Annotated in this window: 104 protein-coding genes, 1 other RNA gene, 1 pseudogene and 3 other annotated features (1 of these 109 cut by a window edge); of the genes and pseudogenes, 81 read left to right on the forward strand and 25 right to left on the reverse strand. The window is 34.7% G+C overall.

Annotation, left to right across the window (positions count from 1 at the left end):
• A protein-coding gene (locus AQ616_RS04825) for a YesL family protein (RefSeq protein ID WP_069685193.1) crosses the window boundary here: on the reverse strand, positions 1 to 334 show its 5' portion. It extends 323 nt beyond the left edge of the window; the window shows 334 of its 657 coding nt (coding positions 1-334); the start codon lies at positions 332 to 334; its stop codon lies off the left edge, out of view.
• 278 nt (positions 335 to 612) lie between these two features.
• On the opposite strand from AQ616_RS04825, the gene AQ616_RS04830 reads away from it, so the two are divergent.
• The 9 genes from AQ616_RS04830 to AQ616_RS04870 all read left to right on the forward strand — a co-directional run bounded on the left by AQ616_RS04830 (position 613) and on the right by AQ616_RS04870 (position 11727).
• Complete coding sequence (locus AQ616_RS04830; protein ID WP_069685194.1) at positions 613 to 2127, forward strand: extracellular solute-binding protein; 1515 nt, start codon at positions 613 to 615, stop codon at positions 2125 to 2127.
• Between the two features lie 594 nt (positions 2128 to 2721).
• Positions 2722 to 3657, forward strand: a complete 936-nt coding sequence (locus AQ616_RS04835) for an ABC transporter permease (RefSeq protein WP_069685195.1) — start codon at positions 2722 to 2724, stop codon at positions 3655 to 3657.
• A 21-nt stretch (positions 3658 to 3678) separates the two neighbouring features.
• On the forward strand, positions 3679 to 4557 hold the full coding sequence (locus tag AQ616_RS04840; RefSeq protein WP_026133790.1) for a carbohydrate ABC transporter permease: 879 nt from the start codon (positions 3679 to 3681) through the stop codon (positions 4555 to 4557).
• 42 nt (positions 4558 to 4599) lie between these two features.
• The gene (locus tag AQ616_RS04845) at positions 4600 to 6087 is read left to right on the forward strand and encodes a glycoside hydrolase family 28 protein (RefSeq protein WP_069685196.1); all 1488 of its coding nucleotides are present in this window, start codon (positions 4600 to 4602) and stop codon (positions 6085 to 6087) included.
• On the forward strand, positions 6068 to 7642 hold the full coding sequence (locus AQ616_RS04850) for a glycoside hydrolase family 43 protein (protein WP_069685197.1): 1575 nt from the start codon (positions 6068 to 6070) through the stop codon (positions 7640 to 7642). The genes AQ616_RS04845 and AQ616_RS04850 overlap by 20 nt, the downstream gene beginning before the upstream one ends.
• Before the next feature lie 22 nt (positions 7643 to 7664).
• Positions 7665 to 8771 carry a glycoside hydrolase family 88/105 protein gene (locus AQ616_RS04855; protein WP_017797197.1) on the forward strand — a complete coding sequence of 369 codons (1107 nt, stop codon included), beginning with the start codon at positions 7665 to 7667 and terminating at the stop codon, positions 8769 to 8771.
• A gap of 28 nt (positions 8772 to 8799) precedes the next feature.
• Positions 8800 to 9333 (forward strand): hypothetical protein, encoded by a 534-nt coding sequence (locus AQ616_RS04860; RefSeq protein WP_017797196.1) that lies wholly within the window; start codon positions 8800 to 8802, stop codon positions 9331 to 9333.
• Positions 9334 to 9357: 24 nt separating this feature from the next.
• Positions 9358 to 10035: a rhamnogalacturonan acetylesterase gene (locus tag AQ616_RS04865; RefSeq protein ID WP_069685198.1), complete on the forward strand. Its 678-nt coding sequence runs from the start codon at positions 9358 to 9360 to the stop codon at positions 10033 to 10035.
• Positions 10036 to 10443: 408 nt separating this feature from the next.
• Positions 10444 to 11727 (forward strand): Gfo/Idh/MocA family protein, encoded by a 1284-nt coding sequence (locus tag AQ616_RS04870; protein WP_017797194.1) that lies wholly within the window; start codon positions 10444 to 10446, stop codon positions 11725 to 11727.
• Between the two features lie 270 nt (positions 11728 to 11997).
• Here the strand turns inward: AQ616_RS04870 and AQ616_RS04875 are convergent, their stop codons facing one another.
• From AQ616_RS04875 to AQ616_RS04885, 3 genes are all read right to left on the reverse strand, one after another.
• On the reverse strand, positions 11998 to 12933 hold the full coding sequence (locus AQ616_RS04875) for an SDR family oxidoreductase (RefSeq protein WP_069685199.1): 936 nt from the start codon (positions 12931 to 12933) through the stop codon (positions 11998 to 12000).
• Between the two features lie 108 nt (positions 12934 to 13041).
• Entirely contained in the window at positions 13042 to 13728 is a 687-nt protein-coding gene (locus tag AQ616_RS04880) for a glycosyltransferase family 2 protein (RefSeq protein WP_069685200.1), read from the reverse strand.
• A gap of 10 nt (positions 13729 to 13738) precedes the next feature.
• Positions 13739 to 15064 carry a nucleotide sugar dehydrogenase gene (locus tag AQ616_RS04885; RefSeq protein ID WP_069685201.1) on the reverse strand — a complete coding sequence of 442 codons (1326 nt, stop codon included), beginning with the start codon at positions 15062 to 15064 and terminating at the stop codon, positions 13739 to 13741.
• 417 nt (positions 15065 to 15481) lie between these two features.
• On the opposite strand from AQ616_RS04885, the gene AQ616_RS04890 reads away from it, so the two are divergent.
• The 5 genes from AQ616_RS04890 to yihA all read left to right on the forward strand — a co-directional run bounded on the left by AQ616_RS04890 (position 15482) and on the right by yihA (position 22527).
• Positions 15482 to 16462: a tetratricopeptide repeat protein gene (locus AQ616_RS04890; RefSeq protein WP_017797190.1), complete on the forward strand. Its 981-nt coding sequence runs from the start codon at positions 15482 to 15484 to the stop codon at positions 16460 to 16462.
• Between the two features lie 116 nt (positions 16463 to 16578).
• A complete protein-coding gene (tig, locus tag AQ616_RS04895; protein WP_069685202.1) occupies positions 16579 to 17865 on the forward strand; it encodes a trigger factor in 1287 nt (428 codons plus the stop codon).
• 296 nt (positions 17866 to 18161) lie between these two features.
• Positions 18162 to 19439 carry an ATP-dependent protease ATP-binding subunit ClpX gene (clpX, locus tag AQ616_RS04900; RefSeq protein ID WP_017797188.1) on the forward strand — a complete coding sequence of 426 codons (1278 nt, stop codon included), beginning with the start codon at positions 18162 to 18164 and terminating at the stop codon, positions 19437 to 19439.
• Between the two features lie 178 nt (positions 19440 to 19617).
• Complete coding sequence (gene lon, locus AQ616_RS04905; protein WP_017797187.1) at positions 19618 to 21936, forward strand: endopeptidase La; 2319 nt, start codon at positions 19618 to 19620, stop codon at positions 21934 to 21936.
• Between the two features lie 3 nt (positions 21937 to 21939).
• On the forward strand, positions 21940 to 22527 hold the full coding sequence (gene yihA, locus AQ616_RS04910; protein ID WP_017797186.1) for a ribosome biogenesis GTP-binding protein YihA/YsxC: 588 nt from the start codon (positions 21940 to 21942) through the stop codon (positions 22525 to 22527).
• A 479-nt stretch (positions 22528 to 23006) separates the two neighbouring features.
• Here the strand turns inward: yihA and AQ616_RS04915 are convergent, their stop codons facing one another.
• Complete coding sequence (locus tag AQ616_RS04915) at positions 23007 to 23492, reverse strand: LiaI-LiaF-like domain-containing protein (protein ID WP_017797185.1); 486 nt, start codon at positions 23490 to 23492, stop codon at positions 23007 to 23009.
• 215 nt (positions 23493 to 23707) lie between these two features.
• Here AQ616_RS04915 and hemA point away from each other — a divergent pair, with 215 nt between their 5' ends.
• The 8 genes from hemA (at position 23708) to ysxE (ending at position 32097) form a co-directional block, all read left to right on the forward strand.
• Entirely contained in the window at positions 23708 to 25081 is a 1374-nt protein-coding gene (gene hemA, locus AQ616_RS04920; RefSeq protein WP_069685203.1) for a glutamyl-tRNA reductase, read from the forward strand.
• A gap of 29 nt (positions 25082 to 25110) precedes the next feature.
• Positions 25111 to 25917: a cytochrome C assembly family protein gene (locus tag AQ616_RS04925; RefSeq protein ID WP_240490468.1), complete on the forward strand. Its 807-nt coding sequence runs from the start codon at positions 25111 to 25113 to the stop codon at positions 25915 to 25917.
• A gap of 11 nt (positions 25918 to 25928) precedes the next feature.
• Complete coding sequence (gene hemC / locus AQ616_RS04930; RefSeq protein WP_017797182.1) at positions 25929 to 26858, forward strand: hydroxymethylbilane synthase; 930 nt, start codon at positions 25929 to 25931, stop codon at positions 26856 to 26858.
• Positions 26858 to 27610 carry a uroporphyrinogen-III synthase gene (locus AQ616_RS04935; RefSeq protein ID WP_069685204.1) on the forward strand — a complete coding sequence of 251 codons (753 nt, stop codon included), beginning with the start codon at positions 26858 to 26860 and terminating at the stop codon, positions 27608 to 27610. The genes hemC and AQ616_RS04935 overlap by 1 nt, the downstream gene beginning before the upstream one ends.
• Before the next feature lie 6 nt (positions 27611 to 27616).
• Complete coding sequence (gene hemB / locus AQ616_RS04940) at positions 27617 to 28603, forward strand: porphobilinogen synthase (protein WP_017797180.1); 987 nt, start codon at positions 27617 to 27619, stop codon at positions 28601 to 28603.
• A gap of 12 nt (positions 28604 to 28615) precedes the next feature.
• Positions 28616 to 29902 (forward strand): glutamate-1-semialdehyde 2,1-aminomutase, encoded by a 1287-nt coding sequence (gene hemL, locus AQ616_RS04945; protein WP_205634382.1) that lies wholly within the window; start codon positions 28616 to 28618, stop codon positions 29900 to 29902.
• 144 nt (positions 29903 to 30046) lie between these two features.
• On the forward strand, positions 30047 to 31027 hold the full coding sequence (gene spoVID, locus AQ616_RS04950) for a stage VI sporulation protein D (RefSeq protein ID WP_069685206.1): 981 nt from the start codon (positions 30047 to 30049) through the stop codon (positions 31025 to 31027).
• A gap of 71 nt (positions 31028 to 31098) precedes the next feature.
• A complete protein-coding gene (gene ysxE / locus AQ616_RS04955) occupies positions 31099 to 32097 on the forward strand; it encodes a spore coat protein YsxE (RefSeq protein WP_069685207.1) in 999 nt (332 codons plus the stop codon).
• Here ysxE and AQ616_RS04960 read toward each other — a convergent pair.
• Positions 32094 to 32282, reverse strand: coding sequence for a hypothetical protein (locus AQ616_RS04960; RefSeq protein ID WP_017797176.1), 189 nt, complete (start codon positions 32280 to 32282; stop codon positions 32094 to 32096). The two genes, ysxE and AQ616_RS04960, sit on opposite strands and share 4 nt — an antisense overlap.
• A 150-nt stretch (positions 32283 to 32432) precedes the next feature.
• Positions 32433 to 32663 (forward strand) — a binding site (T-box leader).
• A gap of 46 nt (positions 32664 to 32709) precedes the next feature.
• Between AQ616_RS04960 and AQ616_RS04965 the strand changes: the two genes are divergently transcribed.
• Positions 32710 to 35361 carry a valine--tRNA ligase gene (locus tag AQ616_RS04965; RefSeq protein WP_069685208.1) on the forward strand — a complete coding sequence of 884 codons (2652 nt, stop codon included), beginning with the start codon at positions 32710 to 32712 and terminating at the stop codon, positions 35359 to 35361.
• 194 nt (positions 35362 to 35555) lie between these two features.
• Here AQ616_RS04965 and AQ616_RS04970 read toward each other — a convergent pair whose 3' ends face one another.
• Both AQ616_RS04970 and AQ616_RS04975 read right to left on the reverse strand, forming a co-directional pair.
• A complete protein-coding gene (locus AQ616_RS04970; RefSeq protein ID WP_069685209.1) occupies positions 35556 to 36407 on the reverse strand; it encodes an ATP-grasp domain-containing protein in 852 nt (283 codons plus the stop codon).
• Positions 36404 to 37294: a RimK family alpha-L-glutamate ligase gene (locus AQ616_RS04975; RefSeq protein WP_069685210.1), complete on the reverse strand. Its 891-nt coding sequence runs from the start codon at positions 37292 to 37294 to the stop codon at positions 36404 to 36406. Before AQ616_RS04975 ends, AQ616_RS04970 begins: the two co-directional genes overlap by 4 nt.
• Before the next feature lie 59 nt (positions 37295 to 37353).
• On the opposite strand from AQ616_RS04975, the gene AQ616_RS04980 reads away from it, so the two are divergent.
• The 12 genes and pseudogenes from AQ616_RS04980 (at position 37354) to AQ616_RS05030 (ending at position 48377) form a co-directional block, all read left to right on the forward strand.
• Entirely contained in the window at positions 37354 to 38634 is a 1281-nt protein-coding gene (locus AQ616_RS04980; protein WP_069685211.1) for a bifunctional folylpolyglutamate synthase/dihydrofolate synthase, read from the forward strand.
• Positions 38635 to 38717: 83 nt separating this feature from the next.
• Complete coding sequence (locus tag AQ616_RS04985; RefSeq protein ID WP_017797171.1) at positions 38718 to 39593, forward strand: hypothetical protein; 876 nt, start codon at positions 38718 to 38720, stop codon at positions 39591 to 39593.
• Positions 39594 to 39813: 220 nt separating this feature from the next.
• Entirely contained in the window at positions 39814 to 40389 is a 576-nt protein-coding gene (gene radC / locus AQ616_RS04990; protein ID WP_017797170.1) for a RadC family protein, read from the forward strand.
• Between the two features lie 646 nt (positions 40390 to 41035).
• Positions 41036 to 42154: a hypothetical protein gene (locus AQ616_RS04995; protein ID WP_230199299.1), complete on the forward strand. Its 1119-nt coding sequence runs from the start codon at positions 41036 to 41038 to the stop codon at positions 42152 to 42154.
• Between the two features lie 136 nt (positions 42155 to 42290).
• Positions 42291 to 42431: pseudogene (locus AQ616_RS19140) on the forward strand (JAB domain-containing protein); the annotation flags it as partial.
• Positions 42432 to 42612: 181 nt separating this feature from the next.
• A complete protein-coding gene (locus AQ616_RS05000) occupies positions 42613 to 43644 on the forward strand; it encodes a rod shape-determining protein (protein WP_017797168.1) in 1032 nt (343 codons plus the stop codon).
• Between the two features lie 17 nt (positions 43645 to 43661).
• The gene (gene mreC, locus AQ616_RS05005) at positions 43662 to 44549 is read left to right on the forward strand and encodes a rod shape-determining protein MreC (protein WP_017797167.1); all 888 of its coding nucleotides are present in this window, start codon (positions 43662 to 43664) and stop codon (positions 44547 to 44549) included.
• The gene (mreD, locus tag AQ616_RS05010; protein WP_017797166.1) at positions 44546 to 45088 is read left to right on the forward strand and encodes a rod shape-determining protein MreD; all 543 of its coding nucleotides are present in this window, start codon (positions 44546 to 44548) and stop codon (positions 45086 to 45088) included. The genes mreC and mreD overlap by 4 nt, the downstream gene beginning before the upstream one ends.
• Positions 45089 to 45145: 57 nt before the next feature.
• Positions 45146 to 45832 carry a septum site-determining protein MinC gene (gene minC, locus AQ616_RS05015; RefSeq protein ID WP_017797165.1) on the forward strand — a complete coding sequence of 229 codons (687 nt, stop codon included), beginning with the start codon at positions 45146 to 45148 and terminating at the stop codon, positions 45830 to 45832.
• Positions 45825 to 46619 (forward strand): septum site-determining protein MinD, encoded by a 795-nt coding sequence (gene minD, locus AQ616_RS05020; RefSeq protein WP_069685212.1) that lies wholly within the window; start codon positions 45825 to 45827, stop codon positions 46617 to 46619. Before minC ends, minD begins: the two co-directional genes overlap by 8 nt.
• 128 nt (positions 46620 to 46747) lie before the next feature.
• On the forward strand, positions 46748 to 47524 hold the full coding sequence (locus AQ616_RS05025; RefSeq protein ID WP_069685213.1) for a M23 family metallopeptidase: 777 nt from the start codon (positions 46748 to 46750) through the stop codon (positions 47522 to 47524).
• Positions 47511 to 48377, forward strand: a complete 867-nt coding sequence (locus AQ616_RS05030) for a site-2 protease family protein (protein WP_017797162.1) — start codon at positions 47511 to 47513, stop codon at positions 48375 to 48377. The genes AQ616_RS05025 and AQ616_RS05030 overlap by 14 nt, the downstream gene beginning before the upstream one ends.
• Positions 48378 to 48511: 134 nt before the next feature.
• Here the strand turns inward: AQ616_RS05030 and AQ616_RS19555 are convergent, their stop codons facing one another.
• Positions 48512 to 48673 carry a hypothetical protein gene (locus AQ616_RS19555; RefSeq protein ID WP_168156631.1) on the reverse strand — a complete coding sequence of 54 codons (162 nt, stop codon included), beginning with the start codon at positions 48671 to 48673 and terminating at the stop codon, positions 48512 to 48514.
• Positions 48674 to 48718: 45 nt separating this feature from the next.
• A complete protein-coding gene (locus tag AQ616_RS19145; RefSeq protein ID WP_017797161.1) occupies positions 48719 to 48874 on the reverse strand; it encodes a DUF2512 family protein in 156 nt (51 codons plus the stop codon).
• Positions 48875 to 50206: 1332 nt separating this feature from the next.
• On the opposite strand from AQ616_RS19145, the gene AQ616_RS05040 reads away from it, so the two are divergent.
• From AQ616_RS05040 to yajC, 18 genes are all read left to right on the forward strand, one after another.
• A complete protein-coding gene (locus AQ616_RS05040) occupies positions 50207 to 51079 on the forward strand; it encodes a serine hydrolase (protein WP_017797160.1) in 873 nt (290 codons plus the stop codon).
• 100 nt (positions 51080 to 51179) lie between these two features.
• Positions 51180 to 54686: an amidohydrolase family protein gene (locus AQ616_RS05045; RefSeq protein WP_069685214.1), complete on the forward strand. Its 3507-nt coding sequence runs from the start codon at positions 51180 to 51182 to the stop codon at positions 54684 to 54686.
• A 154-nt stretch (positions 54687 to 54840) separates the two neighbouring features.
• Complete coding sequence (locus AQ616_RS05050) at positions 54841 to 57675, forward strand: gamma-glutamyltransferase (protein ID WP_017797158.1); 2835 nt, start codon at positions 54841 to 54843, stop codon at positions 57673 to 57675.
• Between the two features lie 568 nt (positions 57676 to 58243).
• Positions 58244 to 58361: a sequence feature (ribosomal protein L21 leader region), on the forward strand.
• A gap of 15 nt (positions 58362 to 58376) precedes the next feature.
• Entirely contained in the window at positions 58377 to 58685 is a 309-nt protein-coding gene (gene rplU, locus AQ616_RS05055) for a 50S ribosomal protein L21 (RefSeq protein WP_011066441.1), read from the forward strand.
• A 17-nt stretch (positions 58686 to 58702) separates the two neighbouring features.
• Positions 58703 to 59032, forward strand: coding sequence for a ribosomal-processing cysteine protease Prp (locus AQ616_RS05060; RefSeq protein ID WP_017797157.1), 330 nt, complete (start codon positions 58703 to 58705; stop codon positions 59030 to 59032).
• Between the two features lie 14 nt (positions 59033 to 59046).
• Positions 59047 to 59337, forward strand: coding sequence for a 50S ribosomal protein L27 (rpmA, locus tag AQ616_RS05065; RefSeq protein WP_011066439.1), 291 nt, complete (start codon positions 59047 to 59049; stop codon positions 59335 to 59337).
• A gap of 147 nt (positions 59338 to 59484) precedes the next feature.
• Positions 59485 to 60012 carry a Spo0B domain-containing protein gene (locus tag AQ616_RS05070; RefSeq protein WP_017797156.1) on the forward strand — a complete coding sequence of 176 codons (528 nt, stop codon included), beginning with the start codon at positions 59485 to 59487 and terminating at the stop codon, positions 60010 to 60012.
• 14 nt (positions 60013 to 60026) lie between these two features.
• Positions 60027 to 61307: a GTPase ObgE gene (gene obgE, locus AQ616_RS05075; RefSeq protein ID WP_017797155.1), complete on the forward strand. Its 1281-nt coding sequence runs from the start codon at positions 60027 to 60029 to the stop codon at positions 61305 to 61307.
• A gap of 35 nt (positions 61308 to 61342) precedes the next feature.
• The gene (gene pheA, locus AQ616_RS05080; protein WP_017797154.1) at positions 61343 to 62197 is read left to right on the forward strand and encodes a prephenate dehydratase; all 855 of its coding nucleotides are present in this window, start codon (positions 61343 to 61345) and stop codon (positions 62195 to 62197) included.
• A gap of 247 nt (positions 62198 to 62444) precedes the next feature.
• Positions 62445 to 63632, forward strand: coding sequence for a SafA/ExsA family spore coat assembly protein (safA, locus tag AQ616_RS05085; RefSeq protein WP_069685215.1), 1188 nt, complete (start codon positions 62445 to 62447; stop codon positions 63630 to 63632).
• Between the two features lie 488 nt (positions 63633 to 64120).
• Positions 64121 to 64687, forward strand: a complete 567-nt coding sequence (locus tag AQ616_RS05090; RefSeq protein WP_017797152.1) for a YhcN/YlaJ family sporulation lipoprotein — start codon at positions 64121 to 64123, stop codon at positions 64685 to 64687.
• Positions 64688 to 64764: 77 nt separating this feature from the next.
• Entirely contained in the window at positions 64765 to 65496 is a 732-nt protein-coding gene (locus AQ616_RS05095; protein ID WP_017797151.1) for a YebC/PmpR family DNA-binding transcriptional regulator, read from the forward strand.
• Between the two features lie 83 nt (positions 65497 to 65579).
• Positions 65580 to 66185 (forward strand): Holliday junction branch migration protein RuvA, encoded by a 606-nt coding sequence (gene ruvA / locus AQ616_RS05100; protein ID WP_017797150.1) that lies wholly within the window; start codon positions 65580 to 65582, stop codon positions 66183 to 66185.
• 18 nt (positions 66186 to 66203) lie between these two features.
• Positions 66204 to 67208: a Holliday junction branch migration DNA helicase RuvB gene (ruvB, locus tag AQ616_RS05105; RefSeq protein ID WP_017797149.1), complete on the forward strand. Its 1005-nt coding sequence runs from the start codon at positions 66204 to 66206 to the stop codon at positions 67206 to 67208.
• A gap of 2 nt (positions 67209 to 67210) precedes the next feature.
• A complete protein-coding gene (locus tag AQ616_RS05110) occupies positions 67211 to 67402 on the forward strand; it encodes a DUF2905 family protein (RefSeq protein WP_017797148.1) in 192 nt (63 codons plus the stop codon).
• A gap of 15 nt (positions 67403 to 67417) precedes the next feature.
• On the forward strand, positions 67418 to 68443 hold the full coding sequence (gene queA / locus AQ616_RS05115; RefSeq protein WP_017797147.1) for a tRNA preQ1(34) S-adenosylmethionine ribosyltransferase-isomerase QueA: 1026 nt from the start codon (positions 67418 to 67420) through the stop codon (positions 68441 to 68443).
• A 14-nt stretch (positions 68444 to 68457) separates the two neighbouring features.
• Complete coding sequence (gene tgt / locus AQ616_RS05120; RefSeq protein ID WP_017797146.1) at positions 68458 to 69597, forward strand: tRNA guanosine(34) transglycosylase Tgt; 1140 nt, start codon at positions 68458 to 68460, stop codon at positions 69595 to 69597.
• Between the two features lie 16 nt (positions 69598 to 69613).
• Positions 69614 to 69874 (forward strand): preprotein translocase subunit YajC, encoded by a 261-nt coding sequence (yajC, locus tag AQ616_RS05125; RefSeq protein WP_017797145.1) that lies wholly within the window; start codon positions 69614 to 69616, stop codon positions 69872 to 69874.
• A gap of 116 nt (positions 69875 to 69990) precedes the next feature.
• On the opposite strand, the gene AQ616_RS05130 is transcribed toward yajC, so the two are convergent.
• Positions 69991 to 70374: a TIGR04086 family membrane protein gene (locus AQ616_RS05130; protein ID WP_017797144.1), complete on the reverse strand. Its 384-nt coding sequence runs from the start codon at positions 70372 to 70374 to the stop codon at positions 69991 to 69993.
• Positions 70375 to 70634: 260 nt separating this feature from the next.
• On the opposite strand from AQ616_RS05130, the gene AQ616_RS05135 reads away from it, so the two are divergent.
• Positions 70635 to 71930: an ArsB/NhaD family transporter gene (locus tag AQ616_RS05135; protein ID WP_017797143.1), complete on the forward strand. Its 1296-nt coding sequence runs from the start codon at positions 70635 to 70637 to the stop codon at positions 71928 to 71930.
• A 338-nt stretch (positions 71931 to 72268) separates the two neighbouring features.
• On the opposite strand, the gene spoVB is transcribed toward AQ616_RS05135, so the two are convergent.
• Positions 72269 to 73819 (reverse strand): stage V sporulation protein B, encoded by a 1551-nt coding sequence (gene spoVB / locus AQ616_RS05140; RefSeq protein WP_017797142.1) that lies wholly within the window; start codon positions 73817 to 73819, stop codon positions 72269 to 72271.
• 72 nt (positions 73820 to 73891) lie between these two features.
• Between spoVB and AQ616_RS05145 the strand changes: the two genes are divergently transcribed.
• The 6 genes from AQ616_RS05145 to dtd all read left to right on the forward strand — a co-directional run bounded on the left by AQ616_RS05145 (position 73892) and on the right by dtd (position 82986).
• Positions 73892 to 74230 carry a post-transcriptional regulator gene (locus AQ616_RS05145; protein ID WP_017797141.1) on the forward strand — a complete coding sequence of 113 codons (339 nt, stop codon included), beginning with the start codon at positions 73892 to 73894 and terminating at the stop codon, positions 74228 to 74230.
• 41 nt (positions 74231 to 74271) lie between these two features.
• Entirely contained in the window at positions 74272 to 76518 is a 2247-nt protein-coding gene (gene secDF / locus AQ616_RS05150) for a protein translocase subunit SecDF (protein ID WP_069685216.1), read from the forward strand.
• 259 nt (positions 76519 to 76777) lie between these two features.
• The gene (gene recJ / locus AQ616_RS05155; protein ID WP_017797139.1) at positions 76778 to 79093 is read left to right on the forward strand and encodes a single-stranded-DNA-specific exonuclease RecJ; all 2316 of its coding nucleotides are present in this window, start codon (positions 76778 to 76780) and stop codon (positions 79091 to 79093) included.
• Positions 79083 to 79595, forward strand: a complete 513-nt coding sequence (locus tag AQ616_RS05160; protein WP_017797138.1) for an adenine phosphoribosyltransferase — start codon at positions 79083 to 79085, stop codon at positions 79593 to 79595. The genes recJ and AQ616_RS05160 overlap by 11 nt, the downstream gene beginning before the upstream one ends.
• Before the next feature lie 612 nt (positions 79596 to 80207).
• Positions 80208 to 82412 (forward strand): RelA/SpoT family protein, encoded by a 2205-nt coding sequence (locus tag AQ616_RS05165; protein WP_069685217.1) that lies wholly within the window; start codon positions 80208 to 80210, stop codon positions 82410 to 82412.
• Positions 82413 to 82539: 127 nt separating this feature from the next.
• The gene (gene dtd / locus AQ616_RS05170; RefSeq protein ID WP_069685218.1) at positions 82540 to 82986 is read left to right on the forward strand and encodes a D-aminoacyl-tRNA deacylase; all 447 of its coding nucleotides are present in this window, start codon (positions 82540 to 82542) and stop codon (positions 82984 to 82986) included.
• A gap of 37 nt (positions 82987 to 83023) precedes the next feature.
• Here the strand turns inward: dtd and AQ616_RS05175 are convergent, their stop codons facing one another.
• Positions 83024 to 84064, reverse strand: coding sequence for an N-acetylmuramoyl-L-alanine amidase family protein (locus AQ616_RS05175; protein ID WP_069685219.1), 1041 nt, complete (start codon positions 84062 to 84064; stop codon positions 83024 to 83026).
• 106 nt (positions 84065 to 84170) lie between these two features.
• Here AQ616_RS05175 and AQ616_RS19560 point away from each other — a divergent pair, with 106 nt between their 5' ends.
• The 4 genes from AQ616_RS19560 to ssrS all read left to right on the forward strand — a co-directional run bounded on the left by AQ616_RS19560 (position 84171) and on the right by ssrS (position 87994).
• Entirely contained in the window at positions 84171 to 84344 is a 174-nt protein-coding gene (locus AQ616_RS19560; protein WP_017797134.1) for a hypothetical protein, read from the forward strand.
• 52 nt (positions 84345 to 84396) lie between these two features.
• Positions 84397 to 84617 (forward strand) — a binding site (T-box leader).
• Between the two features lie 58 nt (positions 84618 to 84675).
• Entirely contained in the window at positions 84676 to 85965 is a 1290-nt protein-coding gene (gene hisS / locus AQ616_RS05180) for a histidine--tRNA ligase (RefSeq protein ID WP_069685220.1), read from the forward strand.
• The gene (gene aspS / locus AQ616_RS05185; RefSeq protein ID WP_069685221.1) at positions 85958 to 87733 is read left to right on the forward strand and encodes an aspartate--tRNA ligase; all 1776 of its coding nucleotides are present in this window, start codon (positions 85958 to 85960) and stop codon (positions 87731 to 87733) included. The genes hisS and aspS overlap by 8 nt, the downstream gene beginning before the upstream one ends.
• 76 nt (positions 87734 to 87809) lie before the next feature.
• Positions 87810 to 87994: non-coding RNA, 6S RNA (gene ssrS / locus AQ616_RS05190), on the forward strand.
• A gap of 107 nt (positions 87995 to 88101) precedes the next feature.
• On the opposite strand, the gene AQ616_RS05195 is transcribed toward ssrS, so the two are convergent.
• Both AQ616_RS05195 and AQ616_RS05200 read right to left on the reverse strand, forming a co-directional pair.
• Positions 88102 to 88773: an RsfA family transcriptional regulator gene (locus tag AQ616_RS05195; protein ID WP_069685222.1), complete on the reverse strand. Its 672-nt coding sequence runs from the start codon at positions 88771 to 88773 to the stop codon at positions 88102 to 88104.
• 85 nt (positions 88774 to 88858) lie between these two features.
• Positions 88859 to 90136, reverse strand: a complete 1278-nt coding sequence (locus AQ616_RS05200; protein ID WP_069685223.1) for a replication-associated recombination protein A — start codon at positions 90134 to 90136, stop codon at positions 88859 to 88861.
• Positions 90137 to 90272: 136 nt separating this feature from the next.
• Between AQ616_RS05200 and cymR the strand changes: the two genes are divergently transcribed.
• From cymR to mtnN, 17 genes are all read left to right on the forward strand, one after another.
• Positions 90273 to 90692 carry a cysteine metabolism transcriptional regulator CymR gene (gene cymR / locus AQ616_RS05205; RefSeq protein WP_017797129.1) on the forward strand — a complete coding sequence of 140 codons (420 nt, stop codon included), beginning with the start codon at positions 90273 to 90275 and terminating at the stop codon, positions 90690 to 90692.
• Between the two features lie 148 nt (positions 90693 to 90840).
• Positions 90841 to 91983 (forward strand): cysteine desulfurase family protein, encoded by a 1143-nt coding sequence (locus AQ616_RS05210; protein ID WP_069685224.1) that lies wholly within the window; start codon positions 90841 to 90843, stop codon positions 91981 to 91983.
• Positions 91984 to 91997: 14 nt separating this feature from the next.
• Positions 91998 to 93113 carry a tRNA 2-thiouridine(34) synthase MnmA gene (gene mnmA / locus AQ616_RS05215; RefSeq protein ID WP_017797127.1) on the forward strand — a complete coding sequence of 372 codons (1116 nt, stop codon included), beginning with the start codon at positions 91998 to 92000 and terminating at the stop codon, positions 93111 to 93113.
• Positions 93114 to 93129: 16 nt separating this feature from the next.
• On the forward strand, positions 93130 to 93795 hold the full coding sequence (locus tag AQ616_RS05220; RefSeq protein WP_017797126.1) for a tetratricopeptide repeat protein: 666 nt from the start codon (positions 93130 to 93132) through the stop codon (positions 93793 to 93795).
• 33 nt (positions 93796 to 93828) lie between these two features.
• Positions 93829 to 96153 carry an SF1B family DNA helicase RecD2 gene (gene recD2, locus AQ616_RS05225; protein WP_069685225.1) on the forward strand — a complete coding sequence of 775 codons (2325 nt, stop codon included), beginning with the start codon at positions 93829 to 93831 and terminating at the stop codon, positions 96151 to 96153.
• A gap of 68 nt (positions 96154 to 96221) precedes the next feature.
• Complete coding sequence (locus AQ616_RS05230; protein ID WP_017797124.1) at positions 96222 to 96407, forward strand: hypothetical protein; 186 nt, start codon at positions 96222 to 96224, stop codon at positions 96405 to 96407.
• Positions 96408 to 96450: 43 nt separating this feature from the next.
• Complete coding sequence (locus AQ616_RS05235; RefSeq protein WP_017797123.1) at positions 96451 to 97518, forward strand: AI-2E family transporter; 1068 nt, start codon at positions 96451 to 96453, stop codon at positions 97516 to 97518.
• A gap of 312 nt (positions 97519 to 97830) precedes the next feature.
• Positions 97831 to 100470 carry an alanine--tRNA ligase gene (gene alaS, locus AQ616_RS05240; protein ID WP_069685226.1) on the forward strand — a complete coding sequence of 880 codons (2640 nt, stop codon included), beginning with the start codon at positions 97831 to 97833 and terminating at the stop codon, positions 100468 to 100470.
• A 95-nt stretch (positions 100471 to 100565) separates the two neighbouring features.
• Positions 100566 to 100835: an IreB family regulatory phosphoprotein gene (locus AQ616_RS05245; RefSeq protein ID WP_017797121.1), complete on the forward strand. Its 270-nt coding sequence runs from the start codon at positions 100566 to 100568 to the stop codon at positions 100833 to 100835.
• Positions 100832 to 101245 (forward strand): Holliday junction resolvase RuvX, encoded by a 414-nt coding sequence (gene ruvX, locus AQ616_RS05250; protein ID WP_017797120.1) that lies wholly within the window; start codon positions 100832 to 100834, stop codon positions 101243 to 101245. The genes AQ616_RS05245 and ruvX overlap by 4 nt, the downstream gene beginning before the upstream one ends.
• 61 nt (positions 101246 to 101306) lie before the next feature.
• Positions 101307 to 101585 (forward strand): DUF1292 domain-containing protein, encoded by a 279-nt coding sequence (locus AQ616_RS05255; RefSeq protein ID WP_017797119.1) that lies wholly within the window; start codon positions 101307 to 101309, stop codon positions 101583 to 101585.
• Positions 101586 to 101787: 202 nt separating this feature from the next.
• Complete coding sequence (mltG, locus tag AQ616_RS05260; protein ID WP_017797118.1) at positions 101788 to 102906, forward strand: endolytic transglycosylase MltG; 1119 nt, start codon at positions 101788 to 101790, stop codon at positions 102904 to 102906.
• 59 nt (positions 102907 to 102965) lie between these two features.
• A complete protein-coding gene (locus AQ616_RS05265) occupies positions 102966 to 103616 on the forward strand; it encodes an O-methyltransferase (protein ID WP_069685227.1) in 651 nt (216 codons plus the stop codon).
• A 13-nt stretch (positions 103617 to 103629) separates the two neighbouring features.
• The gene (gene udk / locus AQ616_RS05270) at positions 103630 to 104262 is read left to right on the forward strand and encodes a uridine kinase (RefSeq protein ID WP_017797116.1); all 633 of its coding nucleotides are present in this window, start codon (positions 103630 to 103632) and stop codon (positions 104260 to 104262) included.
• Positions 104263 to 104389: 127 nt separating this feature from the next.
• Positions 104390 to 104866, forward strand: a complete 477-nt coding sequence (gene greA / locus AQ616_RS05275; RefSeq protein WP_017797115.1) for a transcription elongation factor GreA — start codon at positions 104390 to 104392, stop codon at positions 104864 to 104866.
• A gap of 206 nt (positions 104867 to 105072) precedes the next feature.
• On the forward strand, positions 105073 to 105753 hold the full coding sequence (locus AQ616_RS05280; RefSeq protein WP_069685228.1) for a YrrS family protein: 681 nt from the start codon (positions 105073 to 105075) through the stop codon (positions 105751 to 105753).
• Positions 105754 to 105768: 15 nt separating this feature from the next.
• Positions 105769 to 106458: a 5'-methylthioadenosine/S-adenosylhomocysteine nucleosidase gene (gene mtnN, locus AQ616_RS05285; protein ID WP_017797113.1), complete on the forward strand. Its 690-nt coding sequence runs from the start codon at positions 105769 to 105771 to the stop codon at positions 106456 to 106458.
• A gap of 143 nt (positions 106459 to 106601) precedes the next feature.
• On the opposite strand, the gene sigK is transcribed toward mtnN, so the two are convergent.
• The 10 genes from sigK to AQ616_RS05335 form a co-directional block, all read right to left on the reverse strand.
• Positions 106602 to 107306, reverse strand: a complete 705-nt coding sequence (sigK, locus tag AQ616_RS05290) for an RNA polymerase sporulation sigma factor SigK (RefSeq protein WP_017797112.1) — start codon at positions 107304 to 107306, stop codon at positions 106602 to 106604.
• A 116-nt stretch (positions 107307 to 107422) separates the two neighbouring features.
• Positions 107423 to 108901, reverse strand: coding sequence for a UDP-N-acetylmuramoyl-L-alanyl-D-glutamate--2,6-diaminopimelate ligase (locus AQ616_RS05295; protein ID WP_069685229.1), 1479 nt, complete (start codon positions 108899 to 108901; stop codon positions 107423 to 107425).
• A gap of 106 nt (positions 108902 to 109007) precedes the next feature.
• Positions 109008 to 109367: a monovalent cation/H(+) antiporter subunit G gene (mnhG, locus tag AQ616_RS05300; RefSeq protein ID WP_017797110.1), complete on the reverse strand. Its 360-nt coding sequence runs from the start codon at positions 109365 to 109367 to the stop codon at positions 109008 to 109010.
• On the reverse strand, positions 109351 to 109629 hold the full coding sequence (locus AQ616_RS05305; protein WP_017797109.1) for a Na(+)/H(+) antiporter subunit F1: 279 nt from the start codon (positions 109627 to 109629) through the stop codon (positions 109351 to 109353). Before AQ616_RS05305 ends, mnhG begins: the two co-directional genes overlap by 17 nt.
• Positions 109629 to 110105 carry a Na+/H+ antiporter subunit E gene (locus AQ616_RS05310; RefSeq protein WP_017797108.1) on the reverse strand — a complete coding sequence of 159 codons (477 nt, stop codon included), beginning with the start codon at positions 110103 to 110105 and terminating at the stop codon, positions 109629 to 109631. Before AQ616_RS05310 ends, AQ616_RS05305 begins: the two co-directional genes overlap by 1 nt.
• A gap of 5 nt (positions 110106 to 110110) precedes the next feature.
• A complete protein-coding gene (locus AQ616_RS05315) occupies positions 110111 to 111595 on the reverse strand; it encodes a Na+/H+ antiporter subunit D (protein ID WP_017797107.1) in 1485 nt (494 codons plus the stop codon).
• The gene (locus tag AQ616_RS05320) at positions 111588 to 111926 is read right to left on the reverse strand and encodes a Na(+)/H(+) antiporter subunit C (RefSeq protein ID WP_011066389.1); all 339 of its coding nucleotides are present in this window, start codon (positions 111924 to 111926) and stop codon (positions 111588 to 111590) included. The genes AQ616_RS05315 and AQ616_RS05320 overlap by 8 nt, the downstream gene beginning before the upstream one ends.
• A complete protein-coding gene (locus AQ616_RS05325) occupies positions 111926 to 112360 on the reverse strand; it encodes a Na(+)/H(+) antiporter subunit B (protein ID WP_017797106.1) in 435 nt (144 codons plus the stop codon). Before AQ616_RS05325 ends, AQ616_RS05320 begins: the two co-directional genes overlap by 1 nt.
• Positions 112357 to 114774, reverse strand: coding sequence for a Na+/H+ antiporter subunit A (locus AQ616_RS05330; RefSeq protein ID WP_017797105.1), 2418 nt, complete (start codon positions 114772 to 114774; stop codon positions 112357 to 112359). Before AQ616_RS05330 ends, AQ616_RS05325 begins: the two co-directional genes overlap by 4 nt.
• A 343-nt stretch (positions 114775 to 115117) precedes the next feature.
• Positions 115118 to 115258 (reverse strand): sporulation histidine kinase inhibitor Sda, encoded by a 141-nt coding sequence (locus tag AQ616_RS05335; protein WP_017797104.1) that lies wholly within the window; start codon positions 115256 to 115258, stop codon positions 115118 to 115120.
• Positions 115259 to 115343 lie beyond the last annotated feature (85 nt).

Genomic DNA, 115343 nt, shown 5'->3' on the forward strand with positions numbered 1-115343 from the left:
GCAATAACGGGTATATCGGATGTTCTGTAATCGAACCAAGAAATGATAGGTCGACAAGGAGAATGAGTCCAATTGTTACAATAATAATGGTAAATATATTCGATTTTAAAAATTCCTCTTTATAGGTACTCCAGAAAGTCTCAAATATTGGTATCTCGGTTTCTTTTTTTAACCACTTTCTAATAACTCTGAACATAGCAACGGTGGCAGGCGTGAAACCGATTACAATTAATCCCAATAACGTAAATAGCCCCCAGAGAATATTTAAATACGCCATTCGCATTATCCAAAGACATAACCAATAAAAATTGCCCCAAATGCCTCCAACTTCCATAAATCAACCCTCCCTCTATAATAAACATCTACTGTGTTTATTAATGATAGTAGCACAATAGATTTGCAATACAATAATCATATCAACACATCCATGATACCGCTTTCAAATAAATTGATTATTTTTTAACTAAAATCTAATAAAATGATTGATTAATGTTGTTAATTATATCTAAATTATAAAAATTCTGCAAATTGTGAGAAAGTGATTATGTACAACTTTAATTTTTTTAAATAACATTAAACTATCACAAATAAATTTTAGGGAGGTTTAGATTTATGAACAAAATAAGATTTTTATTTACTAGTTTTTTTCTTATTTTAATTTTTGTTTTAGCAGCATGTAATAACGAAAATGCATCAAGTGAGGGAAATAGTGATGATTTTGCTGAAGATGAAGTTTATTCGTTTTCCATTATGGCAAATCTTCATACGCCAGAAGTACCCGGAGATGTCATTTTGGATATTTTGGAAGAAAAAACAAACACGGATATCGAATTTCAGTGGGTACCAGATAATAACTATGAAGATAGGTTAAACACAGCATTTGCTACGAATACACTTCCAGAAGCAGTCTTTATGAAAAATCAATCAACATTTATGCAATTTAAAGATGCAATTAGAGATGATCAATTTTGGGAAGTAGGCCCCTATTTGGAAGAATTTGAAAATCTAAGTAATCTGAAAGAAGAAGTACTAGAAAATACTAAAGTTGATGGCAAAATCTATTCTTTATATCAAGGAAGACCATTATCAAGACAAGGAATTATTTACAGAAAAGATTGGGCTGACAATCTAGGTCTTTCGGCTCCAACAACGACTGACGAGTTTATGGAGATGGCACGAGCTTTTACTGAAGAGGATCCAGATGGTAATGGTAAAGATGATACATTTGGACTCACCGATCGAAGTGATTTGGTTTATGGAGCGTTTAAAACAGTAGCCTCTTGGTTTGGCACTCCCAATAATTGGGGTGAAAAAGATGGAGAGTTAGTCCCAGAGTTCATGTTTCCAGAATATAAACAAACGATGGATTTTTTTAAAGAAATGCATGAAAGCGGATACATTAACAAAGATTTTCCGGTGACAAGTAAAGTTGATCAGCAAGAATTTATTAAAAATGGATCTTCAGGTATATATGTTGGATCTATGGGTGATGTTGTAACACTATATAATGATGCTGCAGCTATTAATCCTGATGTAGTATACGATGTCCACAATCAAGTTCAAGGACCTAATGGTGAATATAATACATGGGCAATTCCTGGATACGGTAACTTAGTAATGTTTCCAAAAAGTACGGTTGAGTCTGAAGCAGAATTGAAAAGACTACTTGGATTTTTTGATGCATTAATGGATCCAGAACTAGCAAATACCATTTATTGGGGAGTGGAAGATGAACATTATTCTGTAAAAGAAGGTGGAGCCGTCCCAACTGAGGATCAGGCCTTATATGATAGAGAAGTAAAGCCTTATCAAGCGATTGAAATTGGAGAGGCAGAGACTAATGGTAGATATGAAGGATTTTTTGAATACGAGGCAAAGGCGAAATCAGAAGAATTGTTCAAGGATAATGAGAACTATTTAATTCATGATCCAACGATCACATTAGATTCTGAAACTAATATTCAAGATGGTGCTAGACTACTGCAAATCATGACAGATGCAACTTATCAATATATCCTTGGACAAATCGATGAAGAAGGATTTGATGCCGCTATAGAAAATTGGAAATCTCAAGGTGGAGAGGCGATCATTAAGGAATTTAATGCTTCTTATGCAGAACAGAACTAATCCAAGTACGAGTTTTTGACATTATAATTATTAAAGATTTAACGGCCTTTTCTTAATAATCAATAGGGAAGGGTCGTTATAATTTACAATTTAAAGAACGTTATTAAATCAACTTCTCTGTCCTGATTGTAACAGGCAGGAATACTCCAGTTTCAAAGATGATGAAGCTTAGACAAAGAGGAAAAGTGGGAAAAGAATGCCCTCTGATAAAGATCACTTTTGGTGATATCAGGAATAGGCTCGCGATTTCGTTCTTTGTATCATTTTACAAGGATGTTTATTGATATTAATGAGAATGTGCAGATGAATTAATTGCGACTTGATCATTTTTTAATCGTAGTTCTACTATGAGATACATAGATTCTTTTCCTTGTTTATTCTTTATTTTTAATAATAATTTACAAACAATAATCATTAACTAAGAAATTTATCTATTTCAATTTAATAAAAGAAGTTTCAATGAGTTGATAACATAATGATTATCGAAGATACAGTAGGATGAAATTAAGATTAATTAAAAGCAGATTTGTAAAAATAAAGGACTGTCAAGGAATATATTTTCTGGACACGCCTGTTAAAGAGAGGGAGTTGAGAATGGAAAGTGCCACAATTAAGAAAGGTCGAAAACATGAAATATTACGAAACATCAAGAAAAACAAATTGATTTATTTGATGATCCTTCCGGGAATTGTTTATTTTTTTATCTATAAATATTTACCGATGTCGGGATTAGTGATTTCCTTCCAAGATTACAAACCCTACTTAGGAATTAGTGGAAGTGACTGGGTAGGATTTGAGCATTTTGAACGTCTGTTTACTAGTCCAGATTTTTGGATGATTTTTAGAAATACACTCATACTATTTGCTTTACAAATTATTATTTTTTTTCCTATCCCAATTATCATTTCTTTAATGTTAAATGAAGTGAGACATTCCTTGTACAAGCGGGGGATACAAACACTTATATATATTCCTCATTTTATGTCCTGGGTTGTAATCGTTTCCATTAGTTATGTAATGCTAACGTTGGATGGGGGAATTATCAATTCATTAATTGAGTATTTTGGATTCGAAAAAATAAATTTTTTAATGAATGAAGAATGGTTTCGACCAATGTACATTCTTCAGGTGATTTGGAGGGAAGCTGGTTGGGGAACAATCATCTTTTTAGCAGCGATTACAGGTGTAGATCCGCAACTGTATGAAGCAGCAAAAATGGATGGTGCCAATCGATTGCGACAGATGTGGCATGTCACATTACCAGCAATCAGAAGTGTTATTATCATCATGCTAATCCTGAAGATTGGTGATGTGCTAGAACTTGGTTTTGAACATGTGTATTTATTATTAAATGCTTCGAATAGAGAAGTTGGAGAAATATTTGACACATATGTGTATACTGCTGGATTACAACAAGGACAGTTTAGTTACAGTACAGCTGTGGGTTTCTTTAAAGGGGTGGTCGGACTTATATTAGTAATTTTTGCAAATCGACTAGCAAAACGTTTTGGTGAAGAAGGAATCTATTAATATTTTTGAAAGGAGGAGTTCATATTGCGAGATAAAATATCAGTAGGCAGTAAGATCTTTGACGTTGTCAATTACACATTATTGGGGTTATTAGCACTAGTTATGGTTATTCCTTTTGTCCATGTAGTGGGTAGCTCGTTTGCAACGAGTGCGGAAATTGCAGAGACAAGTTTTCTATTATTTCCAACAGAATTTTCTTTGAATGCATACAAATATATCTTTTCCACTGACACTATTCTTCGAGCATTATTGATTTCTGTTACGGTAACAGTAGGAGGAACATTATGGAGTATGTTTTTATCGACACTAACAGCATATGGATTGTCAAGAAAAGATCTGGTCGGGAGAAGATTCTTTAATTTTTTGATCGTATTTACTATTTTGTTTAATGGAGGAATGATACCTACTTTTCTAGTGGTTGAACAAACGGGATTATTAAATTCTCTTTGGGCTTTAATTATCCCCGTTTCCATTAATGCATTTAACATGATTATTTTAAGAAGTTTCTTTATGAATCTTCCTGCTGGATTAGAAGAATCAGCAAAGATAGATGGAGCAAGTGATTTTGGGATTTTATTCCGAATTGTAATCCCATGTTCACTACCAGCCATTGCTACCATTTCATTATTTTATGCTGTAACTTATTGGAATACGTATATGCACGCTATTTTATATATTAGTGATTCTGCTAAATGGCCAGTTCAAGTGTTGTTAAGACAGATAGTAGTTCTAGCGAGCGGTATCAATTATGATGGTGCGACATATACAGATGTACCTCCACCAGAAGTGACCGTAAAAATGGCAACCATTGTTGTCGCTACAGTGCCAGTTCTACTTGTATATCCATTTTTGCAAAAGTATTTTGCAAAAGGAGCATTACTAGGTTCGGTAAAAGGTTAGAAGGACCTGAATAAATAATGGAATGAATGGAGGGTGGTGTTTATGTTTTGTAATATCACTGACTTTGGAGCAAAGGGAGATTCTATCACAGATAATACTGAATTCATTGCATCTGCAATCAAGAGATGTGCTGACAGTGGAGGAGGTACGGTCTATATTCCAGCAGGAACGTATTTGACGGGACCAATCCTTTTGGTTAGTCAATTAACAATTTATATTGAATCAGGAGCCAAACTGGTATTTAAAGATGATTTTTCAATTTATCCACCAGTTAAAACAAGATGGTCGGGGTATGAATGCTATGGATTTTCACCATTGTTATATGGTAATGGATTAACGAATGTGTCAATTTTAGGGGCAGGTCGTATAGATGGCCATGGTGGAGCTTGGTGGGAAGTACATCATTTATTAAGAAAAGGAGAAGAATATGATCACCCACAAACGAAGAAGATAGCTGAATTAAATACATTTTTAACTGAGCCTAAAAATACCAATCTTGTAGAATGGTCATCACAATTTCTTCGACCACCTTTACTTCAAATGTACGATTGTAATTCAGTAACTTTGGATGGTATTACATTAGAAAATTCACCGTTTTGGAATACACATTTCGTATATTGCAACAATGTTACTATTCACAATGTTAAATTCAAAAACCCTTCGGATACACCAAATGGGGATGGATTAGATATTGATTCTTGTTCAAATGTTCGAGTATCAGATTGTCACTTTGATGTGGGTGATGATTGTTTAGCATTTAAGTCTGGAATCAATGAAGATGGTAGGAGGATAGGCAAGCCGACTGAAAATGTGACAGTTACAAACTGCACGATGCAAAATGGACATGGTGGAATTGTAATGGGAAGTGAGAATTCTGGTGGTATTCGAAATATTGCAGTATCGAATTGTATGTTTATCGGTACTGATCGTGGCATCCGCATAAAAACGAATAGAGCCCGCGGAAGCTACATTCGTGATATTTTAATCAATAATATCTATATGGATAGTGTTCTCTGTCCATTGGCGATTAATTCATTCTATAGACATGGTGTGGATAAAAATGATTATTCATTGAATGATGCTACAGTTATGAAAGTAACAGATAAAACTCCGCGAATTGAGAATATTCATGTCAGTAATGTAACAGCGAGAGATTGTCGTTCAGCTGCAGGATTTATTTATGGACTTCCTGAGATGTATGTGAAAGATATTACTTTACGTCATATTTTATTTGAGATGACAACTAATCCAGATGAAAAAGGCGGGGAGCCAGATATGGTAAAAGAACCGTTATTCATGGCTGGAGAAGGCGTTTATTGTAAGTATGTCGATGGAATTGAATTTCATCGTGTCAGGATTGAAACAAGACAAGGACCTGCTCTTCACTTAGAAAACGTTATTAATGTAGAATTAGATCATTTAATTATGAAAAGCAAACACCGAAATACTCCTATAGTTACAGTCAAGGATGTAGCTAATGTATGGACTAATCAAGGTAGTAAGGAGGCGCATGAATTTGAAAACATTTAAAAATCCAATCATTCCTGGTTTTTACCCTGATCCTTCCATTTGTAGGGTAGACGAGGATTATTATTTAGTAACTTCAACATTTGAATACTTTCCAGGGGTTCCGATTTTCCACAGTAGAGATTTAGTGAATTGGAAACAGATTGGTCATGTATTAGATCGACCATCCCAACTGAATATTAATGGTATACCTTGTTCAAGAGGGATTTACGCACCTACCATTAGATATCATAATGGAATTTTCTACATGATTACAACCTTTGTTGAGAGTAGAAAAGGACTAAGAAGAGATTTTTATGTTACTGCAGAAGATCCATCCGGGCCTTGGAGTGATCCAAATTGGTTGGGTACAACACCTGGTATTGATCCTTCTTTATTTTTTGATGATGATGGAAAAGTTTACTATACCGCAAATCGTCAACCACCAGATGGACAAGAGTATCCGAAACATATGGAAATCTATCTGCAGGAATTAGATTTAGAAAGCAAGCAATTAATAGGTGATAAGTACAGCTTGTGGGATGGTGCGTTGAAAAATGCTCATGCACAAGAAGCGCCACATCTATATAAAGTGAATGGCTGGTACTATTTAATGATTGCAGAGGGTGGTACTGGGTTTACTCATGCGGTTACCATAGCAAGAAGTAAATCTGTATTTGGACCATATGAATCCGCAAAAACAAACCCAATATTGACACATCGACATTTAGGAAGAGAACATCTGATTAGTAATATCGGGCATGCTGACATTGTTGAAACACAAAAGGGAGATTGGTGGATGGTATGTCTTGGTTCGCGCCCTTATGGAGGGCATTATCGTAATTTAGGAAGAGAAACATTTCTTGTCTCTCTGATTTGGGAGAATGAATGGCCTGTTATCAATCCTGGAAAAGGGATCGTTGAAGTGGAATCGGCTTTTCCTGATTTAGAAGAAGAAATATGGCCGAAAGCTCCAGAGAGGGATGATTTTGATTCAACAACACTTTCATTACAATGGAATTTCATCCGAACACCATATGAACCATTCTGGTCTTTAAAAGAGCGCCCAGGCCACTTAAGATTAAGATTAAAATCAGAATCTATTATAGATCGAGTTAATCCAAGTTTCATCGGGAGACGACAACAACATAAAAGTTTTGTTGCTACTACATTACTGGAGTTTGTTCCAGAGAAAATTGGAGAAGTAGCTGGGATCGTTTTACTACAAAACAATAATTTTCAATTTCGGATGGAACTTATGCTAGATAATAATTCTAACACTATACAACTAGTAAGAAGAGATAATGGGGTAGATCAGGTGATTTCTCAACATCAAACCAGTGAGAGTAAATTATATTTAAAGGTAGAGGCAAAAGAGCAAGACTTTTATTTTTATTATGGAAAGTCACTCAATTATCTTCAACTACTTGCAACTCAAGATGGAAGAATATTAAGTACCGATATAGCTGGTGGATTTGTGGGGACCTATATAGGCATGTATGCCAGTAGCAATGGAAAGGTAAGTAATAATAAAGCAGATTTTGACTGGTTTGAGTATAGAGGAACTTTTCAACAATAAGTTATAGAAAAAGGAGGGTAATATGAATAAATTAATTGAGCTGAATGAGAAGACTGCAATGACATGGGCAGAAAAAGCATGCAGGAGCATTATGAATCAATTTCTTCCAAATCAATTACCACCGCAGAACAAGTGGCATTATCACCAGGGTGTATTTTTAAGTGGAATGGTAGAAGTATGGAGAGAAACTGATAATAAGGAATACTATGATTATGTTAAAGAATATGTTGATAAATTAATAGATAAAGAAGGTAATTTCTTATTTGCTAGAAGTGAATTGGATGCTGTACAACCGGGGTTATTGTTAATAGTATTGTATACTCATACTGATGATAATCGGTATAAAATTGCTGCTGGAAAACTGAGGAATTTACTGAAAACGATTAACAAGACTAGCCAAGGCGGTTTTTGGCACAAAGATAAGTATCCTTATCAAATGTGGCTTGATGGTTTGTATATGGCAGGTCCTTTCGCCATTCAATATAGTCAATTGTTTAATGAACCTGAGCTTATAGACTTGGTATTGTATCAAGAGCAATTAATGCGTGAACATACAAAGAATAATATAAATGGATTATACCATCATGGATGGGATGAAAAAGCCGAGCAATCATGGGCAACTTCTTCTGGTAGAGCACCTGAAGTTTGGGGAAGAGCGCTTGGTTGGTATGCTATGGTACTTACTTATTTTATAGAATTACTTCCAAAGTCACATCCAAAATATGGAGAATTAAAGCTAGTTCTAAAAGATTTATTCGATAGTTTAATCGAGTACCAAGATCAAGAATCTGGTATGTGGTATCAGGTAATTGATAAAGGTCATTTAGAAGATAATTGGTTAGAAAGTTCCTGTTCGTGTTTATTTGTTTATGCCATGGCTAAAGCAGTTAACAATGACTTCGTAGATGGAAAATATATAAAGAGTGCGAAAAAAGGGTATGAAGGTATTTTGAAGAAGTCTACTCAAATAGATTCAAATAATAATTTCGTCTTAACTGATATTTGTATCGGGACTTCTATCGGAGATTATGATTATTATGTAGGCAGAGAAACAATCAATAATGATTTACATGGTGTTGGAGCATTCATATTAGCGAGTATAGAGTTGCATAGATATTTTAAGCTATGAACCATATTTGGAAGGAAGAGGCAACGAAATGTACCGTTTAATAAAAATATTTCTGATTGTTTTGATAGTTATGTTGGTATTGGCTGGATGTGGAGAAAAAAAAGATACTCTAGAGATTTTGTTCTTCTCTCAGATTACTGAAGATATAGAAGATGACGTAATCAATGAACTTGAACAAATTTATCCAGAATCTACTAAGCAGTTTCAAAGTAAATTTTATGCATCTGTCTATGAAAGATTGATCGGTGAAATAGCAGCACATAATGGCGATATTTTAATTGTTGAAGCGGATATGCTTACACCAGGAACATTTGATTCAGAAGGTCTTGTTCCTTTTAAATTAACAGAAGACCGTAAGAATCAGATATCACAAGACTATAAACTAATCTATAAGAAGACAAATGAAGAACAAGTTTATGCTATGCCAATAAATAAGAAATCTGCTTTATTTGAAAATCTTGATATTGAGCTAGATACGGAGTTAGTTGCTTTGGTACCAATTTATAGTGAACATCAAGATTTAGCCGTACAAATAGGAATGGAATTTTCAGGATTTCGATAAGACTACTTTCCATTGGAGGGAACTATGAACCAAATAAATTTGTTTCTTGCAGGTGATTCAACAATGGCTACTTATGATGTAAAAAGAGCCCCACAAATGGGGTGGGGTCAAGTGTTGGATCAATATTTTAATGAACAGGTTAAAGTTTGGAATGAAGCAATGCCAGGCAGGAGTACAAAAACATTTATTCAAGAAGGTAGGCAAAAACGTATTTACCAACTAATAAGGCCAGGTGACTATTTATTTGTTCAATTTGGACATAACGATTCTAAAGTCGACAGTAATCGTTATACTGAACCATTTACGACCTATAAAGAAAATTTAGGGATATTTATCAGTAATGCTAGAGACAAGGGAGCTTTTCCAGTTTTATTAACTCCTGTTCAAAGGAGAAACTTTAGTATTAATGGGAAAATAGTCGATAAACACGGAAATTACCCGCTTGCAATGCGTGATCTTGCAATAGAATTAGCGGTACCTCTAATTGATATTACTAAAAGAAGTACCATTATGCTTGAAAATATCGGACCGGAATTATCTAAACATTTATATATGTGGATTAAACCGGGTGATTATAAATACTATCCTGATGGCAAGGAGGATAATACTCATTTTACTGAACTCGGCGCAAACAAGATCGCTCAGCTTGTAATAGAAGGAATAAAGGATTTACGGTTACCTATTGCAAAGTTTATCAAATAAAAGATATAAAATAATTTGAGGAGGATTTTAATATAAATTGAAAAGCGCTATGCGAATCATCTAGTGGAGATTAAGCGTTACGACTCTACTAAATTATGAGAGAAATTCTTAATGGAGAGGGTGTTTGAATTTGGAAAAGTTATCTTAACGTATACCCATGTGGATTGTATGATTTTTGGAGGAGTTACACTTATGGATGCATCGTTGAAACTCTTGCAAATAAGGCATCAATTTATATGAATTGGCATATTTTAGCTATTGATGGAGGTTGGTTAGCTCGATAATAAAATCACTCATAATTTAATAATTTTTTAGAAGAACAAACTGTCTGGTTCTGTTCAACAAACAAGTAGTGTGAGAAGAAGGCCCCCGTTGAAAGAAGATTAACCTATGGTAAGGAGGATGAATATGAGCAAGAATTATGCATTGGTTGGTACAGGAGGAAGAGCAGAGTTTTTTTATGGAGCAATAGCGAGAGATTTTAAAGAAACAGCAAAACTGGTTGCTTTTTGCGATATAAATACAACAAGAATGAACTATGCGAATCAATTACTTACAGAGAAGTATAATCATCCAGAAATACCATCATATAAATCAAATGATTTTGAGACAATGATCAAAAAAGAAAAACCCGATACAGTTATCGTGACTTCAATAGATAGGACTCATCATCATTATATAATCCAATCATTAGAACTCGGCTGCGATGTTATTACCGAAAAACCGATGACAACAGATGTAGAAAAGTGTAAGCAAATAATGGACACCATCCATCGTACAAAAAACCAAGTACGTGTTACTTTCAATTATCGTTATGCTCCACATAACACAAAAATTAAAGAGCTTATTTCTAGTGATGTTATTGGTGAAGTGTACTCGGTAAATTTTGAGTGGGCTCTAGATACACAACATGGTGCTGATTATTTTAGAAGATGGCACCGAGATAAAAGAAATAGTGGAGGGTTACTTGTCCATAAAGCAACTCATCATTTTGATTTAGTGAATTTTTGGTTAGGAACAACTCCAGAAACGGTATATGCATTAGGTGATTTACGTTTTTATGGTAGGGAAAATGCTGAAAGTCGAGGAATCACAAACTTTTATCAAAGAGCACATCAAAATGAACGAGCGATCAATGATCCTTTTGCAATTAAATTAGAGGCAAATAGTCATTTGAAAGCAATGTATTTAGAAGCGGAGTATGAAGATGGGTATCATCGTGATCAAAGTGTGTTTGGTGATGGAATCAGTATTGAAGACACACTAGGTGTACTAATTAAATATAAAAGTAAAGCGATTCTTAACTATTCTTTAAATGCCTATATGCCTTGGGAAGGATTTATTGTTGTATTTAATGGAAGTAAAGGGAGATTAGAAGTACAAGTGAGGGAACAATCATATATTAATTCAGGTGGATCAAAAACAGATGAAGGAAAAGTAAGGGAAAAATCTATTCGTGTTCTCCCAATGTTTGGCAAACCATATGATGTGGAGGTCAAAGAAGAAAAGGGTGGACATGGAGGAGGAGACCCTTTATTACTTAATGACTTATTTGGACAATCGAAAGAAGATAAATTTAATAGATCTGCAAGTCATACAGATGGAGCAACATCTATTCTTACTGGAATAGCCGGAAATATGTCTATAAATACCGGATTACCAGTTCGAGTTGATGATTTGTTAACATTATAGAAGAACGAAAAATCCCCGCTGAATGAATTTTTGCTTTTGAGAAGATGGAAATTAGTCGAGATAGATGTACGAAATATAATCGAATAAATAAAAAAGAATAACAAAAAGCAGATGAAATATGATTTAAAACGGTATCAGTTTAAATAATTAATTAAACTAGTTAGGTCCGTATTATTTCATCTGCTTTAATATATTTATTTGAATTGTAGCATCTTTATCTAGTGATTAATAATCATAAAATATATGCTTTCGGGTATTTCTATTCCATTTTTATTTGTTAAACCAATTTACCGTTTTTATCAGTCCATCATCAAAAGATGTTATTGGCTCGTATTTTATAATTTCTTTAGCGCGTTGTATATCAGCCAATGAATGTTTAACATCTCCCGCACGATCATTTGTGTAGGTAGCTGGGATGTTTTTTCCTAAAATTTTGTTAATGCGATCTACTAAATCATTTAATTGTATTTGTGATCCTGTACCGATATTAACTACTTCGCCTTGTAATTTTTTTGCAGTAGCAGCAAGTAGGTTAGCAGACACAATATTATCGATATAAGTGAAGTCTCTTGATTGTGTTCCATCACCAAATATAGTAGGTGATTGATTATGAATAATTGATTCTATAAACGCAGGTATGACTGCGGCATATTTTGAATGCGGATTTTGTCTTGGACCGAACACATTAAAATATCGTAAGGAAATCGTTTCTAATCCGTATATTTCATAGAAAACTTTACAGTATAGTTCACCTGTATATTTACTAACTGCATAAGGTGACATAGGATTAGCGGCCATACTTTCTTGTTTTGGTAGCTTTTTGTTATTGCCATAAGCAGAAGAAGAAGCTGCATATACAAATCGACTGACACCTTCTTCTACTGCAGCATTTAAAAGAGTAAGTGTACCGTTCACGTTTGCATAATTAGATAGTATTGGATTGTCGATTGATTTTGGAACGGAAGGAATAGCTCCTTGATGTAATATTATATCTACATCTTTAATTGCCTTTTTAACAATAGCTTTATTTGTAAAGTCTCCGTTAATTATCTCTACTTGATCACTAATATCTGCTATATTATCTTTATTTCCAGTACTAAAATTATCTAGTAATCTAACCGATTCTCTGTTTGCTACAAGCTTTCTTACTATATTTGATCCTACAAATCCTGCACCACCAGTAACTAAATATCTTGTCAATTTCATTCCCCCTTTTTAATTTGATAGCTAGATCTAGATATACTATGAAAGTTATAAAAATACGTATAGGGGGGATATAATTGATTTCACAAAATAGGCAAATATTTTCTTTATTTACCGGTGGATTATCGTTTTAAAATCATTTGTACAGATAAGATCTGTGCATGCATCCATTAGTTGTTTATCTGTAATTTTCCACGTGTGTTGATTATGAGATTCATTACGAAAAATAACATGATTAAATCTGTCTGTAGAATAAATTTTATATCCATTATAAATGCAGTCCTTTTGAAATTTAGCGTCGGAACCATACTTACATCTAATGAAAGACACTTTTGACAACACTTCTTTTTTAAATGTTAGAGTGGAATCTACTACACGATTTGTATATTGGTTTTCTTTATTAGAATGTAAGATGCCAAGAAAATTGCTCTTTTGAAAATATACATAAACCGAACTCTTTCCTATAATATCTACTTGTTTGTTGCTTTGATAAATAGACCAAATGGATTCTAAATAATTAGGGGCATAGTAGTCATCATCATCAAATTTTGCAATATAATCATAAGATGCTTGTTGAGATGCAAACATTTTACACTCGCTAGCTGTATTCCACTGAGGCATTTGAAAAACAGATACATTCGAATAATTCGCAGCTTTGGATAACCATGTGTCTATTTTAATGCTATCATTATTTAGAATGATAATTAATTCCTTGTTATCTAAAGATTGTGAAATATAGTTTTGGAAGATGTTTTCCATCATATGGTCTCGATTCGTACAAGTAATAATCGATATCATAAACTATCACCTATTTAGAGATATTTCCGTTGCCCAATAAAAATACTTTAGCATTTCCAGTTAATCCATCAGTTACATTTTTCGTATCATACACTTTTTTTGCGTGATCTAGTATTTCCTGAACAGGAATGGTGGAATGATCTACCAACAAGACAACAATGTCCATTTTTTTCAATAATTGAGGAGTTAACTCCGTACTATAATAAGTTTTTTGGTTGATTTGTACCGATCGAACAAAGGGATCAAAGTACTCCAAACTCTTGTAATTATTTAATAAAGCTTTCATAATTTCTAAAGGTGGAGATGTACGAACATCATTCGAATCTTTTTTATAAGATATTCCACAGATAAGAATATTTGCCTCACTAGTAGGTTTTTCTTCATTAACTATAGTGTTAATTTGATTGATTACATATTGACTAATATCCTTGTTTTTATTCTCTGCCAGAGATAGAAACTGGTTTTGAAATCCATGTTGTTGACCTATCCAAGATAAATACAGAGGATCTATAGGAATACAGTGTCCACCAATTCCAGGACCTGGGTAAAATGGTTGAAACCCATAAGGTTTTGAACTAGCAGCATCAATTGCTTCCCATAAATTTATATTTAGTTGGTCGCAAAGCATAGCCAATTCATTAATAAAGGATACATTAATAAAACGGTAACTATTCTCCAATAATTTACATAGTTCAGCTATTTCAACAGAAGAAGTTGGGATTATTTCATTAAATACATTTTGATAGAAATCGGATATCATTTGCAGACAATCCTCAGTTATACCGCCAACTACTTTAGGGATTTCTTCTACTTTCAATGTGTTATTCCCAGGATCAATCCTTTCGGGAGAATATCCTAGATAGAAATCTGTTCCTATCTGTAATTTACTTTTTTCTAATATAGGTAGGAGAATATCACGAGTAGTTCCTGGATAAGTGGAACTTTCTAAAATAACTAACTGATTAATTTGCAGTCTTGGATAGATTTCTTCACTTGCATTTTTTATATAACTAAGATCAGGAATTTGATTGTTCATTAATGGGGTTGGAACGCAGATTACGATAATATCTAGTTGACTTATGACATCATAATTTGAAGTGAATATAATATTATCAGATTGTAGCGCTTCATGTAGTTCTTTGTCTTTAACATCTGGGATGTAACTTTTTCCGTCCTGTAGTTGGTTAATTTTAGATTGATTAATATCAATTCCAGTAACTTGATATCCTTTGTTTAAGAATAATAAAGCTAGAGGAAGTCCGACATAACCCATGCCAATTACACCTACTTTTGATCTTACATAGGAATTGTTTGTTATATTGTTTGTTTTTTTCATAGTTGACCTCCTAATAAATATACATTCAATTAATCAGCTTCTGTATTTTATAGATTTTTAATTGTATTAGGAACGGCTGCTACCTATTGGTATTACTGGTTTCATCCATTATGTAAAAGGATAAAAGAAAAAATAGGGAAATAGTTTAGTAGAGATATAAGTTAACTTTTTAATTTTTGGAATGAGGAAAACCAATAATGATGATGAAGTCGAATCTTGTAAGAATTAATCACCTAATTAGAAGTTCTGTCTACTGGCAGGATTTAAATAAGAAATTCTAGAATGTATTACATACATCAAATGGTTTTATGTATTAATTTAATGAAGTTATGTAGCTATTTTTAATATGTTTAAGTTATAATTTATTAGGGTATATATAAATATTGTTAATTTGTATGTAGAGAGTGAGGTGAAGGAATGAGTTATAAGGAAGTAGATAATGTGGTTTTGTTTCCTTCTGTTAAAAAAACACTTGAGGATGAAAGTTTGAGAGCATTACAGGAAAAACGTTATGAAGAAGCTTTGGATAAGCTCAACCACTTAATAGAATATCATGCAAGTAGTCATGAGATATACATAGGAAAATTAATGTGTTTAATGGAGTTAGGAAATTATAAAGATGCACAAGATCTTTGTGAAGAGCTGACAGCAAATAAAGATGAGCATTATTATCATTACTTACATATTTATTTGACGATTTTGTTTCAAACTAGTCAATATGAAATACTTATGGAACAAGTGGAATATGAATTTGAACAAAATAATGTACCAGAACTCTTGCGGGAACCATTTCAACAATTATATGAAATGAGTCAAAGTATGAAGATAGATATTCAAAATGATTATTCTTCTATTCATATTGATGAGTTACATCAAGCAATTAATCAAGATCAACATAAAAAACAATGGCAACTTATTAAAAAAATAAGAGCATTAAAGGTAAGCCCTACATCTGATATGTATCCATTACTAGAAAATAGTCAAATACATCCTGTTGTGAAGACATCTATAATGCAATGGCTGGTTGATTGTAAAGTTAGTGAAACTATTTCAATACATAAGTTTGATGTGAGTTTAGATATTACACCTAATCAGATAAGTAAGATAGAAGATTTACATGAATATCAATTGGCTAAAAAAGAGCTTGAAATTAGGATGGTAAATAATCCATCTATGCAGCAGCTGATTGAACAGCTTATTTACCGTTATTTTTATGTGATCTATCCTTTTAAAACGTTGAATGAAGAATTGGATTTATTTATCTCCGCAGCAATTAACTTAGCAAAACGTTATCTTCAAATGGATATAGGTATTGAAGAAATAAGTGAAGATGTTAAGAAATGGATGGATTCTATTCAAATGTGTGACTCTTTATATTTAAGTATCATTGAAGAATAGCGTAAAATGCTTGAAACCATTAGCATTTATGTTATAATGAGATGGTTGTAAATAGCGATCATTCCATTAATGAAAAACAAAGAAATTTGTATTATAGATTTTGGAGGGAATTAATAATGACAGCAAATTGGGAAAAACAAGAAGGTAATAAAGGTGTACTAACTTTTGAAGTATCTGCTGAAGAATTTGAGCGGGCACTAAATCAAGCCTTCAAAAAAGTATCTAAAGACGTTCAAATTCCAGGATTTCGTAAAGGGAAAATTCCTCGTGGAATCTTTGAAAAACGTTTTGGTGTAGAAGCACTTTATCAAGACGCGGTGGATATTGTATTACCATCTGCTTATACAAAAGCAATAGATGAAACAGCTATCTTCCCTATCGCTCAACCTTCAGTGGATATAGAGCAAATTGAAAGAGGAAAAGAATTAGTCTTTACTGCTGAAGTTGAAGTGAAACCAGAAGTTAAACTTGGCGAATATAAAGGATTAGAAGTAGAAGAAGAATCTGTTGAAATTACAGATGAAGATGTAGAAAAAGAGATTGAAAATGTAAGAGAGCGTCATGCTGAATTAATTGTAAAAGAAGACGAAGCAATTGAAGATGGCGATACTGCTGTAATCGACTTTGAAGGTTTCCAAGACGGAGTTCCTTTTGAAGGTGGTAAAGGCGAAAATCATTCATTAGAAATTGGTTCTGGTCAGTTTATTCCAGGATTTGAGGAGCAACTTGTTGGTAAGAAAGCTGGAGATGAAACTGAAGTTACTGTTACATTCCCAGAAGAATATCATGCAGAAGATTTAGCTGGTAAAGAAGCTGTATTTAACGTGAAGATTAATGAAGTAAAAGCAAAAGAATTACCAGAACTTGATGATGAATTTGCAAAAGATGTTGATGAAGATGTCGAATCTTTAGATGAATTGAAAAAGAAAAAACGTGAAGAGTTAGAAACAAACAAAAAACAAGAAGTTGAAAATAAAAAACGTGAAGAACTCATTCAAAAAGCTTCAGATAATGTTGAAGTAGAAATTCCTGAAGCAATGGTAGATACAGAAGTAGATCAAATGGTCCGTGAATTTGAACAACAGCTTCAAATGCAAGGGATGACATTAGATATGTACGCGCAGTTCTCTGGTCAAGATAAAGATGCTTTAAAAGAACAAATGCGTGAAGATGCTGCAAAACGTGTGAAAACTAATTTAACACTAGAAGCTATTTCTGAAGCAGAAGATATTAAACCTTCTGATGAAGACATAAAAGCAGAACTTGAAAAAATGGCTTCAATGTATGGAGCTGAAGTTGATCAACTTGTACAAATGCTTGGTGGAAACACAGAAACATTGGAGAATGATTTGAAAATTAGAGCAGCAATTGACTTCTTAGCTGAAAACAGCAAGACTAAATAACAATGACAGTTGGATAGAAGACAAGGTGCGATTTTTGTCGCACCTTGTCTTTCATGTTTCTAGTAATTATATGGATAATTCGGTAATGATTAAACATATAGTGGAAGTGGAAATAATTATTTGTAAAATTGTTGACTTTTTATTAAAAAAATCCATAATGAAAGAACAGACTTATTTATCACTGACAAATGGGAGACACTAAAAGGTATATTGTTTTGTTTTTTATTTTGTATCTGATATGATGACTATAAAAGTTGATTGCTGAACGATTTCAGCACGTTTAGGGGTGAAAAGTAATGTTTAAATTCAATGAGGAAAAAGGACAACTAAAATGTTCCTTTTGTGGAAAAAGTCAAGAGCAAGTGCGTAAATTAGTTGCCGGACCAGGCGTATATATATGTGATGAATGTATAGATCTCTGTACTGAAATCGTAGAAGAAGAATTAGGTACAGAAGAAGAAATGGAAATGAACGACATTCCAAAGCCAAAAGAAATTTGCGATATACTTGATGATTATGTAATCGGTCAAGATAAAGCAAAAAAGAACCTTTCTGTTGCAGTATATAATCACTATAAACGCGTGAATTCTGGAAAAGGCAATGATGAGGTAGAAATTGCTAAAAGTAATATTGCAATGATCGGACCAACAGGTAGTGGTAAAACATTACTAGCTCAAACATTAGCTAGAATTATTAATGTTCCATTTGCGATGGCAGACGCAACTTCTTTAACAGAAGCTGGTTATGTTGGGGAAGATGTTGAAAATATTCTTCTAAAACTAATTCAAGCTGCTGACTATGATGTAGAAAAAGCGGAAAAAGGTATCATATATATAGATGAGATTGATAAAGTAGCTCGTAAATCTGAAAATCCATCTATTACACGTGATGTATCTGGTGAAGGTGTACAACAAGCATTACTAAAAATTCTTGAAGGTACAGTAGCTAGCGTTCCGCCACAAGGTGGTAGAAAGCATCCACACCAAGAATTCATTCAAATTGATACAACAAATATTTTATTCATCGTTGGTGGTGCATTTGATGGTATCGACCAAGTAATCAAACGTCGTTTAGGGAAGAAAGTTATTGGTTTCGGTGCAAATGAAAAACAAGAGGATTTAGACACTGGTCAATTACTTTCAAAAGTATTACCTGAAGATCTATTACGTTACGGTCTAATTCCAGAGTTTATCGGCCGTATTCCAGTTATTGGAAGCCTTACTCCATTAGACGAAAAAGCGTTAATTGAAATCTTAACTAAGCCCAAAAATGCGTTAGTAAAACAATATCAAAAATTATTTGAGATTGATCATGTGGATCTTGAATTTGAGGAAGAGGCACTTCAAGAAATTGCAAAGAAAGCAATTGAGCGAAAAACAGGAGCTAGAGGACTACGATCCATTATCGAAGGTATTATTGTTGATGTGATGTTTGACATTCCTTCAAGAGAAGACGTAGAGAAATGTATCATTACAAAAGAAACGGTTTCTGAGGATGATGGTAGTCCGAAACTTGTATTTCGAGACGGCACAGTAAAACTTGGGAATGAAAAACTACCAAAAGAAAGTGCTTAATACAAATTAGGACGGAGATGTAGCAGTTATGTTCAATCTGCCTTCTCCGTCTTTTTTTATCAAATACATATGAGAAGCGACTTTGAGACATTCTAACAATAAGCAAAATATCAATAATATTTAAGACAGCTTACATAATGCAGTTTATTTTTTGATACTTAGTGGAGGTACACAATATATGACAACTGAAATTAAACAGATCCCCCTCCTGCCATTACGAGGACTGTTAGTTTTTCCTTCTATGGTTCTACATCTTGATGTGGGACGTGATAAATCAATTGCCTCTATTGAAAGGGCTATGGTAGAAGAAGAATACATATTTTTGGCAGCCCAAAAAAAGGGGAATATTGACGATCCACAACCAGAGGATATATATACGGTTGGTACAGTAGCAAAAGTTAAGCAAATGTTAAAATTACCTAATGGAACGAATCGTGTATTAGTGGAAGGTATGTACCGAGGAGAAATAATACGTCACATTGATATTGATGATGAATATCGAGTAGAAGTTCAGAAATTAGATGAAACGAAAAGTGAAAAAAATGAAATAGAAGCTTTAATGAGAACCTTACTAGACTATTTTAAACAATACGTTAAAGTATCCCGTAAAATTACCGAAGATACATTTGATACTGTAGGTGACATTGAAGAACCAGGTCGACTTGCGGATATAATAACATCTCATATTTCTTTAAAAGTACAAGAAAAACAAAAGCTCTTAGAAACACTTAGTATAAATGAGCGAATCAAAAAATTATTGAAGATTATTTCAAATGAGAAGAAAGTATTAGATATAGAAAAGAAAATAGGGCAAAGAGTAAAATCTTCTATGGAAAAAACACAAAAAGAATACTACCTAAGAGAGCAATTAAAAGCAATTCAAAAAGAATTAGGTGAAAGAGATGGTAAGGCAACAGATTTAGATCAGTTGCATTCTAAGATTGAGAAATCGGACATGCCTGATCATATTCGTAATGTAGCTTTAAAAGAATTGGGAAGATATGAAAAAGTTCCTCAATCATCTGCAGAGAGCTCAGTTATTAGAAATTATATTGAATGGCTTGTAGCTTTACCATGGCAAAACAGAACGAAAGATACTATTAATATAAATAAAGCAGAGAAAGTATTAAATACAGATCATTATGGATTGGATAAGGTTAAAGAACGAATACTGGAATATTTAGCTGTCCAAAAATTAACAAACTCCATAAAAGGGCCAATCCTATGTTTAGTTGGACCACCTGGAGTTGGGAAAACCTCCTTAGCAAATTCAATTTCGAATTCCATCAATAGAAAGTTTGTAAGAGTATCCTTAGGTGGGGTTAGAGATGAAGCGGAAATTCGTGGGCATAGAAGAACTTATATTGGTGCAATGCCAGGTAGAATTATGCAAGGAATGAAAAAAGCAGAAACTATTAACCCTGTTTTTCTTCTTGATGAGATTGATAAAATGTCAAATGATTTTCGTGGGGATCCTTCTTCGGCTATGTTAGAAGTATTAGATCCCGAGCAAAATAATACGTTTAGTGATCACTTTATAGAAGAGACGTATGATTTATCTAATGTTCTTTTTATTGCTACTGCTAATAATGTATCGAGTATCCCTGAACCTTTACTTGATAGAATGGAATTAATCTCAATTGCGGGTTATACGGAAGTGGAAAAACTTCATATTGCAAAGCGACATTTAATTCCAAAGCAGTTAAAAGAAAATGGATTAACAAAAAGCAAATTACAAATGCGGGAATCGGCATTAATGAAACTCATTCGGAGATACACTCGTGAAGCAGGAGTGAGGGGATTAGAAAGACAAATAGCGACATTATGCAGAAAAGCAGCCAAAACACTAATATCGGATACAACGAAAGAGAGAATTATTATTACGGAACATACTATAGAGGATTATTTAGGTAAACCTTATTTCCGATATGGATTAATGGAACAAGAAGATCAAATTGGTGCAGCAACTGGTCTAGCTTATACTTCTGCTGGAGGAGATATACTTTCAATTGAAGTTAGTCATTATCCTGGAAAGGGAAAATTAACACTAACTGGACAATTAGGGGATGTAATGCAAGAATCTGCTCAAGCTGCATTTAGTTATGTACGTTCAAGAACAAGTCATTTTCATATTGAACCTGATTTTTATGAAAAATATGATATTCATATTCACGTTCCAGCTGGAGCCACGCCAAAAGATGGACCATCTGCTGGGATAACAATTGCAACTGCTCTAGTAAGCTCATTAACAGGTAGAGCGATTAAAAAAGAAGTTGGAATGACTGGTGAGATCACTTTACGCGGAAGGGTTCTGCCAATTGGAGGATTAAAAGAAAAAGCATTAAGTGCTCATCGTGCTGGATTAACAACTATTATAATTCCTGAAGAAAATGAAAAGGATATTGAGAACATTCCAGAAAGTGTGCGAAATGATTTAACATTTATACCAGTGAAACATTTAGACGAAGTATTAGAACAAGCGCTCGTGGAGGAATAAAAAATGAAAGTTAATCATGCGGAAATTGTTATTAGTGCGGTAAGTAAAAAGCAGTATCCTGAAGATCATTTACCGGAGATTGCTTTAGCTGGAAGATCTAATGTCGGTAAATCATCATTTATAAATCGGCTAATCAATCGAAAAAATCTTGCTAGAACGTCTTCAAAGCCAGGTAAAACACAGACACTTAATTTTTATCGTATCAATGAGTCATTTTATTTTGTAGACGTACCGGGTTATGGCTATGCCAAAGTATCAAAAAAGGAAAGAGAAAAATGGGGACGTATGATGGAAGAATACTTCCAAACGAGAGATACGTTGAAAGCAGTAGTACTTGTAACTGATTTACGGCATGATCCTACCCAGGATGATATTCAAATGTATGATTTTATTAAATACTATGATCTTCCTGTAATTATTATTGGTACAAAGTTAGATAAGATAACAAAAAACAAGCGTAAAAAACACATTAATAGATCGAAGCAAGTATTAGATATTGATGAAACGGATATATTTATTCCTTTCTCAGCTGAAATAGGAGAAGGTAAGGATGAAGCTTGGTCAGCTTTATCTCAATATCTAAGAGGTTAAATAGCATATGAAAAGTAGTGGATACAATTATTAATTGTATCCACTACTTTTTTAATGAATAGAATTGTCGCAGATGTAATTATGATATTATGGTTCTTGTTATCGTACAAATATTAAATCTCAGTTGTAATAAGGACAACATTTTGAAACAGCTCAAGAATGCACAGATAATATTCTGCAAGTAGATAGTAAAGCTGTTGTGTTAATTAGAGCTAGTCGTCTGGCAAGATTACTTTACACTGTTGCTTTATTTAGAGATGGAAAACAATGAATGAACAATTATAAAGAAGAAACAGTTGAAACCAAATACACATAATCTATCTCATTTTAGGAATAGAATAAAAAAGGATATTCAACGTTTCAATATCCTCATGAAAAACGAACAAAAGACTTCCTTAGCCTTAGTTCGGTATTATAAAAAAGTACCAACGAAAGACGGTAACTTTTTAGGTAAAAGGTAGTCTTAACATAGGTTTGGTTTAATTTTTTGGTTTCTTCAGCATATAAAAACCTAAAATAATCAGCAATATAGGCCAAAAACGATCTAATATGTTGGTTATTGGATTCATCCAATCAGTATAATATGATAATTGATCGGAAAAAATAAGGAGCAATCCAATAATCACAATGATAATACCGGATAATAATCCTTTTTTTGTTTTAGTATAACGTACGAGTAATGCTAATCCAATTATTAATGGGAATACTCCCCAATGATCGATCCAGAAATCATAATATTTTACACCATGAAGATGAATCCCGATCCCAAATAGTAATGTTCCAGCAAATAAGTTACTATATGTACGTGTCATGTAACTATGTATGAGGACACCAATACCGATAATCATCAGTAATGTTTGCCACGAATAAAAATCAGTAAAAAAAGGTAATTTTAGTTCTCTAAATAAAAAATATACCCCTATTGCTATACATAAATATGCAAATAAGGAATGTTGCTTTTTCATATTCTATTAGCCTCCAATATTGAGTTGATTCCTTGCTATCCCGGTGCTGTTGTGTTAAAGTACAGTCGAATTGATTCTTTCCAATATATATTAACATATTGTTTCAGATTCTGTTCACATTTTAAAGATTCACGATATAATTTTACATGTTATAATAAGTATTAGGTTATAATAATATTAAAAAAGTCCGATTTAAAGATTTTGGGGGTAGTACTGTGCATATTCTAAAAGTTGGGTTTAATTACAAAACAACCCCTGTTGATATTAGGGAAAAATTTACATTCTCTGAAGAGTCATTGCAAGATGCGATGGTGAAATTGAAAAATCAAAAAAGCATATTAGAAGATGTAATTATCTCTACATGCAATCGTACGGAGATTTACGCGGTTGTAGATCAACTTCATACTGGCAGATATTATATAAAGCAGTTTTTATCTGATTGGTTTGGTATTGAAAAAGAAGAATTCTCTACTTATCTAAGAATTACAGAAGATGATGGAGCAATGGAGCATTTGTTTCGAGTATCTACTGGTTTAGATTCCATGGTACTAGGAGAAACGCAAATTCTTGGCCAAGTGAAACAAGCCTTCTTAAATTCACAACAAGTTAATACTACGGGGACCATCTTTAATGAGCTATTTAAACAAGCTATTACTTTTGGAAAGCGTGCGCATAAGGAAACGGCGATTGGAGAACACGCAGTTTCTATTAGTTATGCAGCAGTGGAATTAGCAAAGAAAATTTTTGGCGATTTGCAAGAAAAACATGTGGCTATTCTGGGCGCAGGAAAAATGGGAGAATTAGCAGCAAAAAACATCCAAGGTTCTGGTGCTACAAAAATTACTGTAGTAAATCGTACACTTGAAAATGCAGTAGAAATGGCTGAAAAGTTTAATGCAGATGTTGAGAGTATAGATCAACTTCCAATTATCCTTCAACAGGCTGATATTTTAATCAGTTCTACTGGTGCAGATTCAATTGTTGTTACAAAAGAGATGATGGAGAAAGTGCAAAAACAGCGAAAGGGTCGCGCACTTTTTCTTGTTGATATAGCAGTACCACGTGATATGGACCCTGCTATTTCTGATCTTGAAAATGTATTTTTATATGATATTGATAATTTACAGCATATTGTTGATGACAACCTTGAGACTAGAAAGCAGGCCGCTGAAAAAATTGAAATGTTAATTGAAGAAGAAATTGTTACGTTCAAGGAATGGTTAAAAACATTAGGAGTAATTCCTGTTATATCAGCATTAAGACAAAAAGCATTAACCATTCAATCAGAAACAATGCAAAGTATAGAACGTAAAATACCGAACCTTACTGATAGAGAAAGAAAGGTATTAAATAAGCATACGAAAAGTATTATTAATCAACTTTTAAAAGAACCTGTTACACAGGCGAAAGAGTTTGCAGGTAAAGACAACGCAGAAGAATCTTTACAATTATTTATAGATATATTCGGCATTGAAGACGAAGTTAAGGAAGAATTAGTTAAACAAGCAAAAAAAAATGAAACTTTAATGAAGATTGCTAAAGAAGAATCGTCTTCTTTTCCAATGATTGAAAAGATTACAACAGCCTGATCGAAAGAAAGGATACCGAGATGGTTGAAATGAAATGGCTATACGAATTATTGTTACTGCTATATAGCTTTAGTCTTATTGGATTTATGATTGATTTTATTCATACGAACCGGAAAGCGGTACGAATTGCTTTCTGGTTGCTTTCAATGGTTTGGGTTATTCAAACCGTTTTTTTCTTTTATCATGTTTTTGATGAGAAGGCGTTTCCGGTAGCTACAGTTATAGATGGTTTATATTTTTACTCATGGATATTGATTGGTTTATCTTTGGTGATTTATCTGTTATATTCTATTCGTTCTATTGTTCTATTTATTAACGGATTTGCTTATATACTAATGCTAATGTATATGACCGCTCATGCTGACACACAATTTCCAGGTGGAACAATTCAGTTTGCACAAGAAATGTTGATAGCTCATATAACATTGGCACTGATTTCATATAGTCTATTTACGATTGGATTCTTTCTATCGTGTATGTATTATATACAGTATGACCTACTTAAAAAAAAGCAGGGCTATCAGTGGATGTCTCGATTTGGTGATCTTCAAACACTAGATAAACTAACCTTTAAAATAAATCGTATTGGAGTACCCGTATTGTTAATTGCTATAATATTAGGGATTGTATGGGCTTATGTTTCTAATTGGCCATTCATATGGTTTGATATGAAAACAATCGGCTCCTTTGTCGTTTTAGTTATGTATATAATCTTTTTGTTTATGCGGGTTTTAGGCTATCGAGGAAAGGGCATAGCTTTGTATAATATTGTTTCGTTTTTGGTATTATTAATTAATTTTTTCCTATCCAGTACGTTATCAAACTTTCATTACTAGGAGGATCTTAGATGAGGAAAATTATTGTTGGCACAAGAAAAAGTAATCTTGCTTTAACTCAAACAGAATGGGTTATTGATCAGTTGAAAAAAGCTGGCGTAAAAAATGAATTTGAAATAAAGAAGATTGTTACAAAAGGAGATAGGATTCTAGATGTAACTTTATCTAAGGTTGGTGGTAAAGGTCTATTTGTTAAAGAAATAGAAAAAGCAATGTATGATAAAGAAATTGATTTTGCAGTACATAGTATGAAAGACATGCCAGCTGCAATACCAGAAGGACTTACAATATCATCCATTCCTAAACGTGAAGACCATCGTGATGCCTATCTTGCAAAAGACAATATTCTCTTGCAAGACCTTCCTGAAGGTGCCACTGTAGGTACAAGTAGTTTACGTCGTGGAGCACAGATTTTAGCAGAGCGTCCTGATTTAACTATAAAATGGATTAGAGGAAATATTGAAACTCGAATCCGTAAACTTCAAGAAGAAGATTATGATGCAATTATTCTTGCAGTTTCTGGATTGAAACGAGTAGGACTAAGTGAAGAATTAATTACAGAATACTTGGAACCAGAGGTGTGTGTTCCTGCGGTAGGACAAGGTGCACTAGCAATTGAAAGTAGAGAAGATGACAAAGAACTTACAAATATTGTTAAAAAAATTCACGATGCTTATACAGCGAAGACTGTAAGTGCAGAAAGAACGTTTCTTCATTTACTAGAAGGCGGATGCCAAGTTCCAATTGGAGGTTACGCGTATTTAGACGGGGATGAGATAGTGTTAACTGCCTTAGTAGGAACACCAGATGGAACAACAATCTTAAAAGAGACAGTTCGGGGTACAGAACCTACTGAAGTTGGTAAAGAAGCGGCAGAATTATTAATAAATCAAGGTGCAAAAGAAATCGTTGATCGGGTAAAAGAGGAGATGGATCAGTAATGAGTCACTCTCTTCGAGGAAAGAGTGTTTTGATTACTAGAGAAGAACAACAAGCAGAAGTTTTTGCTAAACAGATTGAAAGTTTCGGTGGTAAGCCAATGGTTGTTCCACTTTTGTCTATACAATATAAAAGTGATGTAAAAAGTCCGGTTTGGATGCAATTAAAAAAATATCGTTGGATTTTTTTTACTAGTTCAAATGGAGTTCACGGTTTTTTTCATTATCTACATCATTTGGGTATTAAATTTCCGTCCGATATAAAAGTTGGTATTGTAGGATCAAAAACGAAACTCGCTTTAAATGAATACGGATTGAAACCAGATTTTATTCCTTCTATATTTGATGCAGAAACAATGGCAAAAGAGTTTATAGAAAATGATCATAGAGAACAACCAATATTAATTGTCAGAGGAAATCTTTCCAGAGAGATTATTCCAAATGAATTTTCTTATCATAATATTTCCTTTGATACAATCGACGTTTATGAAACTACGTATCGTTATGAAGCAAAGCATGAATTAGAGAAGACAATTAAGAATGTAGACTTTGTTACACTAACAAGTCCTTCAACAGTAATGGCATTGATGGAGCTAGTTGAAGATATACCATCTTCATGTGATTATATTTGTATTGGAACAACTACAGAAGCGAAAGCAGAAAAATTAAAATTACCAAATCGTCATGTTCCTAGTGAATTTACTACGGATGCAATGATAGAAGTTATGATTGATTTGGTTGAGGAAAGGGTGTAACTTGATATGGAACAACTATTATCATTTAAACGGCATCGTCGTTTACGTTCATCTACGTCTATGCGTTCATTAGTACGAGAAACTCACTTAAGACCTACTGATTTTATTTATCCTATATTTGTTATTGAAGGTTCAAACATAAAAAATGAAATACCTTCAATGCCAGGAATTTATCAGTTATCCTTTGATCATTTATTAGAAGAAGTTAACGAAGCATATGAATTAGGTATACGTTCAATTATCTTGTTTGGTGTAGTATCTGATAAAGATGAGATAGGTTCGGAAGCATTTCATGATCATGGGATTATCCAAGAGGCTACACGTATGATTAAGAAAGATTTTCCAGATATATTAGTTGTAGCAGATACTTGTTTATGTGAGTACACTTCTCATGGTCACTGTGGCGTGATACAGAACCAAGATGTGGATAATGATGCTTCATTAGAATTATTAGCTAAAACCGCTGTCTCACAGGCTAAAGCTGGTGCGGATATTATTGCACCATCTAATATGATGGATGGATTTGTGGTCGTAATTCGTCAAGCTTTAGATGAAGCAGGGTTTAGTCATATTCCAATCATGTCGTATGCAGTTAAATATGCTTCTGCATTTTATGGTCCATTTAGAGACGCTGCTGATAGTACTCCTCAGTTTGGAGATCGTAAAACGTATCAAATGGATCCTGCAAATCGCTTAGAAGCTATTCGCGAGGCAAGTTCGGATGTAGAAGAAGGCGCTGATTTGTTAATAGTGAAGCCTGCGATGTCTTATCTTGATATTGTTCGTGAGGTTCGTAATAACTTTGATGTGCCAGTAGTAGCATACAATGTTAGTGGGGAATACTCCATGGTAAAAGCTGCTGCACAAAATGGATGGATTGATGAAAAAGCATTAGTAATGGAGAAACTTACATCAATGAAGCGAGCAGGATCTGATTTAATTATTTCGTATTTTGCTAAAGATGTTGCAAAATGGTTACAGGAATCAAATTAAGGAGGTATTATAATGTCACTCAATCACTCAATTGATGCGTATGAAGAAGCTGTTGATTTAATGCCAGGTGGGGTTAACTCACCAGTAAGAGCATTTAAATCTGTTGGTATGAACCCTGTTTTTATGAAAGAAGGAAAGGGTTCTAAAATAGTAGATATTGATAACAATGAATATATTGACTATGTTTTAAGCTGGGGACCACTAATTCTTGGTCACTCTGATGAGCGTGTAGTTAAAAAGCTTCAAGATATTACTGCTAAAGGAACAAGTTTTGGGGCGCCAACACTATTAGAGAATGATTTAGCTAAACTAGTAATTGATCGTGTTCCTTCAATTGAAATGGTTCGAATGGTCAACTCAGGTACAGAAGCAACGATGAGTGCTATTCGATTGGCTCGAGGATACAAGAGTAGAGATTTAATCATAAAGTTTGAAGGGAGTTATCATGGTCATGGAGACTCCCTGCTTATAAAAGCAGGATCAGGTGTGGCAACTCTTGGATTACCTGATAGCCCTGGAGTACCTGAAAATATTGCAAAGAATACTATTACTGTACCTTACAATGATACAGATAGTTTAAAATTAGCTTTTGAACATTATGGTGATCGTATTGCAGCGGTAATTATGGAGCCGGTATGTGGAAATATGGGAGTAGTTCCACCGAAAGATGGTTTCTTACAAGATGTTCGTGATATTACTGAAGAAAATGGTTCTTTATTAATTTTTGATGAAGTAATGACTGGATTTAGAGTTGGTTATCATAGTGCACAAGGTCATTATGAAGTGATACCTGATTTAACTTGTTTAGGAAAAGTAATCGGTGGTGGATTACCAGTTGGAGCTTATGGTGGTAAGCGCGAAATTATGGAACAGATTGCTCCTACAGGTCCTATATACCAAGCTGGTACACTATCAGGGAACCCATTAGCTATGACAGCAGGATATGAGACATTATCTGCTTTATCAAAAGAGTCCTATGAAGATATCAATAATAAAGTGGATAAGTTAGTGAAAGGTTTTAAAGAAGCTGCAGAGAAGTTTGATATCTCAATCCACATTAATCGAGCAGGTTCAATGGTTGGAGTATTTTTCACGGATGAAGAAGTAATTAACTTTGAGACAGCACAAACCTCAAATCTTGATTACTTTGCACAGTATTATCGTTCGATGGTTAATGAAGGCATTTTCTTGCCACCTTCTCAGTTTGAAGGGTTATTCCTCTCCACTGCTCATACTGATGAGGATATAGAAAAAACTATTAAAGCTATTCATAAAGCTTTTCAACAAATAGAAAAATAAAAATCCATATTAATTTACAAAGCAATGTATTATGAGGCGAGAACTTCATATTACATTGCTTTTTTTGCATATCCTTGTTGATGAACACATATAAATGATAAAGAAAAAGTGGCATAGGAAGCTATGTGAAGGGAGGAATAAGATTTGTCGACTGATTCCAATGCTTTTACATTTGAATTAGAAGAATCCTTGTTCTTTGAAAAAGGACAGGAAGTGGAGGAAATCAGAGGAATATCTTTGGAACCAGAGATATCTATTCATGCTTATGAAGACTATATTTTAATTCGTGGTGCGATTGAACTGCAGGGTGAATATCAAAAAGTTCCTTATACAGAAATAGAAGAAGAAACATTAGATTTTGATCAAATTCAATCCAAACGCTATGTAGAAAAAATTGAGGAAATAAACGGATTATATTTATTTTCTCACACTTTTCCAGTAGAAATTTCTGTTCCGCCATATCGAGTAGCAAATCTTGATGATGTGACAGTTCAAATTGAGTCATTTGACTATGAATTATTGGAAGAAGATCAATTAAAAGTATATGCTTCTATAGATATTGAAGGTATACAACAAGATAATAATTTAGAAGCAGAATCAGCCAGAGAAGACTCAGAAGAAGAGGATTCGTTTTCTTTTGAAATAGAACATCCAATCCAAGAAGATGCAACAGTAAATCTAGAGAGAACAGTGGAAAATAAAGATGAAAAGGAACATTCAAATGATGATGACCCTGATCGATGGAAGGTCAAGTCACAACCGCTATCAGAGTACTTTCAAAGTATCTCGGAAGTAGAAGCATCACCGGAAGAAGAAGAAGAAGAAGATGATGAGTATGTAGAAGAAACTGATTATGAAGTTAATGATGATCAGGAAGAGAAAGTTCTTGATATTCTCGATAATGAAGAGAGTCCGGAAGATGTAACCTATTTGTCTGATATATTCCGTAATGCAGAAGAAGAACAGTATACAAAAATGCGTCTTTGTATTGTTCAAGAGGATGATACAATAGAAACCATTGCACAGAGGTTTGCTATTAGTCCTTTACAATTAATCAAACATAATCAATTAGAGTCAGATTTTGAAGTGAATCAAGGTCAATTACTGTATATCCCTCCAAAATAAGGAGGTCCTGCGCAAACAAGTTTTGCGTAGGTATACATAAAAGTCAAGTGTATCGTAAGGGGGGATGATAGGTGGAGATACTAAAAGAAGTACTCGGACATTACAGCATTTATCCTTTAGAAATCGAAAAAGTTTCAAGTCGACTTTTTCGAGTACATGATGGAATGCGGGACTACGCTCTGAAGCGAAGCTATCTTAATGAAAATACCATCGAATCATGGGTTAGTATTTATCATGTTGCTAGCGAAAAAAATATCTCTGAAATCCTACCTGTTTATGTAACGAAAGACGGTTCACTTTATCAAAAACATGAACATTTTTATTATTATTTAACTCCATGGGTTGATATTCCTAGAAACATGGATATTAATTATCAGATCGAGAGTACAATGCAAACACTAGCCTTAATCCACAAAAAAACGAAGCAAACAGAACGCATTCAGATCGATAAAATTAAAAAGGACTTTGAAGGATTCCAATCATTTTGTAGAAATATTCCAGATAGTCTGAAAGAAAAAATTGTTCACTTTGAAAGCAGAAGATACATGTCACCTTTTGAATTAATTGCATGTTCTCAGTATAAAGGTGTCGTACACGTTTCTGAGTTACTTCAAAACAAAATGAATGCTATATTTGAACTGGAAGAAGAGAGTGTTTCTTGGTCAAAAAGTTTATGTCATGGAAAATTAGAACCATCACATTGCAGGGGTGGATATTTATTGAATTGGGAAGAAGCAAGTTTTGACCATCCTTCTAGTGATATTGCTAACTATTTTCAACATATTACTGGACATTATGACCAACCAATTGAAGAAATGCAGCAAGCTTTTAAGTTATATCGTAAAACGAATCATCTTACAGTAAAAGAAATGCATTTGTTAACTATAAATTTATTAAATCCCGCTCATTATATACGTGTTGTTCAAAATTATACAGAGCAAAGAACTAAAAAATCCATGTTGGAACAAACGAGAGAACTTCAACAACACTTTAGACGATTACAATTTGGTATGAAATGGGTCGATTTTATACAAGAAGAGTACGAAACGATAAATGTTGATACAAATTAAATCCATTCAAGATAAAAGGCAATTACTAATCCAATTAATAAACCAGTTAAAAGTATATCAAACGTAGTTGGAATCAGTAATGTTCGAACAAGTTGGAATACCATAATGGGTGTTACGGATACTTCAATAATAATAATACACTTTCGTGCCCAAGGCGGAAGTCGAAAACGGTAGAACCTTGCCATAACAAAAAACCTCCTAAAATTATATGAATTGTACCCACCTTTTGGTGGTCTAAAGTATACTATGTATAAATAAGCTTGTTTCGTGCCTATAATAAATAAGAGTTGACGCTACTAGAACTTCCATATAAAATAAAAATACGAATAAGCAAAATAAATGCGAAGATAGGGAGTAGTAAAGAATTAACACTTATAGAGAGGGAAATCTTGAGCTGGAAATTTCCTAAGTACATTGTTCTTGAAGTCGTCCTTGATGCAGTTTCTCTGAAAAAATCAGTAAGAGAGACCGGTATATTGACCGTTATCCAAACATGAGTGTACAAACAGTGACTGGTTTGTAAACAAAGGTGGTACCACGGAAATTATACCCTTTTCGTCCTTTTTTAAGGATGAAAAGGGTTTTTTTGCTTTATTAAAAGGAGGTTTCTAAATGGAACAGGACAAAGGGAACAAGCAATCACTTCCTCCAAAGTATAATCCTAAGGAAGTAGAACAAGGACGCTATCAATTTTGGTTAGATGGAAAGTTTTTTGAAGCAACTGGAGATCCTGATAAGGAGCCATATTCAATCGTTATTCCACCTCCAAATGTAACTGGGCGTTTACATTTAGGGCATGCATGGGATACGTCAATGCAAGATACGATTACACGAATGAAGCGTATGCAAGGATATGATGTATTATGGCTTCCTGGAATGGACCATGCTGGAATTGCCACTCAAGCAAAAGTTGAGGCAAGATTAAAAGAATCAGGCACGAATCGTTATGAATTAGGTCGTGAGAAATTTTTAGAAAAAGCATGGGAATGGAAAGAAGAATACGCTAGTTTTATTCGTTCACAATGGGAAAAACTTGGGCTAGGTCTAGATTACTCAAGAGAACGTTTTACATTAGATGAGGGATTGTCTGATGCGGTTCGAGAAGTGTTTGTTAAGTTATATGAGAAAGGGCTCATTTATCGTGGTGAATATATAATTAACTGGGATCCGTCCACGAAGACAGCTCTATCGGATATTGAAGTAATTTACGAAGAAGTTCAAGGAAAGTTTTATCATATGCGCTACCCAATTAAAGGTAGTGATGAAACTATTGAAATTGCTACAACACGCCCAGAAACGATGTTAGGAGATACAGCAGTTGCTGTTCATCCGAAAGATGAGCGGTATCAGCATCTAATCGGTAAGACAGTTATTTTGCCTATTGTCGGAAGAGAAATAGAAATTGTAGCAGACGATTATGTTGATATGGAACTTGGTTCTGGTGCAGTAAAAATAACACCTGCACATGATCCGAATGATTTTGAAATAGGTAACAGACATCAATTAGAACGTATTCTAGTGATGAATGAAGATGGATCTATGAATGAAAATGCTGGGAAATATCAAGGGTTAGATCGTTTTGAATGTCGTAAACAAATCGTAAATGATCTTCAGGAACAAGAAGTATTGTTCGAAATTGAAGAGCGTTCCCATCAGGTAGGCCATTCTGAACGTAGTGGAGCAGTAGTTGAACCTTATCTTTCAACACAGTGGTTTGTTAAAATGGATCCATTATCAAAATCAGCATTAGATATGCAAGCAGATGCCCATCAAAAAGTAAACTTTGTTCCGGATAGATTTGAACGGACTTATTTTAATTGGATGGATAATATTCGCGATTGGTGTATTTCTCGTCAATTATGGTGGGGACATCGAATTCCAGCTTGGTATCATAAAGAAACAAACGAAATATATGTAGGTAAAGAGGCACCGGCAGATATTGAAAATTGGGAACAAGACGAAGATGTGTTAGATACATGGTTCTCATCTGCGTTATGGCCATTTTCAACGATGGGATGGCCAAATGAAGATTCTGCTGATTTAAAACGTTACTTCCCTACGAATGTATTAGTAACAGGTTATGACATTATTTTCTTCTGGGTAGCGAGAATGATTTTCCAATCCAAAGAATTCATGGATGAAAAACCATTTGAAGATACGTTATTACACGGACTTATTCGTGATGCAGATGGGAGAAAAATGAGTAAGTCGCTTGGAAATGGAGTAGACCCGATGGATGTAATTGAGAAGTACGGAGCAGATTCGTTACGTTATTTCTTAATGACAGGGTCAACACCAGGGCAAGATTTACGTTTCCACTGGGAAAAAGTTGAGTCTACATGGAACTTTGCAAATAAAGTATGGAATGCATCACGTTTTTCTATCATGAACTTGGAAGGCTTCACTTATGAAGATATTGATTTAACGGGAAATCTATCTCTCCCAGATCGATGGATTCTAGCAAGATTGAATGAAACCATTGAACAAGTTACAAGAAACTCAAACAAGTATGAATTTGGCGAAGCTGGTCGACATTTATACAACTTTATTTGGGATGAATTTTGTGATTGGTATATAGAAATGGCAAAATTATCACTCTACGGAGAAGATGAAGACAAGAAAAAGACAACTCGTTCTGTTCTTGCTCACGTGCTTGATCAAACGATGCGTATGTTGCATCCGTTTATGCCTTTTATTACAGAAGAAATCTGGCAACAGTTGCCTCATGAGGGACCGTCGATTACAGTTAGTAAGTGGCCAGAGGTTAATGCTGAATTTGAGGATTCTCAAGCAGTACAAGAGATGCAACGCTTAGTATCCATTATTCGTTCGGTACGTAATAGTCGTGCAGAAGTAGATACTCCAATGTCGAAGCAAATTAAAATGCTTATAAAAACAGAAAATGAACTATTAACTACGGAGTTGGAGAAAAATAGAGATTATTTAGAGCGTTTTTGCAATCCGAGTGAATTGTCTATATCCACAGATATAGAAGCTCCCGATAAAGCAATGACCTCAGTAGTAACAGGAGCAGAAATATTCCTTCCGCTAGAAGGACTAATTGATTTTGAGAAAGAAATTAAACGATTAGAAAATGAGCTTATAAAATGGACGAAAGAAGTGGAACGAGTACAGAAAAAACTATCTAACCAAGGTTTTGTAAGTAAAGCACCAGAAGCCGTGGTAGAAGAAGAAAAACGAAAAGAGAAAGATTATTTAGATAAACAAGCAAAAGTGAAGACACGTTTATCTGAACTGAAATAGTAAGATATCGGCGCAAGCGCAGTACGTATATCGTTTAGTTATTTAGTTATCCACAGCACAGAAATTTATGCGATGAAAAAACAATGGAGAAGAGCATTTACGGATGTTCTTTTCCATTGTTATATATAAAGATATAGTGAAGCTGAAATGAGAAATTTACCAAAAAGACATTATTCTCGATAAAAAGAAAAACGTTAAATAGATGATTTAATATGTTTGATGTAAAGTTCGAGTAAATTTATATTGCTCACTTTACTCCACGTACGTGAACCAACAACATCTTCAATTTCATTGAATAGTATTTCTCCTTTTGTGGATAGAAGAAAATCAATTCCTACCATATCAAAATGAAATTCATCTATAATTTTCTGTATGAGCGCTCGTTGATGAGAAGTTAATGTATACATGGAGACAGTTCCTCCTAACGTATAATTAGCCCGGAAGTCGGTATTGCTTTCTCGTAATACAGCTCCTATAATCTGTTTTCCAATTACAAATACTCGTATATCTTTTCCAAACTGAATATCTTCAGTGGACTGAAGTATGATATCCGATTGACAGTTTAGTTTGTATGTATTCCACTCTTTCATATGATGAATTAGAGTAACTTGCTTCCCGCCTTTCCCATTTACTACTTTGCTAATGAATGGAAATTCAAGTGGTGGATTGTGTGGAAGAAGTCCGTTTGAATAATAATATGTATCTGGCATAGGAACTCCAGTTTGAATTATAGCATCATGCGTATAGCCTTTATGATTAAAAGTCTCTGAGATAGTTGATGAATTGAATACGCTGATTCCTTTTCTCTCTAAATGTCTGCTTAATAATGGATCCATATATCGGACAACAGCGAAATCCGGTTTGGATATATGTTTATTGTCATAATAAAGAATAGGTTGATTTCTATTAATTCCAATCGTTAATTGTTCACGAATAATTAATTGTAAGGAAAGACCTTGTTTTGTTGCCTCTAGTTGAAACCATTCAATATAGCTTGCATTTTTTATTGCATCTTTTTCTGAGTATATTAACCACCCTGCACTCATTTTATTTTCCTTTCGATATAGGTTATCATTTCATCCGCTATATTGACACCAGTACATTCTGTCAAATTTCTAATATGTGCATTGGCGTTAATTTCACATACCAAGTAAGAATCATCTGGACCAAATAATAAGTCTACTCCAGCAAAATCAGCATTAATAGCTCGTGCAGCAGCGATAGCAATATTAATAGACTTTGGATCAGGATTAAATGGCTTCATATTCCCACCATTGGTAATATTTGCTCTGAAATCTTGATTATTATTCCGCTCCATCGCTGCAATGACTTTATCTCCAACAACTTGTAATCGAATATCTCTTCCATGGCTACTGGAAATAAAAGTTTGAAATAAAAATGGCTTTCCTTGTAATTGATTCGTCAATTCTTTTAGTTCTTCAAAATCATGCACGAGGTAAACTTGTTCACCAAAAGAGCCGAACGCTTCTTTAACCACTAGCGGTATACCTAGTTTGTGAATAATTGACTGTAAATAATCATCAGAAAGTATCCCTGTTGTGTAGATTTTAGGAGCGATTATTGTATGTGGAATAGGTATTCCTGTATCAGAGAGTTTTTGGTACGTTTGTATCTTATCATCACTCATCTCAATCGTAGAAGAATTATTGAAAACAGGAATACCAAGTTGTTCTAGATATTTTGCCAAATAGATATCTTTATCAATAAAGAATACAAAATCAGGTAATGTATATGTTTGATTATGTAATCCAAGCGGTTGTTTATCGGACAAATCAAGTATAAGATTATTGTTTTTAATAATACTGATATCCATATGTTGTTTTTGTGCGGCCGCTTGTATCATTTTTGCATAGTCGATGAATTTATCAGTTATTAGATTACCATTGACAATAATCCATCCAGTCTTTTTCATTAAATGAATCATCCTTTCTGCTATAATTATTATATGATGGATTGGAAAGTAGGGAAAGCATGTTATTTCAACAAATAGAGCAATATTTTAATAATAGAGAAACGATTGGGGTTCAACCTGGATTAGACAGAGTGAACAAATTATTGAAGTATGTGAACTACCCAGATAAAAATCTTCCCATTATTCATATAGCTGGTACAAATGGAAAGGGATCAACGAGTCAATTTATTCAATCTGCACTCCTAGCTAATAATTATAAGGTTGGTTCTTTTACTTCTCCTAGCTTTTATGGAATAAGAGGATTTATTCAAATTAATCAACAACCGATATCGGAAAGTGTATTTTCGCATGCTTTTCAAAAAATGTTGCCTGCAATTGAAATGTTAGACAAAGAAGAGAACTCGCCGAGTAATTTTGAGATACTAACTGTATTAAGCTTTGTTTGTTTTGAAGATAATGTGGATATAGCAGTTGTAGAAGCAGGAATGGGAGGAATGTTGGATACTACCAATGTTATTTCACCGATACTTACGATAATCACTACTGTTTCTTATGATCATACTGCATTTTTAGGGGATACATTAGTAGAAATTGCTGAACAAAAAGCGGGAATAATTAAACCATTGATCCCAATGATAACTGGTGTCAGCGGGGCTGCATATGACATAATAGAGAAGAAAACAGAAGAAATGTATTCACCATTATTTGTTTTAGATAAAGATTTCACTTATGAATCTATCACAATGAATCGTTTTATATTTAATATCTCTAAGCAGCAATTTCATATAAATTTAGATATGAGTGGAAAACATCAACACTATAATGCTTCTATAGCCCTTTATGGATTACATTTACTTCGTGAGCAAGGCTGGCAGTTGACAGAAGAAAAAATAATTGAAGGTGTAGAACAAGCTAAATTACCTGGGAGATTAGAGAAAATCCATAATAATCCGTCAATAATTGTAGATGGGGCACATAATCTGGAAGGTATACATGCTTTGGTTGATGCGGTAAAACGACAATATTCCAAAAGCGATCATCATATATTATTTGCAGCTTTTAAGGATAAAGACGTAGAAAACATGATAAATTGTCTGAAAGAAAATCTATCTAACGTAAATGTGACAACATTTGATCATGTTCGTGCTCCATCTTTGGAGGAATTAGAACTTTTAGATACAAATCAACCACAATTATTAGTTTATGATTGGAAAAAATACATCGATACAGCTTTTGAACATAAGAATGAGTGTTATTATATCACTGGATCCTTACACTTTATATCATTAGTAAGACAATATGTAAAAGAACTGCAGCGAAATATGTTGAACGATTCTTAGTAAGAGTGTCAGATTTCGTCTTACTTTTTATATCTCCTGTGCTAGAGTGAGGGACATACTACTGGGCACAGGAGGAACATATTGTGGAGAAGAAGAAACCAATATTAGTAGAGAAAAATGGGAAAAAATGGACGTATAAGTTACCTACAGAGGAATTCTCAAGTTCACCAGAAGAGTCAGCTGCTGCCCAAGAAAAACATGAACAGGATAAGCTGCCAGTGTTAACCGCTTTAAAAAAATCTAAAAAAGGATTTCCCAATAAAAAAAATCAAAAGTCAATTCAGCTTAAGCCCTTATTAATGGCAGTTATATCTGCAGTAATTATCGGATCGGTTCTTGGGTTTACCTTAATTCGGATGTTTGTCCAAGTAGATTCTCCACCTTCAGCCAATGGGGGTGTTCCAACTGTTGGTGGGATAAATGATGCTGAAACTTCGATGACGGTTACTACAGAATCATATCAAATAGAACCATTGCAATCTTATATTATACAAGCAGGAATATTTTCTGAAGAGGCGAACGCAGTTGAATGGCAAGAGAAATATACCGACTTAGATATAAAAACAATAATTTGGCAAAGGGAAGATCAATATTTTCTTCTAGCAGGAGTTGCTCCGACAAAAGAATTGGGTCAATCTATATCAGAGTCTATAAGTCAACAAGGTAATGTGGATCTATACGTAAAAGAGTGGAGTACCACTGAAGGTGAAGTAGAGTTAACAAAAGAAGAAGTACAATGGATAGATTCATTTCATTCTTTTTGGCAGACGGAGTTAACAAATCAAATGAATGCAACAGATCCAATTACTAGTGATAAAATTCAACCATTAATAGAGAGTGTACCGAAAGAAACACATTCAATAAATAAATTGGTAGAAACTTTAAATGAAACAAGTGGAGAACCTGCTTCTCAGCAACTGTTAAGATTAATGCATGAGTACGAGATTCTACAAAAATAATATTGAGCTTGTGAGGAAAGATATAATTCTTCACAAGCTTTTTTGATGTGATTCAAATTAATATGGAATTATATAATTTATATTTTTAACTATATTTCTTTACAAGTTTATTTAAGATAAATACTCTTTATTGGTTAGAAATTCTAATGTGAAATACTATTTTTTATATTTGTTGTTACTCTCTACTACCGATATGCTATACAAAGAAAGGAGGGAGAGGATGAAAACGTCGGTACTAACAATGAAAAGTGTACCAAAAGAAGATCGACCTAGAGAGAGATTACTAAAACATGGAGCATCTCATTTATCGAATCAAGAAATACTATCCATTCTAATTGGTAGCGGAACAAAACAAGATTCAGTGAATGTATTATCAAATCGAATTTTAATGCATTTTGAGGGTATGAAATTATTAAGAGATGCGACTATTGAAGAACTTATAGCAATTAAAGGCATAGGTACAGCGAAAGGACTTATCATTCTTGCTGCTATCGAGTTAGGGAAAAGATTGAATGCCTATAAACCCGATGGTCCTTATGTTATACGTTCTCCGGAAGACGGTGCCAACTATGTTATGGAAGAAATGCGTTATTTAAGTCAAGAACATTTTGTAGTCTTATTCTTAAATACTAAAAATCAGATTATTCATTATCAGACAGTCTTTATAGGTAGTTTAAACGCTTCTATAGTACATCCTAGAGAGGTTTTCAAAGAAGCAGTTAAACGGTCTGCAGCTTCATTAATTGTAGCCCACAATCACCCGAGCGGTGTGCGCCTGCAAGGTGTTAGTATATAGTGATACCAGAAAGTATCTAGAACTCCTTACAATGTTCTATGATCAGCATCTTACCTTGAATGGGAAACTATTTAGGGGACAATAGCATGATGTGAAAAGGAGGAAAAAGTAATCATTTTATTCTTTTGTCCTTCAGATCAAGTGATGCATGGTAAAAGCTAAATTGCTTGAACCCAAGATGAAGGGATAGTGGGTGTGTAACTATTAATATTATAGTTGGGATATTATGAGACTAGAATTCACCGCTTTCTAACTCATTGTAAGGATTATCCTCCCATCTTCAGTAAGAAGAAACCATCGAAATGGGTACCTAAACATCACGTATCTATATATTGACATAATACAGGGATTGCCTAAGTGCATATTAATTTTATGGCATATGGTAACGGAGTCTTCATAGTACTCAATGTTAGCTTGTAATAAGTTTGGCAAGGGGAAGGAAGACAGGTTGAAATACGTCTAGACGAAAGGAGTCATGAATATGACGTTTCATCCATTTCCTCAATTGGACGTAATACAAAAAGCATCACAAAAGGGAAGGATATTATTCGATTGTTACCGGTTATTATATAAGGAAGACTTTTGGCAAATAGTGATTCGGCGTTTAAATCTTCTAAGTTACTTACAAAACTCAATTGTAAATAACATGATAAAAGAAATTATTTATGAATTAAGAATAGGAAAATTTCGGTTTTCGAATACCTCAAAATTAAATAACCACCTCCATACAAAGGATTCATTAGTCAAAGAGGCCGTAGTTGTAATATTAGAGTATATCTATCCAATGAAGGGCTTCGATCAATCCTCACTTCCAAAAACAGATCCTTCATTTTTCACCCTCCAAAAATTAATAACATGGGACAATATGAAGTGGTTCATAAAAATATCTTTTGATAAAATCATATATTCAGAACAATTTATTGAGTTTGTAATGACTATGATTAAAGGAAAGGTAAATGATCACAGATTTATTCAACTTGTGTTTTATGCATCAATGATGAGTCAACAAAAGCATTGTCACACATATACCTATCCCATGAGTAAATTAGCAAATCTTATAAAATATATTTTTCAGGAGTCTATTGTACAAAACATACAAGATATAATTAAAAGAAATAATGATTCTCCTATCAAATTAGTTTATAATAGAGCGGAGTTGCTTATTGGTATAAACGACACAAAACCTCATGCACTTAGTTTGCTTAGAGAAATTAATGATGAGCTTGTCCATGGGTATATTCATTTTTTCTGTAATATACAATTAAACTTATATCACATAGGAGATAATATTGATTTTCAAAAATATCAACTCTTACCTAAAGGTGCCTTCGGATCAAATCCTGATAAAAATCAGCGACTAAGGTTGATCGTTCCGAAGAAACAAATGAACCAATGGGTATCTCGAAATGAATATGGTGATTTGCAAGAATACATTTCTTTAGCTAGAAGAAAGCTTTTATATTTTTCTGATCAACGAATTTTAAGAATATATAATGAAGAACTTATCTCATTTGCCAATCATTATGTTTTTGCTGCAAATTTTAATGATATTGAAAAAATAGTTCATTTAGCAGAAAGCAGCTTTTTAAAAACTCTTGCTTTTAAATACAAGACTACATCGAAACAAATTGCCTTTTCTTTGAAACAAAAAAATCAACATGGAAGAGTCGGTCTTGTGTGTAAAAGTAATTTCCACATATTTATTAAAATGCATCATCTGAAGTTATATCGGAAGAAGATTCTTCAGATAATCTCAAACATGTAATACAAATCCTTTCCTGTGGACTTGTTTTTATTCAACTGGCGAGCCGTATACGCTGAAAGGTGTACGTACGGTTCTGAGGGAGGGGAAATAAAACCTTCTAATATTAATGTAGAAAGGCGTATTTTTCCTACCCTACGATCCTACACCGTCACAAGAAGATATCCTAGTGACGAAACGTTTAGTGGACTCTGGTAAATTAATCGGAATTGAAGTATTAGACCATCTCATTATCGGCGACAAAAAATTCGTATCCCTAAAAGAAAAAGGTTATTTGTAAATACTATCTATTTTATAAGTTTTTTCGTATAATTAAATAAGGATTGATAAATTTAGCGCCATCTTTCATTGTTAGAAAGGAAGAGGCGCTTCTTATCATTTATAATGAATGTAAAAATAGTGAAAAAAAGCGTGATACATAAAGAAAATAGGAATTGATGGAAAGGGAGATAGACTTGGGTATGTTTAATTTTTCGCAGGATTTAGGCATTGATTTGGGTACAGCTAATACACTAGTTTTTGTTAAAGGAAAAGGAATAATTGTCCGGGAACCATCTGTGGTAGCAAAAAATTTAGAGACAGGTAGTATTGAGGCTGTAGGCCGTAACGCACGAAATATGATTGGAAGAACTCCAGGAAATATTTCTGTTATTCGTCCTATGAAAGACGGGGTAATTGCAGATTATGATACAACGTCCGTAATGATGAATTATTACATGAAAAAAGCAATGAAAAAACGTTCTTTATTCGCAAAAAAACCTAATGTTATGGTTTGTGTTCCTTCTGGAATTACAATGGTAGAGGAACGTGCAGTAATTGATGCAACAAAACAAGCAGGAGCAAAAGAGGCTTATCCAATCGCAGAACCATTTGCTGCAGCTATTGGAGCTGGTTTGCCAGTTTGGGAACCGACTGGAAGTATGATAGTAGATATTGGTGGTGGTACTACTGAAATAGCAGTAATATCACTTGGAGGTATTGTAACCAGTGAATCCATTCGTATTGCCGGTGATGATATGGACGAAGCCATTATTAATTACATTCGCAAACATTATAATTTAATGATAGGGGAACGGTCTGCTGAATCAATTAAAATGGATATTGGTTCAGCAAAAGGTGGAAAAAATGCTGAAGAAATGGATATTAGAGGAAGAGACTTATTGACGGGACTTCCCAAAACGATTACAGTAACATCGGAAGAAATATCGAAATCATTGGATGATACAGTAGACTCGATTGTAAATGCAGTAAAATCGACACTGGAAAAAACTCCTCCTGAACTATCAGCAGATATTATGGATCGTGGAATTGTACTTTCTGGCGGAGGGGCTCTTTTAAAAAATTTAGATCAAATAATTAGTGATGAAACAAAGATTCCAGTATTCGTTACAGACGAACCTTTAGAAAGTGTCGCGATTGGTACTGGAAAATCTTTGGAGTATATCAATCAATTTAGAAATAGCCCAAGTGTGTCTGCTCGTCCGTTAAATTAATAAGTAGGTGTGTTAATATGCAATTTTTACGTAGCAAAAAACTATTCATTATCCTAATTGGAGTAATTGTCTTAGTTGCTTTAATCGGGTATTCCTTAAGAGATAGAGAAAATATGAGTTTTGTTGAAACAATGATCAATGATACAGTGGGGTGGGTGCAAAATACGATTCATGCACCAGTGTCCTTTGTAACAGGTATCATCTCTAATATTGATGATATGAAAAATACTTATGAAGAGAATCAAGTTTTAAGAGAGCAAATCGCACAACAAAATTCTCTATTATATGACGTTCAAAAATTAGAAGAAGAGAACGAAGAACTGAGAGAAATAATTGGTATGACTGAAACGGTTAGAGATTATGAACCGATCCACGCGTCTGTAATCTCCCGTTCGCCGGAACAGTGGATGGATCAAGTGACTATCAACCGTGGATCTGACCATGGAGTAGAAGCGAACATGGTTGTGATTACTGCTGATGGAATGATAGGTAAAGTGTTACAGATTTCCAATGTTACAGCAACCGTACAACTTTTAACTGGTTTTGATGAATTCAATCGTATTTCAGCTACGATCACAAAAGAAGATGATCAAGATGTTTTTGGAATGATTGAAGGTTTTGACAAAGAGTCAAATTCTTTACTATTCCGTATTATTGAAGAATCTGAGAAAAACGTGGAAGAAGGAGATATTGTATATTCTTCTGAGAAGGGTGGAAAATTTCCTGCAGGTTTAAAAATCGGCGAAGTAAAAGAAATAGTATCCGATCAATATGGTCTTACTCGAATTGCTATGGTTGAACCAGCTGCTGACCTTTATGATATCAACAATGTCATTGTCGTAGATCGTGCTATAGAACAACCACAAGAAATGGAAGAAAATGCAGATGAGGAGGATGAGTCTTGATTAGGCGCTTTGTATTACCTCTCATTTTATTTATAATAATTGTATTAGAAGGGGTAGCGCTAGAGCTACTACCACTGCAATTATTATCGGGAGATTATTTCATCGTACCTCATTGGTTATTTATCTTTTTAGTTTATATAGCTGTATTTTTTGACCATAACGATACGTATTATTCTGTATTATATGCATTAATTTTCGGTTTGCTTTTTGATATTGTTTATACAGGTATTCTTGGAGTCTATATGTTTTCTTACGCGTTAGTAATTTATATTGTTCATGGCATTAAAAAAATGTTGCAGGGCAATTTCTATGTTCTATTATTACTAGCTACGTTTGGTATTGTATTAATAGAATTTACGATTTATGGAATTTTCTCTGTTGTTGGAATGATAGATATTTCATTAGAAAGCTTTATTCTAAATCGATTAGCTCCGACCATCTTATTAAACCTTGTCTTTTTAATTGTTATTTATCCATTTTCATCAAAAAGACTGGAAAAATGGAAAACAGAAATTCCACTCGGAGAACGAATGCGTTAAGTGAGATATAGGATATATATATCATTAATGTAGTGTGAAAAATGAGGTGATTAGAGAGTGCAAGATCTAAAACAAATCATTACAATTAAAGGTACCAGAGATGGATTAAGTCTATTTATAGATGAAGATGCTTCATTTCAAGAGATTTTAAAGGAGTTAGAAGAGAAAATTCAGTATAGTAAACCAAAACAAGACGAACCTGTTGTTTCTGTTAAAGTTAAACTAGGAGATCGATATGTAAGTGAAGAAAAAGAAGAGCAGATTCGCCAAATTATTACAACTGATCAGCGATTTCAAGTGATAGGGATTGATTCAAATCTGATTCCTATCAACGACGCTAAGAGGTGGATGGACGATAGTGAAGTTAAAGTTATTAACCGTGTAGTTAGATCAGGACAAATACTAGAAATTCAAGGAGATCTATTACTGGTTGGTGATGTAAATCCTGGTGGTAGAGTTGTAGCAAGTGGAAATATTTATATAATGGGTAATCTGCTAGGGATTGCTCATGCAGGTTATTATGGGGATAAAGATGCTTTTATAGTAGCTTCATATATGAAACCAACACAATTGCGAATTGCTGACTATATAAGTCGAGCACCTGACTATGAATCTGATGGTGTTTATATGGAATGTGGTATTATTGATACAGATCAAGATAAAATCACTATCGATTCCTTAAAGGTTCTTTCAAAAAAACGGAAAGAAATAAGTGGATTTGAGAGGAGAATGAATAATGGGTGAAGCTATCGTAATTACTTCTGGTAAAGGCGGGGTAGGAAAAACAACTACTTCAGCGAATATCGGAACTGCCCTAGCATTAATGGAGAAAAAAGTATGTTTGATTGATACAGATATTGGACTTAGAAATTTAGATGTTGTAATGGGGTTAGAAAACAGAATAATCTTTGATATTGTCGATGTTATAGAGGAAAGATGTAAATTAAAACAAGCTCTCATAAAAGACAAGCGTTTTGATTATCTAACGCTTTTACCGGCAGCGCAGACAAGTGATAAAACCGCTGTTACGATTCAAGGTATGAAAGAAATAATTACAGAGTTAAAACAAGAATATGATTATATTATAATTGATTGTCCAGCAGGTATAGAGCAAGGTTTTCAAAATGCGATTGCTGGAGCAGATCGAGCGATAGTAGTAACTACTCCAGAAAAATCCAGTGTTCGTGATGCAGATCGAATTGTAGGTTTATTAGAAAAAGAAGATATGAAAGAATCACCTAGATTGGTTATTAATCGTATACGCAATCATATGATGAAAAATGGTGACATGTTAGATATTGATGATATCGTAAATTTGCTATCTATTGATTTAATTGGCATCGTTGTGGATGACGATGAAGTAATTAAAGCATCTAATAATGGAGAACCAATTGCGCTTCATCCAAATTCTAAGGCTTCCATTGCTTATCGAAATATTGCCAGAAGAATATTAGGAGAGACAGTCCCATTACAAGCACTTGAGGATGAGAAAGGTATTTTCCAACGTGTAAAAGAGTTTTTTAAAATATAAACTATTGTAAACACTTCAAAACAGTGGATATGTTTTGAAGTGTTTTTTAATCTATATGATATTCCTGTTCATACAATGTGATGCTTGTACATATACATGGTACAAATCAAGTGAAGGAATGTGAGGCTATGGATAAGGATATTCAAAAGATTAGAAAATCAATTGAACAGCGAAAAAAAGCAAGAGGAATAAAGACTGACCAATCCAAAGGGAAGGACTACCTCCGATCGCATGCTCTCCCAGATACGGAAGAGTTACATGGGTATTATCCTGCATTTCCAACTAGTACTAATCAAAGTAAAACAAGCAGTTCATCTCCAGTTGCAAAATATGCGGTAAAAGCAATATTATCCCTTATGCTTTTTCTTGGAGCGGCAATTATATGGGAATCAGAATCGCCTGCTTTAAACAAACCAAAAGTATGGGCAGCTTCTGCATTAACCGATCAATTCCCTTTTGCTAAAGTAAATGTTTGGTATAAAGAAGTATTTGGAAGACCTCTTTCCTTGACACCAAGTGTCGTGACTGAAGGAGACGATTCTCAACCAGTAGCTCTACCAGTAAGTGGAAATATTTCTGAGTCATTTGAAGCGAATGGAATTGGCATAAAGATTGATCCAGGACAATCAACCAATGTAACTGCAATAAATGAAGGGGTGATTGTTTTTGCAGGAAATGATACGAGTACAGAAAAAACAGTGAAGGTTCAACATTCTGATGGATCAATATCTCATTATGGAAATCTAAGTTCAGTTGATGTTCATCTATATCAATTTATTCAAGCAAATGAGTTGGTAGGAACTTTTACACCTACTACAGAAGAACAATCAGTTTTCTTTTCGATAGAGAAGGATAATCATTATGTAGACCCGGCACAGGTGATTCAAGTTGATGACAATAATTAATAGATGGATACCACCCATTCGTATACATCCCATCTTATTAATATTCATTATAGTGTCTTTCTTAACAGGTACTATTATGGAAATGGCGATTATTTTTTTTCTCGTTCTTTTGCATGAACTCGGGCATTTTTTTGCAGCTGCGTACTATAAATGGAGAATTCCTTTAGTTATTTTGTGGGCATTTGGTGGAGTAATGAAAACCGATGAACATGGAAATAAACCGATTCGAGAAGAGTTAGTTGTAACTATTGCGGGTCCTTTTGTTCATATTCTTATTTATGGTGGGTTAATTTTTGTGAACGGGTTTCAATTATTACCAGAAGCTTTAATTTCTTTAATTTTCTATTATAATTCGATGATTCTTTTGTTTAATTTAATACCTGTTTGGCCATTGGATGGCGGTAAATTATTATTATTACTTTGTTCGTATTTATTTCCTTTTAAAGGGGCATACCATTTTACGATCATATCATCATTCGTTATGATAGCAGTTGTTGTTGCCCTACAATTATTGTTCTTGCCTTTTACGTTGAGTGCATTTTTTGTGTGGGCGTTTCTATTTGTAGAAAATTGGAGAGAGTGGAAGCAACGTTTCTATGTATTTATTAGATTTTTACTTCATCGATATGAAGGAAAGCATATTGTTCGTTCTGTAAAGCCTTTATATGTGTCTTCTGAAAGTACATATGGTGAAGTGTTGTCGTTTTTTCATCGTGAAAAAAAACATCCAATCTATATAAAATATCCAGATGAATCGAGAATTTTTATAGATGATAGTGAATGTCTAGAACATTATTTTCAAGAGAATCAGATTAAAGGTAAAATTGGCGATACATTTTTTTATAAGTGTTGATTTCCATTGAGGGTGGGGAAGAGTCTAGGAAATTTAACATTAATGATAAAAAATGATGAACAGCACACTCCCTAAAGAGTATGCTGTTTTGTAATTACAAACGGAAATCTAAGTTTTTAACCAAAGGGTAGGTATTACTTATCGTTGTTATTGTTTTCATCTAATTGGTCTTGTCCTAATTCATCAGATGCCTCCGTTTGGTATTGAAGATTTCTAGGCCCCGAGTTACTCCGATCATTAGGTAACACATTGTTTCCTATATAGTGTTGGAAGACTGCATCAAACAAACCTACCAATATCGCAGCAATTTAAAGAAGCTGTAAATCCATTATCTGCCAATGTCATACCATCATAAAATCAATGAATAATCGCGCTAATACAAAATCTACAATCGTCGTCACTGTATTATTCATTCTTGGCAGAACCAACATGTCACCAATTAAATAGGCAACTATTTCTAATACTGCAGTTAAAAGGAAAACCTCGCCGAATGTCATTTCAAATATTAATCCAAGGATGATATATAGAAGAACTAGTGATCGAACAAACTAATTAATAAAGAGTTTACATGTTTCATGATGTACTCCCTTCTCCAAATTTGTATTGTTTAGATAGTGAACGGATTTAATCTTTCATTAAAGAAAGGTGTAAGGAGAAGTATTGTTAAGTCCGATATGCAAACAAAATATTTTTTCGTAAGTCATCAGTATTAAAAAGGAAGGCAAAAAGAGGGAGCTAGAGATTTCAACAGCTATTCTCGATTCGTCTTCTCTCGTCTAATTAAATGAAGAAGTCATCATGTTAAAAATAGAGAGTCGTTATTTTAAGCAAAAAGTGTTCAAACGTACTTGACGGTTACACTTTTACATAAGTCTATTTATTCATTTTTTATGAAAATAGAAATTAGTTATATTATGTAGTACTTTTTTTCTATAGTAAATTGGAGCATTTTTATGGATTTTCTTCTATTGATGAGGTTTTATAACCTACATCAATAAAATATTTTGAGGCTCAGAAAGTTAGAGATATATATAAATGGTAAAAAAGCCCAATTTTAACCAGGTAGAAATAGACCTCTTTTTTAACCATTTTTTAAATTAATTTAATGGAAAAGTATTAGTTTTTTCCATTTACATCATAAATATTCTCACTATTTTAAAATTTCGTTTTTTACTAATAATTAAATAGAAGTTATAATCTGGAGAGATAGTATATTTCATTAATGTTACATTAGGATGAATTATTTGTTGTTTTTTTCACAAAAGGATAACTTTCTTAGTAAAATGCAATCCATTACAATCAATCAACACATCAACCTCTACCAATCACAAAATAATTACTCTACCTTATTACAATTAATTACGATATATATGTCTACGGTGAGGCGAGTAATCGCAATAAAAATACTTTGCTTTTGAATGGATTAAACATAAAGAGAATAAAAAGCAATGCTTCCGCGTTTTGTGAAGAATGATGACAGGCACAATCCCAGTCGTCTCTACTCCCACTTCAAAACACAAATGATAATGAAATAAAATATAGATAATGCCAACACCCTCATTAGATTATCTACCAATCTGTGGTGAATGATATTATACACGGTGTCTGACATTAATTTTCACTAGATTTACATTTTAAGTTGGAGGTGAATTTTGAAACGTCTAAATTACGAACGGAGGTGATAATTAAAATATATAATCAATTTTCTGTTTAAAGGAACTAAAATCTACAAAGGATGCTAAAGAGTTGTAGTGGCTTTTATGTGGCAGTCGGTATATGAAGAATTTTGAAATTTAATCATAAAAACTTATAGAGAGGAGGTTTTTAAATTGGTAAATAAATCTTTGAAAAACAAGCTATCACTTATATTATCAACGTTTCTCTTTAGTTTATTCATAGGTCTGTCAATCAATGGATTTGCTAGTGAAAAAAGCAGCGGATTTTCATCGTTGGAAGAAGATGTTGAATCTATTATTGGGGATAACACAAACTATTCTGTATTTATAAGTACCAAAGACGGAGATATAGGAATTGAGGAAGAAAAGGTATATTCTTCTGCAAGTACGATTAAAGTGCCAATTTTAATGGAAGCATTGCTACAAGGAGAACAAGGAATTATAAATTTAGATGAAAAGATTACAGTAAGTGATTCTGATATCACTTCAGGTGGTGGAATAATCCGCCATATGTCAGCCAATCAAACCCTTTCTCTTAGAGACTTATTATATCTAATGATTACACAATCAGATAACACAGCAACAAACATGATTATAGAAAGGGTTGGAATGGATTCTGTAAATCAGACTATAGCAGAAATGGGGGCTGAAGATACAATACTCCAAAGATATATGATGGAATCTGTTCGACCAAATGATAACCTTACATCAGCCAAGGATATGGCAACTATAATGCAGTCTGCATTTGAAAGCGATATATTAAGTTCTGAAAATAAAGAGGAATTTTTACGAATAATGGGAGAAGGAATATTAAGCCATTATAGAAGTGATCGTCATAAAGATATTAGTAATTATAGTAAAGGGGGTAGCTTAGGAAGCACAAATGTCAGACATAATATCGGCATGTTTACTTATCAAGATGAAGTCGTATATGTGTCTGTAATGTCAGAAGACGCAGAATTAAAATCATCACGTATAGTTATGGCAGAAATTGGAGAGCGTGTAATGGATTATATAGTCGAATAAAAGTATTGTATTATTCATTTCCAATGAGGTCTAATAAAATTTAAGTTTTGATTCTAATGTTTCTAGTAAACTCTTTTTTAAGAAGGAGGATTACAAATTTATGGTTGAAAAAATGAAAAGGTACATGTATATATTTTCTGTATTCATTCTAATGATTAGCTTAGTCATTAATGATATTTATGTAAGCGCTAACAGTGGAGGTGGTTTTGATACCATTATTAGAAACGGAACAATTATAGACGGGTCAGGGTTAGGTCGATATGATGCGGATGTAGCTATAAAAGACGGATATATAGCAGACATTGGCGATTTGTCAAATGCAACTGCCGATCAAGAAATTGATGCAGAAGGGAATTTTGTTGCACCTGGTTTTATAGATGTCCATAGTCATGCTACCCTATCTGCACTTGGACAAGCTCAAAGTTCGTTATCTCAAGGAGTGACCATGGAAGTATTAAGTCCTGATGGCGCGGGACCAACAGATTTGCAATCCCGCATTGATTTGGAAGATGACGGTTTAGGTATAAATGTTGCGTCTTATATTGGATTTAATTCTGTTTGGAGTGAAGTAGTTGGTAATGAAGACAGAAGAGCAACTGATGCTGAAATTGAAGAAATGCGAAATCTTATTACAGAAGCAATGGAAAAAGGAGCCGCAGGTGTTTCGGCCGGCCTGTTTTATAGACCAGGATATTTTGCAGACAGAGAAGATGTCATTGATGTGGTAAGTGCAGCTGGAGCATGGAGAACGAAATTCACTAACCACCAAAGAAATGAAAATAACGAAGTGGTTGAATCGACTGCTGAAACGATTGAAATTGGAGAGGAATCCGGGTTAACACCAGTTATTACCCATATTAAAGCAATGGGTCCAAATAACTGGGGGAAATCCGAAGAAATGATGCAACTCATCAATGATGCAAATGAGCGGGGAATTTATACTGCAGCAGATATTTATCCTTATCTTAGAAGTCAAACTGGACTAACAGCAATCGTTCCACCATGGGTTGAAGAAGGTGGAAGAAGTGCAATGTTAGAAAGGTTTAGAGACCCAGAATTAAGGGATGGTATTGCAGAAGAAATTGAAGAGATAATGTACAGTCGAGTACAAGGTCCTGAAGGGGTATATTTTCCAACAAAACGTAAGACACTTGCTGACTATATGGAAACAGGAGTTGGGAACCCACGAAACAGAAGCCTTTTATCGTTTCTAAATCTGAATTATAATCATGAATTTGATGTAGAAATTGACGAGATAACAGTAACTGATTCAAGTGGAAATAAAGTATATGAATATAACTTTGAAGGTGAAGATGGTGGAGAATGGGATACGTCAAAATTTGACCTATTGCATTCTTACCCAGCTGATGCAGTTAGTCATACGATAAACAATGGTTCTGGACAAATAAATGTTGCTCAGAGAATAAGCGGTAATTCAAGTGCCTATGGAAATGTTGTTCCAACAATGCCTGATGTTGGAGATAGTGAAACATTTATGCGATTTAAAGTTGGAGATACGCTGGGGGCGAATCAAATCATGAGGTTATGGATTAATTCCGACAACTTTGGATCGGGAAGTTCATTCCCTGTAAATGGTTATGGAGTTGCAGTTCGACTTGACCAAGATCGAATCCAGGTATATGAAAGAGAAAATAGCACATCCACGATTCATGAGACAATTTCTGATGCCGGATTAGAACCGGATACATGGCAGGATCTAAAAGTAAAGTTGGAAGATAATACTTTACTAGTTAAAATGTGGCCATCTAATGAAGACGAGCCGGAAGAATGGGATTCCAGCATAGATGTTTCAAAAGAAGAAGTGATTGAAGATCAAAAAGCTATGGTTAGCATAACAAATCTTGATACTGAAAGTAATGCATTCCATTTCAATGATTTTATTGTAGAGTCATCTTCCGGTGATGATGTTTATTATGATTATAATTTTGATGGTAATGACGATGACAATTGGGATGGAGACAAATTTATTGAACTTCACTCTTTCCCGAAAGACAGAGCCGAATTTACGATTCAAGAAAATACTGGAAGAGTAATACTTGATGGATATAATACCGATGTATGTTGCAGTACGTATGGTAAATTTACTGCTAACATGGATGATGTTAAAAACAGCGATGTTTTATTACGTTTTAAAGCCGATCAAATTGGTGGAAATCAACAATTAAGAGTTTTTACGAAAGCGGATGAATTCAAATCCGGTATGACTATGCCAGTTAATGGATTCGGAGTTGAATTTGACTTAAAAGGCAATGAAATGTCTTTTATAAAGCGTAACGATAGTACAACACAAGTACTTGAATCCGTGGATGCAAATTTAGAGCCGGATTGGTATACGCTACGAATACATGCTGAAGATGAGGAAGTAAATGCTCGTATCTGGAAAGATGGCGAGGAAGAACCCGAAGAATGGGATTTTACCTATGTTGAAGAAGAAAGAGAATTAACAATAGGTGAAACAACGATGCAAATTTTGGAAACAGAAGGAAGCTTGCGAACCATCTATGACTTTGGCCACGAAGACGACTTTAGGAGATTTATTCAATCTCCGGTTGTTGCCATAGCTTCGGATGGAGGGGCTAGCACCTCTAATGAAGTACATCCAAGACGTTATGGTACACAGCCTAGAGTTTTGGGACAGTATGTAAGAGAAGAAGGACTACTCGGATGGGAAGAAGCTATTCAAAAGATGACTTCATTACCTGCTTCACTAATTGGTCTATCTGATCGTGGTTATATTGCTAAAGGTATGAAAGCCGACATTACTATATTTAATCCTGATACTGTCATAGACAATGCTACATTTGAGGAACCGAGACAGTATGCTGATGGTATTGAACAAGTTCTGGTAAATGGAGAATTAGCTTTAAACAATGGAGAATTAGTTGGAATACAACCTGGAGAATTTGTGAAAATTGAACCAAATATGCCTACTCGTCCAGTAACACAAGGTGAAAATCTTGAAGTAAGCGATAATCGTAAAATTTTGCCATTGGATGAAACAGAATCAGATTCCTTGATTTCCTTTAACTTGGAGCAAGGAGTTAATGATTATCAGGCCACAGGAAGTATGTCTCTTGTTTATGATGACATAGAGTTAGATGCAGAGAACTTTGGTAGAATTCAGACTTTTGATGGCTGGTTGAGCTTTACCGGTTCAGGACCATTAAATGGTGAGGAACTAACAACATTCAGGATTACTATTGATGAAAACGATCCAACCATCGATGATGAAAAACCGGTAGTAACAATTGATATAGCTGGAAAAGAACAAATAAAAGCCTTTTTAGGTGATGAAGGTTCAGAATCTCCTTCAGAGCCTTTGACTATTGAGGAAATGAAACTTCTTGTTAAACAATTCAGAGATGAGGGGGAAATTGCAGACGACGAAACCTCTAGAGTATTGCAAACACATCTAACTTCCGTTGGACACTATGAAGAAGATGGTGCTATGGAAAAGGCTATTAAACACATGAATAGCTTTAAAGATGAATTGCTCGTTCATTTTGAGGAAAATGGACTCATTTCTGAGGAAGCAGCTGCTACACTAGTCTCCCACTCGGAGGACCTTATTGAATTTTGGGAATAGTTCCATATAGGAAAAGATTAATTTAACCAGATGTACAATATTTGGCTAAACAGTAAAAAAGTTTAATAGATTTTGGGTTTAATTGTTTGCTACTCCCTGTGATAATACAAGATTGATTACAGGGAGTATTTAAAATAGGGAGAGGTGAACTATCATGCAAAAAAGAATTAGAAAATTAACATCTATATTTTTAATAGTTCTAATAACCATCACCATGCCTATGACTGGGCTAGCAGGTGACCCAGGAGATCCCAGACAAACTCCCACAGCTACCGGTGACGGTGGAGCAGTTTCAACAGAGCATGTAGAAGCATCGAGCGCTGCGGTTGAAATTCTCAAAAATGACGGTAATGCAGTTGACGCAGCAGTTGCAGCTGCTGCGGCACAAGCAGTAACCCGGCCATTTTCCGGTGGCATTGGCGGTGGAGGGTTTATGAATATCTATCTAGCTGAAGAAGATCGTTTCGTAGTCTTGGATCATGTGACTGAAACGAGTGAAAACTTCGGACCGGAATCCTTTATTAATCCAGAGACTGGAAAAGTGTATCCTGCTAACGTTCGTAGTTCAAGTGGAATGGCAACAGGTATACCAGGCATGGTTAAGGCTTGGGAAGAGGCACTAGAAGAATACGGAACGATGTCCTTGGAGGAAGTGCTTCAGCCAGCAATTGATTTGGCGGAAGAAGGTTTTCCTGCTGATGCCAATTTTCTTAGGGAAACGAGTGAAAATGCGGATAAATTCCGACTTTTTGAAAGCTCTACAGAACTTTACTTGGACGAAGATGGAGAGGTACCGGAACTGGGAACTATTATGAAAAATCCTGATCTTTCAAACACGTATCGTTTAATTGCTGAACACGGGAGTGAAGTTTTTTATGAGGGTGAGATTGCAGAAGCAGTATTAGATACCATTCATAACCCTCCCGTTGTGGATAATCTAACTAGAGAGGTTTTGGCTGGAAATATGTCGATGAATGATCTGAAAGACTATGAAGTGATTCATAAGGAGCCAACTCATTCGACCTATCGGGACTATGATATTTATAGTGTGCCACCTACATCAAGTGGTGTAACGATTAGTGAGATTTTAAATATATTAGAAGCCTATGATTTGGAAAATATGTCTAAACCCCAAGCTTATCATTACTTTTTGGAAGCTTCCCGTTATGCATTTGCAGACCGAAGCATGTACATGGGTGATCCTGCACATACTTTGATCCCGGTAGATGGCTTAATGTCAAAGGGTTATGCTGCCGAGCGGAGATATAACATATCAGACAATCACGCTACGATTGGCCAGGTTGCACCGGGGAATCCATGGCCATATGATGAAGATCCGGATAAGCAGCCGGAACCTCCAGAAGAGGGGATTGCTTTTCACCATGATTTTGAAGGAAATGATGGAGACGGGTGGGATTCGACTGTCTTTGCAAATCTCCATTCTTGGCCAGGAACACCCCCTGGTGCATCATATAGCATTCAGAATAACACAGGTCAAGTGGTTATAGATAACCGCCTACAGGGAAATGGAAGTGCTTACGGGTTAATTACTCCGGACATGCGTTCTTTAACTGAAAGTGAATTATTAGTGAAGTTCCGGTTTAATGAACTTGGAAATGACCAGCGTTTACGTTTATGGATTCAGGCCGATAGGTTTAGTTCTGGAAGCTCTATGGTGGAAAATGGATATGGCATTGAATTAAGAGCGGATAATCAAAATATGATTTTACGAGGAAGAGAGGATGGGAGGTCCACTACATTTGGTACTGAGAACATTGATTTGTCCACAGATTGGAATTGGTTAAGACTGAAATCTGAAGGTAACCAACTAGGCGTTCGTGTATGGAATGACAATATTGAAGAGCCTGTAGAGTGGGATATGACCCATGAGCTAACTGAGGAGGAAATGGCCAATAAAGACTTAGGTAAAGCACTCCTTAGTGTGATTAATTTTGATCACGACAATGGAAATACGATTCAATTTGATGAGATTACCATTAATGACCTAGCTGATAGTGAGCAATTAACGACATTCGAAAAAAATGCTGATACACAATTGACTGCTTTGGAGAAAGATGCAGTTAATTCCCAGGAAGCAGAGGAAGAAATTCCTACTGAGACCATTCATTTATCTGTAGCTGATGGTGACGGGAATATTGTGAGCTATACGAAGACGATTAATAGTATTGCAGGGAATGGAATGGTTGTTCCTGGGTATGGATTTATTTTAAACAATGGATTTTCTGGAAGAACACCAATGCAAGACCCTGATCACCCTAATGCGCCAAGACCAGGACTTCGTATGTTGAGTGCAATGACCCCTACTATTGTAACAAAAGATGGGGAACCCGTAATGACAGTTGGATCGCCAGGAAGTAACCGGATTATCACAACTAATTTACAAATTATCATCAGTCAACTTGATTTTAATATGACCTTACCGGAAGCGATTGCTGAACCGAGATTATCGCAAAGGAATTTAGGTCATGCTAGTACGCAATATGAAGGAGTTTACCTTGATAAATATGGGGCACTTTTAGAAGAACTGGAAGACATGGGTCATACTTTTATAGCTGATAATGCTGCAGAAGGAATTAGTGCCGCAAACGGAGTGGAGTTTCTCGAGAATGGAAATATTAGGGCTGCTGCAGAGCCTGTCAGAAGAGGTGGAGGAAGTGCAATGGCTATAGATAAGGATGAAATTGAAGAACCTACACCTCCCGAAGATTCCAGTGTAACCTTGATGAAAGAGCTGGTAAAAGGATATGTAGAAAATGGGGAAATTGAGAATGAAGAAGTAGCTCGATTGCTAACTACCCATTTGAATGCTATTGAACATTACGAAAGAGATGAACAGATAGATAAAGCTATAAAACATATGAATGGCTTTACTTTACTGGTAAGTCGTCAAGAAGAAGGGTTAATTTCTGAAGAAGCCGCTATTGAGTTAAAAATGCATGCTGCTATTTTGTTAGATAAGTGGCAATAGAATAAGGCTTTATAACTTATCAAGTAGATTACTCTTTGTTAATATTTTCCTTTTTATTATAGAAGCGAAAGCTTTTATTAACAGATTTATAAGTACCTATAACTCAACCCGTTAAATATTTTACATTTTGTACGGTATTTTATTTTATAAGGAGGGTGAAAGAAGAGTAATTTGGAAAACTCCCTTAAAAATTTTCGTAATTTTCATAATTTATTTCGGTGTAAGCCCTAAAGATAGCTTAGCTGAATCGGATGCGAATAACACTTCCAGCTCTTCATCAGGCTATGTATCAGAAAGAAGGTGAGTAAATGGTAAGATTATGGAATAGTGATGAAAAGGAGCTAGATGAGTGAGATATTGTGAAAGAAGGGTTGGAAGCGAGAACTGGTCGATTATTGTTTAGTTTTATTAATTTTGACTACGATAGTTAAATAAATTCTATTTTGATGAAGTCACTGTGAATGAGTTGGATAATTAGTTACTCCATTTCTGAGGAATTTTTAATTAGGTAGGTGCTTGACAAAATGTATCAAAACATGGTAACATCAATCTGTTATTCATCGTAGCACCCGTGCTACAACCGCACAGAATAGGTGAGTGTAAAAAGTGTAAACAGCATTTGTTGTTTATGCTGTACATTTGAAAATCCGTATTGGATTACCTAAATGGCGAGTCTGAGTTGAATGAGGAGGTGCAAGAACATGTACGCAATTATTGAAACTGGTGGTAAGCAAATTAAAGTAGTTGAAGGCCAAGAAATCTATGTAGAGAAAGTTACAGCTGATGTAAATGAATCTGTAACGTTTGACAAAGTACTATTCATTGGTGGGGATGACGTTAAAGTTGGTGCTCCATTAATCGACGGTGCTACTGTTACTGCAAAAGTAGAGAAACATGGTCGTCAAAAGAAAATTGATGTACACAAGTTTAAGCCGAAAAAGAACTATCATCGTAAACAAGGTCATCGTCAACCTTATACGAAGTTAGTAATCGACAAAATTAATGCATAAAGGTTCTGTGGATTATAATGATTAAAGTTACTGTATTCCAAACAAATAACCAAATAACAGCATTTGAACTTTCTGGACATGCAGATAGTGGACCATATGGTTATGATCTTGTTTGCGCAGGAGTATCTGCTGTATCATTTGGAGGAGTGAATGCAGTAATTAAATTATGTGATACAGATTTGCATATTGATCAAGGGAAAGACGGAGGCTACTTATATGTAGAAATTCCTGAAAACCTGGATCTGCAGGTAGCTGAACGCGTTCAGCTACTATTAGAAGGTATGATGGTATCTCTTCAAACGATTGAAGCGGAATACGGAGATCATATGCAAGTGAATTATAAATAAGGAGGTGCACTTCTATGCTACGTCTTGATTTACAATTTTTCTCTACGAAAAAAGGGCAAGGTAGTTCCAAAAACGGACGTGATTCTGAATCGAAACGCCTAGGTTCTAAGCGTGCGGACGGTCAATTTGTGTCTGGTGGATCTATCCTTTATCGTCAACGTGGAACAAAAATCTACCCAGGTGAGAACGTGGGTCGCGGCGGAGATGACACGCTTTTCTCAAAAATCGACGGTGTTGTGAAATTCGAACGCTATGGTCGTAATCGTAAAAAAGTAAGTGTATATCCAGTTGCTAAAGAAGCATAATTTTCTATGCTTAAGATAAAGAACTCCGGTTAATTATAGCTGGAGTTCTTTTTTCTATTGCTTAAAAATTTTCCTCTTGCTTTTTATGAGTCTTTCTTTTGCTTTCTCTCTTTTTCTGCTATACTCAGTTTTAATGAGGTGAAATCGATGACTGAGGATGTACTGCATATAATTCAACATTATCGTCATGATCTAATGAATCGATTACAACTAGTATCTGGATATTTGAGTATGGGGAAAGTAGAAAAAGCAGAAGATAAATTAAATGAGGCGATTGCATATTACGAAGAAGAGAGGAAATTAATGCAATTAAAAGCTCCTTCTTTAATGCTATGGATATTAGAATTCGAACAATACTATCGATCGTATTCAATGTCTTATTTTATTGAAGCAACTTCCACTACTTATAATCATCCAATAGATGATCAATGGATAGTAAGTAAATGTAATCAAATAATGCATGTATTACAGAATCATTTGTATTCTGATTCCATGTATGAAGTGGAAATACGAATAATAGATAACATCAAAAAAGACCAATGGAATATTATTTTTGGTGTACAAGGAAATATTCCAAATATGTCAGTTGACGTTTGGCAAAGTAATTTAGGAAATATACAAATCGAACGATTTAATGACCGGTTGCAATTCGTATTCTCGCAAACTAGAGAATAATGAGGTGAAATAAAATGTTTGTCGATCAAGTAAGTGTATATGTAAAAGCTGGTGATGGTGGTAATGGCCTTGTAGCATATCGTAGAGAGAAATATGTTCCTAAAGGCGGCCCGGCTGGTGGAGATGGCGGAAATGGTTCAAATGTTGTATTTAAAGTAGATGAAGGTTTAAATACACTAATGGAGTTTCGATATAACCGTCATTTTAAAGGAAAACGTGGAGAAAATGGAATGAGTAAAACGCAGCATGGAAAAAATGCTGAGCCATTAATAGTTTCTGTACCTCCTGGTACGACTGTTATTGATGAAGATACAGGAGAAGTGATTGCTGATCTTACAAAACACGAACAAGAAGCAGTGATTGTAAAAGGTGGTCGAGGCGGTCGTGGGAACACACGATTTGCAACACCTAGAAATCCTGCACCAGATATGGCAGAGAATGGTGAACCAGGTCAAGAGAGAAATATAAAGATAGAATTGAAATTAATAGCGGATGTAGGTCTTGTAGGCTTTCCGAGTGTTGGTAAGTCAACTTTATTGTCTGTTGTTAGTGCTGCAAAACCGAAGATCGCTGATTATCATTTTACAACATTATCACCAAATTTAGGTGTTGTTGATACTCAGGATTCACGGAGTTTTGTTTTGGCAGATTTACCAGGTTTAATTGAAGGAGCATCACAAGGTGTAGGATTAGGGCATCAATTTTTAAGACATATAGAACGAACAAGAGTTATTCTGCATGTTATCGATATGGCAGGGACAGAAGGTAGAGATCCATATGAAGATTATATAATGATTAATCAAGAATTAAGTGATTATGATGAAAAACTTATGGATCGTCCGCAAATTATTGCCGCGAATAAAATGGATATGCCAAATGCACAAGAGAATCTCATTCAATTTAAAGATAAATTAGAAGTTGATATACCTGTGTATGAAATCTCTGCATTGACGAAGGATGGGTTAAGAGATCTCTTATTTGCTATTGCAGATAAATTAGAAACAATTCCAAAATATGAAAAAGAATTAGAAGAAACAGACGATACCGTCGTTTACAGATTTCAAAAAGAAGAAGATCCTTTCCATATTACGAGAGATCCAGATGGTGCATTTGTATTATATGGACAACGTATAGAAAAATTATTTAAAATGACTGACTTTCAGCACGATGAAGCTGTACAACGTTTTTCTAGACAACTACGAGGAATGGGCGTAGATAAAGCTTTACGAGAAAGAGGAGCCCAAGACGGAGACGTTGTCAGATTACTTGAGTATGAATTTGAATTTATAGAGTAACTATGATGAAACAGTAGCTGCAAGGGGGAAGTAAAGTGACTAGTATAGGATATTTAGGACCAAAAGGTACATTTACTAAAATGGCAGTAGATTCAGTATTTAATGGGGAAATGAAAAATGGATATAGAACAATTCCAGAATGTATCGATGCGGTGGATAAAGGAGAAGTAGACATTGGAGTTGTGCCCATAGAAAATGCTATTGAGGGTACTGTCCAATTGACCATTGATTATCTAATACATCAAGTACGATTGCCGGTTGTTGCTGAGATAATAGTGCCGATTCAACAACATTTACTTGTACGCAAAGAAGTGACAAGCACCCTTTCAGATATTCATGAAGTATATTCGCATAGTCATGCTATTGCACAATGTCACCAATATCTACACCACCATTTGCATTCCGCACTAACAAAACATACGTCTTCAACCGGAAAAGCTGCTGAAATTGTAAGTAACTCAAAAGAACCCATCGCTGCAATCGGAAATCGATTAGCAGCAGAAGAGTATGGGTTACATATTTTGCAAGAAAATATTCATGATTACCCTAATAATCATACACGATTCTTAGTTTTATCTAATTATCCGGAGAAGGTACACATTAGGCATAAAAAAGATTCTGAGAAGACAACGATGCTGATTACTTTACCAAATGATCAGTCAGGTGCTCTTCATCAGATTTTATCTGCGTTTTCATGGAGAAAATTAAATCTGTCTAAAATTGAATCACGCCCAACAAAGACAGGGTTAGGTAATTATTTCTTTATAATTGATGTGGATCAACCATATGATGATATACTATTTCCAGGGGTAAAATCAGAGCTAGAAGCACTTGGTTGTCAAGTGACGATTTTAGGTACTTATCCTGTATATCATATGTTACAACACTAAATTTAAGGTATAACAATATTTTGGCTATCGATTTAAATCGATAGCTTTATGTTTGCAGAAGGAATTTATAAAATATGTGTACTGTGGATGATTAAATGACTCCACTAGCCACGTCCGGCCAAGCGCCTTTGATCTTGGAATTATGTAGAGCTGCTTTTTCCATATATGCAACTTTTCATTTCTAGTGCATATGCTGATATAGAGTATTAGCCCAGCCCAGAAATGAAGGGAAAGGAGTTCGTTCATTTTGAAAATACACATTGTACAAAAGGGAGATACATTGTGGAATTTATCCAAAAAGTATGGAGTTGATTTTCAAGAATTAAAAGATGTAAATACACAGTTATCTAACCCAGAAAAAATAATGCCAGGAATGAAAATAAAAATACCAGGTACTGCAAAACAAGTAAAAAAAGAAACATCCGTAAAAGAGACGCAGCAGGCTAAAAAGAAGGAAACAAAAAAAGAAACACAGCATCCTTATAAGCAGCAGTCTCCAACACCAATTGCTGTAGTAAAAGAAGATGAGTATAAGAAAGAAAAGCCTATAAAGGAAATGCAAACACAACCTAAGATGCCTTCAATGCCTTCTATGCCTAGTATGCCAATCTTAGAAAAACCGAAAGAGCAAGTGAAAAAAGAGAAACCAAAAGAGAAACCGAAGGAAAAACCTAAAGTAAAACCAAAGGAGAAACCGAAAGTAAAACCAAAAGAAAAGCCAAAAGAGAAGCCAAAAGAGAAGCCAAAAGAAAAGCCAGTGGAGGATTTCTGTCCACCAGGGGCAATCAAAGTACCTTGCCCGCCGATGCCTTGTCCACCAATGCCTTGCCCACCAAATACGGGTCCAGTATATTTTGTACCATGTCCGCCGCCACCATGTTTTGATCCTTGTTTTGCACCAATGCCTATGATGCATCCTGGTCATGGATTTCATCCGTCACAAGGTGAAGTATTGGGAGCATCAGATAGTGGGGATTGTGGATGTGGGGGAAAAGATTATTCCTCAATGAATTTTACTGGATACCAAGGAAATGATAATAATGCGATGTGGCAAGGAAATAATTTTGGTTCACCAGGAAATTCAATGAATGTACAACAACAAAATAATACAGAGGATTCTATGAATAATGCTCAGAATATGAATTGGATGTCGTCCAATATGAATCAAGGTCAAATGTTTCAAGACTATGGAAGACCAGTAAATGATAATTATTTTACGCCATATCAAGGTACAACACCTTCTGTAAATAACGCTCTGCATAGAAATGAAAATACGTCTGAAATGAACAAACAAAATCCGCAAATGAATGCTCAACAAAATCAAGGACCAACAAATTCTCAACCAACATTTCCTGCACAATTTATAGATAATCAACATCGTTCAGTTTATCCAAAACCACCATTCTACCCTCAATCGCCAAAATCATCCTCGTAATATTAAGAACGAATAAAGCGGTGAGGTTGAGACATAACAAAAAGGTTTTTTCAAAAGACGGATGATAGCTAGAATAAGCGTAAGAAATATACGGAGACTCCTTGAAAATCAAAAATCGATTTTCTGCGTGCGATGCTGTCGAGGTTCTCCTTGTCCTGTGGGAGTGAGGCCTAGGTGAGACCCCCGGATTGCGTAGAAACCGGAGGCTCACCAGTCGCCCGCGGAAAGGAGTATATATTTCTGATGCGGGTTTTCAAAACCTATTCATTCGGATTTTACAAAGGCAAGGCTTGAAGGCTTTTGAACAATATCGGGCATTTATAGACAATTTACCCCGCTCTCATTCTTTGGCTAAGTAAAATTAGTTTGAAATCAGCTATTACTGTTAGTTACATGCGATATAAATTAGATGTTCTGTAAAATTACCTATATTTAACTGTGTAAAAGAACCTTCCTTATACAAAATAAGTTTAAGGGAGGTTTTTATTATGAGAATGTATAATCTGTTTTTTTCAAGCATCTTCTTTGGAACCATATTAATGGGATGTACGGATGATAATACAACAAATGATCAGCAAAATAATAACCGTACTGAATCAGTACAACCAATACACTTTGAAGACCAAGAGATGGAAAATTCTAATCAGCCAGAATCTATTGGAGATCAAGGTGGCTATATTCAAAGTAGACAGTATGGTGTAAATGAAACTCGTGCAAATCATTATACCGATGCCTTCACAAATGAGGAGTCTATTCGTTTAACTGAGTCATTGAGAAATAGGGTAGATGTTGTACAAGCACAAGTGGCATCTACTGAAGAACGCATTGTAGTAGGGGTAATATTAAAGGAACATGCAGATCCTGATACTGGAGATAAACTTGTTAAGCATATTGAAAGGCAACTTGAAGATAACAATAAAGAAATTATTGTTTATACTGATGATATACAGTGGGACCGAATGAAAAACTTGGACTCCAGACTACAGGCAAAAGAAATGGGAGAGCAGGTTGAACACTTATTTGAAGATATATTTCAGTTAGATAAGAATCAATGATAGAAGTCTTTATCCCTTTTCCAAATAGGCTTTTTTTGATATAGTAAAAAAAGAGTTTGAAGAGAGGGGAAGATCTTATGGCTGGTCATTCCAAATGGAAAAATATACAAAAACGTAAAAATGCACAAGATGCAAAAAAAGGTAAAATTTTTATGCGTCATGCTAAAGATATATATCTTGCAGCTAAGCAAGGTGGCGGGGATTTAAATACAAACGCTGCGTTGCGTACGGCTGTTGAGAAAGCAAAAGCCGATAATATGCCAAATGACAATATTGAACGTAACATTAAAAAAGCTACAGGTTCTCTTGATGGAGCAACCTATGAAGAAATAACCTACGAAGGTTATGGACCAGGTGGAGTAGCCGTAATTGTTAATGTTCTTACCGATAATAAGAACCGTACTGCTGCTGAAGTACGCCACGCTTTCAAAAAAAATGGTGGAAACCTTGGCGAAAATGGCAGTGTATCATTTATGTTTGATCGTAAAGGATATATTGTTATTGAAAATGAAGAGGGTACTTTAGACGAGGATACTATAACAATGGATGCTTTAGAAGCAGGAGCGGAAGACGTTGTTCCACAAGAGGGGGCTTTTGAGCTCTATACAGAACCGGAAGATTTTCAAGAAGTTGTAAAATATTTAGAGGAAAATGAATACACTCTAGCTGACTCTGAAGTGACATTAATCCCGCAAAACTATAATCAACTATCATCAGAAGATGAAGCAAAAATGATGAAGTTAATAGATGCGCTTGAGGAAAGTGAAGACGTTCAAGATATCCATCATAATTTAGAAGAAAGTAATTAGTTAATGGAATGTTTAGGCTTCTATTTCACAATGAAATAGAAGTTTATTCATTCTCTTATGTAATTAAATAGGGGATGAAAATAATGATTGCATATGTTAAAGGGACGTTGGTTTCCTTAGGGGATGAATCGCTCATTGTGGATGTAGGTGGAATTGGTTATGAAATAGTGTGCCCAAATCCTTTTATTTTTCAAGATTTACTCAATCAGCAAATACATATACAAACCTATCATCATATACGAGAGGATGCACAAATTTTATTTGGGTTTCGAAATAAGGATGAGAAATACTTATTTACAAAGCTAATATCTGTTTCAGGAATTGGTCCAAAAGGAGCTTTAGCCATTTTGGCAGGAGTGGATATCTCAGGATTTATTTCTGCAGTTGAGAATGAAGATGATAAGTTTTTAACTAGTTTTCCAGGTGTTGGTAAAAAGACAGCAAGACAAATAATCCTTGATTTAAAAGGAAAGTTAGCAAGCGTATTCTCCGTATCAGATGAACAGCAAAAGAGTAGAAGCATTAATGTTAATGATAATGAAGTGTACTCTGAAGCGATGGAAGCACTGAAAGCATTAGGATATACAGATAAAGAGGTTAAGCAAGTACTGCCTCATTTGAAAAAAGAAAATGTTGAGTTAAGTACAGATGAAGCTATTCGTAAAGCATTAGCATTATTAGCAAAATAGGAAGGGGGAGGAGAATAAATGGATGATCGAATGATAGACGGAGAGCTTCAAGATCAAGATGTAGAGATAGAATTTAGTCTGCGTCCATCTACGCTTGCCCAATATATTGGGCAAGATAAAGTAAAAGAAAACCTAACTATCTTTATTCAAGCAGCTAAAATGCGTGAAGAACCGTTAGATCATGTGTTATTATATGGTCCTCCAGGGTTAGGGAAAACGACCCTAGCATCAATCATATCTCATGAGATGGGTGTTCAATTTCGTTCCACTTCAGGTCCTGCTATTGAAAGAGCAGGAGACTTAGCAGCAATATTGTCATCCCTTGAGCCGGGTGATGTTTTATTCATTGATGAAGTGCATCGACTCCCTAGATCGGTAGAAGAGGTACTCTATGCTGCTATGGAGGATTTCTTTATTGATATTGTTATTGGTTCTGGTCCAAGTGCGCGATCTGTAAGAATTGATTTGCCTCCTTTTACGTTAGTAGGAGCTACAACAAGAGCCGGTTTATTAAGTGCTCCTTTGCGCGATAGGTTTGGAGTACTCAGCCGTCTCGAGTATTATGAGATAAAAGATTTATGCAATATTGTAGAGCGTACTGCTGATATATTTAACATGCCAATCGCTTCAAAAGCAGCTATTGAAGTGGCAAGACGATCAAGGGGTACGCCGCGAATTGCCAATAGGCTCTTAAAACGTGTGAGAGACATTTCTCAAGTAAAAGGAGAAGAGGAAATAAGTCTGGAGTCAACAAAAGAAGCATTAAATATGCTTCAAGTAGACGATGCAGGATTAGATCATGTTGATCATAAACTACTCTTAGGAATTATTGAAGGGTTTCATGGAGGACCGGTAGGCTTAGACACAATTGCAGCTACTATCGGTGAGGAATCGCAAACGATTGAAGAAGTCTATGAGCCTTTCTTATTACAGCTTGGTTTTATCCAAAGGACACCCAGGGGAAGAGTCATTACGTCTAAGGCGTATGACCATTTAGGAATAAAAAGGACTGGTGAAGACTAAACATGGGTAAAATGTTTATTATCATTGGAGTTGTTTTTATCATAATTGGTATTCTGTGGACGTTTATTGGCAGATTACCCGGGGATATTACAATAAATAAAGGTAATTTTACATTACATTTTCCAATTGTAACTTCAATTGTTATTAGTATCATACTGACATTGATTATGTTCGTCATTGGAAGATTTCGTTAAATGAAGGAGATAAACATGCAAATAGAAGATTTTGATTTTCATTTACCAGAAGAATTAATTGCACAAACACCGCTTAAAGATCGAACATCTTCACGCTTATGTGTTTTGGATAAACAAACTAGTGAAATCACTCACCGTCATTTCAAAGATATTACTACTTATCTACAAGCGGGTGATTGTTTGGTATTAAATGACACAAAGGTTCTGCCTGCAAGATTATATGGGGTAAAATCAGATACTGGTGCAAAAATAGAGGTTTTACTATTACATCAACAAGAAGAAGATACATGGGAAGTACTTGTTAAACCAGCTAAAAAAGTAAAAATTGGCACTGAAGTCGTATTTGGTAATGGGGAGTTAAAAGCGACTTGTATTGATCTTAAAGATCACGGCGGACGAATCATGACTTTTTCTTATACTGGTATTTTTTATGAAATCTTAGATCAATTAGGTGAGATGCCATTACCTCCATATATTAAAGAGCAATTACCTGAGCAAGATAGATACCAAACTGTCTATGCAAAAGAGAAAGGTTCTGCAGCTGCACCTACTGCCGGGTTACATTTTACAGATAAGTTGTTAGCAGATATCGAAGCGATGGGTGTCAATATTGTTTTTGTCACATTACATGTAGGGCTTGGTACATTTCGACCAGTTAGTGTCGATTCAATTGAAGATCACGATATGCACTCGGAGTTTTATTCCATGTCGGAAGTAGCAGCAGAAAAACTTAATGAAGCTAAAACAACAGGTCGGAGAATCATCTCTGTAGGAACCACATCTACTCGCACATTAGAAACGGTTGTTCGTGATCATGATAAGTTTGTTGCTACAAGTGGGTGGACAGATATTTTTATTTATCCCCCATATGAATTCCGTGCGATTGATGGTTTAATTACAAATTTCCATTTACCTAAATCAACATTAATTATGATGATAAGCGCATTAGCTGGTAAAGAAGCAATCCTTCATGCTTACAATGAAGCAGTGAAAGAAAAATATCGTTTCTTTAGTTTCGGTGACGCTATGTTAATCTTATAAGAAGGAAGAATAAAATGAATCCTATAACGTATGAATTAATTAAGACGGATAAACAAACAGGAGCAAGATTAGGACGAGTTCATACTCCTCATGGTTCCTTTGATACACCAACATTTATGCCTGTAGGGACTTTGGCAACAGTAAAAACAATGAGTCCTGAAGATCTGCAATCTATGCAAGCCAACATAATATTATCGAATACGTATCATCTCTGGTTACGCCCAGGTGAGGATATTATACGTGAAGCAGGTGGGTTGCATAAGTTTATGAATTGGGATGGAGCAATTCTGACTGATTCAGGTGGTTTTCAAGTATTTAGTCTTAGCGATATGCGAGAAATAAAAGAAGAGGGGGTCCATTTCCGTAATCACTTAAATGGTGAGAAACTTTTCTTGTCACCTGAAAAAGCAATGGATATTCAAAACGCTCTTGGTTCTGACATTATGATGGCTTTCGATGAATGTCCTCCATATCCAGCAGAATACAATTATATGAAAGCTTCGGTGGAGAGAACATCTCGCTGGGCGGAAAGATGTCTACAGGCACATAATCGTCCCTATGACCAAGGATTGTTCGGAATTGTTCAAGGTGGCGAATATGAAGCGTTACGAAAGCAAAGTGCAGAAGACCTTGTTTCGTTAGATTTCCCCGGCTATGCAATTGGCGGACTTTCTGTTGGGGAGCCAAAGCATATAATGAATCAAGTATTAGAATTTACTACACCGCTTCTACCATCGCATAAACCTCGTTACTTAATGGGAGTTGGTTCACCAGATGCACTGATAGACGGAGCGATTCGGGGTATTGATATGTTTGACTGTGTACTACCAACCCGAATTGCACGTAACGGAACATGCATGACATCAAATGGACGATTAGTAGTAAGAAATGCAAAATATGCTCGAGATTTTAATCCGATAGATGAGAATTGTAGTTGTCACGTGTGCAAAAATTACTCAAGAGCATACATCAGGCATTTAATAAAATGTAATGAAACATTCGGGTTCAGACTTACGACTTATCATAACTTGCATTTTCTGTTAAAATTAATGGAGCAAGTCCGAACTGCTATAAAAGAAGATCGACTTGGTGATTTCAAAGAGTCATTCTTTGAACAATATGGATTAAACAAAGCTAATCCAAAGAACTTTTAGAAAGGAGTTGAAGTAGATGGAAGCTATTATGCCATTTTTGTGGATTATAATAATGTTTGCGATTTTTTATTTCCTACTTATTCGTCCACAACAAAAGCGTCAAAAGCAAGTAAAACAAATGCAGGATAACTTAGAAAAAGGTAATGATATCATTACTATTGGTGGCTTACACGCTAAAATCCATGCGTTAGATGAAGGTACGATTGTATTAATTACACCAGAAGGTACGAAGTTAACTTACGATCGTAATGCTATTCGTGAAGTTAAACAAGACTAATTTCACTTAGCCCATATATACATAAGATGTAGTTATGGGAAGATAAAAGAAGCTAATGACGATGTGGCGCTTTAAAAGGGCATATACATCACCATTAGCTTTTTTAATTATCTACTTTATTCAACCTCGGTAGTACCTGATAAATTTACACCTATAATACCCCCAAGAAGTGCAACACCTAGATAAAGACTATGATAGGCAGTTTGTTTTAACGAAAAACCTTGCTGATAACCTAAATATTGCACTAGAAATATTAATAATGTGAAACCTACTCCAATCATAGCTCCAATCATCCATCCTTTGTTTTTTCCTTTTAATCCTGCAATTAATCCTCCAATGAAAAGAGCTACAATACCAATTATTAAAGTAACTAAACTTAAAGCTGACTCGCTAAATTCTGTGAAATTGAGCAGCAATGCCAGAATAAAACTAGCAATGATTAAAATTCCGAATAAAGCAATCCATCCATATAATAACGCAGTCCACTGATTTCTATTCAAACTATAAGCCTCCTTTAGAAAGTGTTTGTCCTCATCTAATACAGTTTATTCCTAAGAATTCAATTTAGAAGAAGATATTTCACTCTATCTTTGCATATAGTCTTATAAGGGAGTCTTATGTCAATGGATGATTAAGTATCCATTGACGTTTAGCAAGTTAGTGGGAGATAGTATCTGTTATCCTACCTCCCAGTTTTCACAGGGAGATTTACACGAATAAGTACGGTGATATAAATATTTGTAACGAGAGGATAAGATATATGGAAGTGATTCTTACAGGAATTATCTTTATCGTAAGTTATATTTTTATTATGACGGAAAAAGTTAACCGAGCAATTATAGCACTGGCGGGTGGAACTCTTTTAATATTAACAGGTGTATATACGATAGATGAGGTATTTACGCAATATATTGATTGGAATACAATTGCTTTATTATTTTCGATGATGGTTCTCATTTCAATCACTGAAAAAACAGGACTATTTACATTTATCGCAATTCGTTTTGCGCAAAAAGTAAAAGGTAATCCGATTGCTTTACTGATTGGTTCTGGTATTTTAACGGCTATTGGTTCAGCATTTCTAGACAATGTGACAACTGTACTAATTTTTGTGCCTGTTATGATTCAAATAACGAAATTACTAAACTTACCGTTGTTTCCCTTTTTATTAATGATCATTTTTAGTTCAAATATAGGAGGGTCTGCGACTTTAATTGGGGACCCTCCAAATATAATGATTGGACAAGCTGTCGATCATTTTACTTTCCTATCATTTCTACAACATACAGGACCAGTGGCAATAATAATGTTTGTTATTCAGATATTATTCTTGTTAGTTATATTTCGCAAATCCTTAAAAGAAGCACGACCAGAAGTTGAGAAAATAGTAAAGCTAGACGCAAAGGAAAAATTATTAATCTCTCCTTTATTATATAAATCAGTAAGTGTGCTATTGCTAACCATAATGGGCTTTATACTCCATTCAATTGTACATGTGTCAATGACAGCTATTGCTCTATCAGGGGCTATTCTACTTTTACTACTTACAGAAAAGGATTTACATACTGAAAAAGTATTTTCTAAAGTAGAATGGGTAACATTATTTTTCTTTATTGGTTTATTTACTATTGTTGGGGGATTAGAACAGGTCGGTATTATTGATGAACTAGCAAGATTATTAGTTGCAACTACAGAAGGGGATTATGTAACGACTACAATACTTATATTATGGATGTCTGGGATATTCTCTGGGTTTATTGATAATATTCCATTTGTTGCAGCTATGATCCCAGTAATTCAAGAATTTGAATCTTATGGAATGATTTATTTGGACCCAATATGGTGGGCACTAGCTATAGGAGCTTGTTTAGGAGGAAATGCTACGCTAATTGGTGCTTCAGCAAATGTTGTTGTTGCGGGGATGGCAGAAACTGCAGGTGAAAAAATACCTTTTCTCCGTTTTATGAAATTTGGATTGATTATCGTATTTATATCATTAATTGTATCTTCCATATATATTTATTTTCGATATTTATTACCTTATACCAATATGTAGAAGCATAATAAATTTGAATTCATTTGATAATAAGTTAATGATAATAAAGAGAAACTTCATTTGCCTTCGATTGTAATTGAAGACGACGACTCCTGTAGGAATAGCGTGAACTGAAGATCCACTAGAAATTGTGTTCGTCTTTATTTTAGTTATCGTATAATTAAGAATCTACTAAAAAGCATTCCCTGCAATGGAAATCAAGCAGAACAATTTTCAGTTTTCACACATGAAATTAACTCATACGGGATAAAAAGAAAATAACGACTAATACGGATATAAGAATAAAATCCAACTATTGGTCGTTATTTTCTTTTCAATTTTTTAAAGTACCAGTAGTATTACTTGTTTTTTCTGAATAAGGGAATTTGCTGAAGCTCTTGCTTTGTTATAAATTTTAATATAAATAGCAATAGGATATATATTAATAGTAATACAATTAATAAAGCTCCAAAAATAATAATTTGTCCGTCAAGATTAGGCATGATTTGCTTTAATGAATATCCGATACCAAATGTAAGACCAACTAAGACAATCATCTTAACAAAATCAATAAACGGAATCATATAATTAATATTTTTCTTTAATACTGCTAAGTGAAGGAGCGTTACAATTACTACACTTACACAAATTGCCATGGCAGCACCTAATATGCCAAATGAAGGATTCGATGCAAATAAGATCATTATTAAAAATTTCATTCCCATACCGATAAGGCTATTCCACATAGCTGGTCTAGCTAAATCAAGTGCCTGTAGTGCAGATTGTAAGGGAGCTTGTATATAAAGAAATAAGAAAAAAGGTGCCATCAACAACAAGAATTTACTTGCAGAACTTGAACCGTACATATACGTAAGTATCTCTGTCGCAAAGATCGTAAGAACGACAGTTGAAATTGCTCCAGATGCAAAGGAAATTCGTATTGATTGATGAATACGGTTGTGAATCATTTTTATCTGCTTATTGGCTTCCGCTTCTGCTATAGAAGGAACGAGTGCAATAGATAAAGAACTTGTAATAAATGTTGGTAGAAATAACAAAGGCATCGCATATCCGGTGAGTTCTCCGTATTGCTTCGTAGCAACAGTAGCTGTTACTCCTGCGAGTGCAAGACTTTGAACAACCAAAATGGGGTCTAAAAAGTTAGAGAATGAACCAATCATTCTGCTACCTAAGGTAGGTATTGAGATAGAAAATAAGTCTTTCGCTGTTTGTTTTCCGTCAGCTAATACTTTAAAAAAATTATTCCTTACTTTAATCGTTCGTTTCCGTTTAAATTTACGAACCATATACAGTAATGAAATGAATTCACCTAAAATAACACTAAACATTGCTCCGGCAGCTGCGTATTCTACTCCATAAGGAAGAAGTAGCTGAATAAATAGGGCAACGCATATAATTCTTACTATTTGTTCGATAACTTGAGCTACACTTTGAGGAGTCATATTTTGTTTTCCTTGAAAATACCCTCGTAATACTGCTGACACAGCTGCAATTGGAATAATAGGACTAATAACAATAAGTGGTACCATGACGCGTTCATCTGTTAACAACGTTGATGCCACCAAAGGAGCAATAAGTATTAATATTGCAGTAAAGACAATACTAGCGGATAGAGTAATTGCTAAAGATACAACGACTATTTTCTTAATTTTTTGTTGATCATTTTGCGCATCAGCTTCAGCAACTCGTTTTGAAATAGCAACTGGAAGTCCGAACTGTGTTAATGTCATTACCAGAAATAGAGTTGGTAATGCCATCATATATAATCCAACACCTTCTTCTCCCATCAATCTTGCAACAACAATACGGTTAATAAATCCCATAAAACGGGTAATCATTCCAGCTACAATTAATATAATAGCTCCTTGTAGAAATGATTGTTTGGTCATAATTGTCGACCTGCCTTCTCAAATATTTAAAATTGATATACAATGATATATATGCAATTAGGTGGACAAAGCATGACAGTTGTTCCAATCTATAATGGAATTGGTGGCGATAAAATGGAAATGAAGCATAATGTGGATGGATGGAAACAAACCATTATTCCGGCATTACAAAGTAAAGCGGAAGAGCTAGAAATGCTAGGCTATTCACAGGCTACAGCGGATGATGTTTGGAGATGCTTAAAAGAAAAGGTGTGGAGAGGAGATCCAGAAAAACGGTTATATGAAGTTATTCAGGATATTTTTCACTTAGGTTCAAATATTTACCTAAGTTATTTAACCATGTCTTCCTATCAAAATGAGGACTTGATGGCATCTATTGTTGCATTGACAGAAAATAATGCAGATGCATAATAATAATAATCGTAATACATATGAAGGAGGAAATGGATTCGATGAAAAAAAGAGGTAGAATCGTTGCCTTTTTTCTTGTCCTATTAGCTTTGGCAGGAGTAATTGGAACAACGTTTACCAATATCACAAAAGATGTAAACCTCGGACTCGATTTACAAGGTGGTTTTGAAGTTTTATATGAAGTAGAACCGGTAGATTCATCTCAAGAAGTTTCACAGAGTTTATTAGAAGGTACAGTACAAACATTGAATGACAGAGTAAACCGTTTAGGTATCAGTGAAGCTGTAATTGATATCGAAGGTGATAATCGAATTCGAGTTCAATTAGCAGGAGTAGATAATCAAGCGGAAGCTAGGGAAATGCTATCAACTTCCGCACATCTAACCTTCCGTGATGTTAATGATAATTTGTATTTGGACGGAACTGATCTAGTAGAAGGAAGTGCAAAGCAAGACTTTGATCCCAATACAAATGCTCCCATTGTTACATTGCAATTAAAAGATGCATCTAAGTTTGGTGATGTTACTACTGAAATTAGTGAAAAGGAAGATAGTCGTTTAGTTATTTGGATGGATTATCAAGAAGGTGATTCTTTTGAAGAAGAGTCTGCAAAATCTGAACCCAAATACGTGTCGGCTCCAAATGTAGATGGTCCAATCAATTCTAGTAATGTTATGATTAATGGTAATTTTACGGTTGAGTCTGCACAGCAAATGGCAGATATTATTAATTCAGGTTCATTACCTGTACATATGACTGAAATATTTTCAACATCTGTAGGTGCTCAATTTGGTGAACAGGCATTAAACGAGACAGTGTTTGCAGGTATTGTCGGTGTTGGATTAATTATCTTATTTATGATTGGTTTCTATCGTTTTTCTGGAATCATTGCTGCAATTAACCTCGCAGTATATGTATATTTGGTAATCTTAGTTTTTGAAATGCTAAACGGAGTTCTAACATTACCTGGTATTGCTGCGTTAATACTTGGTGTTGGAATGGCAGTTGACGCTAATGTAATTACTTTCGAACGAATAAAAGAAGAACTTCGACTAGGAAAATCCGTAAAGGCTTCCTTTAAATCGGGTAATTCAAATTCATTTATAACTATATTAGATGCGAATATAACGACTTTAATTGCAGCTATTGTATTATTTATTTTCGGAACAAGTTCTGTAAAGGGATTCGCTACAATGTTAATCATCAGTATAATTTTAAGCTTCCTTACAGCAGTACTTGGAACACGTCTATTACTGGGGTTATGGGTACAGAGTGGAGTTCTTAAAAACCGAAAACCATGGCTAGGTGTTAATAAAACACAAATCCAAGACATTGCAAAACCGGAAGAAGACCCGAAAATCTTTGGACGTTCCATCAATTTTGTCAAACATCGAAAGAAATTTTTTATTACAACTTCGATTATAGTTATTGTTGGCGCAATCGCTATTGGTATTTTCCGAATAAATCCTGGAGTTGATTTTACAAGTGGTTCTAGGATAGAGGTGGTTGCTGACCAGTCCCTAACTGCCGAAGAAGTGGAAAACCAATTTGCAGAACTTGGTCATGAAGTTAGCTCCGTGAATTTATCAGGAGAAAATAATCAAATTGCAGTTGCACGTTTTGACACTGTACTTGATGAATCTGGTGTAGATGAAGTTCAACAGCATTTTAATGAACTTTATGGTCAAACACCAAGTGTAAGTGTTGTATCACCAATAGTAGGACAAGAATTAGTTAAAAATGCAATATATGCAGTTTCAATAGCATCAATTTTTATGATAGCCTACGTAACCATTCGATTTGAATTTTTCTTTGGTATTACGGCGGTCATCGCATTATTACATGATGTATTTCTGATGCTTGTGTTATTCAGTGTCACACAAATAGAATTTAACGTTACGATTGTTGCTGCGATTTTAACTATAGTTGGTTACTCAATCAATAACACTATTGTTATATTTGATCGAATCCGTGAAAACATTCGTCGTGAAAAACGGGTAAAATCCTTTAAAGCATTAGCAGGAGTTGTTAATAGAAGTATTGTACAATCCTTTACCAGAACTGTGAATACTTCAGTAACAACAATTATCGCTGTATTAGCGTTTTTGATTTTAGGCGCGACATCTATTTGGAGTTTTGCGCTTGCGTTACTAATAGGATTATTGGCTGGAACGTATTCTTCTCTACTCTTTGCATCACAATTGTGGTTCGTTTGGAGAGCCCGTACAGTTAAAGATAAACCGGTAGATTTCACAAAAAAAGAAAAAGTAGAAGGACCACAAGTGTAATTTAAGATGAGGATGGGACATACGAAATAGTATTATTCAGAAGATGGATGATTTTGCAAATTGGCTCTGGAAATATATGGAGTGATTTTCAAAGCTTAGTTCATTCATGTTTATCTTCTGATTAAATATTTCAGTTCCACCCTTTTCTTTTTTTATGTCTATTATCTCTGATGTAATAGTCAATAATTAAAAAAGAATATATAATCTATTTGCTCCTCTTAACTTACTTTTGTATAATAGATTAGTCAGGGGTGAACGTATGTTAGAGAGTAAAATGAAATGGAGATATAATCAGATAGAAGATCATAAAAGTTCTTTACTAGAAAATACTGATCAATCTCCATTAATGAAGCAGTTGTTTATTCAAAGAGGACTAACAACAAATGAAGAGGTGCAACGGTTTCTATCCCCGCAAATAGAAGATCTTCATCAACCATTTCTTTTAAAGGACATGGAAAAAGCGGTTCAACGAGTACATAAAGCAATACAAAATGAAGAAAAGATTTTAGTATTTGGCGATTATGATGCAGATGGAGTAAGTTCAACAGTAGTAATGTTAAAAGCATTAACTGAACTAGGGGCTAAATGCGATTTTTATATACCTAACCGGTTTACGGAGGGCTATGGTCCTAATGAAACGGCATTTCGTACCGCATCTGAACAAGGGTATAATGTAATTATTACTGTAGATACTGGTATAACGTCGGTTCATGAAGCAGATATAGCTAATGAACTAGGTATGGATTTAATTATTACCGATCATCATGAACCTCAAACCAATATACCAGAATGCTTCGCGATTATTCATCCTAAATGTTCTCCCGACTATCCGTTTAAGGAATTAGCTGGAGTTGGAGTAGCTTTAAAATTTGCAGAAGCAATTCTGGGGTATTTTCCTGTTCAGTTATTATCATACGCTGCAATTGGGACAATTGCTGATTTAGTACCTTTATTCGACGAGAATAGAGTAATAGCCTATTACGGGTTAGAGGAATTACGAACGACTACGGATGTAGGTTTAAAAGCATTAATACAAGTATGCCAACTAGAAGATTTAGATGAGCAGTCCATAGGTTTTTCTATTGGTCCACGATTAAATGCTGTTGGAAGATTACAGGATGCTGACTTAGCAGTCGAATTACTTCTTATGGAAGATATGGAATCAGCTATCGAAATAGCAAATGAAATCAACAAAATAAACGATGAACGAAAGAAAGTTGTTCAACGTATCGTTAGTGAAGCCGATCAAATTGTGAAATCAAAACCAGAGCGTAGAATTATTGTAGTTTCTAATGAAGGTTGGAACCAAGGAGTTCTCGGAATTGTGGCTTCACATCTTGTTCGAAAATATGATCGACCAGCAATTGTATTATCAACTCAGCCTGAATTAGGAGTTGTTAAAGGCTCTGCTCGTAGTATTCCTGCTTTTGATTTATTTGAAGGCTGTATGCGTATGAGAGATCTGTTTACACACTTTGGTGGACACTCTCAAGCTGCTGGTATGACGTTACCGATAGAAAATGTAGATAAGTTAGAATTTCAACTTGATAATATATTAAACAACGAACTTGCTGAAGAAGATTTAAAACAGGAATTGGAAATAAGTGGACAATTAAGTTTGGAACATATTACTTTAGAATTAATAAGGGATATTTCAAAGCTTGCTCCTTTTGGGATGAAAAACCCGAAGCCTGTTTTTCAAATTAAAGAAATTCCTGCGGACATAAAGCGAATTGGTAGCCAAAAGAATCATTTAAAAATGCAATTTCGTACAAGTTCTACTCGTATGGATGCTATTGGCTTCGGATGGGGTGACGTATATAATCAAATTGCCCCGCAAACACCGATAAAAATTGCTGGGGAATTATCGATTAACGAATGGAACGGTAACCAGACTGCACAATTAATGATTCAGGATATGAAGATAGATGAGTGGCAGTTATTTGATTTTCGAGGTAAACGTAGAGAAAATATTATTCCTCATTTTGAAGAGGATGCAATCATTGTAAGTAATCAAACAAAAAATATGGTAAGTGAAGTTAGTCAAGTTAGTTATAATAAAGACATTATTAGTGACTATAACAAATGCCAAACAGTTTATATAGATGAACTTCCCAAACATTTGGATGATTTAAAATATGTGATTAATTATTTTCAACCAAAGAAAATTGTAGCTTGTTATGAAGTGGAATCAAGCAATTATTTATTTGCGTTTCCTAGTAGAGAAGATTTTGTGTGGTTTTATGCATTAATAAAGAAACAAGGCCCATTCCATATGCATACTTATCTAGATTCGTTAAGAAAGCATAAAGGTTGGAATGATGATAAAATTAATTTTATGTCTGAAGTGTTTTCAGATTTAGGCTTTGTTAAAATAGAAAATGGTAAAATAACGGCATTAGATAATCCACTTAAGAAAGACTTATCAGAATCAACTGTTTATCAATCGCGAGAGCAACAATCTGAGATAGAAAAACAACTGTATTATTCAAATTATGAGGATTTAAGAAAATGGTTTATGGAGTGCATGGATTATTTGGAAAATCCGAGGGAGGAAGCAACACATGGAATTTAAAAATTATATTGAAATTGTAGAAGATTGGCCTAAGGAAGGTATTAAATTTAAGGATATTACTCCACTAATGGCAAATGGAGCAGCATTCAAGTCTGCAGTAGATGAGATTGTTGATTATGCTGAAAATAAAGAAATTGATCTAGTTGTAGGTCCTGAAGCTAGAGGGTTTATTGTTGGTTGTCCTGTCTCTTATGCATTGGAAGTAGGATTTGCGCCTGTACGAAAAGAAGGCAAACTACCTAGAGAAGTTATTAAAGTAGATTATGGATTAGAATATGGTGAAAACGTACTAACGATTCATAAAGATGCAATTAAACCAGGTCAACGAGTACTCATTACAGATGATTTACTAGCAACTGGTGGAACGATAGAAGCTACGATTAAATTAGTAGAACAACTTGGAGGCATTGTTGTTGGGTGTGCATTTCTTGTTGAATTAGGATACCTAGATGGAAAAGATAAACTAGAAGGATACGATGTATTAACTTTAATGACATATTAGAGTTAGAGTTGTAACGGTAGGTCTGACATTGCCATAGAATTGTCAGGCCTACTTCTTTATAATCTTATAGGAAATTATAAAATTTGATAACTATTTAACTGAACCAGCTACTTCCGGCGCAAACCCTGCAATTAGTAAATCTTTTCGTGAGAGTAATCTTAACTCCATACTTGACGCTCTCCATTACGATTTTTATGAGGCTTAGTCGTGCTTGTCCCCTCTGACTGAGAGTCAACATCAGTTTGTTCGAGCTCAACATGTTTCCTTAAACTCAAAGGAAAAAAGACGCAGATTGTACGTCATTAAACGGGCACTTTTTTTATAGTTGGACAGTATGGATCAAAAAGATTTATAATTAATATTATTTAACAAATAAATCAATTTGAAAATAAGATATTTGTGTGGAATCTAAATGTTACAATGTTTGATTCCTTTGCAAGTGGTAGCTTTTTTTAGAAAGTCTCGGCTTCAACTAAGTAGGAAAAAATAACTTCTTTTCCTAGTCGTTTTTAAGCTACAGGAGTCGTCGTCTTCCATTACATATGAAATTAACTAAAATGTTAAAATGAATAAAGTTATTTATATGAATATACAGCAAGTAAAGGTGATTACATGGCAAAAGATGAAAATGTAACGATAAGGGATATAGTGGAACAAGTAAAAACGTATTTATCTGAAGATGATATCGCATTAATTGAGCAAGCATATGAATTTGCTTCTGATGCGCATAAAGATCAATTTCGGAAATCTGGAGAACCATATATTATCCATCCTGTTCAAGTCGCAGGAATATTAGCTAATTTACAGATGGATTCAGAGACGATATCTGCAGGGTTTTTACATGATGTTGTTGAGGATACTGATATAACCGTAGAACAATTAGAAGAAGCCTTTAATCATGAAATTGCAATGTTAGTAGATGGTGTAACCAAGTTAGGTAAAATTCGCTACGAAACAAAAGAAGCACAACAAGCGGAAAACCATCGGAAAATGTTTGTAGCAATGGCAAAAGACATACGTGTTATTATGATTAAACTTGCAGATCGATTGCACAATATGCGCACTTTAAAACATCTTGCTCCAGAAAAACAACGTAGAATTTCTAATGAAACATTAGAAATATTTGCTCCTTTAGCACATCGCTTAGGTATTTCAACTATTAAATGGGAGTTAGAAGATACTGCCTTACGATATTTGAATCCGCAGCAGTATTACCGAATTGTTCAATTAATGAAGCAAAAGCGCGAAGAAAGAGAATCTTATATTCAAGAAGTTATCGATGAGTTGGCACTTGAATTGGATACGGTTAATATCGAGGCGGAAATGTCAGGCCGACCGAAACATTTATATAGTATATACCAAAAAATGGTGAATCAAAAAAAGCAATTTAATGAAATTTATGATTTACTTGCTGTACGTATTCTTGTTGAAAATATTAAAGATTGCTATGCAGTGCTTGGTATTATTCATACAAATTGGAAACCGATGCCTGGACGATTCAAAGATTATATCGCAATGCCAAAACAAAATCTGTACCAATCACTTCATACAACTGTAATTGGTCCAAAAGGTGACCCGCTAGAAGTACAGATACGCACAAAAGAAATGCATGATATTGCGGAATACGGTATAGCTGCACATTGGGCATATAAAGAAGGAAAAGCTTCTCGAGAAAAAAGTAGTTTCGAGGAGAAGTTATCTTGGTTTCGCGAAATACTAGAATGGCAAAGTGAAACTCATGATGCAGAAGAATTTATTGAGTCATTGAAAATCGATCTATTTTCAGACATGGTATATGTATTTACACCGAAGGGAGAAGTAATAGAACTTCCTTCAGGTTCAATTCCATTAGATTTTGCATTTAAAATTCATACAGAAATAGGTAATAAAACGATTGGTGCAAAAATTAACGGCAAAATGGAGCCATTAGATTATGAATTACAAAATGGCGATATTGTGGAAGTAATGACTTCCAAGCATTCTTATGGTCCTTCTCAAGATTGGTTAAAGATGGTACAAACTTCACAAGCGAAAAGTAAAATTAAGCAGTTCTTTAAAAAACAACAACGGGATGAGAACATTGTTAAAGGAAAAGAAGCAGTCGAAAGAGAAATACGTGAAAATGATATTGATCCTAAGGAAGTTTTAACCCAAGACAATTTAAATCGAGTATTTGATAAATTTAATTTCCAAAATGAAGATGATATGTATGCTGCAGTTGGTTATCAGGGAATTACTGCTTCTTTAATTGCAACGAGATTAACGGAAAAAATCAGACAATCTCGCGAGAAAGAACAAGATTTGCAAACAACTATTGAAGAAGTCAAGACAGATTCAGATCAACATACAAAAAGAATGTACAAAAAGGATTCCGGGGTTAGAGTGGCTGGTGTAGATAACTTACTTGTTCGTATTGCTAAATGTTGCAATCCCGTACCAGGGGATGAGATATTAGGCTATATCACAAAAGGTAGAGGAGTATCAGTACATCGAGCAGATTGTCCAAATGTTCAAACGGAAGAAGCAAAACAGCGATATATAGATGTAGTGTGGGAAAGTGAATACGCTGAACGGAAGCAGTATCATGTTGATTTACAAATAACTGGATACGATCGTAGAGGACTAGTGAATGAAGTTCTTCAAGCAGTAAATGAGATGAAAACGAACATTACGCATGTGAATGGAAGATCGGATCGAAATAAGATGGCGATCATTCAATTAACTATATTAATTCATAATACAAATCATTTAAGAAAGATTGTTGACCGAATTAAACAAATTCGAGATGTTTATACCGTAACAAGAACAGTGCAATAAAACGACCATTTTTTATCAAGGGAGTGAAATCATTCTCAACTCGATTCTGTTCAAGAACCTTTAGGTCATGGTTTTGAACGAACCCCCGGCTGAATGAATTTCGTATTATGGTTAGGAGTTATTTAACATGAAGGCAGTTATACAAAGGTCAAAAGAAGCAAGTGTAACAGTAGACAATCAAATTGTAGGTAGTATAACCAGAGGATTTGTTGTATTACTAGGGATTACACACGAAGATACACATGAAGATATAAAATACTTGGTAGGGAAAATTCCTAATTTACGTGTATTTGAAGATGATAATGGAAAAATGAACTTATCCTTAAAAGATATAGGCGGAAGCATCCTTTCTGTTTCTCAATTTACATTATATGGTGATACCCGTAAAGGAAGAAGACCGAACTTCATGCAAGCAGCAAAACCATCGATAGCTAAAGATTTATATAATAAATTCAACACTTCTTTAACGAATGAAGGGATACATGTAGAAACCGGTAAATTTGGTGCTATGATGGACGTGAAATTAACGAACGACGGACCTGTAACTTTAATTATTGACAGTAAAGATCGATAAAAAAATCGCCAGACTTCCGAAAAAGCTGGCGATTTTTTTATCGATTAAAGTGTGTGGATAATCCTTCAAGTATCCCGCTCACTAATTGTTTTTGGTAACCGGTTGTTGAAAGCAGTGCTTCTTGTTCTTTATTAGAAATAAATCCTAATTCTAATAATAGGGAAGGCTGTAAACTTAAACGAAGAATTTGGAAATCTCCATAAGATGTTCCGCGGTCCTCATCCCCTGAAGACCGAATCATCCCTTGTTGAACCGATTCAGCGAGTGGTTTCATTTTTTCATTGTAATAGAAGGTTTCAATTCCGGTGACGTTTGGTAGGTCAGCTACGCTGTTGTAGTGAATACTAATGAAGGCATCTGTATCAACAAAATTTGCATAGGATGCTCTACTATTTAATGAAATGAACTCATCATGACTTCTTGTCATGTGTACATCAGCTCCAAGATAAGTCAACTCACTAGCTAATTCTTGAGCCGTTAGAAATGCAAAGTCTTTTTCATACGTATTAGAGGTACCAATTGCTCCAACATCTCTTCCACCGTGACCTGCATCAATTACAATGGTTTTATTTTTAAATCCATCATTATTTGGTATCTTTGTGGTATCCGTAATAAAATCTCGATGAACAAAGGCAGTTGATTCTTCATACTCAACCTCTAGCCATCCATCTTCACTCTGAACAATATTTAAAGTAGTTCCTTGATCAACATAATCAATAATAGAATCATTAACAGAAGGACCTGATCTTAGATGTGTATTATTGTAGACCGTTTCTACGGATTCACTATCTATTTCAGCATATTCTTGCTCTGTTTGCTCAATATTTATGTACTCTTGGGAAACCCAGCCTGACTCACCATTGTAATCTATTTCCACCCAATCATTTTGTTGCTGTACTAATGGATAAGATTGCCCTTCATTTACATTCCCAATACTATCGTATTCAGAACCTGGACCACTTCTCACATGTATTCCTTCTCCATCTACAATTGCAGTGTCAGCAGTTACTGCTTGTTCAAATATAAAGATAAACAGTAGCGTAAATAAAATGGTTGATAAAAATGTCGTTAATTTCACGATCTTCCTCCCCGAATAGAACTTTATCTTTTAACAGTATAATAAAAAATATTCTTTTAGGCAAAGCTAGAGGTAGGAATGGAATTTATTTGGAGGAGTGGAAATATTGCGAGTGCAAAAAAAACACTGGGGTGCAAACCAAAATTCTGATCTATTATCTGCAGATCTACATCATTTTATGGAAATAGAAGAAAGCTCGAATTATATGGAAATTGCTTCAGAGTTAGGGATATCCATTGGTGAAGTAAAGTTATTAAAGAAAAAGATAATCCGTTCTTGACATTCTTACAAACAGAGATTATTATAATAGACATTCCAAGTAAAATAAGAACGTACAACCGTTGAAAGAAAAAGTAATTTGGAAGCAGTAGCAAAGAGAGAAGTAGTCATTGGCTGGAAACTATTTCCTATATGCTCCATATGAAAGACATTCTGGAGGTTTTATATCGAATATAGTAGGTATAAACGTGTTGCAGGCGTTAACTGTGAAAGCGGATGTTCTAATTTTGAGCATCAACTAGGGTGGCAACGCGGGTAAACTCCCGTCCCTTCTTTAATTTGAAGGGACGGGAGTTTTTTATATGTACGGATAATCTTAAGGAGGTAAGATTATGAGCATGAAAGCTCCAAGAGGAACTGTTGATTTATTACCGGAACAAACTGTAAAATGGCAATTTGTAGAAAGTAAAATTAAAGAGACCTGTAATAGTTATCATTATCAAGAAATACGCACCCCACTGTTTGAACATACCGAAGTATTCCAAAGAGGGGTAGGCGATACAACGGATATTGTTCAGAAGGAAATGTATACTTTTGAAGATCGTGGTGGAAGAAGTCTAACATTACGTCCAGAAGGAACTGCTTCTGTAGCTCGAGCTTATGTAGAAAATAAACTATTCGGAAGTCCTAATCAACCAATTAAATTATTTTATTTTGGTTCCATGTTTCGTTATGAACGCCCTCAAAAAGGTAGAATGCGACAGTTAAATCAATTTGGAACAGAGGTTATTGGCAGTGAAGATCCTGCAGTGGATGCAGAAGTAATTGATTTTGCAATGAATATATACAAAGGTCTCGGTTTAAAATCTTTAAAACTTGTTATTAATTCATTAGGTGATCAAGAAAGTAGAAAATCGCATCGTAATGCATTAATTCAACACTTCGAACCTCACAGGGAAGAATTATGCCATGACTGTCAAAATCGATTAGATAAAAATCCACTGCGTGTGCTTGATTGTAAGAAAGATAGAGATCATCCTGCTATGAAGACAGCACCTTCAATAATTGATTACTTAAATGATTATTCAGTAACATACTTTAACGAAGTAAAGGCATATTTAGATGCTTTGGATATTGAATATGTGGTTGATTCGAATCTTGTGCGGGGATTAGATTATTATAATCATACTGCTTTTGAAATTATGAGTGAAGCAGAAGGGTTTGGAGCAATTACAACCCTTGCAGGTGGAGGACGTTATAATGGATTAATTGAAGAGTTTGGAGGACCTAATTCACCTGGAATTGGTTTTGGAATGGGTTTAGAAAGGTTATTAATGGCGCTTGAGGCTGAAAGTATAACACTACCTATTGATCAACAACTTGACTGCTTTGTAGCGAATATGGGAGATGGAGCTAAGTTAGAAGCGACGAAAATCGTGAAGAAGCTTCGTATGAATGGAATACAAGCTGATATGGACTATCAAAAACGCAAAATGAAAGGGCAATTAAAAGCTGCCGATCGTTTCCAGTCTAAATTTGTCATTTTCCTTGGTGATGATGAAATTGAAAAGCAGGAAGTCACTTTAAAAGAAATGTCTACAGGTGATCAAAGTGAGGTTTCCATGTCTCAATTAATAGAGGTTCTTAAGGAAAAATTGAATGGAGGAATAATAAATGAGTGAAAGATTAATGGCGGGAAGACTAACTGAAAAAAACATCGATGAAAAAGTGCTGCTAAAAGGTTGGGTTCAAAAACGTCGTGATCTTGGCGGATTAATTTTTATTGACCTTCGTGATAAATCAGGAGTAATACAAGTTGTCTTTAACCCTGACTATTCAAAAGAGGCCTTGGAAACAGCGGAAAATATTCGTTCTGAATATGTAATCCAAATAAATGGTACAGTGGTTGCTCGTGATGAATCCACCTTCAATCCTTCCATGAAAACTGGCAAGATTGAAGTTAATGCTTCAGGCATTCAAATCTTAAATAAATCAAAAACGCCACCATTCACCATCCAAGATATAACCGATGTATCTGAAGATGTTCGACTTAAATATAGATATTTAGACTTGCGCAGAAATTCACTACAAGAAACATTTCGATTACGTCATCAAACAACACAAGCAATTCGAAACTACCTAAATGACAATGATTTTATGGAGATGGAGACACCGATTCTTACGAAGAGTACACCAGAAGGAGCGAGGGATTATTTAGTTCCTAGTCGTGTACATCCAGGTGAATTTTATGCCTTACCTCAGTCTCCACAATTGTTTAAACAATTAATCATGATGGGCGGTTTTGAACGTTATTATCAAATCGCAAGATGCTTCCGTGATGAGGACCTACGTGCTGATAGACAACCTGAATTCACTCAAATCGATATTGAAACATCATTTTTAACAAGTGATGAAATAATGGATATGACGGAACATATGATGAAAAAAGTAATGGAAGAAGTAAAAGGTATAGAAATTTCATTACCATTACCACGTATGCCATATCAAGAAGCAATGGATAGATACGGTTCCGATAAACCAGACACACGTTTTGGTTTAGAGTTAATTCATGTTTCCGATTTAGTGGCTTCATCTGGATTTAAGGTCTTTTCTCAAGCAGTAGATAACGGTGGAAAGGTTGCCTTATTAAATATAAAGGGTAAAGCTGATAATTATTCTCGTAAAGATATTGATAAATTAACAGAATACGTAAAAGTTTATGATGCTAAAGGGCTTGCTTGGTTAAAAGCTGAAGAAAGTGAATTGAAAGGACCTATTGCTAAATTTTTATCTGAAGAGGAAGTTACGGGGATTCGTGAGCGTGCAGATGTAGAGCAAGGAGACTTATTGCTGTTTGTAGCGGATAAAACAAATGTTGTATACGATAGTCTTGGAGCTTTACGTCTTCACTTAGGCAAGGAGTTAGACCTAATCGATGAATCCAAGTTCCATTTCTTATGGGTAACAGATTGGCCACTCTTAGAGTATGACGAAGGGTTAGGCAGATATTTTGCTGCACACCATCCATTTACCTCTCCAGTTGAAGAAGATATAGATAAATTAGAGTCCAATCCTGCTAGTGTACGTGCAAATGCATATGACTTAGTTTTAAATGGTTTTGAACTTGGAGGAGGATCAATACGTATTCATCAGAAGGAACAACAGGATCAAATGTTTAATGTTTTAGGATTTTCAGAAGAAGAAGCTCGTAATCAATTTGGATTCTTATTAGATGCTTTAGAATTTGGTGCACCTCCCCATGGAGGAATTGCTCTTGGTCTAGACCGTATTATTATGTTGTTAGCAGGTAGATCGAATTTACGCGATACCATACTATTTCCAAAAACAGCTTCAGCCTCTGATTTAATGACTTCAGCTCCAAGTGGTGTAAGTAATGATCAATTAGATGAATTATCTATCCAATTGCAATCAATAGGAAAAGATCAATAAAATTTTCGTACAGCTGACCTATTGTCTTGAAAAAACATTTATGCTAATATGAACACACAATAAAATTACTTTATGCTTCATCCTGATGTGTTCGTCTATTAAAAGTATTTTGACCGAACAACTGTAAAAATGGGAGTCTAATTGGTTTTTAATGTGCGTGCAAGCCTAAATTTGTAGGAGGCACAATATCTTTAAAACAGGACACCCACCTGCTGATAGCGGGATCAAAGCTTGAAATAAGACGGCACAATCGGGATTGAGCGTATACATAAAATTAACTGTCAGGATATTTTCTTGGCAGTTTTGTGTTTTATTGATATACAAAAAAAGAGAAACTAGAAATCATCCAGTTTCTCTTAACATGACTATTAATTTGAACCATGAGCAAGTTGTTCTAAATTACCATTCTTATCCATTCGGAAAGCTGGTGCAACAAATCCGTTTTCATTATCATTAAAAACAGTCATTTTTCTAGCACGATCCATTATTTGGATAAATGTTTGATAATCTTCTTGCATGGTAGCCAGTTGCTTCTCGGTATCCGCTAATTTATCCTGTAATTCTTCTACTTTTGATTTTAGCGTTGTATTCTCATGTTCTATGGATACCAATGCAGATTTTGATTGATTGGAAGCATGATAGTCTTTTTTTAATTCTCGTAAATATTGAATTACGGTATCTAAATTAATAGTTGGTGTAGAGTTAGTTACCTGTTTTGGAGAGTCACTAAGCTCTACTTCTTCTATGCTAGATGAGAATGTTGCAGGTTGTTGTGTACTGTATGTTTTTTTCATGCCTGCGCTGATTGCTCTCTTTTTCTCTTTTCGTTGTCTTTTAGCTAGATCAATTGCATTATCATATTTCATACGTACTTCTGCGTTCCAGCGGAATCCGCATGCAGCAGAAGTTCTATTAAGCTTATCACCAACTTCATCAAACGCATTTAACTGAGTGCTTCCTTCTCGAATGTGACGAAGAACAGTTTCTGCTAATAATAAGTCATCTTCATGTGACCACGCATCTTGTCTTACTTTTGCCATTTGAATATTCACTCCTCTTTTTAGAAATCAATAGAAATTGTGTATAGTAGTTTCTATTGTTACCGTAAAGAAGTGTAAATATACGTTAATTCTTCCTATCTCGTTGAATTTTTTCATATACTTGTTTTAGTGCTTTTTCAAACTTACCTGTATCTTTTGGTGAATAATAGATTCGGTTTTTGATAGAGTCAGGGAGATATTGTTGATCTACCCAGGCACCAGGATAATTATGAGGATATAAATATTCTTGTCCTCTTCCTAATTTTTCTGCTCCCTTATAATGAGAATCTTTAAGATGAGCAGGGACATCTCCACTTCTGCCAGTTCTTATATCACTCAATGCTGCGTCTAATGCTTTATAGGCTGTGTTCGATTTTGGAGATAATGCAAGTTCTACAACGACATTTGCAAGTGGTATTCGAGCCTCTGGAAAACCTAATCGTTCTGCAGCCTGTACAGCAGCTACAGCTCTTGGACCTGCTTGAGGGTTAGCGAGCCCGATATCTTCATATGCAATAACGATCATCCGTCTTGCAATACTATCGAGGTCTCCTGCCTCAATTAAGCGGCTTAAATAATGTAGTGCTGCATCTACATCACTACCACGGATTGACTTTTGAAAGGCGGATAAAACATCGTAATGTGCATCCCCATCTTTATCATGTGAAAAGGATTTTTTTTGCATACACTCTTCCGCAATATCTAATGTTATCTCAATTACACCAGCTTCCGTTGGTGAAGTTGAACTTATCGCTAACTCTAATCCGTTTAAGGATGATCGTAAATCTCCATTTGCTGCTAAAGCTAGATGTTCAAGTCCATCTTCCTCTATATTAATATCATATTGAGATGTTTCATTGTGTTGTAATATTGCACGATGTAACGCAGTTTTCACATTCTCAATCGTTAAACCGTGCAGTTCGAATAAATGACAGCGGCTGCGTATTGCAGGATTAATAGAGTGATATGGATTACTCGTGGTACAACCAATCAAGGTTAGTAGGTTGCTTTCTAAATGAGGGAGTAGAAAATCTTGTTTGGCTTTATCTAGTCGATGAACTTCATCAAGAATAAGTACCATTTGCCCTCTCATTTTTGCTTCTTCTACGACTATTTCCATATCTTTCTTTTTATCAGTTACAGCATTTAATATTTTTAAAGGTAGGCCGACACTATTTGCTAGAGCGTAAGCCATAGAAGTTTTTCCCGTCCCTGGTGGTCCAAAAAGAATCATGGATGATAGCATCTTTGCTTTTACCATCCTATCAATTATTTTCCCTTGACCAACAAGGTGTTCTTGTCCTATAATTTCATCTATGTTTTTCGGACGCATGCGATATGCGAGGGGTTGATGATAATTCATAATAAATCGTCCTTTTTATTTCAGTTGTTTTATCCTTCAAGCTTATAGTGGATTCTATTGAAATGCAAGAGGATGGTTGTCATGATATAATAACATGTAGAATGCAATAGGAACGAAGAATATGAGGTGTCCATAAATGAAGATTTCAACAAAAGGTAGATACGGGTTAACAATTATGATTGAGTTAGCACTTCACTACGGAGAAGGTCCAACTTCTTTGAAAATGATTGCAAATGAAAATAATCTTTCCGAGCATTACTTGGAGCAGTTAGCTTCTCCTTTGAGAAATGCAGGTTTAGTGAAGAGTGTGCGTGGAGCTTATGGCGGATATATGTTATCTAGAGAGCCAAAATTGATAACAGCAAGTGATGTCCTTAGAGTTCTTGAAGGTCCATTAACAATTGTAGAAGGCATGGAAGAAGAAAAACCAGCACAACAGTCCTTATGGTTAAGCATACGAGACGCAGTTAAAGATGTTTTAGATCATACTACATTACAAGATTTAGTAGATCATGAAAATGATGAACCACGCGATGCGTATATGTTTTATATTTAAATAGCTTAGTCAATTTCTTAATGCTAAATTTTATTTAAAAAATGAATAATTAGTGTTAGATATTAATGTTTGAATTATAGGCATTGGGATTGTATCCACTATCTTAATTATGAAATTGATTCAGTTAGAAGGAAAGGGTTTTTTATCAATGCAACCAATATATTTAGATCATGCTGCTACTACACCAATTGCCGATGAAGTTGTACAAGCAATGTTACCAATTTATCAGGATGTTGTAGGAAATGCTTCAAGTGTTCATTCATTTGGGAGAAAAGCTAGGCAACATTTAGATGAAGCGAGAAGATTTCTTGCACAATCTATTCATGCAATAGAAAAAGAAATAATCTTTACAAGTGGTGGAACGGAAGCCGATAATTTAGCATTAATTGGAACTGCAAAAGCAAATATGCACAAGGGTAGGCATATTATTACCACTGTACAAGAACATCATGCTACACTTCATACGGCAGAAGAACTTGAAAAACAAGGTTTTACAGTTTCTTATTTACCTGTAGATGATACAGGACGAGTTAATATAGAAGATTTAGAACAAACTTTAACGGATGAGACAATTCTTGTATCAATAATGTTTGTAAATAATGAAACAGGTGTGATTCAACCAATTGAAGAGATAGGTAAGCTATTACAATCACACCAAGCATATTTTCATACTGATGCAGTGCAAGCGTATGGCTTATTAGATATTAATGTTGATGAATTGGGAATTGACTTATTAACAACCTCTGCTCACAAGATCAATGGACCAAAAGGAATCGGATTTCTCTATGCAAGAGAAGGAATAGCTATTAACCCCTTGTCATATGGTGGTGAACAAGAGCGTAAACGTCGTGCTGGTACTGAAAACATTCCTGGAGTCGTCGGATTTCAAAAAGCAGTTGAATTGTCAATGCAAAATAGGAACGAGAGATTGAAACTTTACCAATCCTATAAACAAATTCTTCTCCAAACATTAACTGAAAAAAATATATTATTTTCAATTAATGGAGATAAAGATCATACAATCCCATCGATTATCAATATTAGTTTTGATGGAGTCAATGTAGAAGCTATGTTAACTAATTTTGATCTTGATGGTGTTGCCGCATCTAGTGGAAGTGCATGTACGGCTGGAAGTGTAGAGCCTTCTCATGTATTAGCAGCAATGTATGGTGAAGGAAATCCAATTACTACGAATTCCATTCGATTTAGTTTTGGTAGTATGAATTCAGCGGAAAATATACAAGAAGCAAGTAATCGAATCGTAAAAGTTGTGAATAGATTATTAAAATAAAGGAAGGAACGAACATGAAAAATAACAAAAATACACGTGTAGTTGTTGGAATGAGCGGAGGAGTCGATTCATCTGTAGCTGCTTTATTACTTAAACAACAAGGCTATGATGTTGTAGGTATCTTCATGAAAAATTGGGATGATACCGATGAATTTGGTGTATGTACAGCTACGGAAGATTTTGACGATGTAGTACGTGTATGTAATCAACTAGACATTCCGTACTACTCAGTTAACTTTGAAAAACAATATTGGGATAAAGTATTTACGTACTTTTTAGATGAATATAAGGCAGGAAGAACACCAAATCCAGATGTTATGTGTAATAAAGAGATAAAATTCAAAGCATTTTTAGACCATGCATTGGCTCTAGGAGCAGATTATTTAGCAACTGGACATTATGCACAAGTTCATCGTGATAATGATGGTCGTGTTCAAATGTTAAGAGGTAATGATGATAATAAAGATCAAACGTACTTTTTAAACCAATTGTCTGAAGATGTACTGAAAAAAGTGATGTTTCCATTGGGACATTTACCTAAATCAGAAGTTCGTAAAATTGCCAAAGAACATGGTTTAGTTACGGCAGAGAAAAAAGATTCTACGGGTATTTGTTTTATAGGTGAACGAAATTTTAAAGAATTTCTAAGTGAATATCTACCTGCACAACCAGGCGAAATGCAAACGCTAGATGGTAGCATTAAAGGTACTCACGATGGTTTAATGTACTACACACTTGGTCAACGACAAGGTCTTGGAATCGGTGGTTCTGGGGATCCTTGGTTTGTAGTCGGTAAAAATTTATCTGATAATATTTTATATGTTGGTCAAGGATATGAGAATGATTATTTGTATTCGAATGCACTTATTGCTACAGATATTAATTGGATTCAACCTGACAAAATTTCTGATTCCTTTACATGTACCGCAAAATTCCGCTATCGTCAACAAGATAGTGAAGTAAATGTAACTATCAAATCAGATAACCAAGTATATGTAGCATATAAAGAAGACCAACGGGCAATCACTCCAGGACAAGCTGTAGTATTCTATGACGGTGACGTATGCCTTGGTGGAGGAACTATTGATACAATTATTAAAAATGACCATAAATTAGATTATGTAGGATAAAATGGGTGAATCAACAATGGACAAGAATCAACAAGCAATTAGTTTAATGAAAGAGAATAAATATCAAGAAGCAGCAGCTCTTTTTAATGAAGTAATTGAACAAAATCCAGGAGATCCAACTGGTTATATAAATTTTGGGAATTTATTACTCCAATTAAATGAAACCGAGCGCGCAAAACGTTTTTTTGAAAAAGCCATTGACTTAGATGAAAATGCTGCGACTGCTTATTACGCATTAGGGAATCTATATTTTGATAAAGAATTGTTCTCTAATGCACAGCAGTATTTTAAACAAGCAATTGAAAATGGTTTGGAAGAAAGTGATGCTTACTTTATGCTAGGAATGAGTTTTAAAAATGATGAACAAATCAAATTTTCTTTACCTTATTTATTGCGTGCAACGGAGCTCTCTAATAATGATGAAACAATACTATTCCAATATGGGCTTGCTCTTGCCCAATTAGAGTATTTAGAGGAAGCCGAAAAAACATTCCATCAAGTTTTAAAGTTAAATGAAGATCATAGTGATGCTTATTATAATTTAGGTGTTATTTCGCTGTTCCATGATAATGCTGATGAGGCAATGAGCTATTTTGAACAGGCGTTGGAAATTCAACCTGATCATGTGCTGGCTGCAAATGGTAAGAAAACGGTATTGGCATTTTTAGAAGATCAGGAGTAATACCATATGGATTTATTTTAAGGGGTTATTAAAATGACAGATTATATTATGTCTGAAGATCAAAATATACCTTTATTTGCCAAAGGTACCGTTCTTACTACAATATTTCAAAATGCAGCCGAACATTTTTCGATTATTCGTGTCCAGATAGATGATACGAATCTAGATTATGATGATAAAGAAATTATTGTAAAAGGTTATTTTGATACCCTTCAAGAACAGACGGCTTACTGTTTTTATGGTGAATTAGAAAAACATCCGAGGTATGGGACACAACTAAAGGTTCATTCTTATGAAACAATAATACCAAGTTCAAGAGATGGTTTGATAAGTTATTTATCAAGCGATCTCTTTTATGGCGTTGGAAAAAGAACTGCAGAGAGAATTGTAGATAAACTCGGTGAGCAGGCAATATCAAAGATTTTAGATAATGATGACGCTTTAATGGGAATTAAAGGTTTATCTAAAGAGACAGCTGAACGACTGTCGAATAGACTTAAAGAAAATCAAGGATTTGAACATGTTGCTGTTCATTTAGCAACATATGGTATTGGCTTAAAAATGGCTCAAGTTATTTATCAAACGTATAAGGATGAAGCCATAGAATTATTAAAGCAAGACCCATATCAATTTGTATTTGATATTGAAGGATTTGGCTTTCGAACAGCCGATCAAATAGCAACGCAACAAGGTATAGCTGGAACTCATGAAAGTAGGATTGGAGCAGGGGTTATCTTTGTTTTACAGCAAGCTATTCAATCTGGCCATGTATACATACCTTTACGATTGTGTTTGGAAGAAGTTGTAGATTTATTACGTATTGCTACAAGTGATATAGAGATTGTCACTGAAGTTTTTAATCAATTAAATGCGGCAAAGAAAATCATCGTCATTGATGAAAAAGTATATCTACCTTCTCTTTACTATGCAGAAGATGGCTTTGCTGCAAACCTAAAGCGAATTATAGATAAGCCACTGGAAGAAAATATCCCTATGGCAGAAATGTTAAAAATTATTGGTTCTATTGAAGAAGAAGAAGTATTAAGTTACGGAAAAGAACAGTTTGATGCTATTAATCATGCAATCCATTCAAAATTAATGATTTTAACCGGAGGTCCTGGCACGGGAAAAACCACCGTAATAAAAGGGATCCTAAAAGCGTATGCGGCTTTGCAAAAAGTATCGTTAGACCTAAAAGATTATAAGAATAAGTCAGATTTCCCTTTTGTGCTCACAGCTCCTACAGGAAGAGCAGCCAAGCGAATGACAGAATCTACAGGAATTCCTGCAGTAACCATTCATCGGTTATTAGGTTGGAATGGGATTGGTAGCTTTGAAAAAGATGAGCATGACCAAATAGATGGAAAGTTATTAATAGTGGATGAATTTTCTATGGTTGATATATGGTTAGCAAATCATTTGTTCAAAGCTATTCCGGCGGATATGCAGGTGTTATTAGTAGGTGATGAAGATCAACTTCCTTCTGTAGGGCCGGGACAAGTTTTAACGGACCTTATGCATAGTAACTTGTTACCGACAGTCTCTCTACAAGAGGTATACCGGCAAAAAGAAGGCTCAAAAATCATTCAGTTAGCTCATGATATTAAACAAGATAATTGTACAACATCGTCTTTATCCAATGATCGAGATTTTAGCTTTATTTCATGTAGAGAGCCTCAAATGATAGAAGTTATATCTTCCATTATGAAAAAGGCAAAAGCAAAAGGAATAGATTTGAATAACATTCAAATCTTAGCTCCGATGTATCGTTCTCAAGCAGGTATTAATATCATCAACCAGGAACTGCAAAAATTGATAAATCCATCAACTGAGAAGCGTAGAGAGATTCATTATCAAGATGTCATTTACCGTATTGGCGATCGAGTTATTCAACTTGTCAATCAACCTGAAGATGGCGTTTATAATGGTGATATTGGCGAGATTGTTGCGATATTTAAACCAGAAGAAAACACCGAACATGAAGAACAAATTGTCATTGCTTTTGAAGATAAAGAAGTTGTTTATATTCGTAAGGACTATAATAATTTCACACATGCCTTTTGTATTTCGATTCATAAATCGCAAGGAAGCGAATTTCCAATTGTACTCTTACCGGTTGTATATGCACACCATCGTATGTTGAGAAAAAATTTATTGTATACAGCGATAACGAGAAGTAAAGAATCGTTGATAATATGTGGGGAACAATCCGCATTTATTAAAGGTGTAAATACCAAAGATACAAATCAACGTAATACTTCATTAAAAGATGCTTTAGTCTCACGAATAGAAAATGAATCTATAAAAAAAGACATCAAACAAGACGATGAAGAAGTTTCCCCATATGACTTTATGTAAATTGAGTATAATTATTAATTTATTGGGCAAGGATAGTAGCAATAATTCTTAATAAAGAGGGGATATATATGCTACGTTGTCCAAATTGTCATGGTAAACAAATTGGTAAAATTGGTTCCCAGGACTATTATTGTTGGTCATGCTGTATCGAATTGTCTGTTTCCGGTGATCAAATCAACGTTCATCAAATTGAATCAGATGGTAGTTTAAGCTCATTAGACGATCTATTTACATTAGAAGAACGACGCTTGTGATATACTCCCAGCTTTACATGAAAAATAGCTGAGGAGTGTATTTATGTGGAAAAAAATTGACCGAAAAACTGTCATCTACTATCTCGTAATAGGTATTTTAGTCATTATCACTTTTTATTTATTTGTAATTACTATCCCTTATTATAGTGGGTTCTTTATGTTTGTTGGAAAACTGTTAATTCCATTTATTATCGCCATGCTTATTACCTATTTATTACATCCAGTAATTGAGAAATTACATCAACTTCATATTCATCGAGGTATAGCTATCTTACTTATCTATCTTATTTTTTTTGGTGGTGTTGGTCTGTCGATTTATCTGGGATATCCAGTAATTGTGCAACAAATATCCGAGATAAGTAAGAATATACCGGAGTTCTTTTCACTCTATGAACAACTCATCCTTCGAGTGTATGAATATACTTCTTTCTTGCCAGAAGGTGTACATGACCGAATAGATGATATGATTGCATCGATTGAATCGCGAATAGACCAATTGCTTGCGAATTTAGTTGGTGGTTTTGATGGTTTAATCGATAAAGTAATTATTATTACTGTTATCCCTGTTCTTGTCTTTTATTTTTTAAAAGACTTCAAACAAATTCTTTCATTTTTAGGAAAGTTTATCCCTTCTCGATATCGAGATGATGCGAAGATTTTAATGAAAGAATTAGACAAAGGGTTAGGAGGATACATAAGAGGTCAATTAATTGTTAGTTTATTTGTTGGAATTGCATCATTTTTGTTATTTATGCTAATGAAGATACCCTATGCATTATTACTTGCAAGTATATTAGCGATTGTAAATATCATTCCTTATTTTGGACCGATAATTGGTGCAATTCCGGTGATTACAATTGCCTATACTGCAGGGGATAGCGGAAAGGTTTTACTTGTAATTTTAGCGATATTTATTTTGCAAATTATCGAAAGTAACTTATTATCTCCATATATAATGGGTAAGACAATTCGCATTCATCCAGTCGCAATTATTTTTGCACTATTATTAGGTAGTCAACTTGGAGGACTATTAGGAATGATTTTAGCAGTACCAATTTTAATGATAGCAAAAGTTATTGTTCAGCAATTTATTGAATTTCGACATACCTAGATTGACTATTGCGATTAACTTATTATATAATGGCGCTAACATAATAAGGCTTATCACGTAGAAGGTAAAAGTACATGAATATAGTTGTTTTAAAGAGAGGAGTTCCCTAAGGCTGCAAGGAACACTAGACAGTTATCATGGAAAGCTATGCCTGAGTACGGCTAATCACCGTCGGTTTCACACCGTTACCATGACTCAAGTGATGGATAATAAACTTTATTCATAATTAGGGTGGTACCGCGATATCTCGTCCCTGCATAAGCAGAGAGGGGATTTTTTTATTGGCTGATAAGTTTAAAGGAGGATAATAAAATGAAGTCACTAACATCAGCAGAAATTAGACAAATGTTTATCGATTTTTTCAAAGAGAAAGGTCATTCTGTAGAGCCAAGTGCATCACTTGTACCTCATGAAGACCCGACACTATTATGGATAAATAGTGGAGTAGCTACATTAAAAAAGTACTTTGATGGTAGAGTTATTCCAGAAAATCCAAGAATTGTAAATGCACAAAAGTCGATTCGTACCAATGATATTGAAAATGTTGGTTTTACAGCAAGACATCACACGTTTTTTGAAATGCTAGGTAATTTTTCCATTGGAGACTATTTTAAAAAAGAGGCAATGGAATGGGCATGGGAATTCTTAACGGATGAAAAATGGATTGACTTTGATGAATCATTACTTTCTGTAACTGTCCATCCTGAAGATGATGAAGCGTATGATATTTGGTTAAATGATATCGGAATTCCAAAAGAACGCATTATCCGTATCGAAGAAAATTTTTGGGATATTGGTGAAGGGCCAAGTGGACCCAATACAGAAATTTTCTATGACCGAGGAGAGGCTTATGGTAATGATTCAAACGATCCTGAGCTTTACCCAGGAGGAGAAAATAATCGCTATTTAGAAGTGTGGAATCTTGTATTTTCTCAATTTAACCATAATCCAGATGATACGTATACTCCGCTTCCTAAGAAAAACATTGATACAGGAATGGGTTTAGAGCGTCTTACATCGATTATCCAACAGGTATCAACTAACTTTGAAACAGATTTATTTATGCCGATTATTCGTGAAACAGAACGAATTTCGAATCGGAAATATGGTGTTTTAGAGGCAGAAGATACCTCCTTTAAAGTAATTGCAGACCATATCCGAACAGTTAGTTTCGCTATTGGAGATGGAGCAATGCCTTCCAATGAAGGAAGAGGTTACGTTCTGCGTCGATTAATTCGCCGTGCAGTAAGATTTGCGAAGGACTTAGGTATTAATGAACCATTTATGTATCAGTTAGTACCAGTAGTAGGGAACATAATGAAAGATTTCTACCCAGAAGTCCAAAAAGATAAGGATTACATTTCTGACGTTATCAAAGTGGAAGAGGAACGATTCCATGAAACACTGAATGATGGCTTAACTATCTTAACTTCTATTATAGAAGAAGAGCGTAAAAAAGGTAGTGAGGTATTCCCAGGAGAAGAAGTATTCCGACTTTATGATACGTATGGTTTTCCAAAAGAATTAACAGAGGAATATGTCGAACAACAGGGCTTTACTGTGAATCAAGCTGGCTACGAAAAAGAAATGAGTAAACAACGAGAGCGCGCAAGGAGTGCACGTCAAAAAGTGGATTCTATGCAAGTGCAAGATACGATTTTCACTGAGATAAAAATAGACAGTTCGTTTGTTGGCTATAACCAATTACAGAAGGAAACTACTATAGAAGCTTTAATAAAAGACAAGAAGCAAATTGATGAAGCGAATCAGGGAGATATATTGTACGTTTTCTTAAAAGAAACACCGTTTTATGCAGAAAGTGGGGGACAAGTAGCTGATAATGGGTGGATTTATACAGAAAATGCTTCTGCCTATGTTTCCGATGTTCAGAAGTCACCAAATGGACAACATATTCACCAAGTCGAAGTTAAAGAAGGTAATTTCAAAGTTAACGAACCTGTTCATGCTGTTGTGGAAACAACTTTCCGAAATCATGTTATTAAGAATCATACAGCTACCCATTTATTACATCAAGCTTTAAAAGATGTATTAGGTAGTCATGTAAACCAAGCAGGATCACTAGTTCGTCCAGAAAGACTACGATTTGATTTCTCTCATTTCCATCGTGTTTCAGCAGAAGAATTACAACAAGTCGAACAAAAAGTAAATGAAAAAATATGGGAGTCATTACCTGTAGCAATTGAAAGTAAGAAAATTGATGAAGCAAAAGCAATGGGAGCAATGGCGTTATTTGGTGAAAAATATGGTGACATTGTTCGTGTTGTTCAAATTGGTGACTATAGCATTGAATTATGTGGTGGATGTCATGTAATAAATACTGCGGAAATTGGTTTATTTAAAATTGTACAGGAAACAGGGATCGGAGCGGGAACACGTCGTATTGAAGCTGTGACAAGTAAACAAGCTTATGATTATTTAAAGACAAAATTAGATTTATTGCATATTAGTGCTCAAAAACTAAAAACTACAGAAGAACAATTGCCTGATCGTATTGAGGGATTACAAGTTGAATTAAAAGAATCACAAAAGCAAGTAGATTCGTTAAGTGCTAAGTTATCTAACTTAGAAGCGTCTTCGATTCTTGATGAGGTAAAAGAAATTTCAGGGGTACCTTTACTTGCACAAGAAGTAAACGTTAAAGATATGAATCAATTACGTTCAATGATGGATGAATTGAAACAGAAGCTTTCTTCAGGAGTAATTTTACTTGCTACAGAAAACAATGGTAAAGTTCAACTAGTTGCTGGAGTTACAAAAGATATGTTAGAGAAGAACATGCACGCTGGAAATATTGTGAAACAGGCTGCTACTGTTTGTGGCGGTGGCGGTGGTGGCCGTCCAGATATGGCTCAAGCGGGTGGAAAAGACCCTTCTAAAATTAAAGAAGCTCTCCAATCCGTGGAACAATATATAGCAGAAACCGTCAAATAATCTTGATGGTTGTATGTTCATTAGGAAAAAAGTATAATAATAACCACAAACATGTTAAAATATTTGTAGAAGGCAAATTGGGATGAGGTGTCACGATGAGTTCAATTGATAAAACGATGAAATTCAATTTTTCAGAAGAACCATTTGATCAGGATATTAAGGAAATCTTGATGACAGTGCATGAATCACTGCAAGAAAAAGGATACAACCCGATCAATCAGATTGTAGGGTATTTATTATCTGGTGACCCTGCGTATATCCCGCGGTATAATGATGCCAGAAATTTAATTCGTAAGGTAGAACGTGATGAAGTGATCGAAGAACTTGTTAAGTTTTATCTAGAACAGAACAAGGAGACTAAATGAAAATAATTGGTTTAGATGTCGGCTCAAAAACGATTGGTGTGGCAGTTAGCGATGCTTTAGGTTGGACTGCTCAAGGAATAAAAACCATTTGCTGGGATGAAAATGACCTGTCCTCTGCCGATAAAGAATTAGAAAAAATAATAAGTGAACATGAAATAGGAAAAGCTATTATTGGATTACCTAAAAACATGAATGGCACAATCGGTGAGCGTGGAGAAGCTTCTCAACGTTATGCCAAGCATATTGAAAAAGTATTTCAAATTCCCGTTGATTTATGGGATGAACGTTTAACAACAATGGCAGCTGAACGTATTCTACTAGAAGCAGATATGAGTCGTAGTAAGCGTAAAAAAGTTATTGATAAAATGGCTGCTGTCATGATATTACAGGGATACTTGGACCAAAAATAAAGTGGAATCCTTAAATTTTACAATGGTGTTATAGCCAGTTACTCTGGAAAGGAGGATTTATATGGCTTTAGAAGAAAAAGAACGAATTATTATTCCGGATGAAAATGGGGACGAGCATTTATTTGAAGTTCTGTTTACATTTGATGTAGATGAAACGGAACAATCATACATTGCAGTCGTTCCTGCTGAACAAGCAGAAGAAGAAGAAGTTGAGGTATATGCATTTCGATTCGAAGAACAGGAAAATGAAGACTTTACGCTTTTCCCAATCGAATCTGATGATGAATGGCAAATGGTAGAAGAAATGTTAAACACCTTAGCAGAAGAAGAAGATGCTTAATACAACAAAATATTGCAAGCTGGTGCCTTTAGGTGGCATCAGCTTTTTATATGTTAACCTCTAAACCTGCGTGTTTCCTATATCTCCTTCAGACGTGGTCCAATTTGTACGGCTCTAAAACGGATTCATGAAGCTTTTGATATAATAATGGAATATGTTGGCGTTTTTTAGTATAATATAGCGGATGAAAGGGGGATACATAGTGTCGAATAAAGAAAAGCAGGGTGGCTTCTTTTATAATATGAAAAAACGAGCAGAAGAAGCTTCCACTGTTAGAAAAATTGTATCCATAATTATTATCGCAATGGTACTCATATTAATTATTGGTGGAATTTCAGGATATTTATATATTAGCAGTTCTTTAAAACCTGTTAACCCTGATAGTGATGAAAAAATTGCTGTAGAAATTCCTATGGGTTCTTCAACATCAACGATTGCGAATACATTAGAAGAGAACGGAATTATAAAAGATGCTAGAGTTTTTCGTTTTTATACGAAGTTCAATAATATTACTGAATTCCAAGCAGGCGAATATACTTTTACACCATCCATGAATTTTAATGAAATCATTGAGTCACTGCAAACAGGTAGAGTGGTTATGGAAGCAACGCATAGAATAACAATTCCTGAAGGCTTAACCGTGGATCAAATTGCAGAGATTTATAGTGAGAATTTAGACTTTACAAAAGAAGAATTTCTTGAAAGAATTAACGATGATGCATATATAGAAGAATTAATTGAAAAGTATCCGGATTTATTAACGGAAGAGATATTACAAGAAGATATACGAACTCCGTTAGAAGGATATTTATTCGCCTCCACCTATGATTTTTATGAAGAGAACCCAAGTATTGATACAATTATTGAAAAAATGCTTCAACAAACTCAAACAGTTTATAATCGTTATCGTGAACAAGTAGAATCAACGGAATTTACGGTACATGAAGCAATTACATTTGCGAGTATCATTGAAAAAGAAACAGCGGCAGAAGAACAACGTCCTCAAATTTCCGGGGTTTTCTACAATCGTATTGAGAATGATATGAAATTACAAACTGATCCTACAGTTATTTATGCACTAGGAGAACATCAGGAAGTAGTTACATTTGAAGATTTGGAAGTTGAATCACCTTATAACACGTACCTCGTTGAGGCACTTCCTATTGGACCTATTTCTAACTTTGCGGAAAACTCGTTAAAAGCAGTAGTTGAACCTGAGGAATCTAACTATTTATATTTCCTTCATGATTCAGAAGGAAATCTCCATTTCGCAGAGGATTTTGAACAGCATGTAGAAAATAGAGAAGAATATATTAATTAAACGGAGTTGTGGAGAGAATATCTTCACATTCCGTTTTCATTTAGATGAGAGGGAAAACAATGGATGATATAATATCACATTATTTGGCAAGTTTAACTCCTAATTCTCCTGAATGGGCAGAGCAACTTGAGGTTGTTGCAGAAGAGAATAATATACCTATAATGGACAAAACAAGTATGCATTTTGTTCAAGTATTATTACAAATCCACCAACCAAAGCGGATTCTAGAGGTTGGGACAGCCATAGGTTATTCCGCATTACGAATGCAAGAAAATACTCACCAGGCTACCATCGTAACGATTGAGAAAGATGAAAAACGATACCTTGATGCCATTGAAAATATTAGTAAGTTGGACAAAGATGATTGCATAAAGGTCATTCATGGAGACGCTTTGGAAGAAATGAGCCGATTGCAAGGAAATAATGAGCTCTTTGATACGGTCTTTATTGATGCTGCAAAAGGACAGTATAGCAAATTTTTAGAACTAGCCGATTCAATGGTGAAAAATGGTGGATTAATCATAACGGACAACGTATTATTTAGAGGGTATGTAGCAACACCTGAGGAGACTCCTAAACGTTTTCGAAGTATGGTAAAAAAATTACGAGACTTTAATGAAAAATTAATGAATCATTCATATTATCAGACATCAATTTTACCGATTGGTGATGGAGTAGCTATTAGTTATAAGCAAGAAGTAGGAAATTAGGAGGAGCAAGATAATGACAAAGCAAAAACCAGTAGTAATTGGAGTAGCAGGAGGAAGTGGATCAGGAAAAACTTCTGTAACCCGCTCAATTTGTCAACGATTTACTGAAACATCAATTTTGGTAATCGAGCAAGATTATTATTATAAAGATCAAAGTCACTTACCATTCGAAGAAAGATTAAATACAAATTATGATCATCCATTGGCGTTTGATAATGATTTATTAATAGAACATTTACAGCAATTAATGCATAATGAACCAATTGAAAAACCTGTTTATGATTATAAAATTCATACACGGTCAAAAGACGTTATTCGTGTGGAACCAAAAGAAGTTATTATTGTAGAAGGTATATTAATACTTGAAGATCCACGTTTAGTTGATTTAATGGATATAAAGGTTTATGTTGATACCGATGCGGATTTACGAATTATTCGTCGTTTAATGCGTGATATCAAGGAGCGTGGTAGAACATTGGATTCAGTAATTGATCAATATATCCAAAATGTTCGTCCATCACATCTGCAATTTATTGAACCAACGAAGCGTTATGCTGATATTATCATACCTGAAGGTGGACAAAACCATGTCGCAATTGATATCATGGCTTCTAAAATAGAAAAAATTTTATCTAGAGGGTTATAATAAACGGAAAGATATATTGAAAATTAATAATAAATCTGCCATAGTAGGCATTAGTATATTGTAAATGTTTCCAACATAAGTTGTAAGACTTATTTAATTGGAAAGTGAAAAGAAGGAGTGTAGAGAGATGACAGTTGAAAAAAGCTATTACATGACACAAGAGGGAAAAGATAAATTAGAGGAAGAATTACATTATTTAAAGACAGATCGTAGACAAGAAGTTGTAGAGCGTATAAAAGTTGCTCGTGACTTTGGTGATCTGTCTGAGAATTCGGAGTATGACGCTGCAAAAGATGAGCAGGCATTTGTGGAGCAACGTATAACGCAAGTTGAAAAAATGATACGTAATGCTGTAATTATAGAAAATGATAATGATAATCCTAATATTGTATCCCTTGGTAAATCCGTTTCTTTTGTAGAGTTACCAGATGGTGATGAAGAAACCTATACAATTGTAGGAAGCGCTGAGGCGGATCCATTTGAAGGGAAAATATCCAATGACTCTCCAATGGCTACAAGCTTATTAGGAAAAGAAATTGGTGAAGAAGTAACCGTATCAACACCTGGTGGAGATATAGATGTACGAATTACAAATGTAGAGTAAGTGTAGATGCCTGTAGAGTAAAATACTTTATAGGCATTTCATTTTGGTAACTAAATAGGTGTAAATACGAATAATAACCTTAAAATCCCTGTTAGAAACGAATGTTATAAAGTATTGTTACCGTTATAATATTTTTATACGTAAAATAGTTGTCACTGCGAGAATACGGTAGTATGCTACAATTATAAAGGTGGGGAGGGAATCTGATGAGTCGTGATATGAATCAAACGAGATCGGATAAATTTGAAAAAAGAAGAAAGAGTACAAAAGCCATAACGATTGGTATAATCGCTGCTAGTATTTTAGTTATAATTCTCCTCGGAATTTGGGTGTTTGGTGGTAGTGGAGGAGAAGAACGAAATGCTGATGAGAATGAAAACTCATCTTCAGATGAAGACTCTGATTTCCTTATAACTGAACCAGGTGAAGAAGAGGAAGAAAATAATAATTCCACAGACAACGAAGAAAATGGACAAGATGAAGAAAATGATTCAACGGAAGAAAATAATGATAATAACGAACAAGCTAATGAACAAAACAATAATGTAGAAACAGAATCAGTTGAACCATCGGATGAAAATGTTTCAGAAGCATATACAGGTAATTGGGAACCTATTGGTACAGAGCAAGAAGGTCCGCATACAACGACGTATGATGATGGTTCACAGGATCGAATTGAAATTAAAGAAGCAACTTCTATGGTAACGGGTATTAATCCGGAAAACATGGTAGAATGGCGCGTCGAAAATGGCGGTGATCAAAAAGTAGTTGCTACCGTTTCCGACATGGATGAAACGCAAGTGTTTCGTGTATACCTTCAATGGATTGATGGAGAAGGTTGGCAACCTACCAAAATAGAAGAGCTAATCGAGAATGATAAAAAATAGATTTTGGGGGTTACTATGACAATTGGAATAATTGGAGCAATGGACGAAGAGATTGCTCTTTTAAAACAGCAAATGAAAGATATTGAAGAATTAGAGGTAGCAGGTTGCTACTTTTATAAAGGTCATCTACAGGACAAGAAAGTAGTTTTACTATTATCAGGTATTGGAAAAGTAAATGCTGCAATGGCTACAACTATTCTACATGAGCGATTCTCCCCGACCATCATTATAAATACTGGTTCTGCTGGTGGGTTTGCTAGTGATCTACAAGTAGGAGATGTAGTAATTTCTACAGAAGTATTGCATCATGATGTAGACGCAACAGCATTTGATTATGTGTATGGTCAAGTACCTGGTATGCCAGCAACTTATAAAGCAGATGAGCGACTAGTTGATTTAGCTTCAGAAGTTATGAAAGATATAGAAATTAGTTCAAGGACTGGAATCATTGCAACAGGTGATTCATTTATGCAAAGAAAGGATCAAACGGATATTGTTAAAAAACGTTTTCCGAATATGTTAGCATTAGAGATGGAAGCAGCATCTATTGCACAAGTATGTTATCGATACAATACACCATTTGTTATTACCCGTGCTTTATCTGATATTGCCGGACAAAAATCATCCGTGTCATTTGATCAATTTTTAGAGACAGCTGGAAAAAATGCTGCTCAATTAATAATAACTATGGTTAATAAAATATAATTTTATTTATTATAAAAGCAGCCAAACTAATTGGCTGCTTTTTACGTTATAGCAAAGGAAATTATAAAATTTGTGTGCAATGAATAACTAAATAACTGAACCAGCCACGTCCGGCGCAAGCTCAAAGCAACTATTGTTTTATTTTAGTTCTGCCTTTCTTTTCGATAATATTCATGAAATACTTTCATTAATGCCCTTTTTTCAATTCTAGAGACATAACTTCTTGATATATTTAATTTCTTAGCAATCTCACGTTGAGTCATTTCTTCACGATCATTTAAGCCATAACGATAAACAATGACTTCCCGTTCTCGTTTATCCAATACAGAAAAATACTTCTGCATTTTTGATATCTCCATATTTAACTGAATATACTCAATTACATTTTCATTCTCTGCTTCTAAAATATCAATCAAACTGATTTCATTTCCTTCTTTGTCTTGGCCAATAGGGTCGTGAAGAGAGACATCTTTCTTAACTTTTTTCAATGCCCGTAAATGCATTAGAATCTCATTCTCTATACACCGAGCAGCATAAGTGGCTAATTTGGTACCTTTATCGGTAGAAAAGCTTTCTACGCCTTTAATTAGTCCAATTGTACCAATAGATATTAAATCTTCCATATCCTCACCAGTATTTTCGAATTTTTTTACAATATGTGCAACGAGACGAAGGTTATGTTCGATAAGTTTATTTCTCGCCATCTCGTCTCCTTCTTGCATAAGTTGGAGATATTTAGCTTCTTCATCTGGGGGAAGGGGCTGAGGGAAAGAATGATTCTTTACATAGGATACGAAGAAAAGTGCTTCTTTGATAATAAGGCCAAGTACGGATAATATTCCGGACAAACGCGATCACCTCCTAAAACTATAGCTTATGTGTCAAAACAGCTAGGTATTAGCCTATGTAACACTTTATGAGCGTAGAGGTGAAATCGTGTCTGTCCAAATAAAATCAATACATTTTATATATTTGGAAATAATTCTTTGCTACATTCTAGTGCAATTGTAGCATCATTATGAGCTACTTTTTTATTTTTGATTATTTGATACGGTTCTTTTCCTTTCCCAGCAATTAAAATAATATCGTCAGGAGAAGATCGATTTATTGCTTCACGAATAGCTAGTTTACGATCTGCTATACAAGCATATTGGTGATGTAACATTCCTTTTTCAAGGTCTTGTAATATCTTATTTGGATCTTCATGTCTTGGATCATTGATGGTTAAAATAACATAGTCTGCTACTGATGCTGCTATAGCTAGTAACGGACGTATACTTTTATCTCGGTCACCACCAGTACCTACGACGACAATTAATTTGTTTTGCTTGAAAGGTAGTAAACTATTAATTGCTTTTGTTAGTGCATCTGGAGTATGAGCATAGTCGATGTATATATGCCTACCTCCATCATTTTCTAATTTCTCCATTCTGCCAGGAGGGCTAGGGGTGAATTCGATTGATTTAACTAATTTTTTTAAGGGAATAGATTCTTTTGTATAAACCGTGGCGATCGCTGCTAGAATATTATATACATTAAACTCACCCATAAGTTTTGTTTGTACTCGATAGTTTCCTTCTGGTGTTAAAAGTTCAAATGTTGTGCCGTCTTTATGATATTTTATTCCAGTAGCTCGGAAATCCGCTTCTTCATGAATTCCATACGAAACAATTTGTACAGGGGTTCGTTTTTGGAAAAAATCGTACCAACTATCATCTCGATTTAATATAGCGAATTTTTGTTTATTAGGCTGGATAGACAGAGAGCTAAATAATTGAACCTTTGTAGCAGCATATTCTTCCATACTTCCATGATAGTCCAAATGTTCATGAGATAAATTGGTAAAGGTAGCTACGGAAAAATCAATTCCCCATAGACGGCCTTGTTCTAATCCATGCGACGATACTTCCATTGCCACATGTGTTACACCTTGATTTTTTGACTCAGACAGCAGATGTTGATTTGTTAAGATGTCACTCGTTGTATTGTTACTGCTAGAATATATATCTTCATTTATCTGGAACCCGTTCGTTCCAATTAGGGCAGCAGAAAGTCCATTTTGTGTTAATAAATGCTTAATAATGGTTGTCACCGTTGTTTTTCCATTTGTTCCTGTAACCCCGTATAATGTTAAGGCATGAGAAGGATGATTGTAAAAGGTAGCGGCCAGAGTTGCTATGGCTTTATTTGTATCTGGAACAATTATTAACGCAGCTTTATTTGTATCGATATCAATTTCTCTTTCTGCCACAATACATGTTGCACCATTTTCTATAGCTTCCGTTACAAATTTATGCCCATCTACAGTAAAACCACTTATACAAATAAATAAGGAGTTATCGGTCACTTGACGAGAATTGTGTGAAATGGAAGAAATAACGTTCGGTAATTGACCAATTTGTTGTTTTATTTTTAGGGCTGAAATAAGATCATAAGTATTCAAGTTGATTTCTCCTTATTTTATAAGTTATCGTATCTGAGTTGTTAGTAATATTTCCAATTCCTACATTAATTAATCTGGAAAATAGAGAAAAAAGAACCCAATTTTATCAATTGGATTCTTTTGTTTCTTCTTTATACATATCCGCAAGGTCATTAATAGTAGTATTATCTGATAATTTAACTCCTGTTCGATATGCAGATCGTGTAATCATTAAACTTGCTAATGGGGCTGTCATAAATAGAAAAATTATTGCTAATAGTATTTTTGCATTCATTGTACCATGAGACAAGAAATGAATAAATACTGCTAACATAATTGACATTACTCCAAGTGTCGCACTTTTTCCTGCTGCATGTGCACGGGAATACACATCAGGCAGACGTAATACACCAATTGCGGAAACAACGGTAAAGAACAAACCAATAATTACCAGTAATATTACGATTGTATCAATCACCACGTTCAATGACAGCACCCCTTTCTAAGAATTTTGATAGAGCGAAGGTACCAACAAAAGCTAAAATGCTTAACAGAAGTACTACATCTGAATAAACGATTGTGTCTTGTTGTATCATGATGATACCAATAAAACCTACAAGTGTAACGCCAATTGCATCTAAAGCTAAAATTCGATCAGGAATGGAAGGACCAATGATTACGCGTATAAATAACAAAGCAAGCGTTATTGCCATTATTACTAACGCAATCATAAGTATTGTATTCATCATTACTTTGTCACCTCCATAATCGCTCGTTCAAAAGTATTCTGTACATCTCGAATCACTTCTTCTCGATCTTGAACATCAATGGAGTGTACATATATAGTTTTACTATCTGGTGAGAAATCCATTGAAACGGTACCAGGTGTTAAAGTAATTAGAGCTGCAAGCAAGGAAATTTCTAAATCGGTATCTAGTTTTGTTTCAACAGCAACGATTCCTGGTTTATTGTTAAGTTTCGGGCTTAGAACTACTCGTACGACATCGATATTTGCTTTAATTAACTCTTTTAAAAATAAGAAAATTAATTTAATAGCTGCCCAAACTCTTTTAAAATAAAATTCGGTTTTAAGAAATCGTCGAATGAAAAACAACAATAATATTCCAATAAGATAACCTAGAACGAAAGTAATTGCGGTATAATCATTCTGTAAAAACATCCATAAAAATGCAATTAATACATTTAATAAAATTTGAAAAGGCATAGTCACTACTCCTTAAGGACAGATTCAATATAATTTGAAGGATCCATAATCTGTTCAGCAACATCTAATGAGTAAGTGAAGATTGGTTCAGCTGCAAAACCTAAAATTATCGTTAATACAACTAATGGTACCACTGGCAACAATAATTTACCGATAGGAATATTCGCTTGTTCTTCTGTATGTTTTTGCTTACCCCAGAAGGCATAACTGAATATTTTCATCATCGAAAATAGTGTTAATAAACCTACAAGTAATGCTACTCCAGAAATCACATATTGACCTTCTTCGAAACCTGCCAAGATAATCGGGAATTTACTGAAGAATCCACTTAATGGAGGTATACCAGCTAATGAGACAGCGGTAATAAAGAACATCCAGGCTAGGGCAGGATGACTTCCAAGTAGTCCTCCCATTTTCTTTAAATCTGTTGTTCCTGTTATTTTCTCCGTCACACCAGCAAATAAGAATAATGCCGTTTTTACAATCATATGGTGTGCTATATAATAGATAGCACCTGCCATAGCTAATGGTGTGAAGATTCCAAGTCCCATAACCATATACCCAACCTGGCTAATAATATGGTAGGAGAGGATACGTTTAAAATCAAATTGTGACACAGCTCCTAATACACCAAATAACATTGTGAAACCAGCGATGGTAACGATAATTCCTTTATGAGTGAATCCAGGATCATGGTTGAATATAACTGTAAAGGTACGGATGATTGCGTATATCCCAACCTTAGTTAATAATCCACCAAATAATGCCGCAATTGCAGCTGGAGGACCAAAATAAGATTTTGGCAACCAAAAGTAAAGTGGGAAGAGGGCACCTTTTGATGCAAATACAATAAATAAGAGGACAGCTACTACATTTAATGCACCTGCTTGGTCAAGCTCTGCAACTCTTTCTCCTATATGAGCCATATTCATTGTACCAGTGATAGAGTATATCCATGCAATTGCTACTATAAATAACCCTGAAGCAAAAACATTTATAATTACATACTTAAATGATTCTCTTAACTGGTAGCCTGTACCACCATGGACAATTAATCCGTATGAGGCGATTAACATTACCTCAAAAAATACAAATAGATTAAATAAATCACCGGTTAAAAATGCTCCATTTACACCGATTAATAAGAAGAAATATAGTGGATAGAAATAATACTTCTCCCTATCCGAATTTATTGTTTTAAAAGCAAAGAATAAACATACTGCTCCAACAAGGGTAGCAAGTAATACCATAAACGTCGACAGTAAGTCAGCAACTAGCACAATACCGAAAGGTGCACTCCAATTACCTAATTCTAACACTAGAGTACCATGTTGGTATGCATAAATAGCAAGATATATAGCTAGAGCTAATAATATAATCATGGAAATACCACTAATTATACGCTGTACTTTATGGTGCTTTGCAAACATTAATAATATAGCACCGATTATAAATGGTATTATAATCGGCAAAATAACTAAATTACTCATCAGCAGAACCCCTTAACTCTTCTAGATCATCCGTTTGATGCACTTTATATGTGCGATATGCCATAACAAGCAATAGAGAAGTTACTGCAAAACTAATAACAATTGCTGTTAGTACTAATGCTTGTGGAAGGGCATCTGCGTATGCATCAGATTCAAAACTCAAAATTGGTGCAATACCTCTTTGTAATCCAGACATGGTTAGAAGAAGTAAGTGTACACCATGTGAAAGTATTACACTTGCAACAGCTACACGGAGTAGACTTCTGGACATGAATAAATAGATACTGACACTGAATACTATTCCAATGATGATTGACATCAATAGTTCCATTATTTATCATCCTCCGCGATTGTTAATATTATCGTTAATGCACTACCCACAATAACAAAGTAAACACCTAAATCAAATGGTAGTGCAGTAGTTAATTCTACTTCCCCTAAAAGTGGAATATGAAAATAGTCAAAGAATTGAGTTAGATATGGAAATCCAAAAAGCATGGATACCACACCGGTTAAACTTGCAAATAGTAGTCCAATACCAATAATTTTAACAAAATCTAGTGGTATTGATTTACGAATTGTTTTCATATCAAATGCTAAATACAGAATTAAAATGGCACTGGCGGTCATTAAACCACCTATAAATCCTCCTCCAGGATTATTATGTCCTGCTAATAGTAAATAGATGGAGAAGGCTAGTATTATAAAAATTAACATACGAGCAAATGTCTGTAACATAACATCATTCGGTTTTACTTGTTTCATACATCTTCACTCCCTTTGAAACGGAGTTTAATAAGGCTAATTATTGATATCACAGCTATAGCTACAACTAGAATTTCTAACATCGTATCTAGACCACGAAAATCAACCAAAATTACATTTACGATATTATATCCTCCAGCAAGTTCTTTTGAGAATTCTGTGAAATACTCGGAAATAGAAGGAAATCCAGCCGTACTTCCCATTGAAAAAGCACTTAACGATACAACGGTAACCATTACTCCAAATGAAATCGAAATAATTAGTTTTATCGCATGTATTCCTTTGCTTGTTTTTTCTTTTTTCAACTTAGGTAAGTGGTAAAAAGCAAGCATGAATAGGATAACTGTTACAGTCTCAACAAGTAATTGTGTTAGTGCGAGATCTGGAGCACGGAAAACGACGAAAAATAGAGCTACAATAAAACCAGTTACTCCTGTGGTTATAATTAAACCAAGGCGGTTATTAATAAATGGTACTGCAATAACAGAACCTATAAACACGATAGCAACGATCCACACAAATGGATCAATTGGTGAAAGTTCCATTGAGTCTAACGAAGGTAGATCAAACTTATACAGCGTATATCCTATGAGAAGGATCATAAATCCACACATATAAATAAAGTAGTCCCGAAGACGTCCAGTCATTTGAATACGAGTTATCCATTGAGATCCCTTGATTAATCCGTCATAACCATAGTCATAGGCATAATTAAATATGTCTCTTTCGCCAAGGTAAAAAGCTGTTTTTTGCCATTTACTCATTGTTAGGTATAAAAGAGCTCCAAGAACTATTACACCAATTGTCATAAAGAGTTCTGGTATAAATCCATGCCAATGACTAATGTGAACATTGAAAAATTCACCCGGATTTAAAATTCCTGGCAAGATTCCAGCCATTGCTGGCTCAATCAGCGAATATGCTAATACATTAGGGAACAAACCAAAGAAAATAACTAAAATTCCTAAAATAACAGGACTTACTAACATTCCAATAGGAGCTTCATGAACATGGTCAACTTTTAGTTTGCTTCCATCAAATTTACCTGTAAATGTGCGGAAGAACATAATCATACAGTATAAGAAAGTAAACACACTAGCCACCCATGCGACAATAGGTATGATATAACCTATAGTTTCTAGGTTGAAAATACCGTATTCTGTTGCGTTCAACATTCCAGTAAAGAACAATTCTTTACTTAAGAATCCATTGAATGGCGGTAATCCAGCCATTGAAGCCAGTCCTACCAGAGAAACCGTTGCTGTAATAGGCATAATCGTCATTAAACCGCCTAGATTTCGTATATCTCTCGTACCAGTTTCATGATCAATAATTCCTACAGCCATAAATAAGCTTCCTTTGAAGGTAGCATGGTTAATTAGGTGAAATACTGCTGCTAAAATAGCGGTAGTATACAATGCATTATCTCCATCTTGGAAATAGAATGCAGCAGAGCCGACACCGAGTAAGCTCATAATTAACCCTAATTGACTAATTGTTGAAAAAGCTAATATACCTTTTAGATCTTTTTGACGAACAGCGGATATGGATCCCCATGTCAATGTTGTTAGTCCAGCGATCGTAATTATCCAGAACCACTCTGGGCTCCCACCAAACACACCTGTTAGTCGAGCAACCAGGTATATCCCCGCTTTTACCATTGTAGCTGAGTGAAGGTAAGCACTAACCGGAGTTGGAGCTTCCATCGCATCAGGTAGCCAGATATGAAAAGGGAACTGAGCAGATTTAGTAAATGCACCTAATAATACAAGAATCATTGCAGGTAAAAATAACGAACTAGCCATCACAATATCCGCATTTGCAATTAATTCACGAATACTGAATGTTCCAGCGATTACATATAAAATGGAAAAGCCCCCGAGCATCGATAATCCACCAAATACAGTGATAAACATTGATTTTTGAGCACCGTATATTGATTTTTCTCTACCATACCAATAACTAATTAACAAGGACGAAGCAATACTTGTTACTTCCCAAAACACATAGATAACTATAAGGTTATCGGATAAAACGACTCCTAACATTGCTCCCATAAACATTAAGAGATATACATAAAAGTTGTTCAGCTTCTCTTTAATGTCGGAAAGGTAATATATGGAATAAAGTACAACTAGCGTACCAATTCCAGTAATCAACAAAGCAAATAATAGACTAAGGCCATCTATGTATAAATTAAAGTTGATACCAAGTGAAGGTACCCAGGCAAGATGTTCAAAAATTACATTTCCTTCTCTAGTACTCGGTAGAAACGAAAGAAAATAGATAAATAACGTAAGAGGTAAGAGTAAAACAAACCAGCCAGTATGCACTTTCCTTACATATTTATACAAAAATGGAATAAGAATGGCTATCAAAAAGGGGGATAGAGTAGCCCAATGTAAAACTGTCAAAGATAATTCCTCCTTTTTCTATACATAAAGAGCATAAAATTTTATTTAGTTGTCTTTTGTTGTTAGTTAAGATTCCACAATGGAAAGAAATCATCCATACTGAAATAATAATTCCTTGTAGTTAGATTACATACAATACCGTCGGTGTGATAACTATATAGATGCTGAACTATTTAACAGTATAACCTATAAGAGAGGTGCATGCATGTATAAAGTATGCAAAAACTCTAGCATTAAATCTTTATATTAAATAGGAAAAAACACCATCAAATTTCAAAAAAAAGTCAAAAAAAAGGACCTTCAAATGGAAAATTTGAAGATCGCTTGCTTATTTTAGACAAAATTAAACAGTATTTTTGATTTTGTGAGAAAGACAACGTTTATGAATTTCCTCTTCAAATAAAGAAAGAAAGTCAGGACTTAACTGTAATTCGCATGCTGTATAATAGGATTCAAGCAGTAATTCATCCGATAAATTTTCCATAATACAGCCTCCTCCTACCCTTCATCTGTCTTTAAGATATTAATAATTTAACACGTAATTTAATGTTGGACAAGGTTGAAGTTAT

The organism is Oceanobacillus sp. E9 (assembly GCF_001741975.1).
GTDB classification, from domain to species: domain Bacteria; phylum Bacillota; class Bacilli; order Bacillales; family Amphibacillaceae; genus Oceanobacillus; species Oceanobacillus kimchii.

What these genes read in the sequence shown, in the direction of transcription:
- AQ616_RS04830 (WP_069685194.1), top strand. Translation starts at nt 613, where the DNA reads ATGAACAAAATAAGATTTTTATTTACTAGTTTTTTTCTTATTTTAATT.
- AQ616_RS04835 (WP_069685195.1), top strand. Translation starts at nt 2,722, where the DNA reads ATGGAAAGTGCCACAATTAAGAAAGGTCGAAAACATGAAATATTACGA.
- AQ616_RS04845 (WP_069685196.1), top strand. Translation starts at nt 4,600, where the DNA reads ATGTTTTGTAATATCACTGACTTTGGAGCAAAGGGAGATTCTATCACA.
- AQ616_RS04850 (WP_069685197.1), top strand. Translation starts at nt 6,068, where the DNA reads ATGAATTTGAAAACATTTAAAAATCCAATCATTCCTGGTTTTTACCCT.
- AQ616_RS04855 (WP_017797197.1), top strand. Translation starts at nt 7,665, where the DNA reads ATGAATAAATTAATTGAGCTGAATGAGAAGACTGCAATGACATGGGCA.
- AQ616_RS04860 (WP_017797196.1), top strand. Translation starts at nt 8,800, where the DNA reads ATGTACCGTTTAATAAAAATATTTCTGATTGTTTTGATAGTTATGTTG.
- AQ616_RS04865 (WP_069685198.1), top strand. Translation starts at nt 9,358, where the DNA reads ATGAACCAAATAAATTTGTTTCTTGCAGGTGATTCAACAATGGCTACT.
- AQ616_RS04870 (WP_017797194.1), top strand. Translation starts at nt 10,444, where the DNA reads ATGAGCAAGAATTATGCATTGGTTGGTACAGGAGGAAGAGCAGAGTTT.
- AQ616_RS04875 (WP_069685199.1), bottom strand. Translation starts at nt 12,933, where the DNA reads ATGAAATTGACAAGATATTTAGTTACTGGTGGTGCAGGATTTGTAGGA.
- AQ616_RS04880 (WP_069685200.1), bottom strand. Translation starts at nt 13,728, where the DNA reads ATGATATCGATTATTACTTGTACGAATCGAGACCATATGATGGAAAAC.
- AQ616_RS04885 (WP_069685201.1), bottom strand. Translation starts at nt 15,064, where the DNA reads ATGAAAAAAACAAACAATATAACAAACAATTCCTATGTAAGATCAAAA.
- AQ616_RS04890 (WP_017797190.1), top strand. Translation starts at nt 15,482, where the DNA reads ATGAGTTATAAGGAAGTAGATAATGTGGTTTTGTTTCCTTCTGTTAAA.
- tig (WP_069685202.1), top strand. Translation starts at nt 16,579, where the DNA reads ATGACAGCAAATTGGGAAAAACAAGAAGGTAATAAAGGTGTACTAACT.
- clpX (WP_017797188.1), top strand. Translation starts at nt 18,162, where the DNA reads ATGTTTAAATTCAATGAGGAAAAAGGACAACTAAAATGTTCCTTTTGT.
- lon (WP_017797187.1), top strand. Translation starts at nt 19,618, where the DNA reads ATGACAACTGAAATTAAACAGATCCCCCTCCTGCCATTACGAGGACTG.
- yihA (WP_017797186.1), top strand. Translation starts at nt 21,940, where the DNA reads ATGAAAGTTAATCATGCGGAAATTGTTATTAGTGCGGTAAGTAAAAAG.
- AQ616_RS04915 (WP_017797185.1), bottom strand. Translation starts at nt 23,492, where the DNA reads ATGAAAAAGCAACATTCCTTATTTGCATATTTATGTATAGCAATAGGG.
- AQ616_RS04925 (WP_240490468.1), top strand. Translation starts at nt 25,111, where the DNA reads ATGAAATGGCTATACGAATTATTGTTACTGCTATATAGCTTTAGTCTT.
- hemC (WP_017797182.1), top strand. Translation starts at nt 25,929, where the DNA reads ATGAGGAAAATTATTGTTGGCACAAGAAAAAGTAATCTTGCTTTAACT.
- AQ616_RS04935 (WP_069685204.1), top strand. Translation starts at nt 26,858, where the DNA reads ATGAGTCACTCTCTTCGAGGAAAGAGTGTTTTGATTACTAGAGAAGAA.
- hemB (WP_017797180.1), top strand. Translation starts at nt 27,617, where the DNA reads ATGGAACAACTATTATCATTTAAACGGCATCGTCGTTTACGTTCATCT.
- hemL (WP_205634382.1), top strand. Translation starts at nt 28,616, where the DNA reads ATGTCACTCAATCACTCAATTGATGCGTATGAAGAAGCTGTTGATTTA.
- AQ616_RS04960 (WP_017797176.1), bottom strand. Translation starts at nt 32,282, where the DNA reads ATGGCAAGGTTCTACCGTTTTCGACTTCCGCCTTGGGCACGAAAGTGT.
- AQ616_RS04965 (WP_069685208.1), top strand. Translation starts at nt 32,710, where the DNA reads ATGGAACAGGACAAAGGGAACAAGCAATCACTTCCTCCAAAGTATAAT.
- AQ616_RS04970 (WP_069685209.1), bottom strand. Translation starts at nt 36,407, where the DNA reads ATGAGTGCAGGGTGGTTAATATACTCAGAAAAAGATGCAATAAAAAAT.
- AQ616_RS04975 (WP_069685210.1), bottom strand. Translation starts at nt 37,294, where the DNA reads ATGAAAAAGACTGGATGGATTATTGTCAATGGTAATCTAATAACTGAT.
- AQ616_RS04980 (WP_069685211.1), top strand. Translation starts at nt 37,354, where the DNA reads ATGTTATTTCAACAAATAGAGCAATATTTTAATAATAGAGAAACGATT.
- radC (WP_017797170.1), top strand. Translation starts at nt 39,814, where the DNA reads ATGAAAACGTCGGTACTAACAATGAAAAGTGTACCAAAAGAAGATCGA.
- AQ616_RS04995 (WP_230199299.1), top strand. Translation starts at nt 41,036, where the DNA reads ATGATAAAAGAAATTATTTATGAATTAAGAATAGGAAAATTTCGGTTT.
- AQ616_RS05000 (WP_017797168.1), top strand. Translation starts at nt 42,613, where the DNA reads ATGTTTAATTTTTCGCAGGATTTAGGCATTGATTTGGGTACAGCTAAT.
- mreC (WP_017797167.1), top strand. Translation starts at nt 43,662, where the DNA reads ATGCAATTTTTACGTAGCAAAAAACTATTCATTATCCTAATTGGAGTA.
- minD (WP_069685212.1), top strand. Translation starts at nt 45,825, where the DNA reads ATGGGTGAAGCTATCGTAATTACTTCTGGTAAAGGCGGGGTAGGAAAA.
- AQ616_RS05025 (WP_069685213.1), top strand. Translation starts at nt 46,748, where the DNA reads ATGGATAAGGATATTCAAAAGATTAGAAAATCAATTGAACAGCGAAAA.
- AQ616_RS05030 (WP_017797162.1), top strand. Translation starts at nt 47,511, where the DNA reads ATGACAATAATTAATAGATGGATACCACCCATTCGTATACATCCCATC.
- AQ616_RS19145 (WP_017797161.1), bottom strand. Translation starts at nt 48,874, where the DNA reads ATGACATTCGGCGAGGTTTTCCTTTTAACTGCAGTATTAGAAATAGTT.
- AQ616_RS05045 (WP_069685214.1), top strand. Translation starts at nt 51,180, where the DNA reads ATGGTTGAAAAAATGAAAAGGTACATGTATATATTTTCTGTATTCATT.
- AQ616_RS05050 (WP_017797158.1), top strand. Translation starts at nt 54,841, where the DNA reads ATGCAAAAAAGAATTAGAAAATTAACATCTATATTTTTAATAGTTCTA.
- rplU (WP_011066441.1), top strand. Translation starts at nt 58,377, where the DNA reads ATGTACGCAATTATTGAAACTGGTGGTAAGCAAATTAAAGTAGTTGAA.
- AQ616_RS05060 (WP_017797157.1), top strand. Translation starts at nt 58,703, where the DNA reads ATGATTAAAGTTACTGTATTCCAAACAAATAACCAAATAACAGCATTT.
- rpmA (WP_011066439.1), top strand. Translation starts at nt 59,047, where the DNA reads ATGCTACGTCTTGATTTACAATTTTTCTCTACGAAAAAAGGGCAAGGT.
- AQ616_RS05070 (WP_017797156.1), top strand. Translation starts at nt 59,485, where the DNA reads ATGACTGAGGATGTACTGCATATAATTCAACATTATCGTCATGATCTA.
- obgE (WP_017797155.1), top strand. Translation starts at nt 60,027, where the DNA reads ATGTTTGTCGATCAAGTAAGTGTATATGTAAAAGCTGGTGATGGTGGT.
- AQ616_RS05090 (WP_017797152.1), top strand. Translation starts at nt 64,121, where the DNA reads ATGAGAATGTATAATCTGTTTTTTTCAAGCATCTTCTTTGGAACCATA.
- AQ616_RS05095 (WP_017797151.1), top strand. Translation starts at nt 64,765, where the DNA reads ATGGCTGGTCATTCCAAATGGAAAAATATACAAAAACGTAAAAATGCA.
- ruvA (WP_017797150.1), top strand. Translation starts at nt 65,580, where the DNA reads ATGATTGCATATGTTAAAGGGACGTTGGTTTCCTTAGGGGATGAATCG.
- ruvB (WP_017797149.1), top strand. Translation starts at nt 66,204, where the DNA reads ATGGATGATCGAATGATAGACGGAGAGCTTCAAGATCAAGATGTAGAG.
- AQ616_RS05110 (WP_017797148.1), top strand. Translation starts at nt 67,211, where the DNA reads ATGGGTAAAATGTTTATTATCATTGGAGTTGTTTTTATCATAATTGGT.
- queA (WP_017797147.1), top strand. Translation starts at nt 67,418, where the DNA reads ATGCAAATAGAAGATTTTGATTTTCATTTACCAGAAGAATTAATTGCA.
- tgt (WP_017797146.1), top strand. Translation starts at nt 68,458, where the DNA reads ATGAATCCTATAACGTATGAATTAATTAAGACGGATAAACAAACAGGA.
- yajC (WP_017797145.1), top strand. Translation starts at nt 69,614, where the DNA reads ATGGAAGCTATTATGCCATTTTTGTGGATTATAATAATGTTTGCGATT.
- AQ616_RS05135 (WP_017797143.1), top strand. Translation starts at nt 70,635, where the DNA reads ATGGAAGTGATTCTTACAGGAATTATCTTTATCGTAAGTTATATTTTT.
- spoVB (WP_017797142.1), bottom strand. Translation starts at nt 73,819, where the DNA reads ATGACCAAACAATCATTTCTACAAGGAGCTATTATATTAATTGTAGCT.
- AQ616_RS05145 (WP_017797141.1), top strand. Translation starts at nt 73,892, where the DNA reads ATGACAGTTGTTCCAATCTATAATGGAATTGGTGGCGATAAAATGGAA.
- secDF (WP_069685216.1), top strand. Translation starts at nt 74,272, where the DNA reads ATGAAAAAAAGAGGTAGAATCGTTGCCTTTTTTCTTGTCCTATTAGCT.
- recJ (WP_017797139.1), top strand. Translation starts at nt 76,778, where the DNA reads ATGTTAGAGAGTAAAATGAAATGGAGATATAATCAGATAGAAGATCAT.
- AQ616_RS05160 (WP_017797138.1), top strand. Translation starts at nt 79,083, where the DNA reads ATGGAATTTAAAAATTATATTGAAATTGTAGAAGATTGGCCTAAGGAA.
- AQ616_RS05165 (WP_069685217.1), top strand. Translation starts at nt 80,208, where the DNA reads ATGGCAAAAGATGAAAATGTAACGATAAGGGATATAGTGGAACAAGTA.
- dtd (WP_069685218.1), top strand. Translation starts at nt 82,540, where the DNA reads ATGAAGGCAGTTATACAAAGGTCAAAAGAAGCAAGTGTAACAGTAGAC.
- hisS (WP_069685220.1), top strand. Translation starts at nt 84,676, where the DNA reads ATGAGCATGAAAGCTCCAAGAGGAACTGTTGATTTATTACCGGAACAA.
- aspS (WP_069685221.1), top strand. Translation starts at nt 85,958, where the DNA reads ATGAGTGAAAGATTAATGGCGGGAAGACTAACTGAAAAAAACATCGAT.
- AQ616_RS05195 (WP_069685222.1), bottom strand. Translation starts at nt 88,773, where the DNA reads ATGGCAAAAGTAAGACAAGATGCGTGGTCACATGAAGATGACTTATTA.
- AQ616_RS05200 (WP_069685223.1), bottom strand. Translation starts at nt 90,136, where the DNA reads ATGAATTATCATCAACCCCTCGCATATCGCATGCGTCCGAAAAACATA.
- cymR (WP_017797129.1), top strand. Translation starts at nt 90,273, where the DNA reads ATGAAGATTTCAACAAAAGGTAGATACGGGTTAACAATTATGATTGAG.
- AQ616_RS05210 (WP_069685224.1), top strand. Translation starts at nt 90,841, where the DNA reads ATGCAACCAATATATTTAGATCATGCTGCTACTACACCAATTGCCGAT.
- mnmA (WP_017797127.1), top strand. Translation starts at nt 91,998, where the DNA reads ATGAAAAATAACAAAAATACACGTGTAGTTGTTGGAATGAGCGGAGGA.
- AQ616_RS05220 (WP_017797126.1), top strand. Translation starts at nt 93,130, where the DNA reads ATGGACAAGAATCAACAAGCAATTAGTTTAATGAAAGAGAATAAATAT.
- recD2 (WP_069685225.1), top strand. Translation starts at nt 93,829, where the DNA reads ATGACAGATTATATTATGTCTGAAGATCAAAATATACCTTTATTTGCC.
- AQ616_RS05230 (WP_017797124.1), top strand. Translation starts at nt 96,222, where the DNA reads ATGCTACGTTGTCCAAATTGTCATGGTAAACAAATTGGTAAAATTGGT.
- AQ616_RS05235 (WP_017797123.1), top strand. Translation starts at nt 96,451, where the DNA reads ATGTGGAAAAAAATTGACCGAAAAACTGTCATCTACTATCTCGTAATA.
- alaS (WP_069685226.1), top strand. Translation starts at nt 97,831, where the DNA reads ATGAAGTCACTAACATCAGCAGAAATTAGACAAATGTTTATCGATTTT.
- AQ616_RS05245 (WP_017797121.1), top strand. Translation starts at nt 100,566, where the DNA reads ATGAGTTCAATTGATAAAACGATGAAATTCAATTTTTCAGAAGAACCA.
- ruvX (WP_017797120.1), top strand. Translation starts at nt 100,832, where the DNA reads ATGAAAATAATTGGTTTAGATGTCGGCTCAAAAACGATTGGTGTGGCA.
- AQ616_RS05255 (WP_017797119.1), top strand. Translation starts at nt 101,307, where the DNA reads ATGGCTTTAGAAGAAAAAGAACGAATTATTATTCCGGATGAAAATGGG.
- AQ616_RS05265 (WP_069685227.1), top strand. Translation starts at nt 102,966, where the DNA reads ATGGATGATATAATATCACATTATTTGGCAAGTTTAACTCCTAATTCT.
- udk (WP_017797116.1), top strand. Translation starts at nt 103,630, where the DNA reads ATGACAAAGCAAAAACCAGTAGTAATTGGAGTAGCAGGAGGAAGTGGA.
- greA (WP_017797115.1), top strand. Translation starts at nt 104,390, where the DNA reads ATGACAGTTGAAAAAAGCTATTACATGACACAAGAGGGAAAAGATAAA.
- AQ616_RS05280 (WP_069685228.1), top strand. Translation starts at nt 105,073, where the DNA reads ATGAGTCGTGATATGAATCAAACGAGATCGGATAAATTTGAAAAAAGA.
- mtnN (WP_017797113.1), top strand. Translation starts at nt 105,769, where the DNA reads ATGACAATTGGAATAATTGGAGCAATGGACGAAGAGATTGCTCTTTTA.
- AQ616_RS05305 (WP_017797109.1), bottom strand. Translation starts at nt 109,629, where the DNA reads ATGATGAATACAATACTTATGATTGCGTTAGTAATAATGGCAATAACG.
- AQ616_RS05310 (WP_017797108.1), bottom strand. Translation starts at nt 110,105, where the DNA reads ATGCCTTTTCAAATTTTATTAAATGTATTAATTGCATTTTTATGGATG.
- AQ616_RS05315 (WP_017797107.1), bottom strand. Translation starts at nt 111,595, where the DNA reads ATGAGTAATTTAGTTATTTTGCCGATTATAATACCATTTATAATCGGT.
- AQ616_RS05320 (WP_011066389.1), bottom strand. Translation starts at nt 111,926, where the DNA reads ATGGAACTATTGATGTCAATCATCATTGGAATAGTATTCAGTGTCAGT.
- AQ616_RS05325 (WP_017797106.1), bottom strand. Translation starts at nt 112,360, where the DNA reads ATGAAACAAGTAAAACCGAATGATGTTATGTTACAGACATTTGCTCGT.
- AQ616_RS05335 (WP_017797104.1), bottom strand. Translation starts at nt 115,258, where the DNA reads ATGGAAAATTTATCGGATGAATTACTGCTTGAATCCTATTATACAGCA.